Source organism: Streptomyces sp. NBC_01549 (assembly GCF_026339955.1).
GTDB lineage: Bacteria > Actinomycetota > Actinomycetes > Streptomycetales > Streptomycetaceae > Streptomyces.
In genome coordinates this window covers 2,382,501-2,497,843 of the sequence record NZ_JAPEPW010000001.1, presented here as the reverse complement: position 1 = coordinate 2,497,843, position 115,343 = coordinate 2,382,501, and the positions used below count along the sequence as shown (strand labels likewise).

Sequence of the window (115,343 nt, the reverse complement as noted above, 5' to 3'; positions counted from 1 at the left end):
GCCACTCAGATCCGGATCGACCTGCAAGGTGCGCTCGACCGGGCCGCGCTCCGCTCGGCTGCCGAGCGGCTGATCGCCCGGCATACCGCGCTGCGCGCCGCCTTCCGGCACGCGGGGCTCAAGCGTCCGGTCCAACTGGTGCACCGGCATGTGCCCCTCGCCTGGGAGGAGTTCGACCTCGACGGACTCGGCGAGGACGAGCGCGAGGACGAGGCCGCCCGGCTCGCCGCGGCCCAGCGCACCCGGGGCTTCGACCTGTCGCGTCCACCGCTGCTGCGGTTCGCGCTGCTCGGGCTCGACGCCGGGCGGCACCGGCTGGTGCTGACCGCCCACCACATCCTGTGGGACGGCTGGTCCGTGCCGCTGCTGCTGACCGAGCTGTTCACGCTGTACGCCGACGGCCCGGACGCGGCACTGCCCCCGGCCGTCCCGTACCGCTCCTTCCTCGCCTGGCAGCGTGCCCAGGACCGGCCGGGCGCCGAGAAGGCCTGGGCGGCCGCGCTTGACGGGCTCGCCGAACCCACCCTGTACGCCCCGCACGCGGCCGATCTGCCGCCCGCCCCGCAGGACGAGGTCAGGGCGCAGCTCCCCGCCGCGGTCGCCGACCGGCTCGCCGAGCACGGCCGCCCGCACGGCGTCACCGCCAACACGGTGGTCCAGTTCGCCTGGGGCCTGCTGCTCGGCCGGCTCACCGGCCGCGACGACATCGTCCTCGGCGGCACGGTCTCCGGCCGTCCGGCGCAGCTCGCGGGAGCGGAACGGATGGTGGGGATGCTCCTCAACACCGTCCCGGTCCGGATCCGGTTCCATGAGGACGAGCCCGCCCTGACCGCGCTCGCCCGGCTCCAGGCCGAACAGGCCGAACTGCTCGACCACCACCACCTCGGCCTCGTGAGCGTCCAGCGGGCCGCCGGGCACGGCACCCTCTTCGACACCACCACCGTCTTCCAGAACTTCCCGCTCGACCACATGGCCCTCGACGGCCTGCTCTCGCGCGGCGGGCTCCGCCTCACCGGTTACGGCATCGGTGACGCCACGCACTACCCGCTGCGGCTCGCCGTCACCCCCGGCGACGGGCTCGACCTCCGCCTCGGCCACCGCACCGACGTCGTCGGCGCCGCCGAGGCGACGACCCTGCTCGACCGGCTCATCCGTGTCCTGGAGGCCATCGCCGCCGAGCCCACCCGCCCGGTCGGCGCCATCGACGTACTGTCCGAGGAGGAGCGGCACCGGCTGCTCACCACCTGGAACGCCACCGAGGGCCCGCGGCCCACCGCCACGCTCATCGAGCGCTTCGAGGCGCAGGCCGACCGCACGCCCGACGCCACCGCCGTCGTCTTCGGCGACACCTCGCTCACCTACCGCGAACTCGACGTCCGGGCCAACCAGCTGGCCCGGCTGCTGATCGCCGACGGGGCGGGCCCCGACCGGCTCGTCGCGGTCGCCGTGCGGCGCTCCCTCGAACTGGTCGTCGCCCTGTACGCCGTGCTGAAGGCGGGCGCCGCCTATCTGCCCGTCGATCCGGACTACCCGGCGGGCCGCATCGCCCAGCTCCTCGAGGACGGCGCCCCGGTCGCCGTGCTCACCACCACCGGCACGGCCGTCCGGCTGCCGGCCACCGACGTCCCGGTCCGCCACCTCGACACCCTCGACCTGTCGGGGCTGCCCCGGACCCGGCCCGCCGCACACGGCCACCCGGTCGCGTCCCTCGACGACACGGCGTACACGATCTTCACCTCGGGCTCGACCGGCCGCCCCAAGGGCGTCGCGGTGCCGCACCGGGGGATCGTCAACCGGCTCAGCTGGATGCAGGAGCGCTACCGGCTCACCGCCCGGGACCGGGTGCTCCAGAAGACCCCGGCGGGCTTCGACGTCTCCGTGTGGGAGTTCTTCTGGCCGCTGCTCGAAGGCGCCACCCTCGTCGTCGCGCCACCGGACGCCCACAAGGACGCCGAGCAGCTCGCCGAGCTGATCGTCCGGCACCGGGTCACCACCGTGCACTTCGTGCCGTCGATGCTCGCCGCGTTCCTGCGCGAACCCGCCGCCGCGCGCTGCACCGGCCTGCTGCGCGTGGTGTGCAGCGGCGAGGCGCTCCCGCTCGACCAGCAGCTCCGCTTCCACGAGGTGCTGCCGGACGTCGGGCTGCACAACCTGTACGGGCCGACCGAGGCCTCCGTCGACGTCACCTCCTGGGAGTGCCGCCCCGAGCCGGACGCTCGCTCGGTGCCGATCGGCACGCCGATCACCAACACCCAGGTGTACGTCCTGGACGGCGGCCTGCGCCCGGTCCCGGCCGGGGTCCCGGGCGAGCTGTATCTGGCGGGCACCGGCCTCGCGCGCGGCTACGCGGGCCGCCCGGGCCTGACCGCCGAGCGATTCGTGGCCAACCCGTTCGGGGCGCCCGGCTCACGCATGTACCGCACAGGTGACCTGGTGCGCTGGCGAGCCGACGGCGTACTGGACTACGTGGGCCGCACCGACCACCAGGTGAAGGTGCGCGGCCTGCGCATCGAGCTCGGCGAGATCGAGAACGCCCTGACCGCAGGTGAGTACGTCGCCCAGGCGGTCGTCGTCGTCCGCGAGGACCGGCCCGGCACGCGGCGCATCGTCGCATACGTCGTGGCCACCGGCTTCGACGAGGAAGCAGTGCGCGGCGAACTGGCCGCGGTCCTCCCGGAGTTCATGGTGCCCTCGGCGATCGTCGTGCTCGACGAGCTGCCGCTGACGCCGAACGGGAAGGCCGACCGCAAGGCACTGCCCGCCCCCGAGACGCCGACCGGCTCAGGGCGCAGCGCCGCGGGCGGCCGCGAGAGGGTCTTCACCGCCGCCTTCGCCGAGCTGCTCGACCTCTCCGAGATCGGCGCCGACGACTCGTTCTTCGACCTGGGCGGCGACTCCATCATGGCGATGCAGGTCGTCTCCCGGGCCCGTGAGGCCGGACTGGTCGTCACGGCCCGCGAGGTCTTCCGGCTGCGCACCGCCGCCGCGCTCGCCGAAGCCGCGCGCGACGCCGCCGCGGAGCCGGCAGCCGAAGCCCCGGACGCCGGCCTCGGCTCGGCCCCGCTGAGCCCACTCGGCCAAGAACTCCTCGCCGGGGGCGGCAAGTTCGACGGATTCCATCAGGCCGTCCTGGTGGAGCTGCCCGCCGGACTCGACGACCGTACCCTCACCGCTGCCCTGCAGGCCGTGGCCGACCGGCACGACCTGTTGCGCGCCACTCTGGTGCGCGGCGACGGTGAGCCGCACTTCGCGATCCCCGCCCCGGGCGCCCCGGGCGCCACCCCGATCCGCCTGGCCCGCGCCGAGCTCCCGGACCAGGGCGCCCCGGAGCGTACGGCCGCCGTCACCGCCGCCGCCGAGGCGGCCCGTGCCGGGCTCGCCCCCGAGCGCGGCGTGATGCTGCGCGCCGTACGCCTGATCACCCCCGACGGCGAACCGGACCAACTCCTGCTCTGCGCACACCACCTGGTGATCGACGGGGTGTCCTGGCGGATCGTCCTGCCGGATCTGGCCGCCGCCACGGCCGCCCTCACCGAGGGCCGCCCGGTTGCCCTCGCCCCGGTCCCGGCCTCCTACCGGACATGCGCGCGCGCCGTGGACCCCGGGCGGGACACCTTCGCCTCCGCCCGGCACACCCGGCTCGTCGTCCCGGCCGACCTCGCCGATGACCTGCTCGGCGCGGTGCCGGCCGCCTTCCACGGCCGCCCCGACGATCTCCTGGTCACCGCGCTCGCCCGGGCCGTCGACGCCTGGCGGGTCAAGCGGGGCGGCCCCTCGAGGTCTGTGGCCGTCGACATCGAGGGGCACGGCCGGGACACCGGTGACGCCCGCGACCTGTCCCGCACGGTCGGCTGGTTCACCGAGGTCCGCCCGGCCCTGCTCACCCCCGCGGGCGCCGACCTGCCCGGCGCGGTCAAGCGGGTCAAGGAACAACTGCGCGCACACCCTGCGGACGCCCGACTGCCGCGAGCCCAGATCTTGTTCAACTACCTCGGCAGGATCGGCGACGACCTTGCGGCCACCGGCGGCGGCTGGCGGATCCTGCCGTCCGCGGCGCTGCCGCACGGAGCCGACCCCGGCATGCCCACGCCGTACGCCCTCGAAGTGCACGTACTGGCCCAGGAGACCCCCTCCGGCCCCGAACTGCACGCCGTGTGGACCACTCCCGGGGAGCTCTTCACCCCCGAGGAGACCGCCGAACTCACCCACCTGTGGCTCGCCGAACTGGACGCCCTCGCCCTCCTCGCCGACCGGCCGGGCGCGGGCGGGCGCACCCCGTCCGACCTGCCGCTGATCGGGCTCACTCAGGACGACATCGAGCAGTTGGAGGCCACCGCCCCGAGCCCCGCCGACATCCTGCCCCTCACCCCACTCCAGGAGGGCTTCCTCTTCCACGCCGCCGAGGCGGGGGAGGGGCTCGACGTCTACACCACGCAGGTACGCCTCGACCTGGAAGGCCCGCTTGACACGGCCGCGCTGCTGCGGGCCGGGGAACGCCTGGTCGCCCGGCACACCGCACTGCGGGCCGGCTTCCACCACGAGGGCCTGACCGTCCCGGCCCAGGTGGTCCACCGCGAAGTGGCCCTGCCCTGGGCCGAGGTGGACCTCGGCGCGCTCCCCGAGCGGGACCGGGCCGCCGAGGCCGCGTCGGTGGCCGCCCGTGAGCGGGCCCGTCGCTTCGACCTCACCCGGCCACCGCTGCTCCGGTTCGTACTGCTGCGGCTCGGCGCCGAACGACACCAGTTGATCATCACCGGGCACCACATCGCCTGGGACGGCTGGTCGACGCCGGTCCTCGTGGAGGAGCTGTTCACCCTGTGGGCACGCGGCAGCGCCGAAGGCCTGCCCCGGCCCGTCCCGCACGTGGCTCACCTGGAATGGCTCGCCGGACAGGACACCGCCGCCGCCGAGGCCGCCTGGGCGGCACACCTCGACGGACTCGAGGGCCCGCTGCTGGTCGCCCCCGAGGCGGCCGACCGCGACCCCGTCCCGCAGGAGACCGTCATCGAGGAGCTCCCCGCCGAGTTGCTCGGCCGCCTCACCGACGAGGCGCGGCGGCACGGGCTCACCCTCAACACCCTGCTCCAGGGCGCCTGGGCGCTGGTCCTGGCCCGCGCCACCGGACGCGACGACGTCGTGTTCGGCACCACCGTCTCCGGGCGTCCCTCCGAACTCGCCGGCATGGAACGCATGGTGGGCCTCTTCGTCAACACCCTGCCCGTACGGCTCCGGGTGCCCGGCGGGGCAAGCCTCCTCGACGTGTTCGCCCGCCTCCAGAGCGAACAGGCCGAACTCATCGACCACCACCACCTTGGGCTCGGCCGCATTCAGCAACTCGCCCGCACCGGCCAGCTGTTCGACACCACCACCATGCTCGTCAACTACCCGCTCGACCTCGACGCCCTCTCCGGCGGCCTCGCGAGCCCCAGGCTCACCGGCATCGGGGTCGACGACGCCACGCACTATCCGCTGCGCCTGGTCGCCGTCCCAGGGCCCGGCGGCGCACTCACCATGCGCCTCGGCCACCGCCCCGACACCCATGGGGCCGACGAGGCGGCGAAGTTCCTCGGCCGCACCGCGAAGGTGCTGCGGGCCTTCGCCGACGACCCGGCGACGCCCGTGCACCGCATCGATCTGATGGACGAGGCGGAGCGCGCCCAACTGCTCGTCCAGTGGGGCGGCTACTAGATCATCCCGGGCCCGCCAGGCCCCCAGAGGGGCGGCTGCCCCTATGCCCGAGCACGTCAGCAGACAGCACTCACCGAGAGGCCAGACCGTGATCCGTCACCGTGCCAACGTGCGCTCCCCGCGCCCCGTCGTCCTGCTCGCCGAAGAGCTCTCCCCGGCCACCGTGGAGGCGCTCGGCTGGGACGTCGACATCCGCCGTGTCGACGGCGCCGACCGTGCGGCCCTGCTGCCCGCGCTCGCCGAGGCCGACGCCGTCCTCGTGCGCAGCGCCACCCGGATGGACCGGGAGGCGATCGCCGCCGCGCCCCGCCTCAAGGTCATCGCCCGGGCCGGCGTCGGCCTCGACAACGTCGACATCCCGGCCGCCACCGAGGCCGGCGTTCTCGTCGCCAACGCCCCGACGTCCAACATCACCAGCGCCGCGGAAATGGCCGTCGGCCTGCTGCTGTCCGTCGCCCGCAACATCCCGCAGGCCGACGCGGCCCTGAAGACCGGCGCCTGGCAGCGCAGCCGGTGGTCCGGCGTCGAGCTGGCCGGCAAGGTCCTCGGCGTCGTCGGCCTCGGCCGCATCGGCACCCTCGTCGCCCAGCGGATGGCCGCCTTCGGGATGGACGTGGCGGCGTACGACCCCTACGTGACCGCCGCGGGCGCGGCCGCCGTCGGTGTGCGGCTGCTCTCGCTCGACGAGCTGCTCGCCCAGGCCGACTTCCTCACCGTCCACCTGCCGCGCACCCCGGAGACCACCGGCCTGATCGGCTTCGAGGCGCTGCGCAAGGTCAAGCCCACCGTGCGTATCGTCAACGCCGCGCGCGGCGGCATCGTCGACGAGAACGAGCTGTACGCCGCGCTCAAGGAGGGCCGCGTCGCGGGCGCCGGACTCGACGTGTACGCCGCCGAACCGTGCATCGAATCGCCGCTGTTCGACCTCGACAACGTCGTCGTGACCCCGCACCTGGGCGCCTCCACCGACGAGGCGCAGGAGAAGGCGGGCATCGCCGCCGCCCACTCGGTGCGGCTCGCGCTGGCCGGCGATCACGTGCCGGACGGGGTGAACGTGCAGGGCGGCCCGGTCCCCGACGCGGTACGCCCGTGGCTGCCGCTGACCGAGCGGCTCGGCCGGGTCTTCACCCGGGCCGTGGGCGGCGTCCCCGCCCAGCTGGAGATCCAGCTGCACGGCGAGATCGCCGAGCTGGACGCCGGCGTGCTCGAACTCGGGGCGCTCAAGGGCCTGCTGGAGACCGTCGCCGGGGGCGCGGTCAGTGATGTGAACGCCCCGCTGGTCGCCCTGGAGCGCGGCCTGACCTCGCGGCTCACCACCCACCAGGGGGGCGGGAGCCACCGCTCCACCGTCACCCTGCGCGGCATCTTTCCCGACGGCCGGGTCGTCACCGTGAGCGGCACCCTGGCCGGTGTCCGCCTCCAGGAGAAGCTCGTCGAGGTGCTCGGCCACGAGCTGGAGCTGCCGCTCTCCGGCGACCTCGCCTTCCTGCGCTACCCGGACCGGCCGGGCGCGGTCGGTCTGATCGGCTGCGAGTTCGCCGACGAGGGCGTGAACATCGCGGCCATGCAGGTCGCCAGGGACGCCGCCGGCACCACCGCCCTGGCTGGCCTCGTCGTGGACTCGCCCGTACCGCCCACCGCGCTCGGCCGCGCCGCCGCCTCCGTCGGCGCCGACCAGAGCTGGACCGTGCCGGCGGCCACCGCCCGAACCGGCCGGTCGGACCTCGCATGAGCACCGAAGTCCTGCGTGCCGAGGTCCCGCGTGCCGAGGTCCCGCGTATCGGGGCCACCCGCGCCGAAGTCCCGCGCACCGACACCTCGCGTCGCCTGCTCTCCCTGCTGAACGGCGCCCACGTCCCGTACCGGCTGATCCGGCACGCCCCCGAGGGCCGCACCGACCTCGTCTCGGAGCTGCGTGGCCACCCCCTGGAACAGGCTGCCAAGTGCCTGGTGGTGAGGGTGGGCACGGGCCGCCGAAGACGCCGCTACGTGCTGGCGGTGGTGCCCGGCGACCGCCGCGTCGACATGGCCTGCGTCCAGGAGCTGTTCGGGGGTACCGACACCGCCTTCGCGTCCCGCGAGACCGCCGAGAGGCTCTCGGGCTGCGTCAGCGGCTCGATCGTGCCGTTCAGCTTCCACCCGGAGCTGGAACTGGTGGTCGACCCGGACCTGCTCGCCGGGGAGGAGATCTTCTTCAACGCGGCTCGCCTCGACCTGTCCCTGGCGCTCGGCGTCGAGCCGTACCGGGCGCTCGCCCGCCCGCGCGTCGCCCGCGTCGCGACCCCCGCCCCGATGCCGGCCTGAGCCGCCCCGCCGAGCTCCTGTCCAGTGTCAGCCCGCCTTGACGAGACCGAAGCCGGGCGCGGGGAGCGGGGTGGAGCGAGGGGCGGAACCGGGCAGGGATCCGGACCCGATGGCGTCCTCCAGCGGCCCTTGGAAGAGCAGTCGCACCAGAGGGTGCAGCTGGTACAGCGGCAGGCCGCGGCGGTCGATGCCGCACAGGTCGAGCATCGAGAGGTCCACCAGCTGCTCCAGGACTTCTTCGGCCGCGGCCTCACCGGTGCCGAACGCCACCCCGGCCGCCGCTGCGTGGAAGGGCTCTCGACCAAGCAGCGGCAGCCGGCCGAGCAGCGCCCGGCTCGGCCGGTCGAGCCCCTCCAGCGGCCGGCCCAGGGAACGCTGTACATCGAGGTCGCCGAGGCGGAGTTCGAGCAGCCGGGTGCGCGGGTCGGCGAGCCGCTGGGCGAGCCGGTCCGGCGACCAGTGCGGCCGGGCGGCGAGCCGGGCTCCCGCGATCCGCAGCGCCAGCGGGAGCCCCGTGCAGTGCGCCACTATCTCCCGGGCCGCTTGGGGTGCGGCGTCGATCCGGCCGGGACCGGCCGCCGTGCGCAGCAGCTCGTGCGCGGCGGCGTCGTCCAGCGGGCCGAGCACCGTGGTGTGCGCGCCGACCGTCTCGGTGAGAGGGGTCCGCGCGGTGATGATGACCGCGATGTCGGGGCTGCCGGGCAGCAGTGGGCCCAGCTGGAGGTCGCCGGAGGCGTTGTCGAGCACCAGCAGGAGGCGCTTGCCCGCGGTGCGGGTGCGGTAGCGGCGTACCAGCTCGTCGAGGTCGTCGGCGATGTGGCTCTCCCGGTCGAGACCGGTCTCGCCGAGCGCCCGCAGCAGCCGCAGCAGGACGTCGCAGGGGTCCTTCGGGGTGCCGTCGGGGCCGCGCAGATCGGCGTAGAGCTGCCCGTCGGGGAAGTGCTCGGTGCTGGCATGCGCGGCCCGTACGGCGAGCGCGGTCTTGCCGATGCCGGGCATGCCGGTGATCAACAAGCGCCGGGGGCGCCAGGCGTCGCGGCCCGGCGTGGGCCTCACCAGCTCGCAGAGGGAGGCGAGTTGGTCTTCCCGGCCGGTGAAGGCGACGGTGTCGGCGGGCAGCGTCGCGGGCGCCGCGGTGGCGGGCGGCGGGGTCCGCTCGCCGCGCAGCACGATGTGGTACGTCGCTTCGAGCTCGGCGCCGGGGTCGACACCGAGCTCGTCGGCGAGGATGCGGCGGCCGTGGTGGTAGGCATGCAGGGCGTCGGACTGCCGGCCCGAGCGGTGCAGGGCCAGCATCAGCTGCGAGCGGAGCTTCTCGCGCGTGGGGTGGCGGGTCACCAGACCGGTCAGCTCGGCGGTGATCTCCTGGTGCCGGCCGAGGGCGAGATCGGCCTCGATCCGGTTTGCCAGGGTCGCCGCGCGGGCGTCGTCCAATTGCGGAATCTCGACTTCCGAAAGGAATTCGGTGACGTTCGCGAGCGCGGGCCCCCGCCAGAGTTCGAGTGCGTCCCTCAGGAAGTTGCCGGCCGTTTCGTAGTCTCGCTGCCGCAACGCCTCCCGGCCGAGCCGGTCGAGCCGCTCGAATTCGAGAAAGTCGATGCTGCTGTTTCCGGGGCGCAGTACATATCCTGGCTGCTGCCGCGCGATCTCGACATCGGGGCCGAGCTGTTTGCGCAGCCGCGAGACGTAGGTGTAGATCTGCGAGTTCAGCGTCGCGGGAGGCGACCAGCCCCACAGCAGGTGGCTGAGGCGGGCGTCGGACACGACCCGGCCGCGGGCCAGCAGCAGCGCCGCCAGCACCGTGTGGATCTTCGATCCCGACAGCGCGGCGACGGTGCCGCCCCGGCTCGCCTCGACCGGTCCTAGCAGTCGAAATTCCATGTGGGCCCCCGTTGTGAGTTCTGTGATGAACACTCTTGGAGGATAGGACGGCTCATTTTTGACGTGTTTTCGGCTCGATTTCGTGGGGGGCGAAATCGAAACAACATCGGGTCGACAGGTGCGATCCATAACGTTTCTCCTGTCGCACCGGGCACACCGCAGACAAGGCGAGCGGTCGGGGCGGTCAACGAAACGTTCACCCGCACATGGCGTACGAATGACTGTTTTTATATGGGGGAGAAGTAATGCGTAGCAGCACCCGCACTTTCCTGGCCTCGGTTCTCGGCGCGCCCGCTCTGGGCGGTGTCCTGCTGGTCGGCGGCACAGGCGCGGTTGAGATGCCGTCCGTCCTGGCCGTCGAGGCCCCGGCGGTCGTCGTCATCGCCGACACCCCGGCGGTCGTCGACGAGAACAACCCCTGGAGCTGACCCGAGTGACCGAGCCCCGCACCTGGCGCAGGTGCGGGGCTCGCTCCGTTCAGGCGCTCTGTTTCGGCGAGAGAGTCAGTGCGCGGAGAGTAACTGCCGGAGCTCCTCGGGCGACGGCCCGTACGGGGGATGCTCCGCGGTCAACGAGTCCATGACCAGGGTGATCCGTTCGCCCTGTGGTCTGGCGCCGTACTCGGCGAAGGTGTTCCTGGCCCGGCGCAGCCGGCCCACCGCCCCGTCCCGCCCGGCCAGCAGGTCCAGGCAGCCCAGATTGGCCTCGGCCCGGGCCCGCAGCAGATGGTCGCTGATGTCGTCGGCGATCGTGAACGCCTCCTGCAGGGTCACCTCCGCCTCGGTCAGATTCCCCTGCCGCCAGAGAATCTCGCCCGCGAGCCGCAGGATGTGGGCCTCGCCGGTCCGGTCGCCGTGCTCCCGGACGATCCTCAAGGCTTCGTCGCACTCGCTCGCCGCCTCGTCGAGCCGGCCGTGCCGCGTCAGTGCCTCGGCCAGGCGGAGGATGGACTGTGCGAGGCCGCGCACCAGCCCCGTCGCCCGGCTCAGGGCTATGGCCTCGGTGGACAGTCGCAGGCTGCGCTCCAGGTTTCCGCGCTCCAGCTCTATCTGCGCCAGGGCGCCGAGCCCGTGCGACTCGCCGCGGGCGTCCCCGATCTCCCGGAAGCCGAGTAGCGAGGCCTCGCCGTCCCGCAGCGCCTGGTCGAGGTCGCCGCGTACCCGCGCGTTGTGGGTGAGCATGCGCCGGGTGAGGGCGGCGCCCGCCACGTCGCCGATCTCGTCGAAGATCCGCAGGGCCGCCCTGAGCCGCCCCTCGGCGATCTCGTAACGCTGGGTGTGCAGCGCGACCCCGCCGAGCAGCCGCTGCATGCTGGCCTCACCCTGGCGGTCGAAGCACCGCTGAGCGGCCGCCAACGCGCGCTCGGAGCAGATCTCCCACTCCTCCAGATAGTTGCGGGACTCCTGCAGCGGGTTGCTGAGCAGCGCCAACTTCCAGGCATGGGCGGCCCGGCCGGTCTCGGCGGCCTGCCGGACCGCGTCGACCAGGGCGCTGTGCTCCGCCTCCATCCACTCCATCGGATCCGTGAGCAGCTCCTCCACCAGCGACTGCGGAAGGTTCGGCTCCGGGATCCCGTCCAGGGACGCGAACTCGGCGCCGTACAACCGCTGGTAGGCGACCCAGCACAGCGAGAGCCAGCCGTCCAGGGCCCGGTCGAGGACGCCCTCGCGCTCCTCCGGGGTGTCCTCCTCCTGGGCGCACTCCCAGGCGAACAGGCGCAGCAGGGCCTGAAAGCGGTAGCGGGGCGGCTCGCCGGGGCGGCCCGAGGCGACCTCCAGGAGCTGGGCGTCGACCAGTTGCTCGATGAGGTCCTCGGCCTCGATCGGGTCGGTGTCGAGCACCGTCGCGCCGACCCATGCCGCGAAGTCGGGCATGGTCAGCAGCCCGAGCCGCCGGTACATGCGGGCCGCCGCGGGCGGCAGATCGCGGTAGCTGAGCCGGAAACCGGCTCGCACGCCGCCCTCGTTGGGGCTGAGTTCGTCGAGCCGGCGTCGCTGGTCCTCCAGGCGTCGCACCAGGTGCCGGACCGACCAGTGGGGCTTGGCGGCCAACCGGGCGCCCGCGATCCGCAGTGCCAGCGGCAGCCGGTCGCAGAGCGTGCCGAGCCGGGCGGCGGCCTCCGGGTCGGCGGCGATCCGCTCCGGTCCGGCCACCGCACCGAGCATGGCGGTCGCCTCCGCCTGGCCGAGCACGTTCAGCTCGATGCGGTGTACGTCGTAGTCGCCGGTGAGGTCGTCGATGGCGTCCCGGCTGGTGATCAGTACACAGCAGTGGCGGCCGCCCGGCAGCAGCGGCCGGATCTGCGCGAACGACCGGGCGTTGTCGAGCACCACCAGGATCCGTTTGCCGTCCAGGATCGACCGGTACAGCGCGGCCCGCTCGTGCTGGTCGCCCGGTATCTGGGGCCCCGGCACGCCGAGCGCGCGCAGGAACCGGTCGAGCACGGCGGTCGGCGCCTGCGGCGAGTCCGACTCGTCGTAGCCGCGCAGGTCGGCGAAGAGCTGGCCGTCCGGGAACCGCCCGGCGACCTGGTGGGCCCAGTGCACCGTGAGCGCGCTCTTGCCGACCCCGGCGATGCCGGAGACGGCCGCCACGGCGAGCGGCGACTCCTGGCCCTCCCCGTCGAGCAGCCGGTCGAGCAGCGCGAGTTCCCGGCTGCGCCCGGTGAACGCGGCGGCCGACGAAGGGAGTTGCGCGGGCACGGTACGCGGCTCCGGGGCGACCTGGGGCTCCGGCGGCAGGGTCAGCTCGGGGTCGTCCCGCAGGATCAGTTCGTGCAGCTCCTGCAGCTCGGCGCCGGGCTCGATGCCCAGCTCCTCCACGAGCACCTGGCGTCCCTCGCGGAAGATCTCCAGCGCCTCGGCCCGCCGCCCCGAACGGTACTGGGCCAGCATCAGATGGGCCCGGGCCTGTTCCCGCAGCGGGTGCTCGCGGACCAGCGCGGCCAAGTCGGAGATGAGTGAACGGTGCTGGCCGAGCTGCAGTTGCAGTCCCGCCTGCTCCTCGCGCAGCTCCAGCCGGAACTCGGCGAGCCGGGAGGCCTCGTGGTCGATGGGTCCGCCCGCAGCCCCGTCGAGCGCGGATCCGCGCCACAGCGAGAGCGCCTCGGTGAACAGGGCGCACGCCTGGACGGTGTCGCCGGCCCGGGCCAGCTCCCGCGCCTTGCGCACCCGGGTCTCGACCTCGTGGATGTCGATCCGATGCTCGCCGAGGTCGAGGATGTAGCCGGGGTGGGAGGTGACGATCAGGTCGTCGACGCCGGCCGAGGTGCGGAAGGTCTTGCGCAGCGCGGTGACACAGATGGCGACCTGGTTCCGCGCGGTGGCCGGTGGCTCCTCGCCCCAGACGGCCTCGATGAGGGCGTCCACGGAGACCACTCTGTTCAGAGCGATGAGGAGCATCGTCAGCACGGTGCGCTGACGGCCACCACCAAGTCTGACGGGCTCCCCGTCCACCCGTACGTCCAGCGGTCCGAGCAGCCTGAAGTCGATCCGGTGCAAGACGCCCTCCACTTCCCCCGAGTCCCCCACCCGGAGTCGCCGAGACATTGTGGGCCTTGCCGCGTCGCATAATCAACCAAGATCCATAAAGCGTTCACATGGCACTCACACGCCAGGTGATCATGTGCCTCCTTTCTGATCCAAATCACTATATGTAGGACCGATGGAGAGGGAATATAGGTCATCGCGGAGAGTGGATTGTGACGTTCGCCCGCCGCCGCACAGGGGCGAGGCACCGCCGAGCAGAGGAAGCTGACATGGCAACGAACCCCTTCGAGGATGCCGACGGCACCTTCTCCGTCCTGGTCAACTCCGAGGGCCAGCACTCGCTCTGGCCGTCCTTCGCGGAGGTCCCGGCGGGCTGGGAGCCGACCTTGACGCGTGCCACCCGCCAGGAGTGCCTGGCCCATGTCGACGCCACCTGGACGGACATGCGCCCGGCCTCGCTCCGCTAGGGCCTGTCCGGCGGATCAAGTCGCAGGAAACAGGCGGCGCCTCATCGACGCTGGTGAGCGGGGGTTGGTGCGTGCAGCTGCAAGGCGGAGGAGGGAGTCGACGCGATGGGGGTCCCCCCGCTCGAGCGAAGTCGAGAGTGGGGGAGTCGGCGAGTGACGACAACGCCGCTGGGGGTACCCCCTCTGGGGGAGGGCGTGCCAACCCCCGCGTCTGCGGCATGATCCGCCGGACAGGCTCTAGTTCTGCCCCTGTCTCCGTCAGGTCCGCCAGGCCCGGTCCGCCATTCCCCGTGCCGGCGGATCCGCCTCGTCTCTCCGCTCGGTCCGTAACTCGTCTGCGTCGCCGTGCTGGTGAGCACGGTGCCCGGGTCCGCCGGTGCCGGGGCCCGTTGGTGATGCTCGGTCACGGCCCGAAATGCCAGAGAACCGCCACGGCCGGAAAACACCAGAAAACCGCAGACCAGGGATCTGACCGGAAAACTCAACGGTCAGATGGGGATGGCGAGATAGCCCCTCGATGGTGACGGTCGGGGGCTGGTGTGGGGCGGTGGGGTCGTGGGATGTCAGGCGGCTGCCGGGGTGAGGGTGACGTCGTGGCCGAGGGCCTTGAGCTGGCGGACGAGGTCGCGGCTCTTGCGGGCCGGGTCGAGGTTGCGGGTGTGGAAGTCGGGGCCGAGGTCTCGGTAGCGGGCGGTCGGGTCGTTCATGAGGTGCCAGACGGCGACCAGGATGGAGCGGGCGACGGCGACCAGGGCTTTCATGTGGCCGCGGCGTTTGACGATGCGGCGGTAGCGGGCGCCGAGGAAGGTGTCGGTGCGGGCGGCGGAGATTGCTGCTTCGCCGAGGGCGCCGCGGAGCCAGGGGTTGCCTTTGCCGGTGGGGCCGGAGGTGTTCTTGTTTCCGGACTGGAGGGTGCGTGGGGAGAGTTTCGCCCAGGACACGAGATGGCCGGCGGTGGGGAAGACCGTCATGTCCAGGCCGGTCTCGGCGAGGATGACCTGCGCGGTGCTGGGGCCGACGCCGGGGATCTCGTCGAGGCGTTCGGTGTCGGTGATCGGTATGAGGGTGCCCTGTCCGGGGCCTTCGTCGTCCTCGGTGGTGGACAGCTCGGCCAGACGCAGGGTGATCCGGGCGGTGAGCTTGTCGATCTGCACGGTGAGGTAGTCGACGGTGTCCAGCAGCATCCGGCACATGAAGGCGTGGTGTTCTTCGAACCGGCCGGTCAGGGCCTCGGCCAGGGTGCTGTGGCTGGCCTTGATGGTGCCGTGGGCCAGGTCCGCCAACGCCTTGGGGCTGCGTTCGCCCGCGATCAGTGCCTCCAGCATGGCCCGGCCGGAGACGCCGAAGATGTCGGCGATCACGGTGGACAGCTTGATCTGGGCGTCCTCGAGGAGTTTCTCGGTGCGCTGCTTGTGGCGGGTGCGCTCGTGGGTCATGACGGCCCGGGCCCGGGTCAGATCGCGCAGTTCACGGACCGGCTTCGGGGGTACGAACGAGGGCCGGAGCATGCCGCGTTCGGTGAGCTTGGCCAGCCAGACCGCGTCCAGGCGGTCGGTTTTGGGCCGGCCCGGGACGTTCTTGACGTCACGGGCGTTGACCAGCCAGCACTCCAGACCACGCGATTCCAGCAGAAAGAAGTACGGCTTCCAGTAGGTCGACGTCGCCTCCATCACCACCCGGGTGACGCCCTGGCAGACCAGGTGGTCGGCCAGGTCCAGGATCGCGCCGCTGGTCGCGACGGTGTTGAAGACCCGCTGCACGCGCTTGCCGGGCTTGTCCTCGTGCGGCACCCGCACACAGACCATGCCCGACGCCTTGGCGATATCGATCGCCGCGACACGGGCCACGAGCTCCTCGGCCTGCTCGATCTCCTCGACGCCACCGTCGTCGGTGTCCGCCATGCACAACTCCCTGGTATCGATCCGTACGGGCCGACGCCTGCCCAGGGGGCCGCGGGGGAGCGAAAATCTGACCGGCGTGCTCGATGGCAACAGTGCGTGGCCCCTCTGCGGCCCCGGCACCAGACTGACCTACGGGCTCAACGTCCCAACGAGCTACCGGCGTCGGCGGGCAGGCGCCGCAGCCATGTTTTCACGCCGGCAAGGCGCACCCGAAGGGAACAGGGGGACTGACCTGCGGTTTCTTTAATGCTGCGAGAGTGTGGCTCGGGTGCGCGGGTGGGGTCAGGCCTTCGCCTCGACCGCCTCGGGGGCCGCGTCCGAGGCGGGCTCGACCTGCGGCTGGGCGGCCGCCGCGCGGACCGGGATGAGGAAGGCGACGATCGCGGCGGCGATGCCGACCCCGGAGCCGATCAGCATGGCGACGCGGAACCCGCTCTCGGAGGGCAGGGAGACCGGGCCGAACTTCGTGGTCATCTGGGCCAGGACCACGGCCATCACGGCGGCCGAGACGGAGCTGCCGATCGAGCGCATCAGCGTGTTGAAGCTGTTGGCCGAGGCGGTCTCCGACTGGGGTACCGCACCCATGATGAGGGCGGGCATCGCACCGTAGGCGAAACCGACGCCCGTGCTGCAGACGATGGTCACGGCGAGCAGGCCCAGGGCGGAGCCGTTTCCGATGAGCGGCAGGGAGATGCCGTAGCCGAGGGCGATGATCAGGGCGCCGACGGTCAGGGTGATCCGGGGGCCCTTGGCGGCGGAGAGCTTGGCGCCGACCGGGGAGATGATCATCATCATCAGGCCGGCCGGGGCCATCCACAGGCCCATGGCCAGCATCGACTCGCCGAGGCCGTAGCCGGTCTCCTTGGGCAGCTGCAGCAGCTGGGGGATCACGAGGGACTGGGCGTACATCGCGAAGCCGACCAGGATCGAGGCGGCGTTCGTCATCAGTACCTGCGGGCGGGCGGTCACACGCAGGTCGACCAGCGGCTCGGCGGTGCGCAGCTCCCACCAGCCCCAGGCCAGCAGCAGGATGACCGCGGTGGCGAGCAGGCCGAGCGTGGTGCCGCTGCCCCAGCCCCAGTCCGCGCCCTTGGAGACTCCGAGGAGCAGGCAGACCAGGGCGATGCCCAGGCCGATCGCGCCGAGCAGGTCGAAGCTGCCCGCGGCGGTGCTCTCGCGGCCCGCGGGCACGAAGAACCAGATCAGCGTGGCGACCGCGAGGGTCAGTGCGGCGACGACCCAGAACAGCACGCGCCAGCTGGCGTTCTCGGCGATCGCCGCGGAGAACGGCAGGCCGAGCGCGCCGCCCACACCCATGGACGCGCTCATCAGCGCTATGGACGAGCCGAGCTTCTCCGCCGGTACGACGTCGCGCAGCAGGCTGATGCCGAGCGGCACCACGCCCATGCCGAGGCCCTGCAGACCGCGTCCGGCGATCATCGGGACGACCGAGGAGGACAGGGCGCAGACCACGGAGCCGAGGACCAGCGGGACCAGCGAGGCCAGAAGCATGCGCTTCTTGCCGTACATGTCACCGAGACGGCCGGCGACGGGGGTGATCACGGCAGCCGCGAGCAGCGTGGCGGTGACGACCCAGGAGGCGTTCGAGGCGGTGGTGTCGAAGAGGGTCGGGAGTTCCCCGATCAGTGGCACCACCAGGGTCTGGGTGATCGCGGCCACGATGCCGCCGAAGGCGAGGATGCCGACAACACCGCCGGAGCGGGCTGCGGGCTGAGAACTGTCCACGAGTACTCCCTGTTGCTCTTTCCGGGCTTGTTGCCGTGCTGCGCATCCGGGCCTGTCGCGTACGAGTTGCAAGGTGCACGCGAATTGCATGGTGCACGTAGTGTGCATCATGCATGCCTAGTGCATCATACACATTGCGATGGTATACCTGGCGGGAGGTAGCTTTCCTGTAGGGGAAGCGAGCCGGGAGCCGAAGGATGCCTCGCGTGGACAAGCCACTTGACCTGCTGGAATTCGAGACCATGCTGCTCGGGCGTCACATGCACATGCTCAACCCGCGGGGGCGCGGGATGAGTGAGGAGCGGCTGGACCGCAGTGCGTACGTCCTGCTCAGCCGCATTCAGGTGGAAGGCCCGATGTCCATCGGTGGACTCAGAGAGGCCTTCGGCCTGGACGCGTCCACCCTCAACCGGCAGACCGCCGCGATGCTGCGGGCCGGGGTCGTCGAGCGCATGCCCGACCCCGAGGGGGGCATCGCCCGCAAGTTCACCATCACCGCCGAGGGCAGGCGCCGGCTGGACGCCCATCGCGCCGAGAACCTGGACGGTCTGGAGAAGATCATGACCGACTGGGATCCCGAGGAAGTCGCCGAGTTCGCCGCCTATCTCAGCCGCTTCAACCGCGACATCGAACGTCTCGACGGGCGCCCCTGGCCGCGCGGGTGAGCTGGTGAAGGGGGGAGAGGGGAGGGTGGGGGGTCAAGGGTGGGTCGTTTGTCCGGCCCGTCCTGGTGTGGTCCAGGGGGTCGTGTTGTCGTTCGCGGACGTCTCCGTGCCGCCTGCGTGATGCCGGTCGAGGTCTCGGCCGGGGTGATGGGCATGCCGTAGGGCGCGTTGCTCGTCGGGGCACGTCGTTCGTCACGTCGCTCGTCCCTCGCTGGTCGCGTCGCTGGTTCTCCGCTCCCTTCGGGGCCCCGCCCCCCACTCGGCGTCAACTCGCCTGCCCCTTTGTTAGTTGATCTTTCACCGCTGCGACACCCCGCACCGCTTGAGCGCTCAACGAGTCAGGTGAGGGTGATCCGGGCATGCCAATGAAACCGCTTGCCCCACCCCCACCCCCTCGCGGTCCCTCAGGAGGACGCAGTGCAGAAGAGCTCGCGCGTACGCAGAGCCTCGCTCATCCTCGGCAGCGCCGTCGCGCTCGTCGTCGCCTTCCCCGGCAGCGCGCTCGCCGCCCCGCCCAAGGCCCTGCCCGCCAACGCGGACGACCTGGAGAAGACCTGGCAGCCGGCGTACGACTACGACACCGACGGCTGCTACCCCACGCCCGCCATCGGTCCCGACGGGACCATCAACGGGGGCCTCAAGCCGACCGGTTCGCTCAGTGGCGAGTGCCACGACACCTCGGATCTCGACAACACCAACGGCTACTCGCGTGAGAAGTGCAACAACGGCTGGTGCGTGATCCTCTACGGCCTCTACTTCGAGAAGGACCAGGCCACGATCGGCGGGCACCGCCACGACTGGGAGCACGTGGCGGTCTGGGTGCAGAACAACCAGGCCAAGTACGTCTCCACGTCCGCGCACGGCGACTTCAACGTCTACAGCGCCGACCAGGTCCTGTGGGACGGCACGCACCCCAAGATCGTCTACCACAAGGACGGTCTGAGCACCCACGACTTCCGGCTCGCGAACTCGGGCGACGAGCCGCCGGAGAACGGCTACCACACCTGGCAGTACCCGGCCCTGGTCGGCTGGAACGGCTACCCGGCGGGGCTGCGCGACAAGCTGAGCGCCTACGACTTCGGCAGCGCCAACTTCGGTCTCAAGGACGCCAACTTCGCCGCCCACCTCACGAAGGCCATGCCGGCGGGCATCTCGTTCGACCCCGACGCCTGACGGGCCGGGGATCTCTCCTCTGTCCCTGTCACACAACCGCCCGCGGGCGCGTCAGGGAGATGGCGCCACCCACACGCCCTGGTAGCGGTGTGACAAGTGTGGCAGGTGTGACAAGGCATGACATATGTGACAGGGACGAGAAGGAGATGACGACATGGCCGTTCTGATGGTGCGTGCGACGGTGAAGCCCGAGTGTGTCGACGCGCTCGAAGCGGCGCTGGGGAAGATGTTCGCCGCGATCGAGGCCGCGCGGCCCGAGGGTGTGCGCTATGCCTCGTACCGGCTCCCCGACGGAGTCACGTATCTCGCGGAACTGGAGCTCGCGGACGGGATCGAGAATCCGCTGACCGCGATCCAGGAGTTCCGTGAGTTCCAGGCGGGCTTGAAGGGCTGGCTGGCCGCCCCGCCGTCCGCCGAGCGGTTCGAGGTGCGGGGCGCGTACGCCGCCTGAGGCCGCCCGGGTGTGCGCTCGGTAAGAGTCGGCGAGCGTCGGTGAGAGTCGACGAGACTCCGGGCGCGCATCCCGTGCCGTGGCCCCGCGCCGAGTAGGTTCGCTCCTGACCGCGCAGAAGCAAGCGAAGAGCCGCGTACGGCGTGAGTAAATGCGGAGAGCACGAGGAAACGCGGCGTACCTGAGGGAGACGCACGGTAAACGGCTAGCATCGCGGGCAGAGTTGTCGGCCTGGGATGGAGTGGTGTCGTGTCGGAGGGGCCTCGGATCGCCGTTGCCGTCGTGACCATGGGGAACCGGCCCGACGAGGTCGACGCGCTGCTCGCCTCGGTGGCCAAGCAGGACGTCGCGCCCGCACGGATCGTGATCGTGGGGAACGGGTGTCCGCTGCCCGAGTTCGCCGAGCGGCTGGGACTGCCCGGTGAGGTGACCGCCATCGAGGTCGACGAGAACCTCGGCTGCCCGGGTGGGCGCAACGTGGGCCTCGCCCGGCTCAGGGAGTTCGCGGACGTGGACGTCGTCGTCGAGCTGGACGACGACGGGCTGCTGGTCGACGCGGATGTGCTGCGCAAGGTGCGGGACCTGTACGCCGCCGATCCGCGCCTGGGCATCGTCGGCTTCCGTATCGCCGACGAGAACGGGGAGACCCAGCGCCGGCACGTGCCCCGGGTCGGGGCCAAGGACCCGATGCGGGGCGGTCCGGTCACCGGGTTCCTCGGCGGTGGACACGCGCTGTCCATGCCCATGCTCGCCCGGATCGGGGATTGGCCCGCCGAGTTCTTCTTCGCGCACGAGGAGACCGACATGGCCTGGCGGGCCGTCGACGACGGGTGGACCGTGCTCTACGAGCCCGGACTGCTGCTCCAGCACCCCAAGACCTCGCCCGCCCGGCACGCCATCTACTACCGGGTCACCGCCCGCAACCGGGTCTGGCTCACCCGTCGCAGGCTGCCCCTCCCGCTGATCCCCGTGCACCTGGGAATCTGGATGCTGCTGACGCTCCTGCGGACACGGTCGCTGGGCGGGCTGCGGGCCTGGTTCGGCGGCTTCGCGGAAGGGCTGCGGCAGTCGGGCGGCGAGCGGCGGCCGATGCGGTGGCGGACCGTGTGGCGGCTGACGCGACTGGGACGCCCGCCCGTCATCTGACGGTGGCCGGCGGCCGATGGGCGGTCGGCGACAGGCGGCAGGACGGCCGGGGGCGGACGAGGGCCCCGGTCGCTCACCTCCGACGACCGGGGCCCTCTCTGTCCCCGGATCCGGCCACGGCGGCGACACTCCCCCGAGTTACGCGTTGTACGCGCGCACCGTCGGGCCAGATCCGATGGAGTGATCCCATCAGGCCGCGCCAACGGATCGCTAACATGTCGCCAACGGGTTTCCATCCGGAAACCTGGAAACCGGAAGCCGGTCGGCGTGAAGTCGCCGCAAGAAGGCGCGAAGTCGCCATGGGTGTGGTCGGTACCGGTCTGAACCGGTCGGGCCGGTCGAGCGGGAAGGCAGTGGAGCGGGCTATGCGGTACGAGCTGCGGTTCGGGCTGCTGGGGCCGCCGGTGTTGTACGACGCCGACGGCGAGGTCCGTTCGATCGGCGGCGGCAAAGTGCGTGCCCTGCTGGTCGCGCTGCTCCTCGAGCCGGGCCGGGTCGTCTCGGTGGACGCGCTCAAGGACGCGCTGTGGGGCGGGGCGCCGCCCGCCTCCGCGCAGGCCTCGCTGCAGAACCACGTCACCCGGCTGCGTCGGCTCCTCGACGATCCGGAGCGGCTGCGGGCCATGCCGCCCGGGTATCTCCTGCGGGTCGACGAGGGCGAGTTGGACGTGCGCGTCTTCGAGGCCCACGTCACGGCCGCACGCGCCGCGCACGCCGAGCGCGACTGGGAGCGGGCGCTGCGCGAGGCCCTGGCGGCGCTCGCGCTGTGGCGCGGCACACCGCTCGGCGGGGTCCCGCCCGAACTCGGCGGACACGCGCTCGTCCAGCGCCTGGAGGAGGCGCGGCTGCTCGTCCTGGAGTGGCGGTACGAGGCCGAACTGCGACTTGCGGGGCCGGGAGCCGGAGGTTCCGGTTCCGGTGCCGGTGGTGCGGGCGAGGGTACCGATGGTGCCGGGCGAGCGGGGGGTGCCGGGGTCGGCTGGGTTTTCGGGGACGTCGGGGGCTCCGCCGACGCAAAAGCAACGGTAGCCGCCGATGACGTCGGCGTCCGCTCTACGGCTCTCGGTACCTCCACAGCCCCGAACGTCTCCATAGCTCCCGACGCCTCCACAGCCCCCGGTGCCTTCAACACTCCCGGCCCCGCCCGACTCGCCGCCCTCGCACCCGAGTTGTCCGCACTCGTCGCCGAGTACCCCTTGCGTGAGGCCTTCCACCGACTGCTGATGCTGGTGCTGCACCGCACCGGACGTCAGGCCGAGGCCCTGGCCGTCCACCGGGATCTACGGGCCCGCCTGGTCGAGGAGCTCGGTGTCGAGCCCGGGCCCGCGGTGCGCGAGGCGCATCTGGAGATCCTGCGTGAGCGGGCGGGGGAGCGCGACGGGCCCGAGCGCGACCGGGACGAGGCCGCCGACGCGCGGCGGGCCACCCCCACCGAACCGGCCTCACCCCGGCCCGCCCAACTCCCACCCCCACCCGCGCACTTCACCGGCCGCGGGGACCTACGCCAGGAACTGAACCTGGCTCTCGACACGGCCCGGCACCCCAGACCCCCCACCCCGGCTGTCGCCGTCATCAGCGGAATGGCCGGAGTCGGCAAGAGCGCGCTGGCGCTGCATGTGGCACATGGGCTGCGGGAACGTTTCCCCGACGGCCAGCTCTACGTCAACCTGCACGGGGCCACGCCTGGAATGACCCCCCTCACGCCCGGCCAGGCGCTCGCCGCGCTGCTGCGCGACCTCGGTGCCGAGCCGCGCCGCATCCCCGAACACCTCGACGCGGCGGCCGCGTTGCTCCGGTCGATACTCGCGCCGACGCGCACCCTGATGGTGCTCGACGACGCCGCGCACGCCGCACAGGTACGGCCGCTGCTGCCGGCGGGCGCGGGGTGCGCGGTGATCGTGACGAGCCGTTCGCCGCTCACCGCGCTGGACGGCGCCCGGCGCTTCCCGCTCGCGCCGCTCTCGGACGAGGACAGCGCGGCGCTGCTGCGCGCGGTCTCCGGTCGGGTGAACGGCCTCGACGGCGCACACCCCCTCGTCGAACTCACCGGGCGGCTCCCGCTCGCTCTCCGCGTGGTCGCGGCTCGCCTCGCCGCGCGCCGCGCGCTCACGCCGGACGCCCTCGCCGGTCAACTGACCGCGACTGAGGGGCGGTTGCACCACCTGGAATACGACGATCTGAGCGTCCGCAGATCCCTGGCCGTCGCGCTCGACGCGCTGCGCGCCTCGGAGCGGGAGGCCGACCAGGACGCGGCGCTCGTGCTGCGCGGCATCGGCACGCTCGACCTCCCCGTATACGGCGCGCCCCTGCTCGCCCGGCTCTCCGGCATCGCCGAGTTCCGCGCCGAGGCCGCCCTCGACCGCCTCGTCGACGTCGCGCTCCTGGAGGAGACGGCGTACGGCCGCTACGCACCCCACGACCTGGTCCGCCACTTCGCCAGGGAGATCGCGGGCGCGACGGACGGGGAACCCGCGGAGGGAGGCGCGGGCATCTGCGTGTCCGAGCGGGCGTTGCGCTGGTACGCCGGTGTCGCCGCCCGCTCCCTCGAAGCGATCGTCGAGCCGGGCCTCGACCGCCAGGACCGCAGCCGGCCGACCGCCTCGCAGCCGGCCGCGCACACGGTGGACGCCGCGGCCACCCCGCCGTTCTGCACCGCCAAGGACGCTTTCACCTGGGGCGATCTGGAACTGGAGAACGTGGTGGCGCTGGTGGAGCGGTACGCGGACACATCCGCGTACGTTCCCGTGCTCGTTCGGCTGCTCAACCCCTACCTCCAGCGCAGCGGCCGGGTCGCGGAGTCGGAGGTGCTCCTGCGGGCCGCGCTGGGCGCGGCGCGGCGGCTGGGTGACGAGGCCGCGCAGGCGTACGCGCTCGGGGACCTCGCGGGGCTGCACTTCATGACGGGCCGCGCGAGCGAGGCGCTCACGCTGAACGACGAGGCGCTGGCGATCTGGCGGCGGCTCGGGGTGCTGTCGTGGATCCGGCGTGGTCTGAACAACCGCGGCATGCTCCTCGAGGGGCTGGGCCGCCACGCCGAGTCCAGCGAGGCGCTGCTGCAGAGCCTCGAACTCTCCCGGGAGCTGGGCGACCCGCACACCGAGGCCATCACCTACAGCCACCTCGGCAATCTGTACGAGCACACGGACGCCCGGGCCGCCATCGACCACCACAAGCGCAGCCTCGCGATCGGCGACGCGATGGACGACGTGATCATCCGGCACTCCGCGCACTCCAACATCGGCTACGCCCATCTGAGGCTCGGCGAACCGGCCGCCGCCGTACCGCACTTCGAGGAGAGCCTGCGCATCCTCGGCGGTCACGGCGACTGGCACGGGGAGTCGCAGACGCGGCTCGGGCTGGTGCGTGCGCTGCGCGGGGTGGGGCATGTCGAACGGGCCGCGCGCGAGTGCGATCTGCTGCTGCGCCGCGCCGATCAGCGCGCCGACCGGTACACCGGCGGGCTCGCCCGGCATCAACTGGGTCTGGTGCTGCGCGCGCAGGGGGATGCCGGAGAGGCGTACGAGCTGTGGAGGTCGGCGCTCGCGGCGCTGGACGGGACGGACAGCTCGGTGGTGGGGGAGCTGAGGAAACTCCTGGGGGAGGAGTAGCGGCGGTCCTGCTGCTCCAGGGGCACCGTCCTGGTCACTTCGCGTCCGCGTAGCACTCGACCACCGCCGTCGTGAACGGGAAGCGGACCGGTGTCTCGCCGAACGTCAGCCGTCCCGCCAGCTCCGCGGCCTCCCGGATCGCGGCCACGACGGCGTCCGCCTCCTCGGCCGGGCAGTGCACGATCACCTCGTCGTGCTGGAAGAAGACCAGCTCGGCGGTGAGGTCCCCGCAGGTGCGGCGGAGGGCGGCGAGCAGCAGCAGCGCCCAGTCGGCGGCGCTGCCCTGGACGACGAAGTTGCGTGCGAAGCGGCCGCGGGCCCGGGAGTTGGAGGAGGCGTAGCCCGGCACCCAGCCCTGGTCCGCCAGGGTCTCGGCGGGCTCGTCCTGCGGGATGCCCGCCTCTTCCGAGGCGGCGTCGGAAGAGCCGGCCGCCGGGGGACTGGTCCGCCCCAGCCATGTCCGTACGAGCCGGCCCTCCTCGCCGGCCCGCGCCGCGTCGTCCACGTAGGCGACAGCCCGGGGGAAGCGTCTTCTCAGCGCGGCCAGGTTCTTCAGGCCGTCGCCGGACGTCTGCCCGTACACCGCGCCGAGCACGGCGAGCTTGGCCTGTGCCCGGTCGCCGGCGAACGCCCGGTCCGACACCGACTGGTACAGGTCGCTCTCCCGGCCCGCGACCTCCATCAGGCCCGGGTCGCGCGAGATGGCGGCCAGCACCCGCGGCTCCATCTGGTCGGCGTCGGCCACCACGAGCCGCCAGCCCGGGTCGGCGACGACGGCACGCCGGATGACCTTGGGGATCTGCAGGGCGCCCCCGCCGTTGGTCACCCAGCGGCCGGTGACGGTCCCGCCGGGCAGGTACTCGGGCCGGAAGCGCCCGTCACGCACCCAGTCCTGCAGCCAGGACCAGCCGTGCGCCACCCAGATCCGGTACAGCTTCTTGTACTCGAGCAACGGCTTCACGGCGGGATGCTCGATGGTCTCGATCTCCCACCGCCGGGTGGATTTGACCTTGATCCCGGCCTGCGCGAAGGCCTTGATGATGTCGGCGGGCAGGTCGGGGCGGACGCGCCTGCCGAAGGCGGCCGACACCTCGTCCGTGAGCTCGGCGAGGCGTCTGGGCTCACCGCCGCCCGCGTACCGCTCGCCGAGCAGCTCGTGCAGCACCTCACGGTGGACGTCCGCGCGCCACGGCAGACCGGTGCGGTTCATCTCGGCGGCCACCAGCATGCCCGCCGACTCGGCCGTCGTCAGCAGGTGCATGCGCTCCGGGTGCGCCGTCGTGTCGTGGCGGCGGCGCTGATCGGCGTACACCTCCAGGAGGTCTTCCAGGGGTACGCGGACCGGGCGCGGCTCGAAGAGGGACGACTGTGAGCCGGGCTCGGCGGAGCGCTGCGGGGGATCCGGCGGTACGGGGCCGCCGCGCAGCCTTGCCAGCGCGGCGGCCGCCGACCGGGGTTCGCCGAGCCGGCCCTCGTGGCCGAGCAGCAGCGTCTCGGCGGCCTCCATGTCGTAACACCGCTCCACTCGCACCCCCGCGGCGAGCAGACGCGGGTAGACGTCGGCCGTGGACCGCCAGACCCACCGGACCACGTCGGGCCGCCCCCGCACGGCCTCGACCAGGTCCGCCTCCCTGCGCACCGGCCCCGCGGGCAGCCCGTCGGAGCCGAGGGGGGCGACTTCCGCGCCACCGTCCTCGGCCGGTCCGAGAGCCCACCGGTCGCTCATGATTCCGAGTTTCGCAGGCGGGTCTGACAACGGCCGCGGACGCGACGTCCTACTGATCCTTCCGGTCCTTCTGATCCTGCTGGTCCGGCTGGTCCTTCTGCTGTCCCGCCACCGTGATGAGCTCCAGCACGCGCGCGAGGTAGGCCTCCGCCGCTGTCTTGTCGATGCCGAGGTCGCTGAGGACGCCGTTGCCGTTCTCGTACTCCAGGAGGGCCAGGAGGATGTGTTCGGTGCCGATGTAGTTGTGGCCGAGGCGGAGGGCCTCGCGGAAGGTGAGTTCCAGCGCCTTCTTGGCGGCGGGGCCGTACGGGATCAGCTCCGGGACCTCGTCGGCCGCCGGCGGGAGCGCCGCGGTCGCCGCCTCGCGGACGGCGTCCAGGGTCACGCCCTGGGCGGTGATCGCCTTCGCGGCGAGCCCCTCGGGCTCGGAGAGGAGGCCGAGGACGAGGTGCTCGGTGCGTCCCTCCGCGTTGCCCGCGGCCTTCGCCTCGTTGTGCGCGGCCATGACCGCGTTGCGGGCGCGGGGCGTGTAGCGGGTGAAGCCCTGGCTGGGGTCGAGGTCCGACTCGGCCTTGGGGACGAAGCGCTTCTGCGCCGCCTGTCGGGTGACGCCCATGCTCTTTCCGATGTCGGTCCAGGACGCGCCCGAACGCCGGGCCTGGTCCACGAAGTGGCCGATCAGGTGGTCGGCCACGTCGCCGAGGTGGTCCGCCGCGATCACCGCGCCCTGGAGCTGGTCGAGCGCGTCGGTGTGGACCTTCTTGATGGCCTCGATGAGGTCGTCGAGACGTACGGATGCCTTGCCGGGTGGGTTCGTCGTCATGTGTCAACCGTAAGTTGACAGGCAGGGGGTGTCAACCCGAAGTTGACACCCTTCCCGCCTTCACTGTCCACAGGGTGTGGACGGCCCGGTTCGGCAGGCGTGACACGATCGACGCATGAGCAGTACGCCCAGCACCGTGGAGCGCGCCTTCGAGGCCGCGCTCTACGCCGACAGTGACGGGGCCCTCGACTCGGGCGCCTCGCTGCTCGCCGCCGACCCCGCCTCCGACACCGAACTCGCCCGCCGCGGCGAGGAGTTCGTCGCAGCGGCCTGGCGTCGCGGCTGGCAGCCCGCCGACGTCGTACGGATCGTGCGACGCGAGCTGGACGACGTACACCTGCGGCTGGTGTCGCAACTGGTGCGCGCCGAGGCCGGCCGGGACCGGCGGCCCCGGGGCCCGCGATGGGCGGCACAGCTCGAAGGGCTGGACGCCGGGGCCCCGCGCACCGACCGCTTCTCGCAGGCGACCGCGGCGCTGGAGCTGTACCGGCTGCTGCTGCGCCTTCCCACCCTCGAGCCGCTCGACGCGCACCGGCCGCACGGCACGTCACGGCACCCGGCCGCCCCGCAGGACTCCCGCATGCTCTCCCGCATCCGCGCGCTGCTCGCCAAGGCCGAGGCGACCGGGTTTCCGGAGGAGGCGGAGGCACTGAGCGCCAAGGCGCAGGAGCTGATGGCCCGGCACAGCATCGACGAGGCGCTGCTAGCGGCCCGTACGCACGCCAAGGACGCGCCCGGCGCCTGCCGCATCGGTGTCGAGCCGCCGTACGAGACGGCCAAGGCCGTGCTGCTGGACGCGGTGGCCGACGCGAACCGCTGTCGTGCCGTGTGGAACGAGTCGCTCGGCTTCTCGACCGTCGTCGGTTTCGAACCCGACCTGGAGGCCGTCGAGCTCCTCTACACCTCGCTGCTCGTGCAGGCCACGGCCGCGATGACGAAGGCGGAGGCGGCCCAGCGGGCCGGAGGAAGGAAGCGTACGAAGAGCTTCCGGCAGTCGTTCCTGGCCGCGTACGCGCACCGGATCGGCGACCGGCTGGCGACTGCCGCCGAGGGGGCCGAGGGGGAGGTCGCCTCGGCGGCGCCGGCGGGGGAGTTGCTGCCCGTGCTGGCGGCCCGTGACGTGGCCGTCAACGACCACATGGAGCGGATGTTCCCGGACACCGTCACCACCCGGCTGCGCGGCGTCAACGACGCGGCCGGATGGCAGGAAGGGGCCGCGGCGGCGGACCGCGCCCAGGTCAGGGCACGTCCGCCGCTTCGCTGACGCCCGGCTTCCGCCGGGATCCGCTCAGTCGCCCGCGGGCTGGAACGAGCTCACGGAGGCGTTCGGGTCGCTCGCACCGGTCTTGCCGGCGACGGGGCCGTACGACCACTTGAAGCTCTGGGTGGTGGCGGCGCCGGGCAGGCTGATCTTCAGCGCCGTCGCGTCGAGGCTCTTCCCGTCGCCCGCCGTGCCCCGCACGTAGGTGATCGTGAAGGAGGCCGTGCCGCTCTTCGCCAGCGTCAGCTTCGGCGGATTCGGGGCCTTCTCCTCGGGCACGTCCGTGCTCTTGCCCCCGTCCTGCACCGTGACGGCGGGGAAGCCCTGGAGGGTGCACTCGGCGCTCTTGTTGGTGAGTGTGACGGGCACGTTGCCGGTGTCGCCCGCGGCGGGGGCCGCGTTGGCGGGGCCGACCTGGATGCCGATCTGGTCGATCTTGCAGGCCGTGGAGGCGGCGGCGGAGGAGGCCTTCTTGCCGCTGTCACTGCTGCTGTCGCCGCCGCTGTCGCAGGCGGTGAGGGTGAGTGCCGCCGCGGCGGCGACGACGGCGATCGGAAGGGCGCGCATGGGTTTCCCCCTGGGTTCGTGAAGGTGCTCATGGATCATCACGCAGACCGATGGGCATGCGTTGCGCGACCCCCCTGTCAGGCACCTCTCCCATGCCGTGTATGCCCAGAAAACTCCCCTGAGTCGACGGAATGAGCGACGGACACGCGAACGGACATGTGGACGGGCATGCGAACGGGCCGCGGAGTCCGACGGACTCCGCGGCCCGCTGTCAGAGGCCGGTCGGGACAGGTGAGGGCAGGTCAGGGAGGGGTCGGGCCGGTCAGGAACCCAGGCTCGCCGTCGGCAGTCCCGACGGGAGCTGACCGCCCTCCGCCTTCGTGTACGACTCCTTGCCGAGCTTCCCCGACCAGGTGACCTTGAGCGTCGTACTGTTCACGGAGTCGACCATGCCGGTCGTGCGGTCCTTGTTCCCGTCCGTGCACTTGAGGTGGATCATCTGCATGCCCGCCTCGTCACCGGCGGTCCCGCTGCACACGGTTCCGCCCGTCGTGAAGAGCCCGGCCTGCTTGCCGGTGATCACCAGCGCCACGACCTTGCCGCCGGTCGTGGCCGCCCAGCTGCCCTCCAGCTTGCCGGCGGTGGACGGGGTACTCGAGTCGCCGCCCGTGCCGGCCGTCCCCGAGGCGGACGCGCTGGGGCTCGCGGCCCCGGCCCCGGAGTCGGACCCCGAGTCGCCGCTGCAGCCGGTCAGCGCGAGCGCGCCCGCCAGACCCGCGGCCAAGGCCATGGCCACGCCCCGGGTCCGCCGACGCGGAAAGGTCGCCGAAGTCGCCGATGTCACTGAAGCCCCCAAGGGTGATGGTGTCGCTGGGGTCGCCGGAACGACCGCAGCAAGCTATCAGCCGTATTCACGAACACCCTGAGTGAGACATCGGGAGAACCTAGGAATGTTCTGGGGGAGCCGTCGAGTCATGGTGCCGAGGGAGTCGTCGCCCCGTCACGGATTCTCGCGTACGAGCCGGAACGGATGCCGCGCGTCCGGTGGCCGAGGTCGATCCGGCGAACCCTGCGGATTGGGCCATTACGTGAACGTTGAAACTCGAAGGGCCCGGTACGCGTCTCTTCCTAGTGGATGAGGGATTCGACCCGGACGACCCTGCACGGATGATGGCGCGGAAGATCATGCACGGGGGCTGGAGAGCGCATGTCATGCGATCTCCGGGGCACACGCTGGACCGGGAGCAGCCCGGCGAGTACCAGGCAGTAGTCAAGTGGTCAACACGCCGTAGTCAAATGGCGGTAAAAGCTGTAACCGTGGCGCCACCCCCCGTGCACGTGCATCTGCCCATGCATCTGCACATGAACAGAGCTATGATCCGGGGCAGTTGGCCACTGCATCAATGGCCACATTGGCCAATGCACGACCGGGGAGCGACCTGTGGACCACGACGTGTACGACGTGGATGACCTGGATGACGTGTACAACGGCATGGCTGCGACGGGGCTGACCGGAGTGGCCTGGCAGAAGAGCAGGCACAGCAACTCGCAGGGCTCCTGCGTGGAGTTCGCGAGACTGCCCGGAGGGGACGTGGCGGTGCGGAACTCGCGGTTCCCGGAAGGGCCCGCGCTCGTCTACACCCGCGCCGAGATCGAAGCCATGCTCCTGGGCATCAAGGACGGCGAGTTCGACCACCTGGTCGCCGGCTGACATGAGCCGACGCCGCCCGCGTGGGCGCGTACTCGAGTGGGGCAACCGGCATAACTGACGGCGACCGCCATGTCGCGATGCGTAACGCGCGTAGAACCGCGGCGCCAAAAGGCGCCGCGGTTCTCTATTCGGTCGAAACCCCGCCGGCGGCCGCCTGTGGGAGCCGGAACAGCGCCCATACGACCTTGCCGCTGAGGGTGCCCGCGAGCGGGTGCCAGCCCCAGCTGTCGGCGAACGAGTCGACCAGGAACAGGCCGCGGCCCGACTCCGCCGAGAAGTCCTCCGAGTCGCCCGCGACCGGACTGTCGTGACTGGGGTCGCGTACCGCGCACACCAGACGTGAGGTCCACCGCATCAAGTGCAGCCGCACGGGCGGCCCTTGGTCGTCCGGGCGGGGTGTGTCCGAGGGCAGTGCGTGCCGCAGCGCGTTGGTCACGAGCTCGGAGACCACCAGGCAGACATCGTCGAAGCGCTCGCCGATGTCCCACTGGTCGAGCGTTCTGCGGGTGAACTGCCGCGCTTCGCGCACCGCTTCGTAGCGTGCGGGCAGCGCACAGGAAGCGGCGTTGGACACGGCCGCGGGGTCGAGCGGCGGAAGTCCCTGCCGTAAGGGCTCGAGCATGGTCGATCCATTCGTCCCCATGCGAGGCACTCCCGAGTGTTCGCGGTCGTTGCGATGCAGCGGTGGCGCGGGGACCATGGTTCCGAATGCGTACAGCAGATGCAAGGGCAGATGCACGTGCACGCGCCCGAATTAGACCTTCCTCCACCCTTTCTTGGTCATTTCTTCTGTCACCTTCTTCCCCCTTGTTGACCCTCTACCGATCTTTTCCTGTGTGGCACCTTTGGAGTCTCTCCGTTTCTGTAACTGAACGAGTACTGCTTGAAGTGTTTTAGTGGCAGACTTCGGCCCTTGAAGACGGTTGGGGAGGCGGACGAACGTGAGCGCTGGTGAGTCGAGCGGCTCGGTGGTGCGGCGCATGCTGCTCGGATCACATCTGCGGCGCCTGCGGGAGGCGCGTGGAATCACCCGGGAAGCGGCCGGTTACTCGATCCGCGCCTCCGAATCGAAGATCAGCCGCATGGAGTTGGGACGGGTGAGCTTCAAGACGCGCGACGTCGAGGATCTGCTGACGCTGTACGGCATCAATGACGAGGCCGAGCGCACGTCGCTCGTCTCCCTCGCCAAGGAGGCCAACGTCGCCGGCTGGTGGCACAGTTACTCGGACGTCCTGCCCAGCTGGTTCCCGACCTACGTCGGCCTGGAGGGCGCGGCCCACCTGATCCGGTCGTACGAAGTCCAGTTCGTGCACGGCCTGTTGCAGACGGAGGCCTACGCCCACGCGGTCGTCGCGCGCGGCATGCGGGGCGCTTCGCCCGCCGACATCGAGCGGCGCGTAGCGCTGCGCCTGGAGCGGCAGAAGTACCTCGTCTCCGAGAAGGCCCCGGAGTTCCACATCGTCCTCGACGAGGCCGCGCTGCGCCGCCCGTACGGCGACCGCGAGGTGATGCGGGGGCAACTCCAGTATCTGATCGAGGTGTCGGAGCGCCCGAACGTACGACTTCAGGTCATGCCGTTCAGCTTCGGCGGCCACTCGGGTGAGAGCGGTTCCTTCACCATCCTGAGCTTCCCCGAGTCCGATCTGTCGGACGTCGTCTATCTGGAGCAGCTCACCAGCGCGCTCTACCTGGACAAACGCGAGGACGTCACCCAGTACGAGGGTGCGCTCAAGCAGTTGCAGCAGGACAGCCCCGGGCCGTCCGAGAGCCGGGACCTGCTGAGGGGGCTGCTCCAGCTCTCCTGACTTCTCCCCACCACCTCCCCCGAGTCTTCACGGACTCCTCCCGTGAATCTTCACAGCCTGTTCGCCTGTGAGTCTTCGTGGACTCTTCGGAGGTGCTCTCCAACTCCCTTTGATCGCAAGTACGATGACGTCTGATCAGACGTTGATCGGATGTGTCTGCTGACTCAGACTCGGATGTCTGCCTCGGCAGCAAGGGGATTGAGGAGCACATGTCGTCCTACTTCACCGAACTGGCCCGGCAGTACATCGACGGCGAGTGGCGCCAGGGCACCGGCTCCTGGGACATCATCGATTTCAACCCGTACAACGGCGAGAAGCTGGCGTCGATCACCATAGCCACGGTCGATGAGGTCGACGAGGCCTACCGCGCCGCCCAGCGCGCCCAGAAGGCATGGGCCGCGACCAACCCGTACGCCCGTCGCGCGGTCTTCGAGAAGGCCCTGCGCCTCATCGAGGAGCGCGAGGCCGAGATCACCGAGGTGATCATCGCCGAGCTCGGCGGCACCCACCTCAAGGCCGGCTTCGAGCTCCACCTCGCCAAGGAGTTCCTGCGCGAGTCGATCCAGCTGTCGCTGCGCCCCGAGGGCAAGATCCTCCCCTCGCCGATCGACGGCAAGGAGAACCGCCTCTACCGGGTCCCCGTTGGTGTCGTGGGCGTGATCAGCCCCTTCAACTTCCCCTTCCTGCTCTCCCTGAAGTCCGTCGCGCCGGCCCTGGCGCTCGGCAACGGCGTGGTCCTCAAGCCGCACCAGAACACCCCGATCGTCGGCGGCTCGCTGGTGGCGAAGATCTTCGAGGACGCGGGCCTGCCCGGCGGTCTGCTCAACGTCGTCATCACCGACATCGCCGAGATCGGCGACGCCTTCATCGAGCACCCCGTCCCGAAGGTCATCTCCTTCACCGGCTCCGACAAGGTCGGCCGCCATGTCGCCACCGTCTGCGCCTCGCACTTCAAGAGCGCGGTGCTGGAACTCGGCGGCAACAGCGCCCTGGTGGTCCTGGAGGACGCGGACATCGACTACGCCGTCGACGCGGCGGTCTTCAGCCGCTACGTCCACCAGGGCCAGGTCTGCATGGCCGCCAACCGCGTGCTCGTGGACCGCTCGATCGCGGACGAGTTCACCGAGAAGTTCGTCGCCAAGGTCAGGACGCTGAAGGTCGGCGACCCGAGCGACCCCCAGACGATCATCGGCCCGGTCATCAACTCCTCCCAGGCGGACTCGCTCACCGGCGCGGTCGACCAGGCGATCGCCGAGGGCGCCACCGCTCTGGTGCGCGGCGCCACCACCGACAACCTCGTCGAGCCGACCGTCCTGACGGACCTGCCCGCCGACTCCGCCATCCTCCAGCAGGAGATCTTCGGCCCGGTCGCGCTCCTCGTCACCTTCGACGGCGAGGAGGAGGCCGTCCGCATCGTCAACGACACCCCGTACGGGCTCAGCGGCGCCGTGCACACCGCCGACGTCGAGCGCGGTGTCGCCTTCGCCAAGCAGATCGACACCGGCATGTTCCACGTCAACGACGGCACCGTCCACGACGAGCCGCTGGTCCCCTTCGGCGGCGAGAAGCACTCCGGCATCGGCCGCCTGAACGGCGAGACGACCGTCGACGCCTTCACCACCCAGAAGTGGATCTCGGTCCAGCACGGGCGCAGTTTCTTCCCGTTCTAGGCCCCCTTCCGTTTCAGGACTCCTCACTCCTCCCGTTCCGGGACTCTTTGTCGCCTCCGGGCCCTTGCGGACAGAATCTGACCGCAAGGGCCCGTACGTTCGTCGGTGTCAGGCAGGGGATGCCAGGCAGGAAGACCCGATGAAAGGCGGCGATCATGGTTACTCACGTTTCGGCGGAGACTCCCGGTGACGAGCGCGGAGCACTGCTCTCCTTCTTGGAGGCCGAGCGCGGCGGGATCCGCCGGGCCCTGACCGGGCTGACACCGGAACAGGCCACGAGCCGGCCGAGCGCGAGCGAACTGTCCCTCGCCGGACTGCTCAAGCATGTCGCCGAGACCGAGCAGGCCTGGATCGCCCGCGCCAAGGGCGAGCCGCCCGCCGTCGAGCGGGACGAGTCGACCTGGCACGAGTGCTTCGCGCTCGTCGGCGACGAGACCGTCGAGTCGCAGCTCGCGTACTGGGAGAAGGTCGCCGCCGAGACGGAGGCGTTCATCCGCTCGGTGCCCAGCCTCGACGAGACCTTCGCACTGCCCGAAGCCCCCTGGTTCCCCCGGGAACGGGTCTCGATGCGCTGGGTGGCGCTCCACCTGATCCGTGAGACGGCCCGGCACGCCGGCCACGCCGACATCATCCGCGAGTCCCTGGACGGCGCCACCGCCTTCGAGCTGGTGGCCCGCGCGCAGGAGGGTTGACCTCCGCGCCCCCATCTGCCCCCCATAACCTGGACCGCATGTCAGCGATCCGTCTCCTGGTGTTGGGTGCCGTCCGCCAGCACGGGCGGGCCCACGGCTACCAGGTGCGCAACGACCTCGAGTACTGGGGCGCGCACGAGTGGTCCAACGCCAAGCCCGGCTCGATCTACCACGCGCTCAAGCAGATGGCGAAACAGGGACTGCTGCTCGCCCACGAGATCGCCCCGTCCACGGCGGGCGGCCCGCCGCGCACCGAGTACGAGATCACGGACCAGGGCACCGAGGAGTACTTCACGCTGCTGCGCCGGTCGCTGACCGCGTACGACCAGAAACCGGACATCCTCTCGGCCGCGCTCGGCTTCATGGTCGACCTCGGCCGTGCGGAGACCCTCGAACTCCTCCAGGAGCGGGTGCGCGCCATCGAGGAGTGGCGCAAGTCCGTCACCGGGTACTACACCCCCGAGGACGGCCCCGGACAGCTCGGCCACATCGGCGAGATCATGAACTTCTGGGTCCACTCCGCCGACTCCGGAGCGCAGTGGACCCGGGGCCTGATCGAGCGGATCCGGGGCGGCGCGTACACCTTCGCCGGCGAGGGCGAACCCTTCGTCGGCGTCCTGGTGGACGGCGAGGAGAACCCGTACGCGACGGGAACACCGCACCCCGGCGACCAGGAGTAGCCGCACCCGCACCCTCCGCCGGACAGGCCCTAGTGGTGGAAGCCGGTCGCCGCCTCCTTGTCCCGGGTCAGTGGATGCGGCAGCTTGCGCAGTTGGGGCACCAACCGGCTCAGGTCCTCGATGAACAGGTCGGCGAGATCCACCGAGAAGCCGTTGCGGCACACCACACGCAGGACGGACAGGTCCTCCCGGTTGGCCGGGAAGGTGTACGCGGGCACCAGCCAGCCGCTCTCCCGCATGCGCCGGGACACGTCGAAGACGTCGTACGTGCTCACATGAGGTGCCGTTGTGAACGCGAAGACGGGCAACTCGTCGCCCCGGGTCAGAAGTCGGAAGTCCTCCAGCGCCTCGATCCGGTCGGCGAGCCCGCGGGCCAGATCTCTGGTCGTCTGCTGAACGGCCCGGAAGCCTTCCCGGCCCAGCCGTAGAAACGTGTAGTACTGCGCCACGACCTGCGCGCCCGGGCGGGAGAAGTTGAGCGCGAAGGTCGGCATGTTGCCGCCCAAGTAGTTGACCCGGAAGACCAGCTCCTCGGGAAGCTCGGCCTCCGTCCGCCACAGCGCCCAGCCGACACCCGGGTAGACCAGTCCGTACTTGTGCCCCGAGGTGTTGATCGAGGACACCCGCGGCAGCCGGAAGTCCCAGACCAGGTCCGGGTCGAGGAAGGGGGCGATCATCGCGCCGGACGCGCCGTCGACATGGACGGGGATGTCCAGGCCCGTACGCTCCTGGAGCTGGTCGAGGGCCGCGCACAGCTCGGCGATCGGCTCGTACGACCCGTCGAAGGTGGAGCCGAGGATGCCGACGACCCCGATGGTGTTCTCGTCGCACAGCTCGGCCGCCGCCTGTGGGTCGAGGTGGAACCGGTCGCCCTCCATGGGCACCTGGCGTGCCTCGACTTCCCAGAAGTTGCAGAACTTCTCCCAGCACACCTGGACGTTCACCCCCATCACGAGGTTGGGGCGCGCTCCTGGATAGCGGTCCGCGTTCCGCCGCATCCAGCGCCGCTTCAGCGCCATGCCGGCGAGCATGCACGCCTCGCTCGATCCGGTCGTCGAACAGCCGACGGCGGAGGCCGGATCCGGCGCGTTCCACAGATCCGCGAGCATCGCCACGCAGCGCCGCTCGAGCTCGGCGGTGCGTGGGTACTCGTCCTTGTCGATCATGTTCTTGTCCTGGCACTCGTCCATCAGCACCCCGGCCTGCGGTTCCATCCAGGTGGTGACGAAGGTGGCGAGATTCAGCCGCGCGTTCCCGTCCAGCATCAGATCGTCGTGGACGACCTGATACGCCGTGTTGGGCGGCAGCGGGCCGTCGGGAAGCCGGTGCTTGGGCGGGGCCTCGGTCATGCCCCCGACCGGATTCGCCTCCCCGAAGAAGGGGTTGACGGACACCGGTCGCTCGTCGGGCTTCTCGGGACCTTGGTGGAGCGGCATGGGAACTCCTATCGAGTTGGCGGTCGGAGGGTCCTACGGGTTGATTGGATCAGGGGTGTTACTGGTTCATTGGACCGGGTGGTTCATCGGATCGGGTCCCCACTGGTTCATCGGATGGGAGAGGCCTGTCGGTTCACCGGATCGAGCTCCCGTCGGCGCGCAACTGCATCTGCGGGCGTCCGGTGACGATCAGCCAGGCCGGTACCGAGGCCAGCACCAGCAGGGGCAGCACGCCCGGCTGGGCCACCAGGACGGCCGCCGTGAACAGACTGATCCAGCCCTGTCGGGTGACGGCCAGGAGCACACCCAGGACCGCGCACACCACGGCGAGCGTGGGATTCACCTGCGGTACCAGCGCGTGGGCGCACAGCCCGAGAGCTACCCCGGCGAACACGGAGGGAAAGATCCGGCCGCCCCGGAAGCCGCACGAGGTGGCGACCAGCAGCGCGGCCAGCTTCACCACGGACATCAGCGCGAACCGTCCCGCCGACCAGCCCTCCGGGTTCGCGGCGAGGGTCTTGACCTCGTCCAGGCCCTTGAAGAGCGTCAGAGGCCCGCCCAGCGCCCCCAGCAGCCCCAGGATGAGACCGCCCACGGGAAGCGCCAGCAGGGGGTGTCCGAGCCGGGAGAAGGCGCCGTGGACGTACGGGAGGGCGCACACCGCGGTCATCCCGATCGCCGCGGCGACCGAGGCGACCACCAGGGCGCTCAGCAGGTCGCCCCAGTGGGGACCCGGGTAGGCGGGCAGCGCGAGGTCGAAGCTCGGGTGCTCCAGCAGCGTCATGGTCAGCGCGCCCGTGCCGCCCGCGAGCAGCGGCGGCAGCAGCCGGTCCCAGAGGGCGCCGGGCGCCGGCTGTCCGGCCAGCACCTCGGAGAAGATCAGCGCGGCGGCCACCGGCGTCCCGAACAGGGCGCCGATCGTGCCCGCGACGGCCAGGCCCACCCACAGCCCCACGGCGGAGCCGGGGATCACCCGGGTGCCGAGCCAGTAGGCGAGGGCGACGTTGGCGGCCGTGATCGGGTTCTCGGGGCCGAGGCTCACCCCGCCCGCCAGCGTCAGGACGGTGGCGACGAGCAGCCCCGGCAGAACGCCGGGTGGCAGGGGAGCGTCGACCAGGCCCGTGGTCGCCGGATCGGGCCCCGCGTGCCCCGGCACCTTCCACACCACCAGACCCACCGCGATGCCGGTCGCCGTCAGCATCACGATCATCCACAGCACGGAGTAGCGGCCCACGCCCAGTGCGTCCGGAAGGGTCTCCCACAGCACGTCCTTGAACCGGTCGGCGAGCAGGCTGACGCCCAGCAGGACGAGCGCCGCGGCCACACCGACCACCACGGAGGGCACGATCAACGGCAGCAGACGCCGTAAGGGGGTCGCCGTGGACGCATCGGTGCTCACGGCCACACCTTAAGCGGGCAAAAGCCGCACAACGCCCCAGGGGAGAGCCTCCGGCACGCCGGGATTTCCGGCTTGCACCTCACGTGGCGTGAGGGCTCATGGTGGGACGCGTACCGAGGAAGGAGCGGAAGTGGGCTACTCAGTGGGCCAGGTCGCCGGTTTCGCCGGGGTCACGGTGCGCACCCTGCACCACTACGACGAGATCGGCCTGCTCGTGCCGAGCGAGCGCAACCACGCGGGGCACCGGCGCTACAGCGACGCCGACCTCGACCGGCTGCAGCAGATCCTGTTCTACCGGGAGCTGGGCTTCCCGCTCGACGAGGTCGCCGCCCTGCTCGACGACCCGGAGGCGGACCCGCGCGCGCACCTGCGCCGCCAGTACGAGCTGCTGACCGCCCGGATCGAGAAGCTGCAGAAGATGGCCGCGGCCGTGGAGCACGCCATGGAGGCACGCACGATGGGCATCAACCTCACGCCCGAGGAGAAGTTCGAGGTCTTCGGGGACAAGGATCCCGAGGAGCACGCGGAGGAGGCCGAACGGCGGTGGGGCGGCACGGCGGAGTACGCCGAGTCGCAGCGCCGTGCCGCCCGCTACACCAAGGACGACTGGCAGCGCGTCCAGGCCGAGGTCGCCTCCTGGAGCGAGCGTTACGACGCCCTCATGGAGGCGGGTGAACCCGCGACCGGCGAGCGGGCCATGGACATGGCCGAGGAACACCGGCAGCACATCGGCAAGTGGTTCTACGACTGCTCGTACGAACTCCACGGCGGCCTCGGCGCGATGTACGTGTCCGACGAGCGCTTCAAGGCGTACTACGACTCCATGCGCCCGGGTCTCGCCGAGCACCTCAGGGACGCGATCACGGCGAACGCGGCCCGGCACTCCCAGGGAGCCTGACGGCAAGACGGTAAGGGGCACCCTCCACGAGCATCGTTCGTCGTCTCGACCAGGATGTCCGACTGGGGTCGTGGGCCATGGACCTCCGCGATCGCGGAGGTCCATGGCCCACAGCTTTGTCCCAGTGGGCACACAGTGCATCCTGGGGGCACTGGTGGAACCTGGCACGGACACTGTGCGTTGATAGCTTTGGCCGACAGTACTGATGTGCTGCCGTCCCAGGACCGCCGTACTCTTCCTCCCCCCTTCAGGAGCCCGGAACCGTGAACACGCTTGCCCTTGGTCCAAGCTGGCTGGATCCGAACACGCTCCTGGACAACTTCGGCATCTGGGGTCTGCTGCTCGTCGTCTTCGCCGAGTCCGGCCTGCTCATCGGATTCTTCCTGCCGGGCGACTCGCTGCTGTTCACCTGCGGTCTGCTGATCACGTCGAACAAGCTTGACTTCCCGCTGTGGGCGGCCGTCGCCCTGATCTGCGTCGCGGCGGTCCTCGGCGACCAAGCGGGTTACCTCTTCGGCAAGAAGGTCGGCCCCTCGCTCTTCAGCCGCCCGGACTCCCGCCTCTTCAAGCAGGAGAACGTGGTCAAGGCCCACGAGTTCTTCGAGAAGTACGGGCCCAAGTCCCTGGTCCTCGCCCGCTTCGTGCCGATCGTGCGCACGTTCACGCCGATCATCGCGGGCGTCAGCGGCATGAAGTACCGATCCTTCCTCACCTTCAACGTCATCGGTGGTGTCCTGTGGGGCGCGGGCGTCACGCTGCTCGGCTCCTGGCTCGGCAAGATCGACTTCGTCAAGAGCAACATCGAGGCGATCCTGATCCTGATCGTCCTCGTCTCGGTGATCCCGATCGCCATCGAGTTCCTGCGGGCGCGCTCCAAGGCCAAGAAGAACCCGCCGGAGCCGGAGGCCCCCCAGGGCCCGGCCGCCTACCAGCAGCAGCCCACGGCGCCCGTCATGGACGACGCGACGCGCCCGCTGCGCATGCACCAGCCGCAGCAGAGCCAGGACCCGTACCAGCAGGATGCGTACCAGCAGGGCCAGTACGCCCAGGGCTACCCGCAGCAGCAGCCCCAGCAGCAGCCGTACGGCAACCAGGACCAGGGTTACTACCAGGGCCAGGGCTACGACCAGAATTACGGTCAGAACTACGACCCGAACTACGACCCGAACTACGACCAGGGCCAGGCCTACCCGCCCCAGCAGCAGCCGCAGGGCTATCCGCAACAGCCGTACGGCGCGCAGCAGAACCCGTACAACCAGGGCTACCCGCAGAACTGAGCCAGGAAGCCGCGCCCCGCTCGCCACCCGGCACAACGCACCGAGCTCGTAGGCCCCCGCGCTCAGAACCCCCGCGTCCGCTTGGCGGCCCTGCGCCCGCCGGCGGTGCCCCCCGGCACCCGCAGGAACAGCCGCGAGATCTCCGACCCCAGGTTCACGCCGATGGCGATGGCCATGGCGAGCGCGGCGGCCTTCGAGAGCGACACCAACCCCTTGTCGACGTTGTTCTGGGCGATCGACAGCAGCCCGAAGTAAGTGGCCGACCCCGGCAACAGGGGCCCGATCGCGGCGGTCGTGTACGGCAGCGCGGACGCGAACCGGTAGCGGGACAGCAGCTGTCCGAAGAGGCCCACCAGGCCCGCCGCGACGGCCGTGGAGGCGACCGGTGAGATGCCGCCCGGGTAGTGCATCGCCCCGTACACCGACCAGGCGACGCCTCCGTTGAGGGTCACCGCGAGCACGGTGGATCGTTCCTGCTGGAGCAGGATCGCGAAGGTCAGGGACAGCAGCATGGCGGCGGCGATCTGCACCAGGGGCCGCTCGGAGATGCCCAGCGCCTGGTCCGGATTGAGCGCGGCGCCGAACTTCACGCCGAAATAGAGCACGATGAGGACGCCGACGATGATGCCCACGAAGAGGTACATGACCTCCAGAAGGCGTGCGGACGCGGTGATGTAGAAGCCGGTCAGTCCGTCCTGCACGCCGGCGACGAGCGCCCGCCCGGGCAGCAGCGCGAACAGTCCACCCGTGATCACCGCGGACGACTTCGCGTCGACGTGCGCGAGCTGGAGCGCGACACCTATCGCGGCCGGCGGCATCGCGGCCACCGTGAACTGGTAGAATTCCGGCAGCCCGCGCCCCGCGCACAGCCAGGCCAGCCGGTCGCCCAGCATCGCGCCGAGCGCCGCGGCGACGAACACGATGGCGTCACCGCCGACGAGCACCGAGGCCGCACCCGCGAGCAGCCCGCTGGAGCCGGTCAGCACCCAGCCGGGATACGGGTGCCGGTTGCGCCGCATCTCCGCGAGACGCCGGTAGGCCTCCTCCAGGGAGAACGTGGTCTCCGGGTCGCTCAGGTCGTCGACGAGCCGGTAGACGGCCGCGAGCCGGGTGTAGTCGGTGCCCCGGCGGCGTACGGTCCGCGAGGCCGTCACGGGATCGTCCACCAGGGACGGCTGGTGCGAGATCGACAGCAGGGTGAAGGTGACGTTCGGCTCGCAGCGGTCCAGGCCGAACGAGCGGCAGACGGCGAACATCGCCGTCTCCACGTCCTCGGCGCCCTCGCCGCCCGCGAGCAGCAGCTCGCCGATGCGCAGCGTCAGGTCGAGCACGCGGGGGACGGCCGGGCCGACCTCGTCCTCCTTGTGGGGCAGGTCGGGAGCCGGACGCTCGGCCACGGGCATGCGCAGCATCGTGCGCATCCGGTCCTGCCAGGGCACGTCCTTGGTCAGACTGACCACGGGGATGCCCGTCGCCGGTGTGAAGGCGGGTGGGGCGTGCTTCGCGCTGTAGGTGCGCGGGGTGCTGAACGCGGACCCCTCGGACTCGGTGCCCGTCGTCTCGGGCGGCGCGAGCCCCTGGGGGATCGCGAACTCCGACGTGGTCCCCGATTCGTCCTCGACCGCCGGTGCCACGCCGTCCGGCTGTGCGAAGGCACTCCTCGCCTCGTCCGACTGCGGTTTGCGGTCCTCCGCCTCCGTCACCCACCACTCCCGCTGTTGCAGACCGTGCGCCTCCCGTACGCCCCAGTATGCGCACGGAGACGCGAACGGGCCGCGCCACCCCAGGAGGGGTCACGCGGCCCGCGGGGCTCAGGAGGGATCAGTGACCGCCCTGCTCCTTCAAGCGCTTGTAGGAACGCTCGATCTCGGCCTCGGCCTCCGCGCGGCCGACCCAGTTGGCGCCCTCGACGGACTTGCCCGGCTCGAGGTCCTTGTAGACCTCGAAGAAGTGCTGGATCTCCAGGCGGTCGAACTCCGACACGTGGTGGATGTCCCGCAGGTGCTCCACGCGCGGGTCGTGCGCCGGGACGCACAGCAGCTTGTCGTCGCCGCCGGCCTCGTCCGTCATACGGAACATGCCGATCGCGCGGCACTGGATCAGGCAGCCCGGGAACGTCGGCTCGTCCAGGATGACCAGCGCGTCCAGCGGGTCGCCGTCCTCGCCGAGGGTGTTCTCGACGAAGCCGTAGTCGGCCGGGTAGCTGGTCGAGGTGAAGAGTCGACGGTCCAAGCGGATCCGACCGGTCTCGTGGTCCACCTCGTACTTGTTCCGCGAACCCTTCGGAATCTCGATCGTGACGTCGAACTCCACCGGTGGCTCCTCCATGATCAACACATAGTTCTGGTGGTTAAGTGTCCCTCACGCAGGTGTGTGATCGCGAAAGGGGCTGGTGGTCGTGCCAGAGCTGAGGGCTTGGTGGGCCGCGAGACCGCTTGTGGAGCGGGTCGAGCGGACCGTGCGGCCGCACGTGACGCGGGTCGCAGGGGCCGTGCAGCCGCGTGTGACGAGGGCTGCGCAGTCCGTGCGACCGCACATGGCGCGGGCTGCTCAAGCCGTCCGGCCGCGTTCCGTGAGGTTCACGACCCCGCAGTTCACGGCCGTCGCCGCCACCGCGGGTCTGGCACTCGCGGCCGGGGCGGTGGCCCTGGCCGGTCCCTGGGACTCCTCCGGTCAGCGTACGGCCGAGCGCGACTGGGCCGCATCGCGAGACGGGGAGGGTGTCGCAGATCACGGACGTAGTTCCGATACGTCCCCCAGGGAGCCGAAGCCCGCCCCCAGCGCCGCCTCCGTGCTGATGGGTCTCGGCGGCTCCACGGTGGCGGTGCCGGCACCCACCGAGAAGGCCCTCACGAACACCCTCGACCGGCTCCTGGGCGACCCCGCGCTCGGCGCGCGGCGCACGGCGGTGGTCGTCGACGTGGCGACCGGCAAGCGGCTGTACGGCAAGGGCGCCGACGACGCGCAGACGCCAGCCTCCACCACGAAGATCGCCACCGCGGTCGCCGCGCTCTCCGCGGCGGGCGCCGACCACCGCATCGAGACCCGCGCGGTCCTGAAGCCCGGCACCAAGGAGGTCGTGCTCGTCGGGGGCGGCGACCCCACCCTGACCGCCCGCAAGGAGACGGCCGGCTGGGCGAGCCTGCGCACCCTGGCCGACAGGACGGCGACCGCCCTGAAGGCCCGTCATCTGGACCAGGTCACGCTCTCGTACGACACCTCGCTCTACACCGGCCCCGCCCTCCACCCCATCGGCGCCAACCCCAACCTGGCGCCGGTCAGCGCCCTCATGGTCGACGAGGCCCGCACCGACGACTCGTCCAGCGGCCCGGTCGTCCGCACCGCGGACCCGGCGGCGGACGCGGCCGGGAAGTTCGCGGAGCTGCTGCGGGCCAAGGGCATCAAGACGACGGCCTCCGGCTCCTCCAGGGCGACGAACCGCGCGCAGTCGCTCGCCTCGGTCTCCTCGCCGCCCCTGTCCGCCCTCATCGAGCGGATGCTGACGAACAGCGACAACGACATCGCGGAGGGCATGGCCCGCCAAGTCGCCCTGGCCACCGGCCGACCGGCCAGCTTCGACGGTGGCGCGGCGGCGATCGACGCCGAGCTGAAGAAGCTCGGACTCCCGCTGTCCGGCGCGCACTTCACGGACGGCAGCGGTCTGAACCGGGACGACAGGCTGACGGCGGACCTGCTCACGGCCCTTCTGGTGAAGGCCGGTGACCCCACGCACCCCGAACTCCGGCCCATCCTGACCGGCCTTCCGATCGCGGGCTTCACGGGCACCCTCAGCGACCGGTACTCCGACGAGTCGTCCGGCACCGGCCTCGTACGCGCCAAGACCGGCACGTTGACGGGGGTGAACACCTTGGCGGGCACGGTGGTCGACGCCGACGGCCGTCTGCTGGCCTTCGCCTTCCTGGCCTCCGACACGACCGACCCGTCGGCGGCCCAGTCGGCCCTGGACCGCACGGCTTCGGCGCTGGCGGGCTGCGGCTGCCGTTAGGAACCGCCTGCACCTCGAGCCCCGTGCGCCCCGGAGTACGGGGCATATCCGGCGACGTACCCCTCACCGCACCCGGACCCGCTCACGTACGGTTGACGCATGACGAGCATCGGTGGTGCCGAGATGGTCGACTGGAATCTCGCGGTGGCGACCGCGACACGGCTCGTGCGGCCTGGCCCCGAGGTGAGCCGCGACGAGGCCCGAGAGGTCGTCGCGGAACTGCGCCGGCATGCGAAGGCCTCGGAGGAGCACGTCCGGGGCTTCACTCGTATGGGCACGGAGGACATCCACGACACCCCCATCCTCGTGGTGGACCGCCCGGGCTGGGTCCGGGCGAATGTCGCGGGGTTCCGGGAGCTCCTGAAGCCCCTGCTGGACAAGATGCAGGAGCGGCGGGGGAGCACCCCGGGCGGAGCGGTCCTCGGCGCCGTCGGCGGCAAGGTCACCGGCGTGGAGCTGGGCATGCTGCTGTCGTTCCTGTCCTCACGCGTCCTCGGGCAGTACGAGACCTTCGCCCCGGCGACCCGGGAACTCCCGGCGGGTGAGAACGGCGGCGGCAGGCTCCTGCTCGTCGCACCGAACATCGTCCACGTGGAGCGCGAACTCGACGTGGAGCCCCACGACTTCCGCCTGTGGGTGTGTCTGCACGAGGAGACGCACCGTACGCAGTTCACGGCCGTGCCCTGGCTGCGCGACCACCTGGAGGGCGAAATCCAGTCTTTCTTGGGCGAGACCGAGGTCGACCCCATGACGGTTCTGGAGCGCATCAGGGAGGCCGCCCAGTCCCTCGCCGGAGGCCGCCCCGAGGGCGAGGAGGACGACGGGGGCCGGTCCCTGGTCGAGATCGTGCAGACGCCGGCCCAGCGGGAGATCCTCGGCCGCCTCACCGCCGTGATGTCCCTCCTGGAGGGCCACGCGGACTTCGTGATGGACGGCGTCGGCCCGGACGTGGTCCCGTCCGTGGGCGAGATCCGCGAGAAGTTCCAGCAGCGCCGGGCCAAGGGGGCCTCGCGTCTGGACCTCGCCCTGCGCAAGCTGCTCGGTCTGGATGCCAAACTGAAGCAGTACAGGGACGGTGAGCGGTTCGTGCGCGCGGTCGTCGACCAGGTCGGCATGGACGGGTTCAACCGTGTGTGGACTTCCCCGAACACCCTCCCGACCAAGACGGAGATCGCCAAACCGGCGGACTGGGTCGCGCGGGTGCACCGCAAGGCGGAGTCGTGAACCCTACGGCAAGGTCGTGAAACGAATTCGGCCGACGGCAGGAGAACGCCCCTCCAATCACCCGTCCGAGGGACCGTGAGCCAACGGTAGGCGTGCAATGCTCGGGGAACGGCCCGTTTCTGTCACCATCGACACACTCTGAGTGACCAGACTCGGGCTCACCCCCCGAAAACTTCATGAAGGGAACCGGACATGGGTCCCCATCCTGCGGTCGCGGCGATACGCCTGGCGGTCCGCCGCGTACTCCACGACGTCCTCTCCGACCACACCCGTCCCCCAGGCGAGTCCTCCCCGCTCGTCCTCGTCGCCTGCTCAGGCGGCGCCGACTCCATGGCGCTCGCCTCCGCCCTCGCCTTCGAAGCCCCCAAACTCGGCATCCGCGCCGGTGGCATCACCGTGGACCACGGTCTGCAGCCCGGCTCCGATCTGCGCGCCGACGACGTCGTCTCCCGCCTCGTCGAGCTCGGTATGACCCCCGTCGAGTCCCTCGCCGTGACCGTGGGCCGCGAAGGCGGCCCCGAGGCCGCCGCCCGCGACGCCCGGTACGCCGCCCTGGACGCCGCCGCAGAGCGACACGGCGCCTCCGCCGTCCTGCTCGGCCACACCCGTGACGACCAGGCCGAGACGGTCCTGCTGGGCCTCGCCCGCGGCTCCGGAATCCGCTCCCTGTCCGGAATGGCCGCGGTCTCGGGGGCCGGCGGCCGTTACCGCCGACCGTTCCTGCACCTGGACCGGCAGACCGCCCGCAAGGCCTGCATGGTCCAGTCGCTGCCCGTCTGGGACGACCCGCACAACGCCGACCCGGCCTACACCCGCTCCCGGCTGCGCCACGAGGGCCTGCCCGCCCTGGAGAAGGCGCTCGGCAAGGGAGTCGTCGAGGCCCTCGCCAGGACCGCGCAGCTGTCCCGCGACGACGCCGACGCCCTCGACGCCTGGGCCCGCCAGGCCGAGGCCTCCGTACGCGACACAGCGGGCCTCCTGGAGTGCGCGAAGCTCTACGCCCTGCCGCCCGCCGTGCGCCGCCGCATCCTGCGCCGCGCCGCCATCGAGGCGGGCGCCCCGGCCGGTTCGCTGTTCGCCCGCCACATCGAAGAAGTCGATCGGCTGATCACCGGCTGGCGCGGTCAGGGAGCCATCAATCTCCCGGGCAAAGTCGTCGCTCAGCGGCAGGGTGGCAGACTGGTGATTCGGCAAGGCTGAAACCGGACCCTCCAGCGGGACCGCTCACGCGGCTCTCCGGGACCCCTCACTCGGGTCACGGGCGGTCCGGGCGGCCGCGTGAGTGAGCCGAAGGGGAGCGACATCAGCACCCCGTAGGTGAACGAGCCCAAAAAAAGTGGGACGGACGACCGAAAGTGATGCGGGTGGACGCGAAAGACATGAGCACCGACCTCAAGTCGGTGCTCATCACCAAGGAAGAGATCGACGCCAAGCTGGCTGAGCTGGCCGCGAAGATCGACGCGGAGTACGCGGGCAAGGACCTGCTGATCGTCGGTGTCCTCAAGGGCGCCGTCATGGTCATGGCGGACCTCGCGCGTGCGCTGTCCACCCCCGTCACCATGGACTGGATGGCGGTGTCGTCGTACGGCGCGGGCACCCAGTCCTCGGGCGTGGTGCGGATCCTCAAGGACCTCGACACCGACATCAAGGGCAAGCACGTCGTGATCGTCGAGGACATCATCGACTCCGGGCTGACCCTGTCCTGGCTGATCTCCAACCTCGGCTCCCGCGAGCCGGCCTCCCTCAAGGTGTGCACACTGCTGCGCAAACCGGAGGCGGCCAAGGTCGCGATCGACGTGGAGTGGGTGGGCTTCGACATCCCCAACGAGTTCGTGATCGGCTACGGCCTCGACTACGCGGAGAAGTACCGCAACCTCCCGTTCGTCGGTACGCTCGCGCCTCACGTCTACGGCGGCTGAACCTCCGGGTCCCAGTCCTCGTAAGACGATCGGGAACCCCAGCGGGTTTCGCGCCGTTGGAGCATGCGTGGGCGGGATTGCCAGTCGTCCCCTGCGACTTCGGGTGACAATGCTGGGGTACCGTCCGAAGAACAGTCTTTATAAGTCTTTATCAAACTCACTATGGCAGGAGGGACGGGGCGGCACCGCTCCGTATGGATGGACGTGAAGCGATACTTCCGTGGGCCGGTCATGTGGATCGTGCTGGCCGTCCTTGCCGTGGTCGTGTTGATGCAGGTCGTCGGCTCGTCCGGCGGCTACAAGACAGTGGACACCGGCCAGGTCGTCCAGGCGATCAATGACAACAAGGTCCAAGAGGCCAAGCTGACCACCGGTGACGAGCAGGTCATCAAGGTGCAGCTCAAGGACGGCCAGAAGGTCTCCGGCAGCTCCAAGATCCAGGCGAGCTACATCGGTGACCAGGGCGTCAACCTTGCCAACACACTTCAGGACAAGTTCCAGAACAAGCAGATTCCGGACGGCTACACAGTCTCGCCGTCCAAGCAGAACCCGTTCCTCGGGATCCTGCTGTCGCTGCTTCCCTTCGTCCTCATCGTCGTCGTCTTCCTGTTCCTGATGAACCAGATGCAGGGCGGCGGCTCCCGGGTCATGAACTTCGGGAAGTCCAAGGCGAAGCTCATCACCAAGGACACCCCGAAGACGACGTTCTCGGACGTCGCGGGCTCGGACGAGGCGGTCGAGGAGCTCCAGGAGATCAAGGAGTTCCTCCAGGAGCCGGCGAAGTTCCAGGCGGTCGGGGCGAAGATCCCCAAGGGCGTGCTCCTGTACGGGCCTCCTGGTACCGGCAAGACGCTGCTCGCGCGCGCCGTCGCGGGTGAGGCCGGCGTTCCCTTCTACTCGATCTCGGGTTCCGACTTCGTCGAGATGTTCGTCGGTGTCGGTGCCTCCCGAGTCCGTGACCTCTTCGAGCAGGCCAAGGCGAACGCTCCGGCGATCGTCTTCGTCGACGAGATCGACGCGGTCGGCCGCCATCGCGGCGCCGGCCTCGGCGGTGGTCACGACGAGCGTGAGCAGACGCTGAACCAGCTGCTCGTCGAGATGGACGGCTTCGACGTGAAGGGCGGTGTGATTCTCATCGCTGCCACGAACCGGCCCGACATCCTGGACCCGGCGCTGCTGCGTCCCGGCCGTTTCGACCGTCAGATCGCGGTCGACCGTCCGGACATGCAGGGCCGTCTGGAGATCCTCAAGGTTCACCAGAAGGGCAAGCCGGTCGCGCAGGACGTCGACCTGTCGGCCGTCGCCCGCCGCACTCCCGGCTTCACGGGTGCCGATCTCGCCAACGTGCTGAACGAGGCCGCGCTTCTGACGGCCCGCAGCGACATGAAGCTGATCGACAACTCCATGCTGGACGAGGCGATCGACCGCGTGGTCGCGGGCCCGCAGAAGCGGACCCGGATCATGTCGGACAAGGAGAAGAAGATCACCGCGTACCACGAGGGCGGCCACGCCCTGGTCGCGGCGGCGTCTCCGAACTCCGACCCGGTCCACAAGATCACGATCTTGTCGCGCGGCCGTGCCCTCGGCTACACGATGGTCCTGCCGGACGAGGACAAGTACTCCACGACGCGCAACGAGATGCTGGACCAGCTGGCTTACATGCTGGGCGGCCGCGCGGCAGAGGAGCTCGTCTTCCACGACCCCACCACGGGTGCTGCGAACGACATCGAGAAGGCCACCGCAACGGCCCGCGCGATGGTCACGCAGTACGGCATGACCGAGCGTCTCGGCGCGATCAAGTTCGGCGGCGACAACACCGAGCCCTTCCTGGGCCGGGAGATGTCGCACCCGCGCGACTACTCGGAAGAGGTCGCCGCGCTCGTCGACGAAGAGGTCAAGAAGCTCATCGAGAACGCGCACAACGAGGCCTGGGAAATCCTGGTCGAGAACCGTGACGTCCTCGACGCGCTGGTGCTCCAGCTGCTGGAGAAGGAGACGCTGAGCAAGGAGCAGATCGCCGAGGTCTTCGCTCCCATCGTCAAGCGCCCGGCCCGCCCCGCGTGGACCGGTTCCTCCCGGCGCACCCCGTCCACCCGCCCGCCGGTGCTCTCCCCCAAGGAGCTGTCGCTGACGAACGGGGCGAACGGATCGACGGCGGCCATCGCCAATGTGACGGAGTCCGTCCCGGCGAAGGAAGTGGCTCCGGAGGACCGCCCCGAGAGCTGACCAGGCTCCCGGCGGGGCCCCACCAGGCCCGGAATGGATGCCGCGCCCCCCAGGTTCTAGCCTGGGGGGCGCGGCATTTTTCCACGACCGCACGTTTTGGACGCGTCGACCAGCACGCGCAAGATCCACAGGAACGAGGACCACATGACCGACCCCGTGACGCTGGACGGCGAAGGTGTGATCGGCGAGTTCGACGAGAAGCGCGCCGAGGACGCCGTACGAGAGCTCCTCATCGCGGTCGGCGAGGACCCGGACCGCGAGGGCCTGCGCGAGACGCCGGGGCGGGTGGCGCGGGCGTACAAGGAGCTTTTCGCCGGACTGAGGCAGGCTCCGGAGGACGTGCTGACGACGACGTTCGACCTCGGGCACGACGAGATGGTCCTGGTGAAGGACATTGAAATCGTATCTTTGTGCGAACACCACCTCCTGCCGTTCCATGGCGTGGCTCATGTCGGGTACATTCCGGCCGACACTGGCAAGATCACTGGCTTGTCGAAGTTGGCGCGCCTTGTCGAGGTATTTGCCCGGCGGCCGCAGGTGCAGGAGCGACTCACTACACAGATTGCCGACTCGCTCATGCGGATCCTTGAGGCGCGTGGTGCGATCGTCGTCATCGAGGCTGAGCACATGTGCATGTCGGTCCGTGGCATTCGCAAGCCAGGTGCCAAGACCACCACGTCCGCGGTGCGCGGCCAGCTTCGGGACGCTACGACCCGGGCTGAGGCAATGAGCCTGATACTGGCGCGCTGACCTGATTGTCAGTGGTGCCCGATACGGTCCTCGGTCAGTGGAGTTGATCGCTGATCAAGGGGGATCGCGGTGGGGTATGGGCTGCCCAGCAAGCAGACGGTGAATGCGGTCGGTGGGCGCAGGCGGGCGCGCAACATTCAGGCGGGCTGCCGCCTCTGGGCGTTGGAGGGAGAGCGCACGGTCCAGACGACGGTCACGGAAGTGGTGACCGTCAAGGTCCGCGAGGTCGTCGAAGTAGTGACCGATCATGTGACGTTCACTGCCGCGCCGGATCAGATGCTGGGCACGCCCGATGGCTGGGTCCACGCGAGAGACGCGGAAGGGACCGTTCTCGCCTGGACGGCCGCTAGGAAGCTGCCGCGCACGACTGACCATCGAACCGGGCTTCGACTTCGGCTACCTGATCGGAGCGACGTGCTCGGACGGGACGGTCGGCCAGAACTACGTGTCGCTCGCTGGTGGTCAACGACAGGGCATTCGCGGAGCGGTACGCACGCTGCTTGACCAACTCGACGGGGCTGAACGCCCGACTGGAGCCGGTGACACGTCCTTCCGGCTACTTGCAGCGGGACGCGCCCGGATTTCGTGTGCGGGTGGTCTCGTCGTACCTGGCCGATCTGATGCGGCAGTACGTAGGCGGGGACGCGCACCGCATGCGGCAGGGCTTTCCGCGCGTGGTGCTGCGCGACAAGGAGACGTTCGACGGTTTCCTGGACGGCTACATGGATGGTGACGGATGTCCGGCCAAAACCTGGCCCGCGCGGGTGCTGGTCAGTGCAAACGTGCCGTTTCTCATGGAACTCGCCCAGATCGTCGGCGCCAGATTCACGCCCCGCACGGATGGCAAGGCCTCGAAGCTCCTCGTGGCCGACAGTTGGCCGTCACGAGGAACGTTCAAGCCAGAGCAGCACTCCCTTCAGCTCAGGGAGGCGGCCTGGTCCCAGGTCCATCAGGTGCGGCGGCGCATCGCCAAGGACAAGCCGTCCACCCTCTACAGCTACCGCCTGGACCCGCACCCCGGCTTCCTGGTCAACGGCCACCTTGCCCGGCAACCCTGGTGACCCCTACGCGACCGGTGCCGCGCCGCCGTGTTCGTTGTCGTCGTCCTCCGGGAGCTTGCAGACGCGCTCGAGGAAGAAGGCGGCCGCTATCACGGCGATGCCCGCGAGGACCGAGAAGCCGGCGTAGATGGCCTGGTCGCGACGGGCGGGGACGTCCAGGGACTCGAGCAGGAACGCGCCCGTACCGCCGTACATGCCCGCCACCAGGGCGGCGACCAGCGCGCTCGCCTGACCGAAGACGACCGCGCGGGCCGCCATCAGGGGGTCGACGCCCTTGGCGCCGGGGCGGCGTTCGCGCTGGGCCTTGAGGCGGGCGCGCAGCGAGAGCGCCGTGGACAGCAGGACGACGGCGATCAGGGCCAGGACGATGGGGGCGGCCAGGGGGACCCGGGGGAGGGTCCCCACCGAGTCCCACAGGCGCGCGCCCGCCCAGGACAGCACACCGGCCACGACGAACACGGCTGCCAGCGTCCTGATGCGCAGCTGTTTCACGTTGTTGTCCCTTTGCCCCTCTTGTAAGCCCGCCTCTGGTCGTCCTGACCTTAACGACTACTCGGGCAGCCGGAGTTCCAGGTCGGGCCGGGGCAGCACGCCTTCCCGGGTGACGGCGGTGAGCAGGTGGGCCACGGGGCCGCGGTCGGGCAGCTGCGCCTCGGGCTCCACGTCGTGCCAGGGGGCGAGCACGAAGGCCCGTTCGTGGGCGTGCGGGTGAGGGAGGGTCAGGACCGGGTCGCCGGAGACGACATCGGCGTACGCCACGATGTCCACGTCGATCGTGCGCGGGCCCCAGCGCTCGTCCCGTACACGGTGGAAGGCCTCCTCGATCGCGTGCGCCCGCTCCAGGAGCGAGGACGGAGGGAGGGTGGTCTTGAGGACCACGACCGCGTTGAAGTACGTCGGCTGGCTGCCCGGTTCGACGCCCCAGGGCTCCGTCTCGTAGACGGGGGAGACCGCCTTGACGCGGACGCCAGGGGTGTCCTCCAGGGCGTCGATGGAGCCCTGGAGGGTCTCCAGACGGTTGCCCAGGTTCGAGCCGAGGGAGAGCACGGCCCGCTTCGGGTTCTGCAGGGTCGTGTCCGCGGCGTCCACCTGTTCGACCACGGAGGCGGGTACCGGCTGTACGGTCGGGTCGCTCTGACCCTCGGTGAAGTAGGCGGTCATACTCGGCTCCGGGTGATCGTGACGGTCACGTCGTCGAAGGGGACCGTGATCGGCGCGTCCGGTTTGTGCACGCAGACCTCCACCTCCTGGACCCCGTCGTGCTTCAGACAGGTCTGGGCGATGCGCTCGGCGAGCGTCTCGATGAGGTCGACGGGCTCGCCCTCGACGACGGTCACGACCTCCTCCGCCACGATGCCGTAGTGCACGGTCTTCGACAGGTCGTCCTCGGCCGCGGCCGGTCGGGTGTCGAGGCCCAGTGTCAGGTCCACGATGAAGGTCTGGCCCTCTTCGCGTTCCTTCTGGAAGACACCGTGGTGCCCGCGAGCCTTGAGGCCGCGCAGCGCGACACGATCCACGCGAATCACTCCTGCAATCGTCGGTAGCGGCCGATGTCCACCGAGTGCGGTCGGCGCACCGGCCTCAAACGAATCTACCTGCGGGCACTGACAGAGCTCACCCGCGGGGACACGCGCCCACATGATGGTCGTGAGGCTTCATCGGGCGTTTCCCCTGGGGAACACCGCGGCTCACGGGTTGGTAGCCGCCCCTACCCAGCGGTTCGTGATTCCAACCACTCCTTGATGCCAGTGGACCGTCAGCCCACCCGACCGGGGGTGGCCGCGGGCTCGGCAGAGGGCGGGTCGGTCCTCAGCCGGGGGTGTCCTCGTCGTCCTCCTCCTCGCCGGATTCGGCGAGCACGGGTGAGGCGTGGTGCGACCAGAGCTTCCAGCCGTCCACCGTGCGACGGAACACGTTCGTGGCGACCACCAGCTGGCCGACGAGCGGGCCGAGCTCGTCGCTGGCCTCGGGGGCGGGGCCGCCGCTGAGGATGTTCTCGGTGCAGGTCACCAGCGCGATGTCGCCCGTGACGGAGACGTGCACGTCCGTGAGGAAGAACTGGATGTACTCGGTGTTCGCCATGATCAGCGCGTACGAGCGCAGGACCTCGCCGCGGCCGTTGAGGACCGGCCAGCCGGGGTGGACGCAGGAGACCACCGCGCCCTCGCCCTCGATGTCGTCGGCGGCGGTTTCCAGGGGAGCCAGCCACAGCGACGACACTGCGTCGAAGTCGCCCCGCTCGAGTGCCTCGTAGAAGGCGGTGTTGGCGAGTTCGACCTGCTCGATGTCGGTGCGGGGTGCGCTCACAGGGCTCCCTCTACGGCCCGGGCGACTCGTACGGCGTCGGCGGTGGCCCGTACCTCGTGGACGCGGACCGCCCAGGCACCCTGGTGGGCGGCGAGCGCGGAGACGGCGGCGGTGGCGGCGTCCCGTTCGCGGGCCGGCGGCGGGGCGCCCTCCGGGCCCGCCAGTACGTGGCCCAGGAACCGCTTGCGGGAGGCGGCGACGAGCAGGGGGTGGCCGAGTTCGCGCAGCCGGTCGAGGTGGGCGAGGAGCGAGAGGTCGTGCTCGGAGTCCTTGGAGAAGCCGAGGCCCGGGTCGACGACGACGCGGTCGGGGGCGATGCCGCCTTCCAGAACGGCCTCCACACGTGCGTGCAGTTCGTCGACGACTTCGGAGACGACGTCCGCGTACGTTCCCCTCACGTTGCCGCCCTCGAGGAAGCCGCGCCAGTGCATGACTACGAAGGGCGCGCCGGCCGCGGCGACGGTGGGGATCATCGCGGGGTCGGCGAGACCGCCGCTCACGTCGTTGACGAGGGCGGCGCCCGCGGCGAGCGACTGCTCCGCCACGGACGCGCGCATGGTGTCGACGGAGACGGTGACACCCTCGGAGGCGAGGCCCCGGACGACCGGGATGACACGCTTGAGCTCCTCCGCCTCGTCGACGCGGGTGGCGCCGGGGCGGGTCGACTCGCCGCCGACGTCCACGAGGTCGGCGCCCTCGGTGACCAGGTGGAGGCCGTGTTTGACGGAGGCCGTCGTGTCGAACCAGCGGCCGCCGTCGGAGAAGGAATCGGGGGTTACGTTGACGACTCCCATGACCGCGCAGCGGTCCCAGGTCGGCAGTCCCGCGACGTGGCCGCGGAGGCGCTCGGAGTTCATGCGTCCAGCCTAGGCCTCCGGCGGGGGGCCGAATCGTCCGCGGGTTCGCTCCGGCGGGGGTCTTTTGGCCGCTTCACGGCCTGTTCCCCGCCCGCCCGATCGACTCGGTCGGTCAAGCAGTCACCTCGAAAGGGGCGAGAGCGTTGATATACCACCAAAGGGGGGCGTGGCCCGGGCGAGGGTCCCCAGGGCTGGGGTAGGGGCCCTCGCCTCGCCCGGGCCTGTTCAAAGGGGCTACGCCGCCCTGACTCCGCGTTCCGCCACGCCGTGGGCGCACGGGCGCGGAGCCGGTGCGCGGCGGCGCAGCAGGCTCGGGAGGGCCAGGTTCAGGAAGCCCTCGGCCTGCATGGCGGCGAAGCCGATGCGCGGGAGGTCGCGGGAGGAGCCGTAGACGACGAAGCGGGGTTCCCACCGGGGGCGGAACTTCGCGTTGAACTTGTACAGGGACTCGATCTGGAACCAGCGGGAGAGGAAGACGAGCAGGCCGCGCCAGGCGCGCAGCACCGGACCCGCGCCGATCTTCTCGCCGCGTGCCAGCGCCGAGCGGAACATCGCGAAGTTGAGCGAGATCCGCTCGATGCCCAGGCGCGGGGACGCCTCGAGCGCCGCCACGATGAGGAGTTCGTTCATGCCGGGGTCGGCCGAGCGGTCGCGGCGCATGAGGTCGAGGGAGACCCCGTCCGTGCCCCACGGGACGAAGTGCAGGACGGCCTTCAGATCGCCGTACGGGCCGAGCACGTCGTCCGCCTTGTGCGCGGTGGCGATCAGGCAGTCGCTGTCGGACGGGTCGCCGATGCGGCCGAGCGCCATGGAGAAGCCGCGCTCGGTGTCCGTGCCGCGCCAGGCCTCCGCCGCCCGTCGTATCCGCTCCAGCTCGCCCTCGCTGAGGTCACGGATGCGCCGTACCCGGGTCTCGTAGCCAGCGCGTTCGATGCGCTTCACCATTTGACGCACGTTGCGCATCGCGCGCCCGGACAGGGAGAAATCCGCGACATCCACCACCGCCTCGTCGCCCAGTTCGAGGGCGTCGAGGCCGGTCTCGCGGGTCCACACCTCGCCGCCCGTCTCCGAGCAGCCCATGACGGCGGGGGTCCAGGAGTGGGCCTTGGCCTCGTCCATGAAGCGTTCGATGGCGCCGGGCCAGGCCTCGACGTCGCCGATGGGGTCGCCGCTGGCGAGCATCACGCCGGAGACGACGCGGTAGGTGACGGCCGCCTTGCCGCTGGGGGAGAAGACGACGGCCTTGTCGCGGCGGAGCGCGAAGTGGCCGAGCGAGTCGCGACTGCCGTGCTTGTCCAGCAGGGCCCGCAGTCGGGTCTCGTCGTCCTCCGTGAGCCGGGCGGCCGGGTGTTCGGGCCGGAAGGCCAGGTAGATCGTGGTGACGGCGGTCAGCCAGCCGAGCGCGCCGAGCGAGAAGGCGACCGTCCAGGACGTGGGTCCGGCGTAGTCGACGGGGCCCTCGAAGCCGACCAGGCCGTACAGGACGTGCGTGATGCGGTCGGCCAGGCTCGGGTCGCCGACCATCCGGTTCTGGTGGGCGCCGACGATGACCAGTCCGAGGACGAGGGAACCGGCGCCCATGAGGACGAAGTTGGCGAGCGCGCGCCAGCGGCTGCGCGGATCGGGCAGGGCGGCGAACTCGCTCCGGTGGCGCAGCAGCGGCGCGAGCAGCGCGACGGAGATGACGACGCCGATGATCGAGTGCCGGTACGCGAACTGGGCGACGGCACCCGCGGGCAGCAGGACCACGGCGGCCCGCCACGCCCGGCGCTTGCGGCGCCGCAGCCCATGAGCGAGCAGCAGCAGGAGTACGCCCGCGCTGAGCGACAGCGCGGCGGCGAAGGGGCCGAACGAGCCGGGCAGCACCTCGGCCATGGCGTGCATACGGCTGCGCCGGAAGCGGGGGAAGACCCCGGCGCCGATGTCCAGGAGCCCTACGAGTGTGCAGGCCCTGGCGACCAGGGTGGGGACAGCCTCTGGGCGTGGACCACGGAGTATGCGTCGCGTCCTGCCTGTTCGGTCTGGAACCTCACCCGACATTTCCCCATCTATCCTGACAGACATCGCATCCCGTAGTTCTGCGAGAGACCTTGAATCCGGTGCCATTCCGGCATCCGGCGACATTGCGCCCTCTAGGACGGTGTCTTGGGGAGTCAGGTTCACTCCCCACCGGAAAGCCGGTTCAAAAGGCAAGGAAAGTCCAGGGCAAGGCCTCGCGAAAGTGCAGGGCGGCCAGGGGCGGAAAGCGCAGGCAGGACAGCTCATGGGTCTCACGAGCAACAAGGTGCTGGTGCTGGCGGTTCTGTTCGCCGTGCTGCTGTTCGTCGGTACGGTGTGGTGGTGGCCGCGGCTGGCGCGGCGCAACTGGCGGGCCGTCAGCGGGCGGGTCGGGATGCTCCTGGCCACCCAGGTGGCGGTCTTCGTCTCGATCGGCCTGTTCGCCAACCAGGCGTTCGGGTTCTACGCCAGTTGGGCGGACCTCTTCGGTCAGGAGAGCGGCCAGGGCGTGGTCATGTACCACGGCGGCCAGAGCGACCACGGCGGCGGGCCTCTCCAGGTGGTCGGTACCCAGCCGGTGAACGTGGCGGGCGGGACCCGGCCACCGGTCGGCGGTCAGATCCAGAAGGTCGACATCGTCGGCCGTACGACGCACATCGCCACGCCCGCGTTCGTCTACCTGCCTCCCGAGTACTTCCAGGCGCGCTACCGCACCCGCACTTTCCCGGCGGTCACGGTCCTCACCGGCTACCCGGGGACCGCCGCGGCGCTCATCAAGGGCCTGCACTATCCGCAGACGGCCCACGAGTTGTCGAAGAACGGGCAGATGCAGCCGATGATCCTCGTCATGATGCGGCCGACGGTCGCGCCGCCGCGGGACACGGAGTGCGTGGACATCCCGGGCGGCCCGCAGACCGAGACGTTCTTCGCCAAGGACCTCCCGGAGGCCGTATCGGCTCACTACAGGGTGGGCAAAAAGCCCGGCAGCTGGGGCATCGCCGGCGATTCCACGGGCGGCTACTGCGCGTTGAAGCTGGCACTGCACCACCCCGAGGCGTACGCCGCCGGGGCGGGTCTGTCGCCGTACTACAAGGCACCGATCGACCCCACGACGGGCGACCTCTTCCATGGGAACAAGGAGCTGCGCAACAACGCGGACCTGCGCTGGTTCATGCAGCACAAGCCCGCGCCGGACACATCGCTGCTGGTCACCAGCAGCAAGGTGGGCGAGCACAACTACAAGGAGACGCTGAAGTTCATCAGCCTCGTGCAGTCCAAGCAGCGCACCCGGATCGCGTCGATCATCCTCGACAGCGGCGGCCACAACTTCAACACGTGGCGGCGGGAGATCCCGGCGACGCTGCAGTGGTTCAGCGGGCGGCTGAGCGACCGTTGACCGTCGTCCCCGAATACGGGGCGGCCCTCGTGATACGTGCCGCCCCTCGTGGAATTCCCCGAGTCCCTCGAATCTCCCGAATCACTCGAACTCAAGGAAATTGATCAACAAGTAGCCGCCTTGTGGGGCAAGCGGGAGCCCTTGCCGGACAAGGAGTTGCCCTTATAGGCGGCTGTGGCGGTGTGAAACCCCTGGGGTGGCCGTGTTTTTACCGGGCGGGGCTCCAAGATTCGCCTACGCGCGGTAAGTTTCTGGCCATGCCACGTGGACGTCACCGCCATTCCCCACCTCTGCACCGGCTGCTGCCTCCTTCGGCGATCGCAGGCGTCTCGCTCGTCTGTGCCGTGGGGCCCTGGCTGTTCACGGAACCAACGGTGCTCCGCGCCTTGGCCGCGGCCGCCGCGGTGACCGCCGTCGCGGGCGGTGTCGTCATGCGCCGCTGGGACACGGCGGCGGGCAAGCGGGTCGCGGACCTCACGCGCGCGCGTGCGAGTGACGAGTGGCGTCACGAGGAGCGCGTCGCCGAGCTCGAGACCGACCTCGACGAGTCGCGCGAGCTGCGCACGAAGCTCGAGCACAAGCTGCGCGCGAAGCGGGCGGAGCTGGCGGGCCTGCGCAACGAGCACGCGGCACTGCTGCGACGGTACGCCACGGCGGAGACGGAGCGGGCGAGCGCCCTGGAGGGACGCCGGCTGCTCGAGATAGAGACGGTGGCCCCCGCTCGCGCGCTGACCGCCGGGGCGGAGACCGTGGAGTCCGCGGAATCCGTGGACGCCGTCGACTCGGCGGAGCCGGAGGCTCCCGAGGGCGTGGCTGCCGAGGACGAGGACTTGAACGAGGGTGCGGGCGACGGCGCCGGCGAGGACACGGACGACGGCGGCACCGCCGAAGACGTGACCGCCGCGGAGGCGGAGAACGCCGCCGAGGAGCCGACGGACGCGCCCGCGTCCGCCCAGGTCTTCTCCCCGGCCGGGTCGTCGCTCTTCCTGCGCGCCAGCACCGCGCTGAGCCGGATCACGAACGGCGAGGCGGCGACCGAAGTGTCCCTCGCGGACACCGAATCGGACACCGACCCGGATACCGACACGGACGCCGACCCCGACACCGATCCGGACGACGACGCGAAGCCCGGCGCCGAGGCCGAAGTCGACGTCGACTCCCAAGCGGGCTCCGAAGCCGAGGTCGAAACCGAAGCCGCCTCGGATTCCGCGGCCGAGTCTGGTGCCGATGCCGATGCCGCTGCCTCCGGTTCCGACGAGGGAGAGCACGCCAAAGGAGAGTCCGCCAAGGGAGGGTCCGTCAAAGGAGAACCTCCGACCGACGGCCCTCCGAAGGGCAGCCGCCCCCTGACCGACGCCAAGCCGGCGGCGCTGCCCGTTCCCGCCGCGCGCGCGGTGTCCGTCGAGGCGGAGCCCCCCGCGCAGGCGCCCCACCCCGTGAAGCCGTCGAAGCCGGCCCGTGCCTCCGGGCACTTCACCGTGCCGACGGCGGTGGCCGTCGCCCCGGCCGCGCCCGTGCGGCGCCCCTCGGTCGAGGGCGGTTTCGACTTCTTCGGTACGCAGAAGGGGACGTCCTCGGCGGCCATGGAGGTCATGCAGAACGAGGACCTCGCGGACGTGGTCGGACAGGAGGCGCTCGCGCTGCACAAGGCCGAGGCCGAGTCCGGCTTCAAGCCCGTCGACGAGGGGTCCCGCGGTGTCGGTCAAGTCATCGACCTGACCGCGCACGACGAGACCGAGCAGATCGACCTGGCGGAGCTGCGGACCGCGGCTTCCTGAAGCCGCCTGGCACGTGGCTCACGCAGATGAGGGCAGTGGCTCAGGCCACTGCCCTCACGCCGTCCCAGGCCGCACGCCGGCGCATGTCAGCGCATGTCAGCGCACGTCGTCTCAGGGTCTCAGGCCATCCACCGGTCCGGCCGGGCCTCCCGCCGCCCCGTCCGTGACCGGTCGGCCTGCGACTGAAGCAGCTCCGCGGCCTCCGAGGCGTCCCGCAGCCGCGCCGTCACCGTCTTGTCGGCCCCCGTGTCCACGTGGACGTCGGCGACGCCCTTGAAGCGCTCCCAGGGCCCCTGTGTCAGCCGTACGCTCTGCACCTTCGCGTGCGGCACGAGCGAGAGGCGGCGGCGCAGCAGCCCGTGACGCGCCGCGAAGACGGTGTCGGTGACGGCGAGCCCGTAACCTCGCCACCACAGCGGCACGCACCACCAGGCCCGGCGCGGCGGCCGGGACAGGGCGGACGGCACGGTCACCCCGGGGAGCACCCCCGCGATCACCGACTCGGCGACCTCGCGTGGAGCGACGGGCACGAGGACGGAGTTCGAGGAACCCGCCACGTCGAGTTCCACCCGCACCCACCCGCGTCGCCGCCACAGCAGCGGTTCGACGATCCGTACGGTCTGCACGCGTCCGGGCGGCACCGTCTCGTGCGTACGGTCGAGGAGGCCGTGGTCGATGCGCAGCCCGTCCGGGGACTCGCCCACCGTCCAGTCGTACTCGGCGACGAACCGCCCCACGCTGCTCGCGCCCGCGGCGCCGAGCAGCGGCACCCCGGTGGCGAGGACCGTCCACACGCTGTGGGTGGTGAACCACAGGAACGGGGGCACGACGAGCGCGGCGGCCAGGGAGCCCCAGGTGGCGCCGGTGAGGACGAGGGAGACGGCGAGGAAGCCCGCCGGGACGTGCAGCAGCTGCCGCACCGGCGCCTCGCCGACCTCGTGAGCCGTCTCGGGGGCGAAACCGGCGGCGCGGGCGAGGAGTTCGGCGCGCAGGGTGCGGGCCTCGTCCTCGCCGAGAAAGGCGAGTTCGTCCTTCTTGTCCGTTCCTATGACGTCGAGTTTGAGCTTGGTGACGCCCGCGACGCGGGCCAGCAGCGGCTGGGTGACGTCGACGGCCTGCAGCCGGTCGAGCCGGATGTGCGCGGTGCGCCGGAACAACAGGCCGGTACGGATGCGCAGTTCGGTCTCGGTCACCGCGAAGTGCGTGAACCACCAGCTCAAAAAGCCGTAAAGGGCGGCCGCCGGGACGATCACGGCGAGACCGATGAGCAGCGCGGTCGTCGTCAGCCTGGTCAGCTGCTCCTGCGCCTGGTTGGGGTCGTGGACGGCCCACCCGGCGACCACGGTGACCGGCGCCCAGGCGCGCCGGAACGGTGTAACGGGGTGCAGCCGCCGCTCCACCAGCGGCTTCTCCTCCGGTATGGCGTCCTCCGCGCCCGGCGCCGGCGTGCTCACAGCCCCGCCGATCGGGCCTCGCCCAGCTCGGTCAGCCGGTCGCGCAGCCGCTCGGCCTCGGCCGGGTCCAGACCCGGGATGCACGCGTCGGTCGCGGCGGCCGCCGTGTGCAGCTGCACGCTCGCGAGCCCGAAGTGCCGCTCCACGGGCCCGGAGGTCACCTCGACCAGCTGCATCCGCCCGTACGGCACCACGGTCTCCTCGCGGAACAGCACACCCCGGCTGATCAGCAGGTCGTCCGCGCGCTCGGCGTACCGCCAGGAGCGCCAGTTGCGCCCCAGCATCCGCCAGCCCCACACCATCAGGGCGAGCGGCAGCAGCGCGAAGGCCGCCCACGCGGCGCCGGCGAACACCCCGAGAAGCAGCCCCAGGGCGATCGTCAGCAGTCCCAGCCACACCACCAGCAGCAGCCGGCGCATCCGCAGCAGTCCCGGTGGCAGTCCGGTCCAGACCGGCTCCGCCGCCGTGTTTCCCGCGGTCTCCGCGCTCCCCGTATCCATGCCGCAAGGGTACGTACGACAGACTGTCCTCATGACTCCTACGACGGAGACCATGGTCGGTATCGGCGGCGCCGCGGAGAGTACCGACATGGTGCTCAACATCGGGCCCCAGCACCCGTCCACGCACGGCGTGCTGCGGCTGAAGCTGGTCCTGGACGGTGAGCGGATCCAGCACGCGGAACCGGTGATCGGTTATATGCACCGTGGCGCGGAGAAGCTCTTCGAGGCCCGTGACTACCGCCAGATCGTCATGCTCGCCAACCGCCACGACTGGCTCTCCGCCTTCTCGAACGAGCTGGGCGTGGTCCTCGCCGTGGAGCGGATGCTCGGCATGGAGGTCCCCGAGCGCGCGGTGTGGATGCGCACCCTGCTCGCGGAGCTCAACCGGGTCCTGAACCACTTGATGTTCCTGGGCTCGTACCCCCTTGAGCTGGGCGGGATCACCCCCATCTTCTACGCCTTCACGGAGCGCGAGGAACTCCAGCACGTCATGGAGGAGATCTCCGGCGGGCGCATGCACTACATGTTCAACCGCGTCGGTGGTCTCAAGGAGGACCTCCCCGCCGGATGGACCACCCGCGCGCGTGGCGCCGTCACGGCCCTGCGCTCGCGGATGGGCGTGTACGACGACCTGGTGCTCGGCAACGAGATCTTCCGGGGGCGTACGCGGGGCGTGGGCACCCTCGCCCCGGAGGCCGTGCACGCCTACGGAGTGAGCGGGCCGATCGCGCGCGCCTCGGGCGTCGACTTCGACCTGCGCCGGGACGAGCCGTACCTCGCCTACGGGGAGCTCCAGGACACCCTGAAGGTCGTCACCCGCCAGGAGGGTGACTGCCTGGCGCGCTTCGAGTGCCTCCTGGAGCAGACGCACAACGCGCTCGATCTGGCCGACGCCTGCCTCGACCGGCTCGCGGGCCTTCCGGCCGGGCCGATCAACCAGCGCCTCCCGAAGGTCCTGAAGGCGCCCGAGGGACACACCTACGCCTGGACCGAGAACCCCCTCGGGATCAACGGCTACTACCTGGTCAGCAAGGGCGAGAAGACGCCGTACCGGCTGAAGCTGCGCTCGGCCTCGTTCAACAACATCCAGGCGCTGGTGGAGCTGCTGCCCGGGACGCTGGTGGCGGACATGGTGGCGATTTTGGGGTCACTGTTCTTCGTGGTCGGGGACATCGACAAGTAGGCCGTCGGCCGGTGGAGCGTCGGCGAGCGGGCCGTCGATCATCGGGTTCGCAATTCCCACCGGCTGGAGGAGCCAGCCGAAGTCGCCCAGGCCGCCGGTCGCGGTGAGCTCGGCGGCCTCCCCCGCCCCGGCGAGAGCGCGTACGTAGGCGGCGGGGTCCTTGGCGGCGAGCGTGAGCGCCGGCCGGGCGCCGCTTATGCCGAGCGCGCGCAGTGCCGCCCGCTGGGTCACCACGCGCCCCCCGGGCAGCGCGCAGGCGTCCAGCGCCACATGCGCCGTGATGTCGCACGAACCGTCCGGGACGGGCACCGTCTCCCTGCCCTCGCGGAAGCCGGTGAGCGTCCCGTAGGGCGGGCGCGCCGCGGCGAAGTGCGCGTAGTCGACAGCGACGGCGAGACCCCGGTCCAGGGAGGCGACCGCACTGGCCCAGGCGGTGTCCCTGGGGAGGCCGATCTCGGCGCGGGCCCCCTCGAAGGGCGCCTCTTCGGAGGGCGTCCCTGGGAAAGGCGCCTCTTCGGGGGCCAGGGGCCACCACCTCCGCAGCCACTCCGCCTCCGCCCCGGCCACGGGGTCACCCAGGCGCTCGGCCCCGTCGTCATCCCGTACGAGAACCAGCCGGGGTACGCCCGTCGCGTCCACCTCCGCCACCTCCACCGGCACGTTGTCCAGCCACTCGTTGGCGAACAGCAGCCCGGTGATCCCCTCCGGGGGCCGAGTGAGCCACTCGACCCGGTGATCGAGACCGGCGGGGCGGTCGGCACGTTCGACGGCGTACCCGCGCGCGCGGGAGGCCACTTCGGCAGGGAGCGCGGCGAGGACGGCGGCCACCAGCTCACCGCGGCCCGCCGCCATGTCCACGAAGGCGAGCTCGGCGGGGCGGCCGAGGGCCTCGTCGACCCGGCACAGCAGCCGGGCCACGGCCGCGGCGAACAGCGGGGACGCGTGCACCGACGTACGGAAGTGGCCGGCCGGCCCCTCGGGCCCGCGATAGAAGCCGCAGGGCCCGTACAGGGCCTCCTCCGTCGCCTCGCGCCAACCTCGCCACTCACCTGTCCCCACACGCCTCACCGGGCCAGGCTAGGCCCTGTCGAAAGACGGGCACTATCCGTCTCGGACGGGGGAGCATCCACCTTGGGGAGTACGAGCGCCCTTCGCGGATCGACCCTCCGGTTGACCCCTGCACGCTGCGTGCTTCCCTACTCTGGGTTACGTGCAGCGCCTTTATGACTTCCTCCGCAGGCACCCGACATGGGTCGACAGCTTCTGGGCCGTCGTCCTGCTCGGGATCTCCGGCGTGAGCCTGAGCAATGTCAACGGCGCCGCTGATCAGCGCGGGTCGCTCGCCGCGGCGCTCCCGATCGCCGTCGTACTGAGCGCGGTCGTCGCGCTGCGCCGCCTCATGCCCGAGAAGATGCTGGTGCTGGCCGCGGTGGCAGGTGTCGCACAGGTGATCCTGGATGTCCCGTCGGCGCCTGCGGACTTCGCGATGCTGGTGATCATCTATACCGTCGCCGCGGACGGTGCCCGCTGGGCTTCGCGCCTCGGGCTGATCGGCGGCCTGTGCGCGGCGACCGTCGGGCAGCTCCGCTGGCCCCTGAAGGATCAGGGCCCGCTGGGCGCCGTCCTGATAGTGATCTTCCAGACGGTTCCCTTCGCGCTCGCCTGGGTCCTCGGCGACTCCATCCGCACCCGCCGCGCCTACCTCGCGCAGCTGGAGGAGCGCGCCGCCCGTCTGGAGAAGGAGCGCGAGGCGCAGGCCAAGGTGTCCGTCGCCGCCGAGCGCGCCCGGATCGCCCGTGAGCTGCACGACGTGGTCGCGCACAACGTCTCGGTGATGGTGGTGCAGGCCGACGGTGCCGCGTACGTCATGGACACCGCCCCCGAGCAGGCCAGGAAGGCCCTCGAGACCATCTCCGGGACCGGTCGCCAGGCCCTCGCCGAGATGCGCCGCCTGCTCGGCGTGCTGCGCACCGGCGAGCACCAGGAGAGCGGTGAGTACGTGCCGCAGCCCGACGTCGAACAGCTCGACGACCTCATCGAGCAGTGCCGCACCTCGGGCCTGCCCGTCGACTTCAAGGTCGAGGGCACCCCGCGCCCGCTGCCCAGCGGGGTGGAGCTCACGGCGTACCGCATCGTCCAGGAGGCGCTCACCAACACGCGCAAGCACGGCGGCCCGAACGCGGGCGCGAGCGTGCGCCTGGTCTACTTCGACGACGGGCTCGGGCTGCTCGTCGAGGACGACGGCAAGGGCGCGCCCCACGAGCTGTACGAGGAGGGCGGCGCCGACGGCCAGGGGCACGGCCTGATCGGGATGCGCGAGCGTGTCGGTATGGTCGGCGGCACCCTGGACGCGGGGCCGCGCCCGGGTGGAGGCTTCCGCATCAGCGCCCTGCTGCCGCTCAAGCCGGCTCACTGACACCTGTAACGATACCTTTTGGCCATTTCCAAAGCCTTTTAACCGTTGTTCTAAAGCCTTTTGACCGCTGATGGAGAGGGAAGAGACCCCGATGGCGATCCGCGTGATGCTCGTCGACGACCAGGTGCTGCTGCGCACCGGCTTCCGGATGGTGCTCGATGCCCAGCCGGACATGGAGGTCGTGGCCGAGGCGGGCGACGGCGTCGAGGCCCTCCAGGTCCTGCGGTCGACGGCGGTCGACGTGGTGCTGATGGACGTCCGCATGCCGAAGCTGGACGGTGTGGAGACCACCCGACGCATCTGCTCGGATCCCAACCCTCCGAAGGTGCTGATCCTCACCACCTTCGACCTCGACGAGTACGCCTTCTCCGGGCTGAAGGCGGGCGCCTCCGGCTTCATGCTCAAAGACGTGCCGCCCGGCGAGCTGCTCGCCGCCATCCGCTCCGTGCACAGCGGTGACGCGGTGGTCGCGCCCTCCACCACCCGGCGCCTGCTCGACCGCTTCGCGCCGATGCTGCCCAACGCCGGCAAGGAGCCTCAGCACAAGGAGCTGGAGCGGCTCACCGACCGTGAGCGCGAGGTGATGATGCTGGTCGCGCAGGGCCTGTCGAACGGCGAGATCGCGGCCCGGCTCGTGCTGTCCGAGGCCACTGTGAAGACGCACGTGGGGCGCATCCTGACCAAGCTGGGGCTGCGGGACCGGGTGCAGGTGGTGGTCCTCGCCTACGAGACGGGGCTCGTACGGGCGGGCGGGCAACGCTGATGGTCGGTTGCGTGACCGCGGCGTGACCGGGGTCCACTAAGGTCTGCGCATGCTCCTGTGGATCAACGGCCCTTTCGGGGGCGGAAAGACACAGACCGCACACGAGATCCAGCGACGGCTGCCGGGCAGCGTCGTCTGCGACCCGGAAGACGTCGGTTTCGGTCTGCGCCGCATGCTGCCGCCCGAACTGCGCGGGAACTTCCAGGACTTGGCGTCCTGGCGGCAGGGGGTGGTCGAGGTGCTCGACCTCGCCCTCGGCAAACACGACGGCGTGGTCATCGCCCCCATGACGGTCACCAACGCCCGCTATTTCGAGGAGACGGTCGGGCGACTGACCGAACTGGGCCACGACGTACGGCACTTCGCGCTCCTCGCCGAGCGCGAGACCGTGCTGAAGCGGCTGCGCGAGCGCGGCTTCGGACACCTCCTTCAGTACGTCGCGGGGAAGGACGCCCCGCTGCGGCGCGAGAGCTGGGCCGTGCGGCAGCTCGACGACTGCCTGGAGCGGCTGCGCGAGCCGGAGTTCGCGGAGCACCTGTGGACCGATCACACGACGGTCGCCAAGACGGCCGACCGGATCGCCGTGCTCGCGGGGCTGACGCTGAGGCCGAACACGGACGGGGTGGTGCGGGGGCGGCTGCGGCGGGCGTGGACCGGCGCCAAGCACATCCGGTTCGACTGATCCTCCGCGGCGCCGGACAACGGGGGCGTCGGGTTCGGCGTGGTGCTGCCGGGCTCAGCGCAGGATGCCCTCCAGGAAGTCGCTGCCCAGCCGGGCCACGACACTGACGTCCAGCTGGTGCAGCACGTACCGCCCGCGGCGCCTCGTGGTGATCAGGCCCGCCTTCTTGAGCACGCCCAGGTGCCGGGATATCTCCGGGGCCGTCATCCCGTTCACCTGCGCCAGCTCACCCGTCGTGAACGCGCTGCGGGCCAGACTGCGGCAGATCCGCATCCGGACCGGATGGGACAGGGCTGTCATCCGCAGGGTCAGCTGCTCCAGCGAGAACGGTGCAGCGAGCTCCGGGGAACCGACCGGGTAGTGCAGCACCGGCTGCCAGCCGTAGCGGTGCAGCACCATCAGGTGCGGCCAGCCGAGACTGGTCGGCACGAGGAGGAGCCCGCCCTCCCCGGTGGCCGTCTGGCCCTGGCCCAGCTTGTCGACCGTGATCGTCCGGCCGGTCTCGTCGAGCGTCATCGCCGGGGACACCGAGGCCACGGCCTCGGCCAGGCCCTTGTGCCGCAGGAGGTCCGTCTTGTGGCGGGCGTCCGCCGCGAGCTGGTGGCGCAGCCGGGACCAGGTCTCGGCGAAGAAGGCCTCGTCGCAGTCCTCCAGGAACTGCCGCAGCCATGCCCGGATCTGCGGCGGATCGTCCAGCAGCCGCTTGCTGAACCGCACCTGCTGGGGTCCGCGCGCGGCGGCCAGCTCCAGGGCGCGCCGCTGCAACTCGGGGTCGGAGAGCGTGTCCCGGCCCGGCGCCGCGTACGGAAGCGCGCAGGTGAACTCCAGGGCGGCGTCCACGAACTGCTCGTCGGTCAGCTTGTCCAGCAGGTCCAGCTCCTCGGCGAGCGTGGCGCCCGGGAGCGTGGTCCCGCCGGGAATCCCCGCGTACGGCAGGAACAGGTCCGAGAACGTCGTCCGCCACAGGAAGTCGGCCTCGCACATCCGGTCCGCGAGATGCGAGTCGAGCCGGGCTGTCACGCCGGTCGCCCAGCCCTGCAGCCCGGGGTGGTGACCCGGCTCGGACAGCGCGTGCAGCGCCATGCAGAGCTCGGCCAGGGGCGACGGCACGACGGAGATCCGCTCCTGCCGCAGCCCGGTGACGTCGATGCGCACGCTCATGACCTCATGGTGCACCCCGCCACCGACAACGCCGCCGCCGATTGACGGCGACCGTCAATCGGGGCGGCGGCCGCGCAAGACGGTCGCGATCCGGGATCACAGCCCGTCGCCGGTCTTCGCGCGGGGTCAGCCGGGCAGTCGCTCCACGAACTCCCGGACGGCCGCCCGTACGTCCTCCGCCGTCCACTCCAGGCCGGGCGCCGCCACCGTGACCTCGGTGAGCGCGAGCCCCGGACCGCCCCGCATCCAGCTCTGGGAGAAGAGCGAGGTCTTCGTCTCCTCGGTCTGCCGCAGGGCCGCGTCCGTGAGAACGTCGGGGTCGTACGGCAGCCAGACCTGGAACTGATGGGTGTGTGGCTCCTCCGGGTGGACGCGCGCCCAGGGGACCTTGGCCTCCGCGAACCCCTCGCGCAGAGCGGCGGCGACCACGCGCGCGTGGGCCACGTACTCCGGCAGGCGGGGCAGCTCCCGCTCCAGGCCGATGAGCGCGGCGAGGACGGTGGGGAACTGCTGGAGGATCATGCCGCCGTACCGGTGCCGCCAGGTCTTCGCCTCGTCGATCAGCGTCTTCGGGCCCGCGATCGCCGCCCCGCCGAAGCCTTCGAGCGACTTGTAGAACGACACGTACACGCTGTCCGCGAGGCCCGCGATCTCGTCCAGAGGGCGGCCGAAGTGCGTCGTGCACTCCCACAGGCGGGCGCCGTCGAAGTGGACCACCGCGTCACGGTCCCGGGCGGCCTCCACGACCCGGGACAGCTCCTCCCAGGAGGGCAGCACAAAACCGGCGTCCCTGAGAGGCAGTTCGAGCAGCAGCGCCCCGAAGGGTTCCTCGAAATCCCGTACCTCCTCGGCGGTGGGAAGCCGGGGCTCGTCGGTCACCCGCACCGGGCGCAGGCCGCTGACCTGGCTGAACGCATGCCGTTCATGGACCTCGGGGTGGCCGAGCGCATGAAGCGCGACGGTCGGGTTCCCGGTGCGGCCCGCCCAGCAGCGCAGGGCGACCTGCTGGGCCATGGTGCCGGTGGGGAAGAAGGCGGCCGCCTCCTTGCCGAGCAGGCCCGCGACCCGCTCCTCCAGGGTCTCGACGATCTGGTCGCCGTACAGGTCGACGGGGCGGTCGAGGTCGTACACGCCTTCGGCGCCGTTGTTCAGCCAGGCCAGCCGTGTCCGCACCGTGTGCAGGTGGCTGGGCCGCCACAGCAGGCGCCGGGCCGCCCGCAGCGCGGCACCCCGCCGCTCCCGCAGCCGCTCGGCCGCGTCGTGCGGGTCCTGGCCCGCACTCTCCGGGTCCTGGCCCGCCGTCTCCGGGTCCTGCCCCGCCGTCGCTTCCGCCGTATCGCTCATCCCCGGATGATGCCGCGCGCCGCCCCGCCTCGGCACCCCGATTTCCCCACCCCCCGCGACCTGCGGAAACCCACAGCCTGTGGACAACGAAAACGGCGCTCGAACCAATCGCGTTAACATGACGAGAAATCGTCCGGTACCCCGAGCGGACTGGAACGGAAGGCCGCCGTCGAGTGAGTACATTCCCCCAGCCAGACCCCAAGGACCGCCCCGCGCGGCTCACCGTCGGCGTTGTCGGCGCGGGCCGCGTCGGCCCCGCCCTCGCCGCGGCCCTCCAGCTCGCCGGGCACCGTCCGGTGGCCGTCTCCGGGGTGTCCGACGCCTCCAGGCGGCGCGCCGCGCTGCTCCTGCCCGACGTGCCGCTGCTCTCCCCGGCGCAGGTCATGGAGCGCTCCGACCTGGTCCTGCTGACCGTCCCGGACGACGCCCTGCCCGGGCTCGTCGAGGGGCTCGCCGAGACGGGCGCCATCCGGCCCGGACAGCTGCTGGTGCACACCTCCGGGCGGTACGGCGCGCGAGTGCTCGACCCGGCGCTCAGGGCGGGCGCCCTGCCGCTCGCGCTGCACCCCGCCATGACGTTCACCGGCACCCCGGTGGACGTGCAGCGGCTCGCCGGATGCTCCTTCGGGGTCACCGCGCCCGAACAGCTGCGCCTGGCCGCCGAGGCCCTGGTCATCGAGATGGGCGGCGAGCCCGAGTGGATCGCGGAGGAGTCCCGCCCGCTGTACCACGCGGCTCTCGCGCTCGGCGCCAACCACCTGGTGACCCTGGTCGCCGAGTCCATGGAACTGCTGCGCACCGCCGGCGTGGAGGCCCCCGACCGGATGCTCGGCCCGCTGCTCGGCGCCGCCCTCGACAACGCCCTCAGGTCGGGCGACGCCGCCCTCACCGGGCCCGTCGCGCGCGGGGACGCGGGCACGGTCGCCGCGCACGTGGCCGAACTGCGCAAGCACGCCCCGGGAACCGTCGCCGGCTATCTCGCGATGGCCCGCGCGACCGCCGACCGGGCGCTGGCCCACGGACTGCTGAAGCCGGAACTCGCCGAGGACCTCCTCGGGGTACTCGCCGACGGCGCGACCCTGCCCGACGACGGGAGCGACCGATGACCACCACCCTGCTGCGCACCGCCGACGAGCTGCACGCGCGTGTACGCCGCGGCCGCAGGGCCGTCGTGATGACCATGGGCGCCCTGCACGAGGGCCACGCCACGCTGATCCGCGCCGCCCGCGAGATCGCCGGACCCGAGGGCGAAGTCGTCGTCACGGTCTTCGTGAACCCGCTCCAGTTCGGCGCGGGCGAGGACCTCGACCGCTACCCGCGCACCCTCGACGCCGACCTCAAGATCGCCGAGGAGGCGGGCGCGGACGCCGTGTTCGCCCCCTCCGTGGACGAGGTCTACCCCGGCGGCGAGCCCCAGGTCCGCCTCTCCGCGGGCCCCATGGGTGCGCGCCTGGAGGGCGCCGTGCGCCCGGGCCACTTCGACGGCATGCTCACCGTCGTCGCCAAGCTGCTGCATCTCACCCGGCCCGACGCGGCGCTCTTCGGGCAGAAGGACGCCCAGCAGCTCGCCCTGATCCGACGGATGGTGCGCGACCTGAACTTCGGCGTGGAGATCGTCGGCGTGTCCACCGTGCGCGAGGAGGACGGGCTCGCCCTCTCCAGCCGCAACCGCTACCTCTCGCCCGAGGAGCGGCGCACCGCGCTCGCCCTCTCCCAGGCCCTCTTCGCGGGCCGCGACCGGCACGCCGCCCAGGAGGCCCTGCGCGCCCGGGCCCGCGAAGTGCCCGCCACACGCGCGCGTGCCGAGGCGCTCAGCGCGATCGGCGAATCCCGCGCCGCCGCCGACGCGCACGCCGTCGCCAAGGCCGTACCCGGCGGCCCCTTCGCCGTCCGCGCCGCCGCCCGCCTCGTCCTGGACGAGGCCGCCCGCCTCCAGCCGCCACTGGCCCTGGACTATCTGGCGCTGGTCGACCCGTCCGACTTCACCGAGATCGAGGACGACTTCACCGGCGAGGCGGTCCTCGCCGTCGCCGCCCGGGTCGGGACGACCCGCCTGATCGACAACCTCCCCCTCACCTTCGGAGCCGCCTCGTGACCGGCACAGGCACAGGTACAGGTACACCCACGGAAACCGGCATACGACTGCACGCGCCCGCCCCCGGCTGGGCGCTCACCGCGGACGTGGTGGTCGTCGGCTCCGGCGTCGCGGGCCTCACCGCGGCGCTGCGCTGCGAGGCGGCGGGCCTGAAGACCGTCGTCGTCACCAAGGCCCGCCTCGACGACGGCTCCACGCGCTGGGCACAGGGCGGCATCGCCGCGGCCCTCGGCGACGGCGACACCCCCGAGCAGCACCTCGACGACACCCTGGTGGCGGGCGCGGGCCTGTGTGACGAGGACGCCGTACGCATCCTCGTCACCGAGGGCCCCGACGCCGTACGCCGCCTGATCGAGACCGGCGCCCACTTCGACGAGTCCACCGAAGGCGAGCTGGCACTCACCCGCGAGGGCGGTCACCACCGCCGTCGCATCGCGCACGCCGGCGGCGACGCGACCGGCGCCGAGATCTCCCGGGCACTCGTCGAGGCGGTACGCGCGCGTGGCCTGCGCACGGTCGAGAACGCGCTCGTCCTGGACCTCCTCACGGACTCCGACGGCCGCACCGCGGGTGTGACCCTCCACGTCATGGGAGAGGGCCAGCACGACGGCGTGGGGGCCGTCCACGCCCCCGCCGTGGTCCTCGCCACCGGCGGCATGGGCCAGGTCTTCTCCGCGACCACCAACCCGTCGGTCTCCACCGGCGACGGGGTGGCACTCGCCCTGCGCGCCGGCGCCGAGGTCAGCGACCTCGAATTCGTCCAGTTCCACCCGACCGTGCTGTTCCTCGGCCCGGATGCCGAGGGCCAGCAGCCGCTGGTGTCGGAGGCGGTACGCGGCGAGGGCGCCCACCTGGTCGACGCGGACGGCGTGCGCTTCATGGTCGGCCAGCACGAGCTGGCCGAACTGGCGCCCCGGGACATCGTCGCCAAGGGCATCATGCGGCGCATGCAGGAACAGGACGCCGAGCACATGTACCTCGACGCCCGGCACTTCGGCGCCGACATGTGGGAGCACCGCTTCCCGACCATCCTCGCCGCCTGCCGTGCCCACGGCATCGACCCGGTCACCGAGCCCGTCCCGGTCGCCCCGGCCGCCCACTACGCCTCCGGAGGCGTCCGTACGGACGCCCGCGGCCGCACCACGGTGCCCGGCCTCTACGCATGCGGCGAAGTCGCCTGCACCGGCGTCCACGGCGCCAACCGGCTCGCCTCCAACTCCCTCCTGGAAGGCCTCGTCTACGCCGAGCGCATCGCCGCCGACATCGCGCGCAGCCGCTCGGAAGACGGCCTCCACGCGCGTGTGCCCGTCCCGGTCCCGCACCCCGAGAAGCCCGCGCACCCTCTGCTCGCCCCCGAGGCCCGGTTCGCGATCCAGCGGATCATGACGGAGGGAGCCGGTGTGCTGCGCTCCGTCGAATCCCTCGAGACCGCCACCGGCCGGCTCCAGCAGCTCCACGCCGACGCCCGTGACGCCCTCGACGAGAACGGCAAGACCTCCGAGCCCGGAGTCGACACCTGGGAGGCCACCAACCTCCTGTGCGTGGCCCGGGTCCTGGTCGCGGCCGCGCGCCTGCGCGAGGAGACTCGTGGCTGCCACTGGCGCGAGGACCACGCCGACCGCGACGACGCAGACTGGCGCCGCCACATCGTCGTACGGCTGAATCCGGACCGCACGTTGACCGTACACACCACGGACACCGCAGACTTCCCCCCGACCCTCCCGGAAACCCCCGGCTCCCCCCGACCCGGGGGGACCCCCGTGCCCCAGCGCCTTCAGGAGCAGTGACAGCAGTGAGCACCCCCGACCTTCCCCTCGTCCAGAGCGGCGGCTGCGGCGACGGCTGCGGCTGCGGCGCCGAAGCGGACGACGACGCGTACATGGAGTGCGGCCTCGACCCCGCGCTCGCCCAGCTCCTCGCCGACGCCGGGCTCGACCCCCTGGAGGTCGAGGACATCGCGAACGTCGCCATCCAGGAGGACCTCGACCACGGCGTGGACGTGACGACCGTCGCGACCATCCCCGAGGACGCCGTCTCCACCGCCGACTTCGTGGCCCGTGACGCGGGAGTCGTCGCGGGCCTGCGGGTGGCCGAGGCGGTCATCTCCGTGGTCTGCACCGACGAGTTCGAGGTGGAGCGGCACGTCGAGGACGGCGACCGGGTCGAGGCGGGCCAGAAGCTCCTCAGCGTCACCACCCGTACCCGCGACCTCCTCACCGCCGAGCGCAGCGCGCTGAACCTGCTGTGCCGGCTTTCCGGCATCGCGACCACCACGCGCGCGTGGGCGGACGCCCTGGAGGGCACGGACACCCGCGTGCGCGACACCCGCAAGACGACGCCGGGCCTGCGCGCCCTGGAGAAGTTCGCCGTGCGCATGGGCGGCGGCGTCAACCACCGCATGTCGTTGTCGGACGCGGCACTGGTCAAGGACAACCACGTGGTCGCCGCCGGAGGCGTCGCCCAGGCCTTCGAGGCCGTCCGCGAGGCCTTCCCGGAGGTGCCGATCGAGGTCGAGGTCGACACGCTGCACCAGCTGCGCGAGGTCGTGGACGCGGGGGCCGACTTGATCCTTCTCGACAACTTCACGCCCGTCGAGTGCGAGGAGGCGGTGGCCATCGTGGAGGGCCGGGCCCTTCTCGAGGCCTCGGGGCGGCTCACCCTCGCGGGCGCCGGGGTGTACGCGAAGACCGGCGTCGACTTCCTTGCAGTGGGCGCGCTGACCCACTCCTCGCCGATCCTGGACATCGGCCTGGACCTGCGCGAGGCGTCGACGGACCGGACCTCGACGGACGAGGCGGAGTAGGACTCATGCTGCTCACCATCGATGTCGGCAACACGCACACCGTCCTCGGTCTCTTCGACGGCGAGGAGATCGTCGAGCACTGGCGCATCTCCACGGACGCCCGCCGCACGGCCGACGAGCTCGCCGTGCTCCTCCAGGGCCTGATGGGCATGCATCCGCTGCTCGGCGAGGAACTGGGCGACGGCATCGACGGCATCGCGATCTGCTCGACAGTCCCGTCCGTCCTGCACGAGCTGCGCGAGGTGACCCGCCGCTACTACGGCGATGTCCCCGCTGTGCTGGTGGAACCCGGCATCAAGACCGGCGTACCGATCCTGATGGACAACCCCAAGGAGGTGGGCGCCGACCGCATCATCAACGCGGTGGCGGCCGTCGAGCTCTACGGGGGACCGGCCATCGTCGTCGACTTCGGTACGGCGACCACCTTCGACGCGGTCTCCGCGCGCGGGGAGTACACGGGCGGTGTCATCGCGCCCGGCATCGAGATCTCCGTCGAGGCGCTCGGGGTGCGGGGGGCACAGCTGCGCAAGATCGAGCTGGCCCGGCCGCGGGCGGTCATCGGCAAGAACACCGTCGAGGCGATGCAGTCCGGCATCATCTACGGGTTCGCGGGCCAGGTGGACGGGGTCGTCAACCGGATGGTCCGCGAGCTCACCGAGGATCCCGACGACGTCACCGTCATCGCCACGGGTGGCCTGGCTCCGATGGTTCTCGGCGAGTCCTCCGTCATCGACGAACACGAGCCGTGGCTCACGCTGATCGGGCTGCGCCTGGTCTACGAACGCAACGTGTCCCGTACCTGACCCCCCGCCAGGGACGCGGGGAACTGCCTGAGCAACCCCACCGCCCCGCAGGCGAAGGGATCGGGTGGATCGGGTGGATCGGGGTTCGGGGCGGAGCTCCGTCGGGGGTCGGCGGGTGGTCCACCGGCCCGCGGTCGACCACCCGCCGACCCCCGGAGGGACACGCGCAGGCGCTATGCGGATTTTGTCTGATTAGCGCGTATCGTCGCCGCATGCCCACGCCCTACGGATCCCGCGGCGGCATGGCGTTCGGAGCGCAGGAGCTGCTTGTGCTCCGTCGCGCTCTCGCCCTCGCCCTCCACCCCACCCCCGCCTCGGCCGAAGACGTCCAGGACTGCCTCCGTCTCGCCGAGTCCGTCGACGAGGCGACCCGCGAGGGAGCCAGGCTCAGGGCCTTCCTGCTGGCCGACCTCGCCCGCTACCGGGCCGCCCTGCCCGGTACCGCCGCCGGCTACCTCGTCCTCCTGGAGGAGGCCCTCGGCTCGGGCTACCGTCCCAACCCCGACGACCTCGCCGCGCTGCGGGCGCTGCGCGGCAACCCCACTGCCGCCGCCCTCCTGGACCGCTGCCGCACCCACGCCGAGCAGGACGTCCGTACCCGCCCCGCGGGCCACGGCCCCACGCCCACGGTCCCGGCGTCCCGTACCCGCCTGACGGCTCTCCCCGGGGGCCTGGCCGGGACCTCGGCCGCGGAGGAACCCGCGAAGAAGCCCGCGGGCAGTCCCGCCACCGAGCCGCGGCCGCAGTCCCCGGCCAGGAGCCCGCGTCCGGACCGTCCGATCCCAACCCCGGGCGAGGTCTTCCCGCCGAAGCGAAAGCCGGCGCCGCCACCGGCGAACCCGCCGCAGCAGCTCGCCGCGGGCTAGCTACTCTGGGGGCATGGACTACGTCTCCGCGCTGGTGCCCCCTGTAGTGATGGCCGTGTTCTTCATCGGGTTGATCGTGACGATCGTGAAGACCCAGGGCGGGGCCAACAAGTCGAAGGAGGACGCGGTCGTCGACGCCGCGCTCGCGCGCGCGGAGAGCGCCCGCCAGGCCTCCCCCGACATCAAGGCCTGACCTCCCGACCGACGCGGCCCGCGTCCCGGTCGGGGGTGCTCATCGGCGTACGACTCATGCGTTCTCATACGTTTTTCGAGTCGTACGCCCTTTTTGTCGCCGATCTCCCACTATTGTTCTGAACTGTGCCTCGCCCATTGGGAGAACTCGAAGACGCGGTCATGACGCGGGTGTGGAAGTGGAACCGCCCGGTGACCGTTCGAGAAGTCCTGGAAGACCTTCAACAGGAGCGGTCCATCGCGTACACCACGGTGATGACCGTTTTGGACAATCTCCATCAGAAGGGCTGGGTGCGCCGGGAGGCGGAAGGCCGGGCCTATCGATATGAGGCGGTCTCCACGCGTGCCGCCTACGCGGCCGCACTGATGAACGACGCGTGGTCCCAGAGCGACAACCCCGCCGCCGCTCTCGTCGCCTTCTTCGGCATGATGAGCGAGGAACAGCGGCGCGCGCTGCGGGATGCCGTACGGATCGCGCAAGGGCCTGAAGAAGGCCCCGAACAAGGCGCGGATGGCGGCGAAACACGTGTAACCCCGGACGTCGCCGACGAGAAGCGTGTCGAGAAGCCCCTCGAGAAGCCCCTCGAGAAGCCCCTCGAGAAGCCCCTCGAGAAGCCCCTCGAGAAGTCCGTCGAGAGGCCTGACGAGAAGCCTGATGAGGCGTCGGGTGAGACGCCGGGTAAGGAGTCGGGTGAGAACCCCGACTCGGACCCGGGCGGCACCGGGCGATAGCGTCCGGACATGCCAGCAGAGCATCCAGCACCGCGTCCCGAAGGCACCGCGAAAGCCGTCACCGTCCGGCGGGCCAGGACCAGTGATGTCCCGGCCGTGCGCCGCCTCCTCGACGCGAACGTCCGCCGTGGCATCCTGCTCGACAAAGCGACGGTGACGCTTTACGAGGACATCCAGGAGTTCTGGGTCGCGGAACGCGACGACAACGCCGAGGTGGTCGGCTGCGGTGCGCTGCACGTCATGTGGGAAGACCTCGCGGAAGTCCGCACTCTCGCGGTGAACCCCGTGGTCAAGGGCGTCGGCGTCGGTCATCAGTTGCTGGAGAAGTTGCTGCAGACCGCCCGCTGGCTCGGCGTTCGCCGGGTTTTCTGTCTGACCTTCGAAGTCGACTTCTTCGCGAAGCACGGCTTCGTGGAGATCGGCGAGACGCCCGTCGACAGGGATGTCTACGCCGAGCTGCTACGTTCCTATGACGAGGGCGTGGCGGAGTTCCTCGGTCTCGAACGAGTGAAACCGAACACCTTGGGCAACAGCCGGATGCTTCTGCATCTGTGATCGCCGGCGACTATTCCGTCCGACCGCCTTGCCCGCGTTCCCTATGTCCGAAACGCGTACGTTTCCGGTCTTCCAGCGGATCCCGAGTCTCACCCAGGGGTTTGTGTTTTTCCGGCAAAAGCGGTTTGCTTTCCGACGTACTGCAGTACTGCATATAACAGGGGACGTGAAACAGCGGCAGACGCCGCAGGTCCTCGACCCTCAAGTTATCGATGAAAGGAAATCCGGTGGCACAGAAGGTTCAGGTCCTTCTTGTCGACGACCTCGACGGTGGCGAGGCGGACGAGACCGTGACGTTCGCGCTGGACGGCAAGACGTACGAAATCGATCTCACGACCGCCAATGCGGACAAGCTCCGTGGCCTTCTCGAGGCCTACGTGAAGGGTGGTCGTCGTACCGGAGGCCGCGCTTCGGGGGGGCGTGGAAAGGCGCGTGTCGCTTCCGGCGGCAGCCAGGACACCGCACAGATCCGCGCGTGGGCGAAGGAGAACGGTTACGAGGTCAACGACCGTGGCCGCGTTCCGGCTTCCATTCGCGAGGCCTACGAGAAGGCCAACGGCTGAGTCGAGGCCCATGGCCCAGCCGAGGTCTACGAGTAGGCCGACGGCTGGGCGCACGCGCGTCGAAGCCGGACCCGGTGGCATTGCGTCGCCACCGTGTCTACGACGCGTACGAGATCGGGGGCGCCCCCATCGCCCCCCACGGCCGACAGAGTCGGCAGCGAGGGTTCCACCTCGCAGCCCGGCTCGGGGGGCCGCAACCAGACGGCGGCCCCCTGTGGACCGGACCCGCCGGGCCCATCCGCCCCGGCCCCGGCGTCGTCCGCGGTGAGTGGCCCCTCGGGCACCCCCGGCGGCAGCGGAGCCTCGATGCTCCCGCCCGCGCCGATCGCCGTGAGATCGAGCGCGAGAGCGCCCCACTCCAGCCAGTCGAGCAGCCCCGGCAGTTCCTCCGCGCTTCCCGCGGCCACCAGCAGCCACATCCGCGCCCCGCACCGAGCCGGCCACTTTCCCCGCCGAGCCGCCGGATCCTCGCGCCGGGCCGCCGGATCCTCGCGCCGGGCCGCCGGATCCTCACGCGGTGCCGATCGGCTCCCGTGCAGTGCCACCGGAGAGGCCGGACCCAGGTGTCGCAGGGCCTTGACGCCCGCCTCCGCAGGGATGTCCAGGACGTCGAAGCGCAGGCCGGAGGCCAGTCGTAACGGTGAACCGGGCACTGTCGCCCAGCCGAGTTCGTTCTCATACCACTGCCGCACCGAGTCGCTCGGGTGGAGCGGGCGGCGAGGGAGGGGGACAGTGGGAAGCATGTCAGGAGCAACCGTCGGAAGGGCTCCAGAGTTACGCTGGGTGTTTCATTATGTGCGCAGAGTATCGGAACAAGGGGCTCGTGAGGGCGATCGGTGGCGCAAGGGTGTTCGCCCATAGCGGAGGGAACCGGTGCGCGCGGCATGGAGTGTCAGTGCGTACGGGTAAGACATCCCTAGTGGGAGGGGCGACACGCATGGCTCAGGCATCTCACGTTCGCCATCGGCGTACAGCTGGTGAGGGTATCTGCCTGGCCTGCGGGAACATCGTCTCGCACCATCAGGTTGGAGCAGATGTCGGCGTTCGGGGTCAGGAGGCCAAGGACGGTGTCGGCAGTTGGAATGAGCGGTCCCCGCTTGCGGGACTAAGCTGCGGAAGGACAGGGAGGGGAGCGTCCCCTTACTGCCTGACCGCTCTGAGGAGCGATTAACGATGTTCGAGAGGTTCACCGACCGCGCGCGGCGGGTTGTCGTCCTGGCTCAGGAAGAAGCCCGGATGCTCAACCACAACTACATCGGCACCGAGCACATCCTCCTGGGCCTGATCCACGAGGGTGAGGGTGTCGCCGCTAAGGCCCTGGAGAGCCTCGGGATTTCGCTCGAGGCGGTCCGCCAGCAGGTGGAGGAGATCATCGGGCAGGGGCAGCAGGCCCCGTCCGGGCACATCCCCTTCACCCCCCGTGCCAAGAAGGTCCTGGAGCTGTCGCTCCGCGAGGCCCTTCAGCTGGGCCACAACTACATCGGCACGGAGCACATCCTGCTCGGCCTGATCCGAGAGGGCGAGGGCGTCGCCGCCCAGGTCCTGGTCAAGCTGGGCGCAGACCTCAACCGGGTGCGGCAGCAGGTCATCCAGCTGCTCTCCGGCTACCAGGGCAAGGAGACCGCCACCGCAGGCGGTCCTGCCGAGGGCACCCCCTCCACGTCCCTGGTCCTCGATCAGTTCGGCCGGAACCTCACCCAGGCCGCTCGTGAGTCCAAGCTCGACCCGGTCATCGGGCGCGAGAAGGAGATCGAGCGGGTCATGCAGGTGCTGTCCCGCCGGACCAAGAACAACCCGGTCCTCATCGGCGAGCCCGGCGTCGGCAAGACCGCCGTCGTCGAGGGCCTGGCGCAGGCCATCGTCAAGGGCGAGGTGCCCGAGACCCTCAAGGACAAGCACCTCTACACCCTCGACCTGGGCGCGCTGGTCGCCGGTTCCCGCTACCGCGGTGACTTCGAGGAGCGTCTGAAGAAGGTCCTCAAGGAGATCCGCACCCGCGGCGACATCATCCTGTTCATCGACGAGCTGCACACGCTCGTGGGTGCGGGTGCCGCCGAGGGCGCCATCGACGCGGCGTCGATCCTGAAGCCGATGCTGGCCCGCGGTGAGCTCCAGACCATCGGTGCGACGACTCTGGACGAGTACCGCAAGCACCTCGAGAAGGACGCGGCCCTCGAGCGCCGCTTCCAGCCGATCCAGGTGGCGGAGCCTTCCCTCCCCCACACGATCGAGATCCTCAAGGGCCTGCGCGACCGTTACGAGGCACACCACCGCGTCTCCATCACGGACGAGGCACTGGTCCAGGCCGCGACCCTGGCCGACCGGTACATCTCGGACCGCTTCCTGCCGGACAAGGCGATCGACCTGATCGACGAGGCCGGTTCCCGGATGCGCATCCGCCGGATGACCGCGCCGCCGGACCTCCGCGAGTTCGACGAGAAGATCGCGGGCGTCCGCCGCGACAAGGAGTCGGCCATCGACTCCCAGGACTTCGAGAAGGCGGCCTCTCTCCGCGACAAGGAGAAGCAGCTGCTGGCGGCGAAGGCCAAGCGCGAGAAGGAGTGGAAGGCCGGCGACATGGACGTCGTCGCCGAGGTCGACGGCGAGCTGATCGCCGAGGTCCTCGCGACCGCGACCGGCATCCCCGTCTTCAAGCTGACCGAGGAGGAGTCCTCGCGTCTGCTGCGCATGGAGGACGAGCTCCACAAGCGGGTCATCGGCCAGAAGGACGCCGTCAAGGCGCTCTCGAAGGCGATCCGTCGTACGCGGGCCGGTCTGAAGGACCCGAAGCGTCCGGGTGGTTCGTTCATCTTCGCGGGCCCGTCCGGCGTCGGTAAGACCGAGCTGTCCAAGGCCCTCGCCGAGTTCCTCTTCGGTGACGAGGACGCGCTGATCTCCCTCGACATGTCGGAGTTCAGCGAGAAGCACACGGTCTCGCGTCTCTTCGGTTCCCCGCCCGGATACGTGGGCTACGAAGAGGGCGGTCAGCTGACCGAGAAGGTCCGCCGCAAGCCGTTCTCCGTCGTCCTCTTCGACGAGGTCGAGAAGGCCCACCCGGACATCTTCAACTCGCTGCTGCAGATCCTGGAGGACGGTCGTCTGACCGACTCCCAGGGCCGGGTCGTGGACTTCAAGAACACGGTCATCATCATGACGACCAACCTCGGCACGAGGGACATCTCGAAGGGCTTCAACCTGGGCTTCGCGGCCACGGGTGACACGAAGTCGAACTATGAGCGCATGAAGAACAAGGTCTCGGACGAGCTCAAGCAGCACTTCCGCCCCGAGTTCCTCAACCGCGTCGACGACGTGGTCGTCTTCCCGCAGCTGACGCAGGAGGACATCCTCAAGATCGTCGACCTGATGGTCGGCAAGGTGGACGAGCGCCTCAAGGACCGGGACATGGGCATCGAGCTCTCCCAGTCCGCCAAGGAACTGCTGTCCAAGAAGGGTTACGACCCCGTCCTGGGCGCGCGGCCGCTGCGTCGCACGATCCAGCGCGAGATCGAGGACACGCTCTCGGAGAAGATCCTCTTCGGCGAGCTGCGCCCCGGTCACATCGTGGTCGTCGACACGGAGGGCGAGGGCGACACCAAGACCTTCACCTTCCGCGGTGAGGAGAAGTCGGCACTGCCCGACGTCCCGCCGATCGAGCAGGCCGCGGGTGGGGCAGGACCCAACCTGAGCAAGGAGGCGTAGCGCTCGGCGCTCGCCTGAACGAAGGGGCTGCCCCGGGACCTCGGTCCCGGGGCAGCCCCTTTTTTTCACACCACGCTGTCCGTTTTCTCGATGGTGACGGCCGCGGTGTCCGGGAGCGACGCCAGGAGATGTTCCGGTACGTCGGTCACGTCCGGGGCGAGATGGAACGTGACCCTGCGCAGACCGGGAAAGAGGGCCGGGACATTTGAGAGGTCTTCGTTTCCTGTGAACTTGTTGAGCCGCAGTCTCGTCACGTTCGGCAGTACCGGACCCGCGCTCCACCCGACGGCATTCCAGTTCACCCGAAGTTCTTGTAGAGCGGGAAGCCGGGTGATCTCCTCGAAGTCCTCGGGGGTGAGGTTTTCGGGGAGTGTGGCCAGACTCAGCTGCTTCAGCGAGCGCATATGACTCAGGCCGCGCAATCCCGTGTGCCGCAGAGCGTTCCTGGTGAACCGCAGATACGTCAGCGGCAGGTCTTGGGGGAGAGCGGCGTCGAGGGAGTCACTGTGCAGCGGAAAGCCGATGTCGAGCATCCGTAGCGTGCGGGAGGCGGAGAGCGGCGCCAGGGCACCCGGTTTCTCGAGTCCTGGCAGGGTATCCACCGAAAGCCATTTCAAGGGCAGTTCGGCGAGCGGGGTGAGGTCGTCGACGTTCGGGTTGTTGCCGCTGATGTCCAGATGCGCGAGCCGCCCCTGGCCCGATAGGAAGGCCAGATCGCGCAGGATCCGGTTGTCGCGTACGACGAGTTCGCGCAGCTGGTCCGGCAGCAGCCCCTCGCGTATGTCGCCCGCGTCGATGTCCCCGACGACCTGGAGCATGGGACGGCCGCCGAGGTCGCGCAGGGCGCGCAGCTGGTCGGCGGTGTGCGCGCAGAAGTACAGGTCGGCCGGTGGCAGATGGGCGATGACGTCGGCCGTGTAGCGCCGGGTGTCGAACCGGTGGGCGGTCCAGGCGAGTTGGGCCCGTACGAGCAGCGACGGATGCGACCGGAAGCGGGACAGGACCGGAAGTGCCGCGTCCGTGCCGACGAGTGACGCGGTGATGACCACGGCCCTGGCCTCGTCGTCGGTGAGCCCTTCAGGCCCGGGCAGCAGCTCCAGGACGAGCGGGCCCGCGTCGGCGAGGGTGCGGGCCTCCTCGGTCGTACGGGGCGGGATGAGCGAGGCGGCGTTCCGCTCCACGGACGCGCGGACGTGGGGGTCGAGTTCCGTGGCGTGTTCCAGCGCGGCCAGGGCGAGAAGTCGTACACGCGTGCCCGCCGTTCCGGACGTCTCCTCGGCGGACCTGGTCAAGTCGGCCAGCAGGGTGGCCCGTTCGCGGGGGCGGGCGTGGGCGACCGCCATCCGGATCACGTCCGACCACTGGGAGTCGAAGGCGCCTCGCACCAGCAGCCCGAAGTCGCCGTCCTCCACCGCCGCCCGCGCGCCCAGGTAGTCCTGGAAGGTGCGGTGGACGAACTCGACGGCGCCGAGGGTGGGTTCGCGGAGCAGGCCGCTGCGCACGAGGAGGTGGCGCAGGATCGCCTGGGCGTCGCCCTGCGCGGCGGCGGACGGGAGGGAGGGCAGGACGTCGGCGACGATGCGTTCGGCGCGGTCGCGGTCCATCTCGGACTGGTTGTTGCGGATGAGCCAGTAGGCGAGGCGCTGGAGGAGCTGGATCTGCGGGAGTTCCGTGAGGTGGATGCCGCCCGGACGGTCGGGTGCGAACATGTCCCGCTCCTCGTCGCGGCGCGACAGCAGCATGGACAGGGCGGCGTCGTACAGCTCCTGGCGGCCGTGCGGCAGATAGCCCCGTCGGTCGCGGTGCAGCGCGCAGATCAGCCCGCACATCAGCGGGTTGGTGGCGAGCCGGCCGAGGTCGGGCTTGGTCCCCACGGCGGTGAGGAGGGAGTGTTCGTAGCCGTCGAGGCGGTCGGTGTCCGGGGCGTCCAGCCGGGCCGCCGTGTGCCAGCGGCGGATGAAGGCGGTGACGTCGTCGCGGCTCATCGGGGTGAGTGCGAGCTCGGTGAAGCCGTCCGGGGTGAGCCAGTCGTCGCGGACGGCCGAGGGGCGGGAGGTCACCAGCCACTGGTTGCCGGGATAGACGTCGAGCAGCTCGCGCAGCCAGCGGCGGGTCCGCTCGCGGTCGCGTTCGGGGATCTCGTCGATGCCGTCGACGAGGAGCAGCCCGCGTCCGGCGCCGAGGACACGGTCGCTCCAGCCGTCGGGCTGGGTGGCGTGGAAGGGGACGCGGGCGGCGGCGAGGAATGCGTCGGGCGCCGGGAGCCCGTCGGGGCGGCGGACGAGGGTGCGCAGAGGCAGGACGAACGGGATCCGGTCGCCGCGCTCGCCCCGGGCCGCGGTCACGGCCAGCCACTGTACGAGGGTGGTCTTGCCGGACCCCGCCACTCCGCGCAGCAGCACCAGGTCCTGTTCGGAGAGGGCCGCTTCGGCGGGGAGGGTGCTTCCGGCTGCCGCGATGTGCGTTCCGTCCGGGCCGGTGGCCTCCGCGTCCTCGGCGGCCCGCACGGCCCGCAGACTGAGGTAGGCGGCGTCGAGGGGCCAGCGCTCGGGGGAGTTGACGAGGTCGATGCCGTAGATGGTGAGCCGGCTGTGCTTGGTTGCGAGGTATGCGAGGTACCGCTGTTCGAACGCGGGATCCGTGCCGCCGGTCGGCGGTGTCCGCGCGATCAGAGCGTCCACCTTGGCGATGAGTTCACTCTGCTTCCGGCTCTGCTCGACCAGCGTGCGGGCCACGAAGGCCGAGCGCTGGGTGAAGAAGTGCAGGATGTGCAGACAGGCCGCGCTCAGGATCCGCTCGTAGAGCAGGGTGGCGTCGAAGGAGAGATCGCGCTCGGGGTTGCCGCTCGCGGCGCGCAGCCGCAGGGCGAGCGCCTCGTGACCGAGTTCCACGGCCTGTACGTCGGTCATGGCGAGGTCGCCGAGGGCGTGCAGCGTGTCGGCGAGGGCGTGGACGACGGCCTGCTCCTCGTCGGCGGCCAGCGGACGTTCCCCGGTGCGCAGGGCCCGCGCGACCAGCTCGGCGGCGAGCTTGGTCAGCTCCTTCTCCCCGACGGTCCGTTTCTCTCCCCTGAAGGAGACGAATCCGGAGATCCGCACCGGCTTCTCGACCAGCCCGGCGCCCGGCCCGTCCGCCACGAACAGCTTCTTGACGAGCGGCGTGACCACGCTCGAGGCCAACTTGGCACCTATGGCTGCTGGTTCCATGTCGCTCCCCCGGACGGCACGGTGACGGCTGCTCCGCTCAGCCTAGAGCCTGTCCGGCGGATCACGTCGGAGGGAAGCGACGAAGGGGTCGCGCCGGAGGCCGAACGAAGCCTTGGGGCACCCCCGGGCGGTGACATGACACACAGGCGATTTGTCCGTTACTAGGTCGGGTAGTGGAAGGCGCCGAGGGGGCAAAACGGACGTAATGGTGCGGAACCCCCATGGGGTGTGCGGGGGTGGGGTGTGGGGTGCCGTGAGGGCCGTACTTCGCCGGAACGCAACGCCTGTAAGTGGGGTTAAACGTCTTTACTGCGAAAAATCGGGCGCATTCGATACGGGGTGGGGCGTCTGTCAAGAAGGTGGAAATTTTAGGGTGAACTACGACCTGGCGTCGTAGATGGGCATTTTGTAGGTCTGGCGGGAGTCGGGTTACCAAGGGATGGCCCACCCGGCGACGACCTGTCCACGGGTGGACCTGACTCCCGTCCCCGTCCCCATGAGGTTCCCGATGTCGAAGCGCGTCACGTCCCGCCACTCCCGTATGTCCCTGCTCCGCTCCAGGGCGGCCGTCCTGGCCGTCGGCGTGGGCGCCACGGCCGTACTGGGTGCCGGGGTCGCGGCCGCCGCCACCGAGGCGGCCCCGCAGGCCGCCGTGAAGACGGCCGCCGCCAAGACGGCCGCCTCCTGGGTCGACCCGGTGAAGAAGTACACGCTTTCCGCGGGCTTCAACCAGGCCGGCAACCTGTGGCAGCACAACCACTCCGGGCAGGACTTCGCCGTGCCCACCGGTACCGAGGTCGTCGCCGCTCACGGCGGCACCGTCGTCAAGGCCGGCGGCAACGGCGCCGGTGACGGTCCCGCGTACGGCAACGCCATCGTCATCAAGCACGGCAACGGGACCTACTCGCAGTACGCCCACCTGTCCCGGATAGACGTGCGGATCGGGCAGGTCGTCGGGACCGGCCAGCACATCGCGCTCTCCGGCAGCACCGGCAACTCCACCGGCCCGCACCTGCACTTCGAGATCCGTACGACCCCGAACTACGGTTCCGCGGTCAACCCGGTCGTCTTCCTGCGCGCCCAGGGTGTGACCGTCTAAGACGCCTCAGGGGTGACGGTCGCGCCGCCGTGCGCCTGCGTCACCAAGTCGATCGCGACCTCCAGGACAGCCTTGCGCTTCTCCTCGGGGTCGCCTTCGACGTCCTTGAGCAGGAACATCCCGGCGTGCATCGAGAACAGCGCGCTGATGCAGCGCACCTGGTCCGTCAGATCGGCGTCCGGCTCCTTGAGCAGGCCGACCATCCGGATCATGCGGTCCTTGAAGTCCTCGCCCGTGCGCAGCTCGCGGACGGCCGCCTGGTTCTCCTGCATGAAGCGGAAGAGCGGGGCCGCGTCGGCGAGCGCGTTGCTGTAGCGGCGCAGGATCTCCTGCTTCGTCTCCAGCGTGCGAGGCTGCTGCCGCGCCCACTCGATCAGCTCGTCCATGGGCCGGGACAGGTCCTGGAAGAGACTGATGAGGATGTCTTCCTTGGTCTTGAAGTGGTAGTAGAGCGCCGCCTTCGTGACGTCGAGGTGCTCGGCGATCTCGCGCAGCGAGGTCTTCTCGTAGCCGTGCTCGGAGAAGAGTTCGAGGGCGACGTCCTGGATGCGCTGGCGGGTGTCCCCGCGCCGCTGTCGCTTGGTGCCGTCCATGGTGTCGCCGCCCATCTCTGTACTCCTCGCACTCCTCGAAACGTTACGTGTCGTCCGACTGGCAAATCCAGGAAAACTTACTTGACGCCCGGCTAGTTACCGGTCTAACTTCCCTCAGTGTAGTCAACTTGCCGGGCGGCAAGTAAGTACCCAGGGGAGTGGAACCGTGGCGGACAACAAGGAAGCGGTCATAGAGACCGAGAAACAGCCGCGCAGCGTACGCGTCGTACTGCTCGCGCTCATGATCACGATGATGCTGGCGATGCTCGACAACATGATCGTGGGCACGGCGATGCCGACGATCGTGGGCGAGCTGGGCGGCCTCGAGCACCTGTCATGGGTCGTCACCGCGTACACCCTCGCGACCGCCGCCTCCACCCCCATCTGGGGCAAGCTCGGCGACATGTACGGGCGCAAGGGCGCCTTCATGACCTCGATCGTGATCTTCCTGGTCGGCTCTGCGCTCAGCGGTATGGCCCAGGACATGGGTCAGCTGATCGGCTTCCGTGCCGTTCAGGGTCTGGGCGCCGGCGGTCTGATGGTCGGCGTCATGGCGATCATCGGTGACCTGATTCCGCCGCGGGAGCGCGGCAAGTACCAGGGCATGATGGCCGGCATCATGGCCCTCGCCATGATCGGCGGACCGCTCATCGGCGGCACCATCACCGACCACTGGGGCTGGCGCTGGTCCTTCTACATCAACCTGCCGCTGGGCATCGTCGCGCTCCTCGCCATCAGCGCCGTACTGCACCTGCCGAAGAAGCGCCTCAAGGCGAAGATCGACTACCTCGGTGCCGGACTGCTGGCCCTCGGCATCTCGTCCATCGTGCTGGTCACCACCTGGGGCGGCAGCGAGTACGCCTGGGGCTCGGCCAGGATCATGGAGCTCATCGGCATCGGTGTCGCCGCACTGGTCGGCTTCGTCTTCGTGCAGACCAAGGCCGCCGCGCCGATCATGCCGCTGCACATCTTCCGCAGCCGCAACTTCACGCTGATGTCGATCATCGGCTTCATCACCGGTTTCGTGATGTTCGGCGCCACGCTCTTCCTGCCGCTCTACCAGCAGTCCGTGCAGGGCGCGTCCGCGACCAACTCCGGGCTGCTCCTGCTGCCGATGCTCGGCGCGATGCTGGTGACCTCGATGGTCGCCGGTCGGGTCACCACCGGCACCGGGCGCTACAAGGCCTTCCCGATCGTCGGCGGCGTCCTCATGGCGGTCGGCCTGTTCCTGCTCTCCCAGATGGACACCGGCACGACCCGGTTCACCTCCGGGCTGTACATGGCGGTGCTCGGCCTCGGTATGGGCTGCCTGATGCAGATCACCATGCTGGTCGCGCAGAACAGCGTCGAGATGAAGGACATGGGCGTCGCGTCCTCGTCCACCACCCTCTTCCGTACGCTCGGATCGTCCTTCGGTGTCGCGATCATGGGTGCGCTGTTCAACCACCGGGTCCAGGACGTGATGGCCGAGCGGGCCGGGGTGCTGGGGTCCAAGGTCACCGAGCAGTCGGCGCAGCTGGACGCGGCCAGCCTGGCCAAGCTGCCGGCCGCGGCACGGGAGGCCTACCAGTACGCGGTGTCCTCCGGTACGCACTCCGCGTTCCTGCTGGGCGCGGTGGTGTCGCTGGGCGCGCTGGTGGCCGCGGTGTTCGTGAAGGAGGTCCCGCTGCGGGGAGCGGGGGCGCCGGCGGCGGACGAGGCCGAGGGTGCGGTGAACGACTCGACGCCGAAGCCGACGGTCGCCGAGACCGTCTGACATCACCGACCTAGCCCGATCCACCCCTGCCTGATCCGAAGACCCCCGGAGTGTCCGCCCCGGGGGTCTTCTCCTGTACGGGCCGGGGGCGCAGCCCCGCAGGGGCAGGGCCGCACGGGGGCAGGGCTGAGCCCGGCCGATCAGGTCGGCAGTATCGGGTAGCTGCCGGTGTTCGTCGGCGCGTGCTCCGGCAGCCACAGCACCGCGACCGCGCCCTCCGCGGGCACGCCCTCCGGGGCTCCCGCGGGCCGGACGTTACGGAAGGTCAGCCGCGCGCCGAGCACCCGGGCCTGGCCGGCCGCGATGGTGAGGCCGAGGCCGTGACCGTGGCCCGAGCGGTCGCTGCTGCCGGTGCGGAAGCGGCTGGGGCCCTCGGCGAGAAGTTCCTCGGGGAAGCCGGGACCGTGGTCGCGGACCCGGATGACCCGGCCCTCGACCGAGACCTCGATCGGCGGCTTGCCGTGCCGTGCCGCATTTGCCAGCAGGTTGAACAACACGCGCTCCAGGCGGCGCGGATCCGTCATGACCTCCGACTCGTGGATCACGCGTACGTCGATGTCGGAGTCCTTGGCGGCCACGCGCCGCGACACGAACTCGCCGAGCAGGATCTCCTGCAGCTCGGCCCGCTCGGAGGCGCCGTCCAGTCGCGCGACTTCGAGGACGTCCTCGACGAGGGTCCGCATGGCCTGGGCGCGGTCGCGGACGAGTTCCGTGGGGCGGCCGGGGGGAAGGAGCTCCGCCGCCGTCAGCAACCCGGTCACCGGCGTGCGCAGTTCGTGGGCGATGTCGGCGGTCACCCGGCGCTCGGCCTCGATGCGCTGCTGGAGCGCGTCCGCCATGGCGTCCACCGCGCGCGCGAGGTCGTCGGTCTCGTCGCGCACGACCCCGCCGATCGCCTCCCGTACCCGAACGTCGGTCTCGCCCTTGGCGACCTGGTTCGCCGCCGCGGCGGCCTTGCGCAGCCGCCGTGAGAGCTGGCCGCCGATCAGCACGCCGAGCGCGCTGCCGCCGAAGACGACCGCGATCGAGCCGATGATCAGCGCCTGGTCGAGGTCCTTCATGACGTCGGTGTTGCGGTCCGTGAAACCGGTGTGGAGGGAGAGGACACGGCCGTCCTTGAGGGGGAGGGCCGCCCAGATGTCCGGAACCCCGTTCGGACGGTCGGCCACGTAGGTGGCGCGCCGGCCCTCCATGACCTTCGCCAGCAGGTCCTTCGGGATGGTCGGGTCGTCGACCTTGACCCCGAAGGCCTGGGTCCGCCCGGACTCGTACATGCGCTCGGCGACCGTGATGCGCTCGTCCGCCAGGTCGCGCGAGTTGTCGAGCATCGAGACGCGCGCCGAGTTGTGCACGACGAGGCTGAGCGCGACCGCGACCAGCGCGCCGACCATGGCGATCGCCGCGCTGAGCTTCCACCGGATGCCCGTGCGGATGCCGGAGTTCCCGGCGGCGGCCGCCATGCGCATGCTCATAGGTGTGCCGCGGTCGACGGATGCGCGCCGGCCGACGGGTGTACCCCGGCCGGCAGGTGTGTTCCACCCGGCCGACCCGCTCCCGTTGACCGGCCCGCTCCCGTTGACCGGCCCGTTCCCCTTGCTGGAGCCATACCCATTGGCCGCCCTGCGCTCGTCGCGTCCGTCGCGTCCGTCGCGTCCGTCGCGCCCGCCACGTCCGTCGGCCAGTCCGTTCCGGCCGGTCGGGCCGCCGCCCGCCGGAGTCCGGCGCTGAAATATCCCCCGCATACCCTGCTCAGGCCTTCAACTTGTAGCCGAAGCCGCGGACCGTCTCGATCCGGTCCTGGCCGATCTTCGTCCGCAGCCGCTGTACGTGGACGTCGACGACGCGCGTGTCCCCGCCCCAGCCGTAGTCCCACACGCGTTCGAGCAGCTTGTCGCGGCTCAGCACCGTACCCGGCGCGGAGGAGAACTCCAGCAGCAGCCGCATCTCGGTGGGCGTCAGGGCCACCGGCGCACCGCCCTTGAGCACCTCCATGCCCTCGGTGTCGATCTCCAGGTCGCCGAAGGAGAGCACCCCGCCGTCGACGGACGAGGCCTCTTCGGGGGCTCCGTTCGGACCGCTCGCGTGTCCGAAACGGCGCAGCACGGCGCGGATCCGGGCGACCAGCACGGCCCCGTCGAAGGGCTTGGTCACGTAGTCGTCGGCGCCCGCCTCCAGGCCGAGCACGACGTCGATCGAGTCGGCGCGCGCGGACAGCATGATCACGGGGACCGTGGACTCGTCACGGATGCGGCGGCACAGCGAGACGCCGTCGAGTCCGGGGACCATCACGTCCAGCAGGGCGATGTCGGGACGGTCGGCGCGGAAGGCCTCCAGGCCCGACAGTCCGTCGGGCATGGCCGTCACCGCGAAGCCGTCGCGCTCGAGAGCGAGCTGCGTGGCCTCGCGGATGACGTCGTCGTCCTCGACGAACAGGACGTGGGTCTGCTCTGCCATCCGGCTGCTCCGTCTGCGCTCAGTTCGCGGGAGCGGGCGTGTCCACGCCGCCCACCGCGTTGCTGTAGTCGTTGTGCGTCCGGGACTCCTCGGTGAAGCGGGTCGCGGTCCACCCGTAGGTGATCACTTCTTCGCTGGAGGGGTACTCCACCGGGTCGCCCTTCTTGTACAACTGCTGGGTGACCACCAGGTCGCCCCGGTCGATCTCCGCGTAGACCGGCGGCTCCTCGGCCTTGAAAACATTCTCGTATCTGCCGCTTTCCTCGCGGTAGACGTACGAGCCGATTCCCACAGCATCCCCGCAGGTCATGACGTTGACCACGATGTCGTCGGTGGTCCCTCCGGTCAGTTCCCCGTACGACACGTCGACCGGGTACTCGTCGGCGACGCACGGTTTGGTCAGGGTGCTCTTGACCGATTCGCTGACCTCCGGGTCGTCCTTGACGAGCTTGACCGCGTCCACGCGCTTGGGTGTCTTGGACGGGGAGGCGGCGGCCTCGGCGCTCGGGGCCCCCTTCGCCACCGCCTCCCTGCTCGCCGGACCCTCGTCGCGGGCGCCCGTGCCACCCGTGGCGCAGGCGGTCAGGAAAAGGCCGAGGGCGGTGAGCGCGGCCGTCGCCGCACTCCCCGCCTTGAGGACCTGCCTGGCCCGAGTTCCTAGGCCGCGCAACGCTCCCGCTCCTCACGTTCGAGCGCGCGTGCGTCCAGGTCGCGGCTCTCCAGCTCCTCGCGGAGCCGTGCGAGCGCCCGGTGCAGCGTGCTCTTGACCGTTCCGGCCGACATGCCGAGGGCGGCGGCCGTCTCCTCCGTGGACATCTGCTCCCAGTGTCGCAGCACCACGACGCTGCGTTGCTTGGGAGCCAGAACCTTCATGATGTCCATAAGGAGCGCCCGGTCCGCGTGCTGCTCGGTCGAGTCGTCGACGCAGGCGTCCGGGAGCTGCTCGGTGGGCACCTCTTCGAGTTTCCGCGCCCGCCACCACTCGGTGCGCGTATTGATCATCACGCGGCGCAGGTAGGCGTCCGCGAGCCGCTTGTCCGCGATGCCGTCCCAGCGGCCGTACGTCCGTACGAGCGCGGTCTGCAGCAGGTCCTGGGCGTCGACGGGGTCGGGGACCAGGCGACGGGCACTGCGCAGCAGCGCGTCCTGCCGAGTGCGGACGTACTCCTCGAATTCGAGCACCTCGCCGTGCGCCATGATCAACCGCCTCCATCCCCGTTTTCCGACCTGCCTGGCTCGCGCCTGCTGCCGGTTGTCCGTTTCCTGTGTCCCGCTGTCGTTCTGCTGTGCGTGCGGTACGGAAATGAAGCTACGGAGGCGTTGTCACGGGGTTGTCCGGGGCAGCCTGCGGTGAGCCCTCGGCTGTACGTCGGTTGTGTAACGGATGTATGAGGTGGGTAAGGCGGTGTGGTTACAAGTCCCGGTTGGGGTGGTTTTGCGGGCGTGACGGGCGTCGCGGGGACGGTGACTAGGTCAGGGGCAGCCGATACAAACCACCCGGGAGCGGCTCCACGAGTCCGTCGGCGACGAGTCCGTCGAGGGCGCGGGCCCGTTGCACGGGCTCGTCCCACACCCGATCGAGTACGGACTGCGGGACCGGGCCCGCGACGGCATCCCTGAGTACGGCGAGGAGCTTGCCACGCACCTGGCGGTCCGTGCCCGCGTACGTCTGGCCGCGCCGGGGCGGGCCGTCGTGCGCCGGCTTGCCCGCCAGCCGCCAGGCGCACTGCGCGGCGATCGGGCAGCGGTGGCAGGTCTCGTTCTTCGCCGTGCAGATCAGCGCGCCGAGCTCCATGGAGGCGGCGGCCCAGCGGGAGGCGGTGCCCTCGTTCTCGGGGAGGAGGGCGCGCGCGAGCTTGCGTTCGGCGGCGGTGGTGGCGTTCGGCGGGTACTGCACGCCGCTGACGGCCCGTGCGAACACTCTTCTGACGTTGGTGTCGAGCACGGCATGCCGCTGCCCGTACGCGAACGAGGCGACGGCGGCGGCGGTGTACTCCCCGATCCCGGGCAGCGCGAGCAGCTGAGCGTGCTCCTTGGGTACGTCGCCGCCGTGCCGTTCCGTTATGGCGACCGCGGCGCCGTGCAGCCGGAGCGCGCGGCGGGGGTAGCCGAGCCGTCCCCAGGCGCGGACGGCTTCGCCCGGAGCCTCCTTGGCCAGGTCGGCGGGGCGGGGCCAGCGGGCGATCCATTGCTCGTACACGGGCAGGACGCGGCTCACCGGGGTCTGCTGCAACATGAACTCACTGACCATCACGCCCCAGGGGCCGGCGTCGGGGCTGCGCCAGGGGAGGTCACGGGCGTGCTCGTCGAACCAGGTGATCACCGGTTCGTGCAGGGTCTTGCCGGTGGCGTCGGGCTGGGGGCTGGGTGTGGGCATGGTGGGTGCAGTCATGGCGGTTCCGATCCTGCCATGCGGGGGCGGGACTACGCGGTTTCCTTCAAGGCGCGGAGGAGTGGCTTTTCGCCCCTGCCCCCGTTTCCCGCGCTCCTGAAGGGGCGCGCTGCTCGGCCGGAGGCCCGGGTCCGGCAGCCCTCGGGGGACGGGAATGGCCGGTGTGGGCGTAACTCGGATGGTGTGCCGGGATGATGATCCGGAAAAGTTGGGGCTCGGGGCGGCGGGTGGGGCGAGCACCGGCGTGGATCTCTCGTACAGTTTGAGCCGTGGGATCTATGCGCAATCCGGTCGGGCCACTTCCCTCCACCATCTACTGGCGTCGGAGGGTCGTTCTGCTGTCCCTGTTGGCGCTGTTGGCGCTGCTGATCGTCTGGGTCGTCAGCAGCGGCGGCGGAGGCGGCAAGAAGAACACCGACGGGTCCAACGGGAAGAACCCCGTGCAGACGATCACCCCGGGCCCCTCCGGTTCCGGACCCGCGATCAGCCAACACCCGGGCGGCCGCGACGAGTCCAGCGCCAGCGCGAGTACCGGCACGGGAAGCGGCGGCAGCGGCGACGGCGGCAGTGGGGACGGGTCCGGCGGTACGGGTGGCGCGGGCAGCGGCGGTTCGGGCGGCGGTTCCAGCGGCGGCGGCACCGGCTCCGCGGATCAGGTCCCGGCCGGCTCCACCCTCCCCAACTGCACTGCGGGCGCGGTCAAGTTGACCCTGCGCAGCGTGCACAACACGTACGCCCCCGGCGACAAGCCCTCGATCGAGCTGATCGCGAAGAACTCCTCCGCCGGCGACTGCAAGGTCGATCTCGGCCCGAAGAGTGCCGTCCTGACGATCACTCAGGCCGGCGGCGACAAGAGCTTCTGGTCCTCCAGCGACTGCCCCAAGGACGTCGCCAGTCTCTACTTCCGCGTCCCGGCCGGCGACCAGGTGACCTACACGGTCGACTGGGACCGCACGGCCAGCGCCGCCCAGTGCGCGACACCCCCGGCGGGTTCGGCGACCCCGGGCACCTACCTGGTGGAGGCGAAGGCGCCGGGCCTCACGAAGGCGACGACGTCGTTCGTGCTGTCCCAGGACTGAGGACGGGACGGGGGGCGGGGGCGCGAGTCCCCGGCGGGGCACGCAGGCCCTGAGTACGCAGGCCCCGAGGCCTGCCGCGCGCCCTCCGAGCGCGCCGGACCTCGTCAGACGTAGCGCTCCAGGATCGACGACTCCGCCAGCCGCGACAGCCCCTCACGGACGCTGCGCGCCCGCGCCTCGCCCACCCCGTCGACCGCCTGCAGGTCGTCGACGCTCGCGGCGAGGAGCTTCTGCAGACTGCCGAAGTGCTCCACGAGACGGTCGATGATCGTGCCGGGCAGACGCGGAACCTTGGCGAGGAGGCGGAAGCCGCGCGGGGAGACCGCGGAGTCGAGCGCCTCGGGGGAGCCGGTGTAGCCCAAGGCTCTCGCCACCGTGGGCAGTTCGAGCAGCTCGGAGTGGGCCAGGGCGTTCAGGTCGGAGAGAGCCTCGTCGACCGTGCGGGAACGCTTCGCGGTCGGCCCCGGCACGTAGTCCCGGACCACCAGCTCCCGCTCGGGCTCCACGCCGGCGATCAACTCGTCCAGCTGGAGGGCGAGCAGACGCCCGTCCGTGCCCAACTCCACCACGTACTCGGCGATCTCCGTGGCGATGCGCCGCACCATCTCCAGGCGCTGCGCCACCGCCGACACGTCGCGGACGGTGACCAGGTCCTCGATCTCCAGCGCGGAGAGCGTGCCCGCGACCTCGTCGAGGCGGAGCTTGTAGCGCTCCAGGGTCGCGAGGGCCTGGTTGGCACGGGAGAGGATCGCGGCGGAGTCCTCCAGGACGCGGCGCTGACCGTCGACGTACAGCGCGATCAGACGCATCGACTGGGAGACCGAGACGACGGGGAAGCCGACCTGCTTGCTCACCCGGTCCGCCGTGCGGTGCCGGGTGCCGGTCTCCTCCGTCGGGATCGTCGGGTCGGGCACCAGCTGGACGCCGGCCCGAAGGATCTTGGTGATGTCCTTGTCGACGACGATGCCGCCGTCGAGCTTGCACAGCTCGCGCAACCGGGTCGCCGTGAAGTCGACGTCCAGGACGAAGCCGCCCGTGCACATCGACTCGACGGTCTTGTCCCAGCCGAGCACGATGAGTCCGCCCGTGTTGCCGCGGAGGATTCTCTCGAGCCCGTCGCGCAGGGCCGTGCCAGGTGCCACGGCGCTCAATGAGGCGCGCATCAGGCCATCGGCACCGGAGCTCCCACCGGACTTTCCGGGAGCTGCTGCCCGGTCGTTGGCTGCCACTGCACTCCTCCGGTCGCGGGTTTCCGGTCGCCCAAGGTTCGTCCAGGGTTCGTACGGACGGGCGAGACCAGGGCAAAGTCTACCGGCGCTGTTCCTCGTCCCGTGGGGCCTCTCTGCGACGGGAGCGCGGGAGGACTCGCAGGGCGTCGCCCATGTCGGCGACTTCCAGGACCTTCATACCGGCAGGGATCTTGCCCGGATCGCTCGGAACGAGGGCGTGCGTGAAGCCCAGGCGGTGAGCTTCGGCCAGTCGCCGCTGTACCCCCGTGACCCGTCTGACCTCGCCCGCGAGACCCACTTCGCCGATCGCCACGAGGTTCTTGGGGAGCGGGGTGTCACTGGCCGCGGACGCGAGCGCGAGGGCGATCGCGAGGTCCGCGGCGGGCTCGGAGAGCTTCACGCCGCCCACCGTCGCCGAGTAGATGTCCCGCTTGCCGAGGGCGCTGATGCGGCCCCGCTGCTCCAGGACCGCCAGCATCATCGAGACCCGGGAGGTCTCCAGGCCGGACGTCGTGCGACGGGGGGAGGGGATCTGGGAGTCGACGGTGAGGGCCTGCACCTCGGCCACCAGTGGGCGGCGGCCCTCCAGGGTGACGGTCAGGCAGGTGCCGGGGACGGGCTCGGCGCGACGGGTGAGGAAGAGGCCGGAGGGGTCCGCGAGGCCCGTGATGCCCTCGTCGTGCAGCTCGAAGCAGCCGACCTCGTCCGTCGTCCCGTACCGGTTCTTGACCCCTCGGACCAGACGCAGGCGCGCATGGCGGTCGCCCTCGAAGCTCAGGACGACGTCCACGAGGTGTTCGAGCAGGCGGGGGCCCGCGATCGCGCCGTCCTTGGTGACATGACCCACAAGGAGCGTGGACATGCCGCGCTCCTTGGAGGCACGGATGAGCGCCCCGGCGACCTCCCGCACCTGGGCCATACCGCCGGGCGCCCCGTCGATCTCCGGGGAGGCGACGGTCTGGACCGAGTCCAGGATGAGGAGCGAAGGCTTCACCGCGTCCAAGTGGCCGAGCACGGCGGCCAGGTCGGTCTCCGCCGCGAGGTACAGGTGGTCGTGGATCGCCTTGATGCGGTCGGCGCGCAGACGGACCTGGCTGGCCGACTCCTCAGCCGTCACGTACAGCGTGCGGTGCTCGTCGCTCGCCGCCTTCGCCGCCACGTCCAGGAGGAGCGTGGACTTGCCCACACCGGGCTCGCCGGCGATCAGGACGACCGCGCCGGGCACGAGACCGCCGCCCAGAACGCGGTCCAGCTCGGGTACACCGGTGGAGCGGGCCGTGGCCTGACGGCCGTCGACCTGCCCGATCGGCACCGCGGAGGTGGTGACACGGCCCGGTGTCGTCGTACGGACCGCGGGCGCGCCGTACTCCTCGACCGTGCCCCACGCCTGGCACTCGGGGCAGCGGCCGAGCCACTTGGCCGTCTGCCAGCCGCACTCGGTGCAGCGGTAGGACGGCCGGTCCTTCGCGGTTTTCGTACGGGCAGCCATGACGGAACCGTAACCGAGAGGACTGACAGCACGGGCGGGCCCGCCCGGCGGGGCATCTGCCATGGCCTGCCGTTGCCGCCTGTGACGGTGTGGGCCACGGAATCGGAGGCTCCTGTCCCCCTTTGAGGGATCGTTTCACCCGTATGGATTAAATGTGCTCAAGGGGGAAGAAGGGGCCACCCCAGGGCACCTACGGTCGCACAGGTGATGAGCAGCAGTCCGGAGACCTCCACGCACACCACCGGCACACACCGGGCGCACGGAGACGCGCGCAAGCGGGTGACCGCCCCCCGCGGCGCGCACACCCGCACCCTGGCTCAGCGCCCTCCCGCGCGCTACGAGCCCTACTTGGACGGCCTGTTCACCTACTGCCTGTCCGTGCTGTGCGACCACGACGAAGCCACCGTCGCCCTCGGGGACGCGCTCGCGCTGGCCGAGCGCCGCGGCCAGGCGGCGCCGGAGGACCGCAGGGCCTGGCTGTACGCCCTCGCCCGCTGGTCCTGTCTGCGTAAACTCACCGAGGCCCGGCGCAGGCGCCAGGCGGCCCACGCCTCGGGTCGGCCTACGCCCGCCAAGGGCCACAAAGCCCTCTTCAAGGGCCACAAGGAAGCCGCCGGCCGGTGTGCGGCCGAGGCGCTGAGCGCCCCCGTGTCCGAGGAGGCGCAGGACCGGCGGCGGCTCGAACTGGCCCTGCTGGCCTGGCCGGAGGCCGCCGGCACCACCCCCGAGCAGCGCGAGGCGCTCGAACTCGCCGTGCGCCACCAGCTCGCCGCCGCCGAGGTCGCCGCCGTCCTCGGTCTGGACCTCGCCAAGGCGCGCGAACTGCTCGCCACCGCCGCCTGCGAGGTCGAACGCACCCGCGCCGCCCTCGCCGTCGTGGAGACCGGCACCTGCCCGAGCGTCGCCCGCCTCACCGGCGACAACCAGCTCGTCCTGAGCGCCACCCTGCGCCGGGAGCTGGTCCGGCACGTCGACGACTGTCCGCGCTGCCGCCGTACCGCGGAGCGCGCCGCGCCCGGTGCCTGGCCCGGCACCAGCGTCACGCCCGCCGCGCTCCCCGTCCTCGAGGCTCCGCGCGCGGCCCTGCACATCGCGATGGCCCACGTCCCGCGCGCGCGGGGTGTCGCTCCACGCTTCGACCGGCGCGGTTTCCCCGTGGACCCCAAGGACCACGCCGCCCGCAGGGACCGCCTTCGCGCGCGTGCCGTCACGACGACCGTCGTCGCCACCGTCGTCGCCGCACCCGTCCTCGCCCTCTGGGCGGCCTACCGCGGGGCGCCCCTGACCGGCGAGGGCGCCGACGGCCGCTCGATCACCGCGAGCGAGGCGCACGGGCCCGACGGCATCACCGGCGAGCAGGCGGGCGGCTACGAGAACGCCGGCAACGCCAGCGCCGGACCCGACACCCGTTTCGCCAAGGGGAGCCACTCGCCCGACGTCTCCGTGGAGGTCATCAGCGCCCCCAGCGCGGGAAACGGCGCCGGACACCTCGCGGTCAGGGCCTCGGGCAGCGGCGACACGACCCTCGTCACGCTCACCGCCTCCGGGAGCTCACCGGTCCACTGGTCCGCCGAAACGGGAGCGTCCTGGCTCTACTTCAGCCAGTCGTCGGGAACGCTGACCCCCGGAGAAACGTTCACGATCAAGGTGTACGTCGATCATCTTCGCGAGCCGGTGGGCCCCTGGGGCGCGCGGGTGTCGATCGCACCGGCGGGAGCGGTGGTCACGATCGGGGGGTACGGAACGGCGGGTCCGTCCGCCCCGGCCAGCTCCGGCCCCGACCCCACGCCCGGCCGTCCCACCCCGTCCGGGCCCGGCCCGACCCCGCCCCCCTTGGACCCGTCGCCGACGCCCAGCGATCCCCAGCCGACTCCCACGGACCCGTCGCCCTCGCCGTCTTCGCCGTCCCCGTCGGCCCCGGGCGGTTCGACGCCGCCCGGCGACAGCGACGCCCCGAGCCCGTCCTCGTAACGCCCGCGGGGCCGGAAGACGATGGACCGGGGCACGCTGGACCGGGGGGTCTCAGGCGACCGGGTCCGCGGGATGCGGAGCCAGCAACGGCAGCTGCGAGGCCAGCCGCTCCTGGCAGAGCTCGACCAGCCGGTCGTAGCCCGCCTTGCCCATCAGCTCGATCAGCTCCGGGCGGTACGAGACGTACACCGGGTCGCCCGCGCCGTGTGCCGAGGTCGCCGACGTGCACCACCAGTGCAGGTCGTGGCCGCCCGGACCCCAGCCCCGGCGGTCGTACTCGCCGATGGAGACCTGGAGCACGCGGGTGTCGTCGGGCCGGTCGATCCACTCGTACGTCCGGCGCACGGGCAGCTGCCAGCAGACGTCCGGCTTGGTCTCCAGGGGCTCACGCCCCTCCTTGATCGCCAGGATGTGCAGCGAGCAGCCCGCGCCGCCGGCGAAGCCGGGCCGGTTCTGGAAGATGCACGAGCCCTGGTACGGGCGGGTCTGGCGGTCGCCGTCCTCGTCCTCGGAGACCCAGCCGGTCTTCACCCCCACGTCATGGTGCTGCCAGATGTCCGGCGTGAGCCGTGCCACGTGCGAGGCCACCCGCTTCTCGTCGTCCTCGTCGGAGAAGTGGGCTCCGAGCGTGCAGCAGCCGTCGTCGGCGCGACCGGCCTGGATGCCCTGACAGCCGCTTCCGAAGATGCAGTTCCAGCGAGAGGTCAGCCATGTCAGATCGCACCGGAAGACCTGCTCGTCGTCGGCGGGATCCGGAAACTCCACCCATGCCCGAGCGAAGTCGAGCCCCTTCTCGTCGGACACGGTGGCCTTCTTCGGGGACTTCGTCGGGGACTTCTTGGACGCGGAGGTCTTCGCCTGCGAAGAACCCTTGGCCGATTTGTCGGGCTTCGCCTTTTTCGTCTTTGGCACCCGTCCAGGGTAAGTCGCTTCAGCCCGCTCCGGGGACGGTCGACCGTCGTACGCGCAGTAGCGTTCCGTATATGAGACTCGGTGTCCTCGACGTGGGTTCGAACACGGTGCACCTGCTGGTGGTGGATGCACACCCCGGCGCGCGCCCGCTGCCCGCGCACTCGCACAAGGCCGAATTGCGGCTCGCCCAACTGCTCGACGAGAGCGGGGCGATCGGCCTCGACGGCGTCGAAAAACTGATCGCGACGGTCCAGGACGCGCTGGTGGCCGCCGAGGACAAGGGCGTCGAGGCCCTGCTGCCGTTCGCGACCTCCGCCGTGCGCGAGGCCAGCAACGCCGACGACGTACTGGCCCGGGTGCAGGCCGAGACCGGTGTCGAGCTCCAGGTCCTGACCGGGGCGGAAGAGGCCCGGCTGACCTTCCTGGCGGCCCGCCGCTGGTTCGGCTGGTCGGCGGGGAAGCTGCTGGTCCTCGACATCGGCGGCGGCTCGCTGGAGATCGCCTACGGCATGGACGAGGAGCCGGACGCGGCGGCGTCGCTGCCGCTCGGCGCCGGACGACTGACCGCGGGCTGGCTGCCCACCGACCCCGCCGACCCGGCTGACATCAGGGCCCTGCGCCGCCATGTCCGGGCCGAGATCGCCCGTACCGTCGGCGAATTCAGCCGCTTCGGCGCCCCCGACCACGTGGTCGCCACCTCCAAGACCTTCAAGCAGCTCGCCCGCCTGGCCGGCGCCGCCCGCTCCACCGACGGCCTCTACGTCCAGCGCGAACTCAAGCGCCGCTCCCTGGAGGACTGGGTCCCCCGCCTGGCCTCCATGACCGCAGACGAACGCGCCGAACTCCCCGGCGTCTCCCCCGGCCGCTCCAGCCAACTCCTCGCCGGCGCCATGGTCGCCGAGGGCGCCATGGACCTCTTCGCCGTGGAGACCCTGGAAATCTGCCCCTGGGCCCTACGTGAGGGCGTCATCCTCCGCCGCCTGGACCAGATGGCATCAGAGTGACCGAGTAACCGAAGTCACGTCCCCCGCCCCCACCAGGGGCGCGGGGAACCGCACGCCCAGCCCCACGCATCCCGCACCCGCCCACCGACGCACGCCCCCACCAGGGGCGCGAGGAACTGCGCGCCCAGAGCCCCACACCACCCGCACCTGCCCACGACACCCCCCAACGGCGACAAGGCACCCCACCCCACGCCCACCTGACCCTCATCCAACGCCGACCCCCCACCCAACCCCCACCACCCCCCGCCCAACCGCCGGAGGCTTACGCTGTCCCTCGTGGCAGAACCAGTCGTGCGCATCCCGGATGCGAAGGTCGCGCTGTCCACGGCGTCCGTGTATCCGGAGTCGACGGCGACGGCCTTCGAGATCGCCGCGCGCCTGGGCTACGACGGTGTGGAGGTCATGGTCTGGACGGACCCGGTCAGCCAGGACATCGAAGCCCTCCGCCGCCTCAGCGACTACCACCAGATCCCGATTCTCGCCGTTCACGCCCCCTGCCTGCTGATCACCCAGCGCGTCTGGTCCACCGACCCCTGGGTCAAGCTGCAGCGCGCCCAGGCGGCGGCGGAGAAGCTGGGCGCGTCGACGGTCGTCGTACACCCCCCGTTCCGCTGGCAGCGCCAGTACGCGCGCGACTTCGTGACGGGGATCTGGCGTATGGCGAACGAGACGGACGTACGGTTCGCCGTCGAAAACATGTACCCCTGGCGCTACCGTGACCGCGAGATGCTCGCGTACGCCCCCGACTGGGATGTGACGAAGGACGACTACCGGCACTTCACGATCGACCTCAGCCACACCTCGACGGCCCGCAGTGACGCGCTGCAGATGGTCGACCGCATGGGCGACCGCCTCGGCCACGTCCACCTCGCCGACGGCAACGGCTCCAACAAGGACGAGCACCTGGTCCCGGGCCGCGGCACCCAGCCCTGCGCCGAACTGCTGGAGCGCCTCGCCCTCTCCGGCTTCGACGGCCATGTCGTCATCGAGGTCAACACCCGCCGCGCGATGTCGAGCGCCGAGCGCGAGGCGGACCTGGCGGAGGCCCTGGCCTTCACCCGCCTGCACCTGGCCTCCGCGGTGAAGGTGCCGCGCCGGTGACGGACGCCGCCACCCCCCGCCGTGGCCGGGGACGCCCCTCCCGTACGCAGTCGGAGGCGGCCCCCGCCACCCGCGACCGCATCCTGGAGGCGGCCCGAGAGGAGTTCTCCGAGCGTGGCTACGAGAAGACGTCGGTGCGCGGCATCGCCAAGGCCGCCGGTGTGGACTCGGCCCTCGTGCACCACTACTTCGGCACCAAGGAACAGGTCTTCGAGGCGGCCATCGAGGTCGCCTTCGCCCCCGCGCTGGCCGCGCCGACCGCGGTCGAGGACGGCCCCCTGGACGGTGTCGGCGAGCGCCTGACCCGCTTCCTCCTCGGCATCTGGGAGAACCCCACCACCCGGACCCCGCTGCTGGCGATCGTCCGCTCCGCCGTGAACAACGAGACCGCGGCCGCCGTCTTCCGCCGCCTGGTCGCCGCCCAGCTGCTGCGCCGTATCGCGGGCCGGCTCGACCTCCCCGACGCGGAACTCCGCGCCGAACTGGCGGCGGCCCAGCTGGTGGGCGTGGCGATGCTCCGCTACGTCATCAAGATCGAGCCGCTGGCCTCGGCGGACGTGGAACGCATCGTCGAGCGAGTGGCCCCGGTGGTACAGGGCCACCTGACAGCCCCGTGAGCCGAGCGCCCCTAAGGGGCGCGGGGCGGTGACATTGTGCGGCTCCGCCGCGTGGGCGCGCTCAGCCAAATCGGATCCGCACTTCACCTACCGAGAACAGCCCCCCCGCACCCACCCACCGAGAACAGCCCCTGGCACCCGCCCACCGAGACAACCGTCCCGCATTCCGGACACCCCGTCCGAATCGTGGCGCACGGGCGTAGGCTCGACCTCAGTCATTACTCTCCGAAGGAGCGAGCGACGATGCCCGAACTGAGGTCCCGCACAGTCACCCACGGCCGCAACATGGCGGGCGCACGCGCCCTTATGCGTGCCTCCGGTGTACCGGGCGCGGACATCGGACGGAAGCCGATCATCGCGGTCGCCAACTCCTTCACGGAGTTCGTGCCGGGCCACACCCATCTCCAGCCGGTCGGCCGCATCGTCAGCGAGGCGATCACGGCCGCCGGGGGCATCGCGCGCGAGTTCAACACGATCGCCGTCGACGACGGCATCGCGATGGGCCACGGCGGCATGCTGTACTCCCTGCCCTCCCGCGACCTGATCGCGGACTCGGTGGAGTACATGGTCGAGGCCCACTGCGCCGACGCCCTGATCTGCATCTCGAACTGCGACAAGATCACCCCCGGCATGCTGATGGCGGCCCTGCGCCTGAACATCCCGACGGTGTTCGTCTCCGGCGGTCCCATGGAGTCCGGCCGCGCCACCCTGGTCGACGGCACGGTCCGTACGCTCGACCTGGTCGACGCGATCTCCGACGCCGTGAACGACAAGATCTCGGACGAGGACATTCTCCGTATCGAGGAGAACGCCTGTCCGACCTGTGGCTCCTGTTCGGGCATGTTCACGGCCAACTCGATGAACTGCCTGACCGAGGCCATCGGCCTGTCCCTCCCCGGCAACGGCTCGGTGCTCGCCACCCACACGGCCCGCAAGGGTCTGTACGAGGACGCGGCGCGCACGGTCGTCGACATCACGCGCCGCTACTACGACCAGGACGACGAGTCGGTCCTGCCCCGCAACATCGCCACACACGCGGCGTTCGAGAACGCCATGGCCCTCGACATCGCCATGGGCGGCTCCACCAACACGATCCTGCACCTGCTGGCCGCGGCCCAGGAAGCGGGCGTCCCCTTCGGCCTGGACGAGATCAACGAGGTCTCGCGCCGCGTGCCCTGCCTCGCCAAGGTCGCCCCGAACGTCGCGAAGGACCGCACGTACTACATGGAGGACGTGCACCGCGCAGGCGGCATCCCCGCCCTGCTGGGCGAACTGCACCGCGCGGGCCTCCTGAACGAGGACGTCCACTCGGTCCACAGCCCGTCCCTCTCCGACTGGCTGAAGACGTGGGACGTGCGCGCCGGCTCCCCGTCCCCCGAGGCGATCGAACTGTGGCACGCGGCCCCCGGCTGCGTCCGCTCCTCCGAGGCGTTCTCCCAGTCCGAGCGCTGGGAGGCCCTCGACGAGGACGCCGAGAACGGCTGCATCCGCTCCTCCGAGCACGCCTACTCCAAGGACGGCGGCCTGGCGGTCCTCAAGGGCAACCTGGCGGTCGACGGCTGCGTCGTGAAGACGGCGGGCGTCGACGAGTCCATCTGGACCTTCGAGGGCCCCGCGGTCGTCTGCGAGTCGCAGGAAGAGGCCGTCGACAAGATCCTCCGCAAGGAGATCACCCACGGCGACGTCGTCGTCATCCGCTACGAGGGCCCCAAGGGCGGCCCTGGCATGCAGGAGATGCTCTACCCGACGTCCTTCCTCAAGGGCCGCGGCCTCGGCAAGACCTGCGCCCTGATCACCGACGGCCGCTTCTCCGGCGGCACCTCCGGCCTGTCCATCGGCCACGCCTCCCCCGAGGCGGCGTCCGGGGGCACCATCGCCCTGGTCCAGGACGGCGACCGCATCCGCATCGACATCCCGAACCGCTCCATCGAACTCCTGGTCTCCGACGAGGAACTCACCGCCCGCCGCAACGCCCTGGGTGGCGTCTACGCCCCGGCGGCCCGCGAGCGCAAGGTCTCCGCCGCCCTCCGCGCCTACGCCGCGATGGCGACGAGCGCGGACAAGGGCGCGGTGCGAGACGTCTCGAAGCTGGGCTGATCCGACCCAGAACCTCTTCAAGAGTGCTCTTCAAGGGGCCGCTTCTTCGGAAGCGGCCCCTTTGCTCCGCCCTTTTGGCTCACCAGGCCGCCGGATCGTCCCCCGCCACGCCGAACACGGTCCCGTCGGGCGCACTCGAGTAGACGTGGCCATCGGCGATCATCGGCGTCTGCAGTACGGCCGGGACCCGGTCCGACTCCGTTGCGAGCCGTGTCCGGGTCTGGCCGACGAGCTTGCCCCGGACGGCGTCCACGGCGAGCAGCCGCCCGTCAGCGGCGGTGAAGTACACGTGCGTGGCGTCGGCGGCCGGTGCCGAGCCCTGGCTCACGGCGGTCTCGAGGCGCCAGCGCTGCTTCCGGGCGTCCATGTCGACGGCCACCAGTGCGCCGAGGGTGCTCATCATGTAGACGGTGCTCCCGCGGACGGTGGCCTGAGCCTGTGGCAGCGCCACCTCGAGCCCCACCCGGTGTGACGTCTTGCTCTTCGGGTCGTACTGGACCAGGGCGACGGTCCGGGTGTACTTGTCGACCGACGTGAAGAACACGGTGCCCCGCCATGCGCCGACCGGATACAGCGTCCCCTTCAGCCCGGTGTTCCACCGCACGTCGCCGGTCTCCGGATCCACCGCGGTCACCTGCGTACGGCTTCCGTCGTCCGTCGTGCTCGTGGCGTAGCCGAGTTCGTCCCCGGCGAACGCGGCGAAGTTCGGCGCGGTCTGTTTCGGCAGCCGGCGGCGCCACCGGTTCTCACCCGTGGCGCCGTCCACCCCGCTGACCGTCCCGTCGGCACGGGTGAGGAGCACCATGCCCCCCACGTGCTGCCGCCGGCCGTATGCCGTGAGGTCCATCTTCCAGTGCACCTTGCCCGAGGCGGGATCGAGCGCCTCCAAGAGCCGTCCGGCGTGAGTGACGGCATGCACGAGGCCGCCCGACATGGCGGGCGCTCCGTCCGGGAGGCTCCGCTCGGTCGAGGTGTGACGCCACAGCACCTTGCCGTCGACCGGGTCGAGTGCGGAGACCAGTCCCGGCTGGGCACAGAACAACTTCCGGCCGCCGTACGAGCATTGGGGCGTCCCGCTGGCTCGGGCCGCGGGCTTTGTGTCCCACCCGCTGAAGGCGGCGGGAGCGGACCGCTGCCGATGGTCCTGCGGAGCGGCGCCGCTGTCGTCCTGCCCGAGCAACCGGGGCGCGGCCAGTGCCCCGCCCGCGACGAGGACGAGAGCGCCGACGGCGACGGCGACGCGCCTGAACGCTTGGCCCTTGGGCCGTCGCACGGGCGGCGGAGACTCCGCGTCGGCGGGAGCGGCCGGGGCCTCAGGGGCGGCCGGGGCGTCAGGGGCGGCCGGGGCATCGGCCTGCTCGGTGCGCTGAGCCGGAATGAACGCCTGTGTGTCGTACGAGGCCGCCACCGAGCGCAGCTCCCGCATCAGCTCGTCGGGCGTCGGCCGGTCCTCGGGCTCTTTGGCGAGGCAGCGGGTGATGAGCGGTGCGAGATTCCCGGGCACATCGGTCAGATCCGGTTCGTCGTGCACGACTTGGTAGGCGACGACGTAGGGGCTGTCGGAGTCGAAGGGGCCACGGCCCGTCGCCGCGTGCACCATCACCGAGCCCAGGGCGAAGATGTCGGCAGCCGGTCCCACCTCCCGCGGACGGCGGAACTGCTCAGGTGCCATGAAGGGCGGCGTCCCGATCAACTTGCCGGTTTCGGTGCGCAGTTCACTGTCCGACGGCCGCGAAATACCGAAGTCGATGACCTTGGGGCCGTCCTCGGCGAGCAGGACGTTGCTGGGTTTGAGATCCCGGTGTACGACTCCCACCCGATGGATGTCGCGCAGTGCCTCGGCCAGCCCGGCCATCAGCCGGCGCAGCTGGGAGGCGGGCATGGGCCCGTTCCGTTTCACCTGCTCGGCGAGGGTCGGGCCCGGTATGAACAGGGTCGCCATCCAGGGGCGCTCGGCCTCCGGGTCGGCGTCGACCACGGGCGCGGTGAACGCCCCGCTCACCCGCCGCGCCGCAGCGATCTCCTGCCGGAAACGCCCCCTGAACTCGGGATCCATGGCGAACGCGGCATGCACGACCTTCACCGCGAGCCGCAGCCCCGAGCCGCTGCGGGCCAGATGGACCACGCCCATGCCACCGGACCCGAGGCGCTCGTCAAGGCGGTACTGCCCCGCGTACTCGGGAAGTTCCGCTTCCGGATCCGCTCCGGAGTTCCGCTGTGGCGCCATGGACCCACCCCCGTGCTGTTCGTCCGCGCGCGCGACGCACGGAGCCTAGTCGATTCCTCGTACGAGACCGAGGCGGCTTGCTAGCCTCCGCGTGCGACAGGCGTACGCATGCACATTGCCTGATTCCGTCTGTTCCGTCTGTTCCATCTGATTCAACGGGGGAGGCCTCAATGGCTGTTGAGCGTATTCAAAACATGGAGAGCAGTGACGAGGGGGTGGCGTCGACGACGGCGACCGCGAGCGTGGCCGCAGTGCAAGCGGTCACCTACCCCATCGCACCCGGCTCCGCGGTGAACGTCCGCAGCGGCCCCGGCACCAGCTACCGCATCGTGCGGGTCCTGCCTGAGGGTTCACGCGTGTCGATCCTCTGCCAGCGCCCGGGCGAATCCGTGAGCGGCCCCTACGGCACCACCAGCATCTGGGACAGCATCGCCAACGGTGAGTACATCTCGGACGCCTATGTGAAGACCGGCAGCGACGGCTACGTCGCGCCGCGCTGCTCCTGACCGAACGAGGCCCAGGGTCCCCGCGGCCGACCGGAGCGATAATCGTCGAGTGAGTGACGAGAACCGATCCGGTACCCCCGCGGGACCCCAGCCCGAGCCCCTCCGCTTCTTCGGGACGACCTGGGTGGCCCAGGACGGCGGCTACACGGCCCGCCGCATCGCCGTCGCCGTAGGCTCTCTCGCCGCCGCGGTCGCCGCCTGCTTCGTGCTCCGCTTCGCCTACCAGGGCCTGGCGATCGCGGACGTCGGCAAACCCGTGACCCTCCTGGTCGTGCTGATGTTCGCGGTGTGCAGCGCGCTCGCGTTCCGCCACACCTGGGACGCCTTCTCCAAGCGCCCGGACCCCGACCGCCAGGCCTCCCTCCGCGGCCTCCTGGCCATCGGCTTCATCGGCTCCCTCCTCGCCTACGCCTTCCGCACCCTCACCGAGGCCCCGGGCGAGAAGCTCGCCCGCGAGGAGTACGAGGAGGCACGCCGCCAGTACGAGCGCCGCTCCCGCAACCCGTCAAAAAAGCCCCGCCGCCCTTAACGGCGCCGGGGCGCAGCCCCGCGCCCCAGGGGCGCGGGGAACCGCGCGCCAAGCCCCCACCGGCCCGCAGCCAAAAGACCCACCCGGGGCCTGGGGGCGGAGTCCCCAGGAACGGGAGGGGACGGGTAGGGGCGGCGGGGGCGAAACACTGCTGTTCCCCACCCCCACCCCGCCCCCCACCATCACCATGGCCTTATGACGACCCCTCCGCCCTCCTCCTCCCACACCACCCGAGCCCACTCCTTCAACACCGCCGCAGCCCAGTACGCCGCGAACCGCCCCTCCTACCCACCCGCCCTCTTCACCACGATCGAAGACCTGGCCGACCGCCCCCTCAAGGGCGCGAAAGTCATCGACGTGGGCGCGGGTACGGGCATCGCCACCACCCTCCTGCACGCCCGAGGCGCGGACGTCATCGCCGTGGAACCCGGCGAGGGCATGGCCGCGGAGTTCCGCCGCACCCTCCCCGACATCCCCCTCGTCCGGGGCACCGGCGACGCCCTCCCCCTCGCCACCGCCTCCGCCGACTTCCTCACCTACGCCCAGTCCTGGCACTGGACGACTCCGGCCCACTCCCTCCCGGAGGCCTTCCGCGTCCTGCGCCCCGGCGGCGCCCTCGCGCTCTGGTGGAACACGGACGCCCTGGACATCCCCTGGATCGCCGCCCAGGCCCAACGCATCGAGCGGTACTTCGAGGGCGCCCACCTCACCAAACAAGGCATCGCCACCGGACAAGGCATCGCCACCGAGCAAGGCGCCGCCACCAAACAGTCAGCCGCGGAGCTCCGCACCGAACGCGCCTTCCAAGGCGTTCCCGAGCCCCCGCTCCACACCCACCGCACCGTCCGCTGGAGCCGCCGCGTCCCCGTGGACACCCACCTCGCGAACATCGGCAGCCACTCGATCTTCCTGGTCCTCGGCAAGGAGGGCACCGAGGCCTTCCTCGCCGAGGAGCGCGCCCGCCTCCTCGAGGCGTTCCCGGACGGTCAGGTCGAGGAGGTCTACGACGTACTGGTGATCGTGGCGACCCGCTCGTGATCCCGCGCGGCGGCCCACCGCTCCAGGGCCGCCGCACACGCGTGGTCCACATGCCGCAAGCCGCCCAACTCCAGCCGTACGTCACGGTCGTGCGGCAACGCCTCCAGGGCGTCCAACAGCTTCGGCAGCCGCAGGAACGTGGCGTTCCCGATCACCCGTACGACCATCCCCGCGGCCCCCCGGTCCTCCGTCTCCACATGCACATGGCTGATGTCCCACGCGGTCTTGGCGACGGCGAGCGCAAGCCCGACCAGCACCCCTTCGAACAGGTTCCCCACCACGATCGCCACCGCGGTCACCCCCAGCACGACCACCTCCCCGCGATGCCCGCGCCACAACACCCGCACCTCCCGCACCGGCACCAACTTGCAGCCCGCGTGCACGAGCAGCCCCGCCAGCGCCGCCACCGGAATGATCCCGAGGACCCCGGGCACCACCACCGTGAAGACCAGCAGCCACACCCCGTGCAGTACACGCGAGACCTTGGTCTTGGCCCCGGCCTGCACATTCGCCGCGCTCCGCACGATCACCGCGGTCATCGGCAGCGCCCCGAGCATCCCGCACACGGTGTTCCCCGCGCCCTGTGCGATGAGCTCACGGTCGTAGTCGGTCCGCGGCCCCCGGTGCAGGCGGTCCACCGCCGCGGCGCTGAACAGCGACTCGGCGGAGGCGATCAGCGCGAAGGCGACCACCGTCCCGAGCATGCCCACTTCCGTGAGCCGCCCCAGGTCCGTCAAGGACGGCGGCTGTACGGCATCGAGCAGCCCGCGGACCTCGACCCGCCGCACCGGCAGATCGAACACCCCGGTCACACCCGCGGCGAGCGCCACCGCCAGCAACGGCGCCGGCACCACCCGCGCCCCGCGCCACCAACGCGGCCACAGCAGCAGGACCACCACGGTGGCGCCCCCGACCGCGAGGGCCACCGGGTCCGCCTCCCAGGGCAACGAGACCACCCCGGCGATCTTCCCGAGCCCGCTCGCGGGCGCGGACGCGTCACCCATCGCGTAGACCTGGCCCGCGATCAGCACGAGCCCGATCCCGGCGAGCATCCCCTGCACCACCGCGACGGACACGGCCCGGAACCACCGCCCGAGCCGCAACACCCCGAGCGCGAGCTGCACCAGCCCGGCGCCGAGCACCAGCACACCCAGGGCCCGCAGTCCGTACGTCTGCACCGCCTCGTACACCAGCACGGTCAGCCCGGCCGCGGGCCCGCTCACCTGGAGGCTGCTCCCGGGCAGCACCCCGGCGACCAGCCCGCCGACGATTCCGGTCACCAGCCCCAACTCGGCCGGCACGCCCGAGGCGATGGCGACCCCTACACACAACGGCAACGCGACGAGAAAAACGACGAGGGACGCGAACAGATCGGCTCGACGCAGATCGACTTTGCGCATGGCAACGGCACCTCCGGTTGAGAACGGAAGATGCGTGGGTGCCGAGCCGGGGGAGGGCACGGCGGATCCGACGGCGCGGCACCAAGGCCGGTGGGCATATGACCGCGCACTGAAATCCATTGTCGGTAACCGGAGTTGATCGCGCAGCCCTTCCGTGTGACCGCCGAGTGAACGTGGAAGCGCACCACCCCACCGCGCGCCGGAACGCGCCCTTCCGATCACGCCGCCGCGCGCCTGCGCCGTCGAATGCGACCGGGCTTGACGACGCCGCCCCGATCCCCCGATCCCCCGACCGCCCCACGGCCACCACCACCTCGCAACCCCCGGACAAGGCCTCCCCCCAGTCCCCGACCACCGCCATCCGCGCCGCAGACCTCACCGTCGTACGCGGCCCCCGCACCGTCCTGCGCGGCCTCGACTTCGCCGTACCCCGTGGCCAGATCACCGGCCTCCTCGGCCCCTCCGGCTGCGGCAAGTCCACCCTCATGCGCACCGTCGTCGGCACCCAGGCCAAAGTCACCGGCACCCTCGAAGTCCTCGGCCGCCCCGCCGGCGACGCCGCACTGCGCTCCCGCATCGGATACGTCACCCAGGCCCCCTCGGTCTACGACGACCTGACCATCCGCCAGAACCTCGACTACTTCGCCGCGATCCTCGACCCGGGCCGCGCCGCCGCCGACCGCCGTGACGCCCATGTCACCCAGGCCATCGCCGACGTCGACCTCACCACCCACGCCGACTCCCTCTCCGGCGGCCAGCGCAACCGCGTCTCCCTCGCGGTCGCCCTGCTCGGTACCCCCGAACTCCTGGTCATCGACGAGCCCACCGTCGGCCTCGACCCCGTCCTGCGCCGCGACCTGTGGAACCTCTTCCACGCCATCGCCACGGAACGGAAGGCGACGCTGCTGGTCTCCTCCCACGTCATGGACGAGGCCGAGCGCTGCCACCGCCTGCTCCTGATGCGCGAGGGCGAGATCCTCGCCGACGACACCCCCGACGCCCTGCGCGAACGCACCGGCCGCGACACCGTCGAGGCCGCCTTCCTCCACCTCGTCGACGAGGCGGTCGCGACCGGCGACGCCCGCAAGGAGACCGTCCGATGACCACGACCACCGTTCCTATGGACTGAGCAGGAGTGAGTCTGCTCAGCCGCACGCCCCGAACGGTCTTGGGCGCTCCCCCACTGCCTTAAGGGCGTGGGAGGTACCCCCAGGTCCCCGGCGTACTCGACCCCGGGGCGGCGACACGCATCCTGTGCGTGGTCCGGGCCCGGGAGGTCGGTTCCCTTCGCGACCTGGCCACATGGGTACGGCCAGAGGCGACGGGGGAGGCTCTGAACCATCACTCCGGTGGAGCAGGGGCCCCGCACGCTGGCGCCGTACCCGGCGTCCCAGATCACACGATCACGTTAACCCGGACGGCCCAGGACGCCGCAAGCCCGGAAGTCGACCATCACACGATCGAGCTAAACCGCCCTCATGCACGCTCCCCGGCGAGCAGTTGCCAGCCCCCACGCACACGGGCACGACGGCCCCCGCCCGCCCGAGCGCGATCAGCTACTCCCGTACGACCGCCACCGCGACCCGCGTGCTGCGCCAGCTCCGCCACGACCCGCGCACCATCGCGCTGATGATCCTCATCCCATGTCTGATGCTCGTCCTGCTCCGCTATGTCTTCGACGGCAGCGCGCGCACCTTCGACTCCATCGGGGCCTCCCTCCTCGGGATCTTCCCGCTGATCACGATGTTCCTGGTCACCTCCATCGCCACCCTGCGCGAACGCACCTCGGGCACCCTGGAACGCCTCCTCGCCATGCCCCTCGGCAAGGGCGACCTGATCGCCGGATACGCCCTGGCCTTCGGTGCCGTCGCCGTAGTCCAGTCGGCCCTGGCCACGGGCCTCGCGGTCTGGTTCCTCGGCCTCGACGTCACGGGCTCCCCCTGGCTCCTGCTGCTGGTGGCCCTGCTCGACGCCCTGCTCGGCACGGCCCTCGGCCTCTTCGTCTCGGCCTTCGCGGCCTCGGAATTCCAGGCGGTCCAGTTCATGCCGGCGGTGATCTTCCCCCAACTCCTCCTCTGCGGCCTCTTCACGGCCCGCTCCACCATGCACCCGGTCCTCGAAGCCCTCTCCGACGTCCTGCCCATGTCCTACGCCGTCGAGGGCATGAACGAAGTCCTCAAGCACACCGACATCCGGCCAACTTCGTCCGCGACGCGTTCATCGTGGCGGGCTGCGCCGTCCTGGTACTGACCCTGGGCGCGGCAACCCTGAGGCGCCGCACCGCATGACGAATCGATGGTGATGGGGCGCCGGGGCGCAGCATGCCCCATGGGCGCGGGGAACTGCGCGCCAAGCCCCCCACTCACCCGCAGCCGAAGGAACCACCTCGGGGGTCTGGGGGCGGAGCCCCCAGGTACGGATGGGACGGGTAGGGGCGGCGGGGGCGAAAAAACCCTCCACGGCAGCACACCCACCCCGTCCGCCCAACGGACACCCCACCCCGCCCAACCCCCCCAAGTGCGAGGATGACCCCAGGACGACGCACCCTCGGAGGGCACCCGCACCATGACCCAGAAAGTCGCAGTCCTCGGCACCGGCAAGATCGGCGAAGCCCTGCTCAGCGGAGTGATCCGATCCGGCTGGGCCCCCACCGACCTGCTGGTCACGGCCCGCCGCCCCGAGCGCGCCAGGGAACTCCAGGAGCGCTACGGCGTCACCGCCGTCACCAACGCCGAGGCCGCCAAGAGCGCCGACACCCTGATCCTCACGGTCAAGCCGCAGGACATGGGCACCCTCCTCGACGAACTCGCCCCCCACGTACCCGCCGACCGCCTGGTCATCAGCGGCGCGGCCGGTATCCCCACCTCCTTCTTCGAGGAGCGTCTGGCCGCGGGCACCCCGGTGGTCCGGGTCATGACGAACACCCCCGCTCTCGTCGACGAGGCCATGTCCGTCATCTCGGCAGGGAGCCACGCCACCGAAGCGCACCTCGCCCACACCGAGGAGATCTTCGGCGCCGTCGGCAAGACGCTCCGCGTCCCCGAGTCCCAGCAGGACGCCTGCACCGCGCTCTCCGGCTCGGGACCGGCGTACTTCTTCTACCTGGTCGAGGCCATGACGGACGCGGGCATCCTGCTCGGCCTGCCCCGCGACAAGGCCCACGACCTGATCGTCCAGTCCGCGATCGGCGCCGCCGTGATGCTCCGCGACAGCGGGGAGCACCCCGTGAAACTCCGCGAGGCCGTCACCTCTCCCGCGGGCACCACGATCAACGCGATCCGCGAACTCGAGAACCACGGCGTCCGCGCCGCCCTCATCGCCGCACTGGAGGCAGCCCGCGACCGCAGCCGCGAACTGGCCTCCGGCAACAGCTAGAGACGGCAGGGCCGGAGCCACCGCCCCGGCCCGCCGCCGATAACCGTTCTCCCCTCAGGGACTTCAGCCGGCGGCCAGCAGCCCGATCGCCTGGTACGCCGCGTCCACCCGAGGGCGCGCCATCTCCCTGGCCTTCCCGGCACCGTCGCGCAGAACCGCCTCCACATACGAGGGATCCGCGCACAGCCGCTTGTGCCTCTCCTGCACGGGCCTGAGGAGTTCGATCACGGCCTCGGTGGTGTCCTTCTTCAAAGCGCCGTACGACTCATACGCGCCGCCCAGGGTTTCCGGATCCCCACCTTCACAGGCGGCGAGAATCTCCAGCAGATTCGAGACCCCCGGCCGCGCCTCGGGGTCGTACACGACGTCCTGTCCGCTGTCGGTCACGGCCCGCATGATCTTCTTCCGTACGGCGTCCGGCTCATCGAGCAGGTAGACGACACCGGGCCCCACGTCATCGCTCTTGCCCATCTTCGACGTCGGCTCCTGCAGATTCATGACCCGCGCCGCGATCTGGGGCCGCGTGGCCCGGGGCACCACGAAGGTGTGGCCGTAGCGCTGGTTGAACCGCACCGCGAGATCCCGGGTCAGCTCCACATGCTGCGTCTGGTCGTCCCCGACCGGCACCTCGTCGCTCCCGTACGCCAGGATGTCCGCCGCCATCAGTACGGGATACGTCAGCAGGGACAGCCGCACACTCCCGCCCCGCTCCCGCTCCCGCACGGCCTTCTCCTTGTACTGGATCATCCGCCGCATCTCCCCGTCGGTCGCGACGCACTCCAGCAGATACGACAGCCGGGCGTGTTCGTCCACATGACTCTGTACGAATACCGTGCACAGCTCCGGATCGAGCCCCGAGGCCAGCAACAACGTCGCCGCCTGCCTACTGAGCCTGCGCACCCGCGCCGGATCGTGGTCCACGGTCAGCGCGTGCAGGTCGACGATGCAGAACAGGGCGTCGGCCCGGTGCTGGTCGACATCGGCCCACCGCCGGATGGCCCCCAGATAGTTCCCCAGCGTCAGATGCCCGGTCGGCTTGACCCCGCTGAAGACCCGTGTCATCTCTCCACCTCCTGGTCGAGGCCGCCGCACCCGCCGGCCGGCTCCTCAGGAGGGAGACACAAAAACGGCCGCCGAGGCGGCGGCCGTTGTGTACATACGTGAGTACGGCCGCCGTCAGGCGGCCCACCACTGCTGGGTGCACGTATGTGTAGTCATGGCTCAGACAGTACGCCTCCGGAGGCCGTCCCGGGGCCGAGTTGACACGCCTCTGCCCGGTACGTAGTGTTCTCCGAGTTGTCCGACGTGAGCGCCGACTCCGGTCGGTCCCCGGACAGCCATTCCGCAACAAGCACTCAACGAACGACGACTCGTCGTCAGCTCGTTTTCCTGCGTGTTTGCGAAATGAGGAATCCGCGTTCGAAAGGACGCCACCCCGATTAGCTCGGGAGTCAGGAATCCGCTAAAGTCTCACTCGTCGAAACGGCCCCAAGGGCTGGGAAGACAAGCCCTACTGACTGGGAATCAGGCCCG

At 70.8% G+C, this 115,343-nt stretch carries 93 protein-coding genes and 1 pseudogene (1 of these 94 only partly in view); 56 read left to right on the top strand and 38 right to left on the bottom strand.

The genetic code is table 11. The features are described 5' to 3' along the window. The 3 genes from OG819_RS10875 to OG819_RS10865 form a co-directional block, all read left to right on the top strand. Positions 1-5,688: the 3' portion of a non-ribosomal peptide synthetase gene (locus OG819_RS10875; protein ID WP_266649121.1), read on the top strand. 228 nt of this gene lie to the left of the window's left edge; the window shows 5,688 of its 5,916 coding nt (coding positions 229-5,916); its start codon lies off the left edge, out of view; its stop codon occupies positions 5,686-5,688. A gap of 109 nt (positions 5,689-5,797) precedes the next feature. Then, positions 5,798-7,420 (top strand): phosphoglycerate dehydrogenase, encoded by a 1,623-nt coding sequence (gene serA / locus OG819_RS10870; RefSeq protein WP_323139336.1) that lies wholly within the window; start codon positions 5,798-5,800, stop codon positions 7,418-7,420. Beyond that, on the top strand, positions 7,417-7,992 hold the full coding sequence (locus OG819_RS10865) for a YbaK/EbsC family protein (RefSeq protein ID WP_266649119.1): 576 nt from the start codon (positions 7,417-7,419) through the stop codon (positions 7,990-7,992). Before serA ends, OG819_RS10865 begins: the two co-directional genes overlap by 4 nt. 27 nt (positions 7,993-8,019) lie before the next feature. On the opposite strand, the gene OG819_RS10860 is transcribed toward OG819_RS10865, so the two are convergent. Then, positions 8,020-9,873: an AfsR/SARP family transcriptional regulator gene (locus OG819_RS10860; RefSeq protein WP_266649117.1), complete on the bottom strand. Its 1,854-nt coding sequence runs from the start codon at positions 9,871-9,873 to the stop codon at positions 8,020-8,022. A gap of 245 nt (positions 9,874-10,118) precedes the next feature. Here OG819_RS10860 and OG819_RS10855 point away from each other — a divergent pair, with 245 nt between their 5' ends. Further along, positions 10,119-10,301, top strand: a complete 183-nt coding sequence (locus OG819_RS10855) for a hypothetical protein (RefSeq protein ID WP_266649116.1) — start codon at positions 10,119-10,121, stop codon at positions 10,299-10,301. Positions 10,302-10,376: 75 nt separating this feature from the next. Here the strand turns inward: OG819_RS10855 and OG819_RS10850 are convergent, their stop codons facing one another. Then, positions 10,377-13,373, bottom strand: a complete 2,997-nt coding sequence (locus tag OG819_RS10850) for a BTAD domain-containing putative transcriptional regulator (protein ID WP_266649115.1) — start codon at positions 13,371-13,373, stop codon at positions 10,377-10,379. Between the two features lie 257 nt (positions 13,374-13,630). Between OG819_RS10850 and OG819_RS10845 the strand changes: the two genes are divergently transcribed. After that, positions 13,631-13,828: an MbtH family protein gene (locus OG819_RS10845; RefSeq protein WP_266649113.1), complete on the top strand. Its 198-nt coding sequence runs from the start codon at positions 13,631-13,633 to the stop codon at positions 13,826-13,828. A 563-nt stretch (positions 13,829-14,391) separates the two neighbouring features. Here the strand turns inward: OG819_RS10845 and OG819_RS10840 are convergent. Continuing rightward, positions 14,392-15,729, bottom strand: a complete 1,338-nt coding sequence (locus OG819_RS10840; protein WP_266647905.1) for an IS110 family transposase — start codon at positions 15,727-15,729, stop codon at positions 14,392-14,394. A gap of 282 nt (positions 15,730-16,011) precedes the next feature. Further along, positions 16,012-17,475 carry an MFS transporter gene (locus OG819_RS10835; protein ID WP_266649111.1) on the bottom strand — a complete coding sequence of 488 codons (1,464 nt, stop codon included), beginning with the start codon at positions 17,473-17,475 and terminating at the stop codon, positions 16,012-16,014. Between the two features lie 206 nt (positions 17,476-17,681). Here OG819_RS10835 and OG819_RS10830 point away from each other — a divergent pair, with 206 nt between their 5' ends. The 5 genes from OG819_RS10830 to OG819_RS10810 all read left to right on the top strand — a co-directional run bounded on the left by OG819_RS10830 (position 17,682) and on the right by OG819_RS10810 (position 24,518). Next, complete coding sequence (locus tag OG819_RS10830) at positions 17,682-18,140, top strand: MarR family transcriptional regulator (RefSeq protein ID WP_266649109.1); 459 nt, start codon at positions 17,682-17,684, stop codon at positions 18,138-18,140. A 417-nt stretch (positions 18,141-18,557) separates the two neighbouring features. Continuing rightward, the gene (locus OG819_RS10825; protein ID WP_266627149.1) at positions 18,558-19,313 is read left to right on the top strand and encodes an NPP1 family protein; all 756 of its coding nucleotides are present in this window, start codon (positions 18,558-18,560) and stop codon (positions 19,311-19,313) included. Positions 19,314-19,467: 154 nt separating this feature from the next. Then, on the top strand, positions 19,468-19,764 hold the full coding sequence (locus OG819_RS10820) for a hypothetical protein (RefSeq protein ID WP_266437945.1): 297 nt from the start codon (positions 19,468-19,470) through the stop codon (positions 19,762-19,764). A 249-nt stretch (positions 19,765-20,013) separates the two neighbouring features. Next, positions 20,014-20,910, top strand: coding sequence for a glycosyltransferase family 2 protein (locus OG819_RS10815; protein ID WP_266437942.1), 897 nt, complete (start codon positions 20,014-20,016; stop codon positions 20,908-20,910). Positions 20,911-21,275: 365 nt separating this feature from the next. Then, positions 21,276-24,518, top strand: a complete 3,243-nt coding sequence (locus tag OG819_RS10810) for a BTAD domain-containing putative transcriptional regulator (RefSeq protein ID WP_266649107.1) — start codon at positions 21,276-21,278, stop codon at positions 24,516-24,518. A gap of 34 nt (positions 24,519-24,552) precedes the next feature. Here the strand turns inward: OG819_RS10810 and OG819_RS10805 are convergent, their stop codons facing one another. Both OG819_RS10805 and OG819_RS10800 read right to left on the bottom strand, forming a co-directional pair. Then, on the bottom strand, positions 24,553-26,244 hold the full coding sequence (locus tag OG819_RS10805) for a bifunctional 3'-5' exonuclease/DNA polymerase (protein WP_266627155.1): 1,692 nt from the start codon (positions 26,242-26,244) through the stop codon (positions 24,553-24,555). Positions 26,245-26,293: 49 nt separating this feature from the next. Beyond that, positions 26,294-27,067, bottom strand: coding sequence for a Clp protease N-terminal domain-containing protein (locus tag OG819_RS10800; protein WP_266627157.1), 774 nt, complete (start codon positions 27,065-27,067; stop codon positions 26,294-26,296). 115 nt (positions 27,068-27,182) lie between these two features. On the opposite strand from OG819_RS10800, the gene OG819_RS10795 reads away from it, so the two are divergent. Continuing rightward, the gene (locus tag OG819_RS10795) at positions 27,183-28,331 is read left to right on the top strand and encodes a DUF2786 domain-containing protein (protein ID WP_266649105.1); all 1,149 of its coding nucleotides are present in this window, start codon (positions 27,183-27,185) and stop codon (positions 28,329-28,331) included. A 24-nt stretch (positions 28,332-28,355) separates the two neighbouring features. Here OG819_RS10795 and OG819_RS10790 read toward each other — a convergent pair whose 3' ends face one another. Together OG819_RS10790 and OG819_RS10785 are read right to left on the bottom strand one after the other, a co-directional pair. After that, positions 28,356-28,895, bottom strand: coding sequence for a DUF4232 domain-containing protein (locus tag OG819_RS10790; RefSeq protein ID WP_266649103.1), 540 nt, complete (start codon positions 28,893-28,895; stop codon positions 28,356-28,358). A gap of 262 nt (positions 28,896-29,157) precedes the next feature. Further along, the gene (locus tag OG819_RS10785; RefSeq protein WP_266634563.1) at positions 29,158-29,625 is read right to left on the bottom strand and encodes a hypothetical protein; all 468 of its coding nucleotides are present in this window, start codon (positions 29,623-29,625) and stop codon (positions 29,158-29,160) included. A gap of 651 nt (positions 29,626-30,276) precedes the next feature. Here OG819_RS10785 and OG819_RS10780 point away from each other — a divergent pair. Next, positions 30,277-30,546: a DUF397 domain-containing protein gene (locus tag OG819_RS10780; protein WP_266437923.1), complete on the top strand. Its 270-nt coding sequence runs from the start codon at positions 30,277-30,279 to the stop codon at positions 30,544-30,546. A gap of 124 nt (positions 30,547-30,670) precedes the next feature. Here OG819_RS10780 and OG819_RS10775 read toward each other — a convergent pair whose 3' ends face one another. Continuing rightward, on the bottom strand, positions 30,671-31,189 hold the full coding sequence (locus OG819_RS10775) for an ATP-binding protein (protein ID WP_266627164.1): 519 nt from the start codon (positions 31,187-31,189) through the stop codon (positions 30,671-30,673). Between the two features lie 337 nt (positions 31,190-31,526). Here OG819_RS10775 and OG819_RS10770 point away from each other — a divergent pair, with 337 nt between their 5' ends. From OG819_RS10770 to OG819_RS10755, 4 genes are all read left to right on the top strand, one after another. Then, complete coding sequence (locus OG819_RS10770; RefSeq protein WP_266652656.1) at positions 31,527-32,351, top strand: helix-turn-helix transcriptional regulator; 825 nt, start codon at positions 31,527-31,529, stop codon at positions 32,349-32,351. Positions 32,352-32,560: 209 nt separating this feature from the next. Beyond that, entirely contained in the window at positions 32,561-34,021 is a 1,461-nt protein-coding gene (locus OG819_RS10765; RefSeq protein WP_266627166.1) for an aldehyde dehydrogenase family protein, read from the top strand. Between the two features lie 155 nt (positions 34,022-34,176). Next, entirely contained in the window at positions 34,177-34,713 is a 537-nt protein-coding gene (locus tag OG819_RS10760; protein WP_266627168.1) for a DinB family protein, read from the top strand. A gap of 38 nt (positions 34,714-34,751) precedes the next feature. Continuing rightward, on the top strand, positions 34,752-35,393 hold the full coding sequence (locus tag OG819_RS10755; protein ID WP_266584513.1) for a PadR family transcriptional regulator: 642 nt from the start codon (positions 34,752-34,754) through the stop codon (positions 35,391-35,393). Positions 35,394-35,422: 29 nt separating this feature from the next. Here the strand turns inward: OG819_RS10755 and OG819_RS10750 are convergent, their stop codons facing one another. Both OG819_RS10750 and OG819_RS10745 read right to left on the bottom strand, forming a co-directional pair. Then, on the bottom strand, positions 35,423-36,829 hold the full coding sequence (locus OG819_RS10750; protein WP_266649101.1) for a glutamate decarboxylase: 1,407 nt from the start codon (positions 36,827-36,829) through the stop codon (positions 35,423-35,425). A gap of 133 nt (positions 36,830-36,962) precedes the next feature. Then, the gene (locus OG819_RS10745) at positions 36,963-38,228 is read right to left on the bottom strand and encodes an ion channel protein (RefSeq protein ID WP_266627172.1); all 1,266 of its coding nucleotides are present in this window, start codon (positions 38,226-38,228) and stop codon (positions 36,963-36,965) included. Positions 38,229-38,358: 130 nt separating this feature from the next. Between OG819_RS10745 and OG819_RS10740 the strand changes: the two genes are divergently transcribed. Beyond that, positions 38,359-39,126, top strand: coding sequence for a MerR family transcriptional regulator (locus OG819_RS10740; protein WP_266649100.1), 768 nt, complete (start codon positions 38,359-38,361; stop codon positions 39,124-39,126). Between the two features lie 263 nt (positions 39,127-39,389). After that, positions 39,390-40,403, top strand: a complete 1,014-nt coding sequence (locus tag OG819_RS10735) for a VTT domain-containing protein (RefSeq protein ID WP_266649098.1) — start codon at positions 39,390-39,392, stop codon at positions 40,401-40,403. A 62-nt stretch (positions 40,404-40,465) separates the two neighbouring features. On the opposite strand, the gene OG819_RS10730 is transcribed toward OG819_RS10735, so the two are convergent. Together OG819_RS10730 and OG819_RS10725 are read right to left on the bottom strand one after the other, a co-directional pair. Further along, the gene (locus OG819_RS10730) at positions 40,466-42,106 is read right to left on the bottom strand and encodes a threonine/serine exporter ThrE family protein (protein ID WP_266627178.1); all 1,641 of its coding nucleotides are present in this window, start codon (positions 42,104-42,106) and stop codon (positions 40,466-40,468) included. A 118-nt stretch (positions 42,107-42,224) separates the two neighbouring features. After that, positions 42,225-42,716, bottom strand: a complete 492-nt coding sequence (locus OG819_RS10725) for an inorganic diphosphatase (protein ID WP_054237475.1) — start codon at positions 42,714-42,716, stop codon at positions 42,225-42,227. 79 nt (positions 42,717-42,795) lie between these two features. Between OG819_RS10725 and dacB the strand changes: the two genes are divergently transcribed. The 7 genes from dacB (at position 42,796) to OG819_RS10690 (ending at position 51,589) form a co-directional block, all read left to right on the top strand. Next, positions 42,796-44,409, top strand: a complete 1,614-nt coding sequence (gene dacB / locus OG819_RS10720) for a D-alanyl-D-alanine carboxypeptidase/D-alanyl-D-alanine-endopeptidase (RefSeq protein WP_266627181.1) — start codon at positions 42,796-42,798, stop codon at positions 44,407-44,409. Positions 44,410-44,508: 99 nt separating this feature from the next. Continuing rightward, the gene (locus OG819_RS10715) at positions 44,509-45,633 is read left to right on the top strand and encodes a zinc-dependent metalloprotease (protein WP_266437889.1); all 1,125 of its coding nucleotides are present in this window, start codon (positions 44,509-44,511) and stop codon (positions 45,631-45,633) included. A 192-nt stretch (positions 45,634-45,825) separates the two neighbouring features. Continuing rightward, positions 45,826-46,833 carry a tRNA lysidine(34) synthetase TilS gene (gene tilS, locus OG819_RS10710; RefSeq protein WP_266627183.1) on the top strand — a complete coding sequence of 336 codons (1,008 nt, stop codon included), beginning with the start codon at positions 45,826-45,828 and terminating at the stop codon, positions 46,831-46,833. Between the two features lie 158 nt (positions 46,834-46,991). Further along, positions 46,992-47,552: a hypoxanthine phosphoribosyltransferase gene (gene hpt, locus OG819_RS10705; RefSeq protein WP_168509975.1), complete on the top strand. Its 561-nt coding sequence runs from the start codon at positions 46,992-46,994 to the stop codon at positions 47,550-47,552. A gap of 198 nt (positions 47,553-47,750) precedes the next feature. Continuing rightward, positions 47,751-49,778: an ATP-dependent zinc metalloprotease FtsH gene (gene ftsH, locus OG819_RS10700; RefSeq protein ID WP_266652654.1), complete on the top strand. Its 2,028-nt coding sequence runs from the start codon at positions 47,751-47,753 to the stop codon at positions 49,776-49,778. Positions 49,779-49,922: 144 nt separating this feature from the next. After that, positions 49,923-50,528, top strand: a complete 606-nt coding sequence (gene folE / locus OG819_RS10695) for a GTP cyclohydrolase I FolE (protein WP_266627186.1) — start codon at positions 49,923-49,925, stop codon at positions 50,526-50,528. Positions 50,529-51,028: 500 nt separating this feature from the next. Continuing rightward, positions 51,029-51,589 carry a hypothetical protein gene (locus tag OG819_RS10690; RefSeq protein ID WP_266649096.1) on the top strand — a complete coding sequence of 187 codons (561 nt, stop codon included), beginning with the start codon at positions 51,029-51,031 and terminating at the stop codon, positions 51,587-51,589. 3 nt (positions 51,590-51,592) lie between these two features. Here the strand turns inward: OG819_RS10690 and OG819_RS10685 are convergent, their stop codons facing one another. From OG819_RS10685 to OG819_RS10660, 6 genes are all read right to left on the bottom strand, one after another. Further along, the gene (locus OG819_RS10685; protein ID WP_266437880.1) at positions 51,593-52,081 is read right to left on the bottom strand and encodes a DUF3180 domain-containing protein; all 489 of its coding nucleotides are present in this window, start codon (positions 52,079-52,081) and stop codon (positions 51,593-51,595) included. A gap of 57 nt (positions 52,082-52,138) precedes the next feature. Next, a complete protein-coding gene (gene folK, locus OG819_RS10680; protein WP_266437878.1) occupies positions 52,139-52,750 on the bottom strand; it encodes a 2-amino-4-hydroxy-6-hydroxymethyldihydropteridine diphosphokinase in 612 nt (203 codons plus the stop codon). Then, the gene (folB, locus tag OG819_RS10675) at positions 52,747-53,106 is read right to left on the bottom strand and encodes a dihydroneopterin aldolase (protein WP_266627191.1); all 360 of its coding nucleotides are present in this window, start codon (positions 53,104-53,106) and stop codon (positions 52,747-52,749) included. Before folB ends, folK begins: the two co-directional genes overlap by 4 nt. Positions 53,107-53,398: 292 nt before the next feature. Beyond that, positions 53,399-53,896: a nuclear transport factor 2 family protein gene (locus OG819_RS10670; protein WP_266627193.1), complete on the bottom strand. Its 498-nt coding sequence runs from the start codon at positions 53,894-53,896 to the stop codon at positions 53,399-53,401. Then, positions 53,893-54,753, bottom strand: coding sequence for a dihydropteroate synthase (folP, locus tag OG819_RS10665; protein WP_266627195.1), 861 nt, complete (start codon positions 54,751-54,753; stop codon positions 53,893-53,895). Before folP ends, OG819_RS10670 begins: the two co-directional genes overlap by 4 nt. A 234-nt stretch (positions 54,754-54,987) precedes the next feature. Continuing rightward, the gene (locus tag OG819_RS10660) at positions 54,988-56,793 is read right to left on the bottom strand and encodes a phosphatidylglycerol lysyltransferase domain-containing protein (RefSeq protein WP_266649094.1); all 1,806 of its coding nucleotides are present in this window, start codon (positions 56,791-56,793) and stop codon (positions 54,988-54,990) included. Between the two features lie 223 nt (positions 56,794-57,016). Between OG819_RS10660 and OG819_RS10655 the strand changes: the two genes are divergently transcribed. Then, positions 57,017-58,147 (top strand): esterase family protein, encoded by a 1,131-nt coding sequence (locus OG819_RS10655; RefSeq protein WP_266437866.1) that lies wholly within the window; start codon positions 57,017-57,019, stop codon positions 58,145-58,147. Positions 58,148-58,404: 257 nt separating this feature from the next. After that, positions 58,405-59,925: a hypothetical protein gene (locus OG819_RS10650; RefSeq protein WP_266649091.1), complete on the top strand. Its 1,521-nt coding sequence runs from the start codon at positions 58,405-58,407 to the stop codon at positions 59,923-59,925. A 119-nt stretch (positions 59,926-60,044) separates the two neighbouring features. On the opposite strand, the gene OG819_RS10645 is transcribed toward OG819_RS10650, so the two are convergent. Beyond that, positions 60,045-61,379 carry a PH domain-containing protein gene (locus OG819_RS10645; RefSeq protein ID WP_266649089.1) on the bottom strand — a complete coding sequence of 445 codons (1,335 nt, stop codon included), beginning with the start codon at positions 61,377-61,379 and terminating at the stop codon, positions 60,045-60,047. Then, on the bottom strand, positions 61,376-61,879 hold the full coding sequence (locus OG819_RS10640; protein WP_266437859.1) for a PH domain-containing protein: 504 nt from the start codon (positions 61,877-61,879) through the stop codon (positions 61,376-61,378). The genes OG819_RS10645 and OG819_RS10640 overlap by 4 nt, the downstream gene beginning before the upstream one ends. 31 nt (positions 61,880-61,910) lie before the next feature. Here OG819_RS10640 and OG819_RS10635 point away from each other — a divergent pair, with 31 nt between their 5' ends. Beyond that, the gene (locus tag OG819_RS10635; protein WP_266649088.1) at positions 61,911-63,062 is read left to right on the top strand and encodes an NADH-quinone oxidoreductase subunit D; all 1,152 of its coding nucleotides are present in this window, start codon (positions 61,911-61,913) and stop codon (positions 63,060-63,062) included. Here OG819_RS10635 and OG819_RS10630 read toward each other — a convergent pair. Continuing rightward, on the bottom strand, positions 63,027-64,130 hold the full coding sequence (locus OG819_RS10630) for an SAM-dependent methyltransferase (protein WP_266649086.1): 1,104 nt from the start codon (positions 64,128-64,130) through the stop codon (positions 63,027-63,029). The genes OG819_RS10635 and OG819_RS10630 overlap by 36 nt on opposite strands. Positions 64,131-64,272: 142 nt before the next feature. Here OG819_RS10630 and OG819_RS10625 point away from each other — a divergent pair, with 142 nt between their 5' ends. The 3 genes from OG819_RS10625 (at position 64,273) to OG819_RS10615 (ending at position 66,923) form a co-directional block, all read left to right on the top strand. Then, a complete protein-coding gene (locus OG819_RS10625) occupies positions 64,273-65,478 on the top strand; it encodes a sensor histidine kinase (RefSeq protein WP_266649084.1) in 1,206 nt (401 codons plus the stop codon). 91 nt (positions 65,479-65,569) lie between these two features. Beyond that, on the top strand, positions 65,570-66,241 hold the full coding sequence (locus OG819_RS10620; RefSeq protein WP_266437847.1) for a response regulator transcription factor: 672 nt from the start codon (positions 65,570-65,572) through the stop codon (positions 66,239-66,241). Between the two features lie 49 nt (positions 66,242-66,290). Beyond that, positions 66,291-66,923, top strand: coding sequence for an AAA family ATPase (locus OG819_RS10615; RefSeq protein WP_266649082.1), 633 nt, complete (start codon positions 66,291-66,293; stop codon positions 66,921-66,923). Between the two features lie 54 nt (positions 66,924-66,977). Here OG819_RS10615 and OG819_RS10610 read toward each other — a convergent pair whose 3' ends face one another. Together OG819_RS10610 and OG819_RS10605 are read right to left on the bottom strand one after the other, a co-directional pair. Next, positions 66,978-68,084, bottom strand: a complete 1,107-nt coding sequence (locus tag OG819_RS10610; protein WP_266649080.1) for a DUF5937 family protein — start codon at positions 68,082-68,084, stop codon at positions 66,978-66,980. Between the two features lie 126 nt (positions 68,085-68,210). Continuing rightward, entirely contained in the window at positions 68,211-69,428 is a 1,218-nt protein-coding gene (locus tag OG819_RS10605; protein ID WP_266649078.1) for a beta-eliminating lyase-related protein, read from the bottom strand. A 173-nt stretch (positions 69,429-69,601) separates the two neighbouring features. On the opposite strand from OG819_RS10605, the gene OG819_RS10600 reads away from it, so the two are divergent. From OG819_RS10600 to OG819_RS10555, 10 genes are all read left to right on the top strand, one after another. Continuing rightward, positions 69,602-70,534 carry a Rossmann-like and DUF2520 domain-containing protein gene (locus OG819_RS10600; RefSeq protein ID WP_266627215.1) on the top strand — a complete coding sequence of 311 codons (933 nt, stop codon included), beginning with the start codon at positions 69,602-69,604 and terminating at the stop codon, positions 70,532-70,534. Further along, positions 70,531-71,523, top strand: a complete 993-nt coding sequence (gene panC / locus OG819_RS10595) for a pantoate--beta-alanine ligase (RefSeq protein WP_266649077.1) — start codon at positions 70,531-70,533, stop codon at positions 71,521-71,523. The genes OG819_RS10600 and panC overlap by 4 nt, the downstream gene beginning before the upstream one ends. After that, positions 71,520-73,310 (top strand): L-aspartate oxidase, encoded by a 1,791-nt coding sequence (locus tag OG819_RS10590; RefSeq protein WP_266649072.1) that lies wholly within the window; start codon positions 71,520-71,522, stop codon positions 73,308-73,310. The genes panC and OG819_RS10590 overlap by 4 nt, the downstream gene beginning before the upstream one ends. Positions 73,311-73,315: 5 nt before the next feature. Then, the gene (gene nadC / locus OG819_RS10585) at positions 73,316-74,326 is read left to right on the top strand and encodes a carboxylating nicotinate-nucleotide diphosphorylase (RefSeq protein ID WP_266627233.1); all 1,011 of its coding nucleotides are present in this window, start codon (positions 73,316-73,318) and stop codon (positions 74,324-74,326) included. A 5-nt stretch (positions 74,327-74,331) separates the two neighbouring features. Next, on the top strand, positions 74,332-75,129 hold the full coding sequence (locus tag OG819_RS10580) for a type III pantothenate kinase (RefSeq protein ID WP_266437827.1): 798 nt from the start codon (positions 74,332-74,334) through the stop codon (positions 75,127-75,129). Positions 75,130-75,371: 242 nt separating this feature from the next. After that, complete coding sequence (locus OG819_RS10575) at positions 75,372-75,995, top strand: hypothetical protein (protein ID WP_266652652.1); 624 nt, start codon at positions 75,372-75,374, stop codon at positions 75,993-75,995. 13 nt (positions 75,996-76,008) lie between these two features. Next, positions 76,009-76,188, top strand: a complete 180-nt coding sequence (locus OG819_RS10570; protein WP_095853288.1) for a hypothetical protein — start codon at positions 76,009-76,011, stop codon at positions 76,186-76,188. A gap of 125 nt (positions 76,189-76,313) precedes the next feature. Beyond that, the gene (locus OG819_RS10565; protein WP_266649071.1) at positions 76,314-76,919 is read left to right on the top strand and encodes a BlaI/MecI/CopY family transcriptional regulator; all 606 of its coding nucleotides are present in this window, start codon (positions 76,314-76,316) and stop codon (positions 76,917-76,919) included. Between the two features lie 9 nt (positions 76,920-76,928). Then, complete coding sequence (locus tag OG819_RS10560; protein ID WP_266627235.1) at positions 76,929-77,474, top strand: amino-acid N-acetyltransferase; 546 nt, start codon at positions 76,929-76,931, stop codon at positions 77,472-77,474. Positions 77,475-77,701: 227 nt separating this feature from the next. Continuing rightward, on the top strand, positions 77,702-78,037 hold the full coding sequence (locus tag OG819_RS10555; protein WP_266584564.1) for an Lsr2 family protein: 336 nt from the start codon (positions 77,702-77,704) through the stop codon (positions 78,035-78,037). A gap of 26 nt (positions 78,038-78,063) precedes the next feature. On the opposite strand, the gene OG819_RS10550 is transcribed toward OG819_RS10555, so the two are convergent. Continuing rightward, positions 78,064-78,780: an SCO3374 family protein gene (locus tag OG819_RS10550; RefSeq protein ID WP_266649069.1), complete on the bottom strand. Its 717-nt coding sequence runs from the start codon at positions 78,778-78,780 to the stop codon at positions 78,064-78,066. 430 nt (positions 78,781-79,210) lie between these two features. On the opposite strand from OG819_RS10550, the gene OG819_RS10545 reads away from it, so the two are divergent. Beyond that, entirely contained in the window at positions 79,211-81,736 is a 2,526-nt protein-coding gene (locus OG819_RS10545; protein ID WP_054237510.1) for an ATP-dependent Clp protease ATP-binding subunit, read from the top strand. Between the two features lie 65 nt (positions 81,737-81,801). On the opposite strand, the gene OG819_RS10540 is transcribed toward OG819_RS10545, so the two are convergent. After that, positions 81,802-84,942 carry an NACHT domain-containing protein gene (locus OG819_RS10540; RefSeq protein ID WP_266649067.1) on the bottom strand — a complete coding sequence of 1,047 codons (3,141 nt, stop codon included), beginning with the start codon at positions 84,940-84,942 and terminating at the stop codon, positions 81,802-81,804. Between the two features lie 508 nt (positions 84,943-85,450). On the opposite strand from OG819_RS10540, the gene OG819_RS10535 reads away from it, so the two are divergent. Continuing rightward, positions 85,451-86,041 carry a M23 family metallopeptidase gene (locus tag OG819_RS10535; RefSeq protein ID WP_266437806.1) on the top strand — a complete coding sequence of 197 codons (591 nt, stop codon included), beginning with the start codon at positions 85,451-85,453 and terminating at the stop codon, positions 86,039-86,041. On the opposite strand, the gene OG819_RS10530 is transcribed toward OG819_RS10535, so the two are convergent. Then, a complete protein-coding gene (locus tag OG819_RS10530) occupies positions 86,038-86,649 on the bottom strand; it encodes a TetR/AcrR family transcriptional regulator (RefSeq protein ID WP_266649065.1) in 612 nt (203 codons plus the stop codon). The two genes, OG819_RS10535 and OG819_RS10530, sit on opposite strands and share 4 nt — an antisense overlap. Positions 86,650-86,800: 151 nt before the next feature. Between OG819_RS10530 and OG819_RS10525 the strand changes: the two genes are divergently transcribed. Continuing rightward, positions 86,801-88,390: an MDR family MFS transporter gene (locus OG819_RS10525; protein WP_266584570.1), complete on the top strand. Its 1,590-nt coding sequence runs from the start codon at positions 86,801-86,803 to the stop codon at positions 88,388-88,390. A gap of 140 nt (positions 88,391-88,530) precedes the next feature. On the opposite strand, the gene cseC is transcribed toward OG819_RS10525, so the two are convergent. From cseC to OG819_RS10500, 5 genes are all read right to left on the bottom strand, one after another. Further along, positions 88,531-89,862 carry a two-component system sensor histidine kinase CseC gene (gene cseC / locus OG819_RS10520; protein WP_266649063.1) on the bottom strand — a complete coding sequence of 444 codons (1,332 nt, stop codon included), beginning with the start codon at positions 89,860-89,862 and terminating at the stop codon, positions 88,531-88,533. A gap of 277 nt (positions 89,863-90,139) precedes the next feature. Further along, entirely contained in the window at positions 90,140-90,844 is a 705-nt protein-coding gene (cseB, locus tag OG819_RS10515) for a two-component system response regulator CseB (protein WP_266584572.1), read from the bottom strand. Between the two features lie 19 nt (positions 90,845-90,863). Beyond that, entirely contained in the window at positions 90,864-91,514 is a 651-nt protein-coding gene (locus OG819_RS10510) for a hypothetical protein (RefSeq protein WP_266437794.1), read from the bottom strand. After that, on the bottom strand, positions 91,502-92,041 hold the full coding sequence (locus OG819_RS10505) for a SigE family RNA polymerase sigma factor (RefSeq protein WP_060898668.1): 540 nt from the start codon (positions 92,039-92,041) through the stop codon (positions 91,502-91,504). Before OG819_RS10505 ends, OG819_RS10510 begins: the two co-directional genes overlap by 13 nt. A 271-nt stretch (positions 92,042-92,312) precedes the next feature. Continuing rightward, a complete protein-coding gene (locus OG819_RS10500) occupies positions 92,313-93,236 on the bottom strand; it encodes an A/G-specific adenine glycosylase (protein ID WP_323138159.1) in 924 nt (307 codons plus the stop codon). A 269-nt stretch (positions 93,237-93,505) separates the two neighbouring features. On the opposite strand from OG819_RS10500, the gene OG819_RS10495 reads away from it, so the two are divergent. Further along, complete coding sequence (locus tag OG819_RS10495; protein WP_266649060.1) at positions 93,506-94,315, top strand: hypothetical protein; 810 nt, start codon at positions 93,506-93,508, stop codon at positions 94,313-94,315. A gap of 104 nt (positions 94,316-94,419) precedes the next feature. Here the strand turns inward: OG819_RS10495 and disA are convergent, their stop codons facing one another. Next, positions 94,420-95,544, bottom strand: a complete 1,125-nt coding sequence (gene disA / locus OG819_RS10490; RefSeq protein ID WP_266584576.1) for a DNA integrity scanning diadenylate cyclase DisA — start codon at positions 95,542-95,544, stop codon at positions 94,420-94,422. A 79-nt stretch (positions 95,545-95,623) separates the two neighbouring features. Then, entirely contained in the window at positions 95,624-97,033 is a 1,410-nt protein-coding gene (gene radA, locus OG819_RS10485; RefSeq protein WP_266649058.1) for a DNA repair protein RadA, read from the bottom strand. Positions 97,034-97,237: 204 nt separating this feature from the next. Here radA and OG819_RS10480 point away from each other — a divergent pair, with 204 nt between their 5' ends. Beyond that, on the top strand, positions 97,238-99,004 hold the full coding sequence (locus OG819_RS10480; RefSeq protein ID WP_266649057.1) for a hypothetical protein: 1,767 nt from the start codon (positions 97,238-97,240) through the stop codon (positions 99,002-99,004). A 51-nt stretch (positions 99,005-99,055) separates the two neighbouring features. Here OG819_RS10480 and OG819_RS10475 read toward each other — a convergent pair whose 3' ends face one another. After that, on the bottom strand, positions 99,056-99,916 hold the full coding sequence (locus OG819_RS10475) for a hypothetical protein (protein WP_266649056.1): 861 nt from the start codon (positions 99,914-99,916) through the stop codon (positions 99,056-99,058). Positions 99,917-99,987: 71 nt separating this feature from the next. On the opposite strand from OG819_RS10475, the gene OG819_RS10470 reads away from it, so the two are divergent. The 4 genes from OG819_RS10470 to ilvD all read left to right on the top strand — a co-directional run bounded on the left by OG819_RS10470 (position 99,988) and on the right by ilvD (position 104,735). Then, positions 99,988-100,920 carry a Ppx/GppA phosphatase family protein gene (locus tag OG819_RS10470; RefSeq protein ID WP_266627256.1) on the top strand — a complete coding sequence of 311 codons (933 nt, stop codon included), beginning with the start codon at positions 99,988-99,990 and terminating at the stop codon, positions 100,918-100,920. Between the two features lie 276 nt (positions 100,921-101,196). Further along, on the top strand, positions 101,197-102,021 hold the full coding sequence (locus tag OG819_RS10465) for a sugar phosphate isomerase/epimerase (RefSeq protein WP_266627258.1): 825 nt from the start codon (positions 101,197-101,199) through the stop codon (positions 102,019-102,021). After that, entirely contained in the window at positions 102,018-102,638 is a 621-nt protein-coding gene (locus OG819_RS10460; protein ID WP_266437773.1) for a TetR/AcrR family transcriptional regulator, read from the top strand. The genes OG819_RS10465 and OG819_RS10460 overlap by 4 nt, the downstream gene beginning before the upstream one ends. 243 nt (positions 102,639-102,881) lie before the next feature. Then, on the top strand, positions 102,882-104,735 hold the full coding sequence (ilvD, locus tag OG819_RS10455; protein WP_266584586.1) for a dihydroxy-acid dehydratase: 1,854 nt from the start codon (positions 102,882-102,884) through the stop codon (positions 104,733-104,735). Between the two features lie 79 nt (positions 104,736-104,814). Here ilvD and OG819_RS10450 read toward each other — a convergent pair whose 3' ends face one another. Further along, positions 104,815-106,962: a serine/threonine-protein kinase gene (locus OG819_RS10450; protein ID WP_266649054.1), complete on the bottom strand. Its 2,148-nt coding sequence runs from the start codon at positions 106,960-106,962 to the stop codon at positions 104,815-104,817. 170 nt (positions 106,963-107,132) lie between these two features. On the opposite strand from OG819_RS10450, the gene OG819_RS10445 reads away from it, so the two are divergent. The 3 genes from OG819_RS10445 to OG819_RS10435 all read left to right on the top strand — a co-directional run bounded on the left by OG819_RS10445 (position 107,133) and on the right by OG819_RS10435 (position 109,035). Continuing rightward, entirely contained in the window at positions 107,133-107,468 is a 336-nt protein-coding gene (locus tag OG819_RS10445; protein ID WP_266649052.1) for an SH3 domain-containing protein, read from the top strand. A gap of 49 nt (positions 107,469-107,517) precedes the next feature. Further along, on the top strand, positions 107,518-107,997 hold the full coding sequence (locus OG819_RS10440; RefSeq protein ID WP_266649051.1) for an EamA/RhaT family transporter: 480 nt from the start codon (positions 107,518-107,520) through the stop codon (positions 107,995-107,997). Between the two features lie 195 nt (positions 107,998-108,192). Then, positions 108,193-109,035, top strand: a complete 843-nt coding sequence (locus OG819_RS10435) for a class I SAM-dependent methyltransferase (RefSeq protein ID WP_266649049.1) — start codon at positions 108,193-108,195, stop codon at positions 109,033-109,035. On the opposite strand, the gene OG819_RS10430 is transcribed toward OG819_RS10435, so the two are convergent. Beyond that, the gene (locus tag OG819_RS10430; protein WP_266649047.1) at positions 108,999-110,435 is read right to left on the bottom strand and encodes a SulP family inorganic anion transporter; all 1,437 of its coding nucleotides are present in this window, start codon (positions 110,433-110,435) and stop codon (positions 108,999-109,001) included. The genes OG819_RS10435 and OG819_RS10430 overlap by 37 nt on opposite strands. A gap of 359 nt (positions 110,436-110,794) precedes the next feature. Between OG819_RS10430 and OG819_RS10425 the strand changes: the two genes are divergently transcribed. The 3 genes and pseudogenes from OG819_RS10425 (at position 110,795) to proC (ending at position 113,810) form a co-directional block, all read left to right on the top strand. Continuing rightward, positions 110,795-111,538: an ABC transporter ATP-binding protein gene (locus OG819_RS10425; protein WP_266652650.1), complete on the top strand. Its 744-nt coding sequence runs from the start codon at positions 110,795-110,797 to the stop codon at positions 111,536-111,538. Between the two features lie 397 nt (positions 111,539-111,935). After that, a pseudogene (locus OG819_RS10420) lies at positions 111,936-112,723 on the top strand (ABC transporter permease). A gap of 277 nt (positions 112,724-113,000) precedes the next feature. After that, a complete protein-coding gene (gene proC, locus OG819_RS10415) occupies positions 113,001-113,810 on the top strand; it encodes a pyrroline-5-carboxylate reductase (protein WP_266437746.1) in 810 nt (269 codons plus the stop codon). 63 nt (positions 113,811-113,873) lie between these two features. Here proC and trpS read toward each other — a convergent pair whose 3' ends face one another. After that, positions 113,874-114,872, bottom strand: a complete 999-nt coding sequence (gene trpS, locus OG819_RS10410; protein ID WP_266627275.1) for a tryptophan--tRNA ligase — start codon at positions 114,870-114,872, stop codon at positions 113,874-113,876. Positions 114,873-115,343 lie beyond the last annotated feature (471 nt).

What these genes read in the sequence shown, in the direction of transcription:
- OG819_RS10715 (WP_266437889.1), top strand. Translation starts at nt 44,509, where the DNA reads ATGACGAGCATCGGTGGTGCCGAGATGGTCGACTGGAATCTCGCGGTG.
- panC (WP_266649077.1), top strand. Translation starts at nt 70,531, where the DNA reads ATGACCACCACCCTGCTGCGCACCGCCGACGAGCTGCACGCGCGTGTA.
- OG819_RS10800 (WP_266627157.1), bottom strand. Translation starts at nt 27,067, where the DNA reads ATGACGACGAACCCACCCGGCAAGGCATCCGTACGTCTCGACGACCTC.
- OG819_RS10820 (WP_266437945.1), top strand. Translation starts at nt 19,468, where the DNA reads ATGGCCGTTCTGATGGTGCGTGCGACGGTGAAGCCCGAGTGTGTCGAC.
- OG819_RS10500 (WP_323138159.1), bottom strand. Translation starts at nt 93,236, where the DNA reads ATGACTGCACCCACCATGCCCACACCCAGCCCCCAGCCCGACGCCACC.
- OG819_RS10765 (WP_266627166.1), top strand. Translation starts at nt 32,561, where the DNA reads ATGTCGTCCTACTTCACCGAACTGGCCCGGCAGTACATCGACGGCGAG.
- OG819_RS10795 (WP_266649105.1), top strand. Translation starts at nt 27,183, where the DNA reads ATGAGCAGTACGCCCAGCACCGTGGAGCGCGCCTTCGAGGCCGCGCTC.
- OG819_RS10660 (WP_266649094.1), bottom strand. Translation starts at nt 56,793, where the DNA reads ATGTCGGGTGAGGTTCCAGACCGAACAGGCAGGACGCGACGCATACTC.
- proC (WP_266437746.1), top strand. Translation starts at nt 113,001, where the DNA reads ATGACCCAGAAAGTCGCAGTCCTCGGCACCGGCAAGATCGGCGAAGCC.
- OG819_RS10840 (WP_266647905.1), bottom strand. Translation starts at nt 15,729, where the DNA reads ATGGCGGACACCGACGACGGTGGCGTCGAGGAGATCGAGCAGGCCGAG.
- OG819_RS10790 (WP_266649103.1), bottom strand. Translation starts at nt 28,895, where the DNA reads ATGCGCGCCCTTCCGATCGCCGTCGTCGCCGCCGCGGCGGCACTCACC.
- OG819_RS10435 (WP_266649049.1), top strand. Translation starts at nt 108,193, where the DNA reads ATGACGACCCCTCCGCCCTCCTCCTCCCACACCACCCGAGCCCACTCC.
- folK (WP_266437878.1), bottom strand. Translation starts at nt 52,750, where the DNA reads ATGACCGCCTACTTCACCGAGGGTCAGAGCGACCCGACCGTACAGCCG.
- OG819_RS10610 (WP_266649080.1), bottom strand. Translation starts at nt 68,084, where the DNA reads ATGAGCGTGCGCATCGACGTCACCGGGCTGCGGCAGGAGCGGATCTCC.
- OG819_RS10470 (WP_266627256.1), top strand. Translation starts at nt 99,988, where the DNA reads ATGAGACTCGGTGTCCTCGACGTGGGTTCGAACACGGTGCACCTGCTG.
- OG819_RS10755 (WP_266584513.1), top strand. Translation starts at nt 34,752, where the DNA reads ATGTCAGCGATCCGTCTCCTGGTGTTGGGTGCCGTCCGCCAGCACGGG.
- OG819_RS10750 (WP_266649101.1), bottom strand. Translation starts at nt 36,829, where the DNA reads ATGCCGCTCCACCAAGGTCCCGAGAAGCCCGACGAGCGACCGGTGTCC.
- OG819_RS10860 (WP_266649117.1), bottom strand. Translation starts at nt 9,873, where the DNA reads ATGGAATTTCGACTGCTAGGACCGGTCGAGGCGAGCCGGGGCGGCACC.
- OG819_RS10635 (WP_266649088.1), top strand. Translation starts at nt 61,911, where the DNA reads ATGACTCCTACGACGGAGACCATGGTCGGTATCGGCGGCGCCGCGGAG.
- OG819_RS10530 (WP_266649065.1), bottom strand. Translation starts at nt 86,649, where the DNA reads ATGGGCGGCGACACCATGGACGGCACCAAGCGACAGCGGCGCGGGGAC.
- OG819_RS10575 (WP_266652652.1), top strand. Translation starts at nt 75,372, where the DNA reads ATGGCGTTCGGAGCGCAGGAGCTGCTTGTGCTCCGTCGCGCTCTCGCC.
- OG819_RS10785 (WP_266634563.1), bottom strand. Translation starts at nt 29,625, where the DNA reads ATGGCCTTGGCCGCGGGTCTGGCGGGCGCGCTCGCGCTGACCGGCTGC.
- OG819_RS10855 (WP_266649116.1), top strand. Translation starts at nt 10,119, where the DNA reads ATGCGTAGCAGCACCCGCACTTTCCTGGCCTCGGTTCTCGGCGCGCCC.
- OG819_RS10775 (WP_266627164.1), bottom strand. Translation starts at nt 31,189, where the DNA reads ATGGGGACGAATGGATCGACCATGCTCGAGCCCTTACGGCAGGGACTT.
- OG819_RS10560 (WP_266627235.1), top strand. Translation starts at nt 76,929, where the DNA reads ATGCCAGCAGAGCATCCAGCACCGCGTCCCGAAGGCACCGCGAAAGCC.
- tilS (WP_266627183.1), top strand. Translation starts at nt 45,826, where the DNA reads ATGGGTCCCCATCCTGCGGTCGCGGCGATACGCCTGGCGGTCCGCCGC.
- OG819_RS10760 (WP_266627168.1), top strand. Translation starts at nt 34,177, where the DNA reads ATGGTTACTCACGTTTCGGCGGAGACTCCCGGTGACGAGCGCGGAGCA.
- OG819_RS10570 (WP_095853288.1), top strand. Translation starts at nt 76,009, where the DNA reads ATGGACTACGTCTCCGCGCTGGTGCCCCCTGTAGTGATGGCCGTGTTC.
- trpS (WP_266627275.1), bottom strand. Translation starts at nt 114,872, where the DNA reads ATGACACGGGTCTTCAGCGGGGTCAAGCCGACCGGGCATCTGACGCTG.
- OG819_RS10770 (WP_266652656.1), top strand. Translation starts at nt 31,527, where the DNA reads ATGCTGCTCGGATCACATCTGCGGCGCCTGCGGGAGGCGCGTGGAATC.
- OG819_RS10430 (WP_266649047.1), bottom strand. Translation starts at nt 110,435, where the DNA reads ATGCGCAAAGTCGATCTGCGTCGAGCCGATCTGTTCGCGTCCCTCGTC.
- OG819_RS10650 (WP_266649091.1), top strand. Translation starts at nt 58,405, where the DNA reads ATGCCACGTGGACGTCACCGCCATTCCCCACCTCTGCACCGGCTGCTG.
- radA (WP_266649058.1), bottom strand. Translation starts at nt 97,033, where the DNA reads ATGGCTGCCCGTACGAAAACCGCGAAGGACCGGCCGTCCTACCGCTGC.
- OG819_RS10655 (WP_266437866.1), top strand. Translation starts at nt 57,017, where the DNA reads ATGGGTCTCACGAGCAACAAGGTGCTGGTGCTGGCGGTTCTGTTCGCC.
- OG819_RS10535 (WP_266437806.1), top strand. Translation starts at nt 85,451, where the DNA reads ATGTCGAAGCGCGTCACGTCCCGCCACTCCCGTATGTCCCTGCTCCGC.
- cseB (WP_266584572.1), bottom strand. Translation starts at nt 90,844, where the DNA reads ATGGCAGAGCAGACCCACGTCCTGTTCGTCGAGGACGACGACGTCATC.
- OG819_RS10620 (WP_266437847.1), top strand. Translation starts at nt 65,570, where the DNA reads ATGGCGATCCGCGTGATGCTCGTCGACGACCAGGTGCTGCTGCGCACC.
- OG819_RS10580 (WP_266437827.1), top strand. Translation starts at nt 74,332, where the DNA reads ATGCTGCTCACCATCGATGTCGGCAACACGCACACCGTCCTCGGTCTC.
- folP (WP_266627195.1), bottom strand. Translation starts at nt 54,753, where the DNA reads ATGAACTCCGAGCGCCTCCGCGGCCACGTCGCGGGACTGCCGACCTGG.
- OG819_RS10810 (WP_266649107.1), top strand. Translation starts at nt 21,276, where the DNA reads ATGCGGTACGAGCTGCGGTTCGGGCTGCTGGGGCCGCCGGTGTTGTAC.
- OG819_RS10545 (WP_054237510.1), top strand. Translation starts at nt 79,211, where the DNA reads ATGTTCGAGAGGTTCACCGACCGCGCGCGGCGGGTTGTCGTCCTGGCT.
- hpt (WP_168509975.1), top strand. Translation starts at nt 46,992, where the DNA reads ATGCGGGTGGACGCGAAAGACATGAGCACCGACCTCAAGTCGGTGCTC.
- OG819_RS10865 (WP_266649119.1), top strand. Translation starts at nt 7,417, where the DNA reads ATGAGCACCGAAGTCCTGCGTGCCGAGGTCCCGCGTGCCGAGGTCCCG.
- OG819_RS10445 (WP_266649052.1), top strand. Translation starts at nt 107,133, where the DNA reads ATGGCTGTTGAGCGTATTCAAAACATGGAGAGCAGTGACGAGGGGGTG.
- OG819_RS10615 (WP_266649082.1), top strand. Translation starts at nt 66,291, where the DNA reads ATGCTCCTGTGGATCAACGGCCCTTTCGGGGGCGGAAAGACACAGACC.
- OG819_RS10550 (WP_266649069.1), bottom strand. Translation starts at nt 78,780, where the DNA reads ATGCTTCCCACTGTCCCCCTCCCTCGCCGCCCGCTCCACCCGAGCGAC.
- ftsH (WP_266652654.1), top strand. Translation starts at nt 47,751, where the DNA reads ATGGACGTGAAGCGATACTTCCGTGGGCCGGTCATGTGGATCGTGCTG.
- ilvD (WP_266584586.1), top strand. Translation starts at nt 102,882, where the DNA reads ATGCCCGAACTGAGGTCCCGCACAGTCACCCACGGCCGCAACATGGCG.
- folE (WP_266627186.1), top strand. Translation starts at nt 49,923, where the DNA reads ATGACCGACCCCGTGACGCTGGACGGCGAAGGTGTGATCGGCGAGTTC.
- cseC (WP_266649063.1), bottom strand. Translation starts at nt 89,862, where the DNA reads ATGAGCATGCGCATGGCGGCCGCCGCCGGGAACTCCGGCATCCGCACG.
- OG819_RS10450 (WP_266649054.1), bottom strand. Translation starts at nt 106,962, where the DNA reads ATGGCGCCACAGCGGAACTCCGGAGCGGATCCGGAAGCGGAACTTCCC.
- OG819_RS10845 (WP_266649113.1), top strand. Translation starts at nt 13,631, where the DNA reads ATGGCAACGAACCCCTTCGAGGATGCCGACGGCACCTTCTCCGTCCTG.
- OG819_RS10605 (WP_266649078.1), bottom strand. Translation starts at nt 69,428, where the DNA reads ATGAGCGATACGGCGGAAGCGACGGCGGGGCAGGACCCGGAGACGGCG.
- OG819_RS10505 (WP_060898668.1), bottom strand. Translation starts at nt 92,041, where the DNA reads ATGGCGCACGGCGAGGTGCTCGAATTCGAGGAGTACGTCCGCACTCGG.
- OG819_RS10640 (WP_266437859.1), bottom strand. Translation starts at nt 61,879, where the DNA reads ATGGATACGGGGAGCGCGGAGACCGCGGGAAACACGGCGGCGGAGCCG.
- OG819_RS10805 (WP_266627155.1), bottom strand. Translation starts at nt 26,244, where the DNA reads ATGAGCGACCGGTGGGCTCTCGGACCGGCCGAGGACGGTGGCGCGGAA.
- OG819_RS10540 (WP_266649067.1), bottom strand. Translation starts at nt 84,942, where the DNA reads ATGGAACCAGCAGCCATAGGTGCCAAGTTGGCCTCGAGCGTGGTCACG.